The following is a 92,037-nucleotide window of genomic DNA, read 5'->3' on the forward strand; positions in this document are numbered from 1 at the left end:
GGGGGGCACTGGTCTTCCTGTCTCCGTCGGGGTCCGGGTCAGGTGATGCCCAGGCCACGGCGGCCGTGCGTCCGTCGTCGGACGGGACGCCGCCCGGTGACCGGGGTGGGCCGGCGTTCCGTCAGAAGGGGAGCCGGCCACGGGCGCGGCGTCCGGCCCGTCCGCTGCGGCCCACGGCCCGCGACGAGTTCCGGAACGGCTTGCTCAGCAGCCGCCCGAGACCGCCGGGCGCCGACCCTCCTGCCCGCGACCCTGCCCCGAACGCGCGCTGCGCACCGCGCTGCGGGTGACGCGAGAGTCGCGGCAGCAGGAACGCCAGGACGAGCAGTACCGCGCACAACGCGATGACACCTGCGATGGCCATGAGAAAACTCCTTATCTTTACCGAAGTCCGACCCTCGTTTACCCCTGCCTTTGCAAGCCATGCACTCATGCGGTGCCACGTGCGCGTTCCGAGGATCGGACGGCCGGGCGGCCTGGCGTGGGAGGCGCCGGTCACAGGACACGGCGGGGCGGTTCACGTACGTCCTGACCAGCGATGACGACAGAGACAGAGCACTGGGAAGCACGCCGAAGCGGCTATGGGGGTGTCACCGGAAAAAGGGACTTTGGTCACCCGGCCGATGGCGGCGCCCCGGCGCGGGCGGTACGGGGGCTTTCCCCCCGAGGCGACGACTCGGCACACTCCTGATGATCGATGCGTCGGGAGGACCCGTCATGACCGTTGGGGAGCCGGACGAGTGCGAGCGTCGCATCGTGGCGGCGGTGCTGGCCGGGACGCCGGTCGATCTGCGCGCCGGCGACCCCGGGCAGGACGATCCGGCGCACGGCGCCGCCTGGGACGCCACCCGCACCGTGCGCGCCGAACTGCTGGTCGAGCTGCTCACCGCGGAGCCGGACGACGGGCGTCCGCGGCCGGTCAGGATCCGCGGCGCCCGCATCACCGGCCGGCTCGACCTGGAGGCGTGCGCCATCGTCCGCCCGCTGCTGCTGGACGGCTGCCACCTGGAGGAACCGGTCCGCCTCGACGAGGCCACCGCCCCGACGATCCGCCTGCCCGGCTGCCATCTGCCGGGCCTGTCCGCCCAGCAGTTGCACACCACCGGCAACCTGGAGCTCAACGACGGCTTCACCGCGTACGGGACGGTCGATCTCCTCGGCGCCCGCATCGGAGGCAAGCTCTCCCTCAGCGGAGCCCGGCTGTCCGACCCCGGCGGGCGGGCGTTGAACGCCGACCGGCTCACCGCTGGCCAGGGCGTGTTCGGCCGGGACGGCTTCACCGCCGACGGCGAGGTACGCCTGCTCGGCGCCCGCATCGACGGCCGGCTCGACCTGAACGGGGCCCGGCTGTCCAACCCCGGCGGGACCGCGTTGCAGGCCAACGGCATCAGCGTGGGAGACCACATGCTCTGCTCGGACGGGTTCCGCGCCGAAGGCAGGCTCAGCCTGGCCGGCGCCCGCCTCCCCCACCTCGACCTGTCGGGAGCCGCACTGTCCGCTCCGGGCGGGCAGGCGCTGAACGGATACGGCCTCATCGTCGACCGGGATCTGCTCTGCCATGACGGCTTCACCGCCGACGGGGAGACCTGCCTGGCCGGCGCCCAGGTCAACGGCCGGATCCGGTTCGACGCGGCGGCCCTGTCCCATCCCGGCGGGCAGGCGCTGCAGGCCAATGCGATCACTGTCGGCCAGTCGCTGTTCTGCCGGGACGGGTTCACCGCCGAGGGGGAGGTCCACCTCATCGGCGCCCGGATCGGCGGTGTCTGCGACTTCGAAGGCGCCCGGCTGTCCAATCCCGGTGGCCGCGCCCTGTACGCCGTGCGGCTCCGCGTCGACGGTGATCTGCTGTGCCGGAACGGCTTCACCGCCGAGGGCCAGGTCCAGTTGTCCGGCGCCGTCGTCGGCGGCCAGGTCGAGCTGACCGGGGCCCGGCTGTCCAACCCCGGCCATCAGGCCCTGGACCTGGGGGCCGCGACCGCCGCCGCGCTGCTCCTGCTGCCGAGCCGGCCGCCGGACGGGATCGTGAACCTCACCGACGCCCGGGTCGGCGTCTTCGAAGACGACCTGGCGACCTGGCCCGCCACGATCCGCCTCCGGGGGTTCGTCTACGACACCCTCGCCAACGACGGGGCCGACGTGCGTGAGCGGCTGCGCCGGCTGAGCCGCCAACCCGGCGGCTACACCCCCCGCGTCTACGACCAGCTCGCCTCCGCCTACCGGCGGGCCGGACGGGAAGAGGCCGCCCGTCAGGTGGCGATCGCCAAGCAATGGCACCGGCGCACGGTGCTCGGCCCCGCCGGCAAACTGGCCAACTGGCTGCTGTACCTGACCGTCGGCTACGGCTACCGCACCCGGCTCGCCGCCGTGTGGCTGGCCGGGCTGCTCGCTATGGGGACCTGGGTGTTCGCCCAGGCGCACCCGCGCCACATGACCCGCGCCGACCCGAACGGCCCCGCCTTCCACGCCGCCGCCTACACGCTGGACGTCCTGCTGCCCATCATCGACCTGGGCCAGCAGAAGGCCTGGCAGCCCCACGGCGCGGCCACGTACTGGTCCTGGGCACTCATCGCGGCCGGCTGGGTGCTCACCACCGCCGTCGTCGCCGGGCTGACGGGGGTCGTCAAACGCGACTAGCGCGGCGTCCGCCGAGGTTCGGCGGGCTTTTCGTGTTCAGCGGAGGGTGGCGTGTGCGATGGCGCCGACCTCCGGGCCCGCCTGGGCGATCGCGTTCCCGTCGGGTGTCCAGATGGCCGAACGGCCGGCGGCCTGGTCGTAGCCGCCGCCGGTGGAGCCGGCGAAGCTCGCCACCGCGACCCAGACCTGGTGGCTGGTGATGATGCGGTGGGCGCGCTCGGCCGGGACGTGCGCGTCCTCAACGTGCTCCAGGACGCCGGCCACGTAGCCGTCGATGCCCAGGGCGGCGGTGTCGGAGGCGTGCTGGGCGATGCCGGTGTCCTTGCAGATGGCAAGGCCGAGCCGGTGGCCGTCGACGTCGAGTACGGACGGCTTGCCGCCCGGGGCGAACCGTTCGGCCTCGGCCGCGCCCAGCCACATCTTGCGGTAGGCGACGGTGGCCCCGGTGCCTTCGACGGCCAGTATCGCGATGTACGGCCGTCCCTGCTCGCCCTGTACCGGCGCGCCCACCAGCGCCAGCGACCCCGTCTCGGCGCAGGCGTCGACGATGGGCGCCAGCCGCGGATCCTCGGCCGTGATCGCCGGGGCGTCCAGTTCGTACCCGGTCAGCGACATCTCGGGGAAGACCACCACCCGAGTGCCGGCGGAGCGAACGGTCTGCGCGTGTGTGGCCGCATTGGCCACGACGTCGTAGGACACGCACAACGGCTGGGCTACCGCGATCGTGAGCGGTTCACGCATGGGTACCACCCCCTCGGACCTGATCATCCAGGGAGGCCGGTCACCCGTTCAAGGCCCTCGCCGGCCTGCCGTATTTCCCGGCGGATCGCCGGACGAAACCCGGAACCTGCCCTGAATACGAGCCCTTTTCCTGTGGGCAGACGCCCTTTGAATACCGGCGGGCATGGTCGAGCTCCGGCGGTGCCGGAGCGCGCAAGGCTATTCAATCAGGGCAGAAGATCAGTTTCTCCGCACCTTGACGGCCGTGTTATCAGCGTGCTTTCAGAGCCGCCTCCGGCCGTGTTATTCTGAGGTCACTGCGCCATGGGAAGTGTCGGTGGCCGCAGTGGTTGGACGGTCCGTCCCCGGCGGAGACCGGAATGGATTTCCGGTCTCCGCCGGGGACGGCGAACCCACGGTGCGGCCGGTTCACCGGCCGCACCCGGCCGGTCCGCCACTCGGTTCCACTTCACCAGTTGACATCCGCTGAGGATCGGTTCGCCCGACGGTTTGTCACCGCCGACCGTGGGTCGGTCGTGCCGCGACGGCCGGGTGAACGAGGATCAGCGATATCCGCCGGGCTCTCCAGCCTTACCAGACACCGCCACCGACGGTCCCCGTAGTGGGGCGGTGGTGGTGGTGCATCCGGTGGTGGTGCCGGTCGTGGTGGTGCCGGAAGTGCCGGTCGAAGTGGTTGTGGTGCCGGAAGTGCCGGTCGTGGTGGTGATGGAACCGGCGGTCGTGGTGCATGTGGTGGTGGTGCTGCCGGTTGAAGTTGAAGTTCTCGTTGACGTTGACGTTGCGGTTCTTGTTGGAACCGTGCTGCCTGTGGTGGTGACGCCAGCCGCCGAGGCCCACGCCCTGCTCACCCGCAGCCGCCGAGACGGTGGCGCTGGAGCCGGTGTTCGGTGCCGCCATGGCGTTCGGCGTCGCCATCAGAACGCCACCCATGGCAACGGACGCGATGCCGACCATAGCCAGTCGTTTGATCATCTGAGCCTCCTGCTTCATTTCTCGGAGTGCTTTTGTCTGCGTGGTGCAGCACTTCAGGGATAACACGCTTCCCGGTAACTCCTGCAGTCTTCGGAGGGTAAAGCCTGGGCATTTGGACCGGTCATTGCCGTCTGTCTGCCTTTGGTGGACTGTCCGATGTTCGAGAAGTGCGGAATGTGCATTTTCGGTGCAGCCTGGAATATGACCGTTGGCCGGGCACGTCACGTGAATCCGGTAATGGTCGGACCGGTCTGGAATGCCCGTTTGATGCGGTGCCGGTCACCGGCCGCCGGGCATGGCGGAGCGCCCGCCGGCCCGGCGGGCGGATGAGGCCGACGGTACGGATCCGCGTCGGCGGGATGGCCGCGGTGGGGGCGGGGACCACCGGCCTTACGAGGGCATCGCCCGGTCCGGCGAGGGGGAACGGCGACCCGAGGGGCGTGGTGTCGCCGGGAAGTCTTTCCGGCATGTCGTCCTGGTCGCGCAACCGCCTGTCAGCGGTGTCCGGGAACCGTGCCGTGGCCTGCCGCGCCGACCGCACCCGGATGGCACTCGGTGATCCGGCACCGTTGGCGGGGCGTACCGGATGAGGCGGAGGGGCTCCTGGGCTCCGGTGCGGCGACACGGCCGCGGGTGGCCGCGCGGACCTGGGGCCACCCGCATTGTCGACCGTGTCGGCGGCGGTGGTGAACGAGGTCCGCGTCACCGGCCGCCACATCGGCCCGAAGGCCGCACCGCCAACGGCTCGTTAGCGCTGACCCCGGCCAGGTCGTTCCTCAACGGCCGTCATGAGCGCGGGCCGGCGCTGCCCCGTGCCGATTTGTCGGAATGCCGGGATGCCGTCAGCGGTAGTCGTAGTGCACGTGGCGGTGGTACGAGTGCCAGGGACTGCGGTGGTGCCTGTACCAGTGCCAGTGGCCGGGGTAGGTGTGCCAGGAGTCAGGGTGCCTGTGCGAGCGGCCGTGGTGCCCGTGGCCCCCATAGCTCCCGTGGCGGCCATAGCCGTCGTAGCCCCGACCGTAGCCGCCGTAGCCGCCGTAGCCGCCCTGGCCCCCAGCGTGGCTGTAGCCCCCGGGGTAGCCGTCGTAGCACCTGCTGTGCCCACCCCCGGTCGTGCAGTCATGGTGCCTGGCGTACCTGTCCGCGATGACCGGGACGGCGGTGTTGCGGCCGCCGCGGTCGGCCGCCATGGCGGGCGGCGCCGCCGCCAGCGCACCGCCGAGAGCGATCGATGCGAGACCGACCGTGATCAGTCGTTTCATCATCTGAGCCTCCTGAGCTCTTTGTTGGGAGCGCTCTTTTCCTGCGAGACGCAGTGCACCAGGGATAACACGCCGCCTCATGACCGGCGGGTGGGCGAGACGGCGGAATCGCATATTTGGCGAGAGCATTGCCGTCCGCTGGCGCATGCCGCGAAAGAAGTGCGGAACGCGCCCTTTCCGGGATTCCCGAAGTATGGGGCGTCCGCATGCCGCCGTATGCGAAATTCGTGAGGTGACCGTCCGGTTTTCGCCGTACCCCCGGAATTCGGCGGGCGCCTGGAGGCGCCGGCCGGGCGGCCCCGCAAGCGGCTCGCCCCGCAGGGCCTCGGCCCCCGGCAGGCGGCCGGCCGGCCGGTTCACCGAACGGGTGCGGGACAATGGAGTCTCGTCCACGGCGCTGCGGAGAGCGGCGCTCACCTGCGGCAGGAGATCACACGTTGCCTCGCGAGGGGGAGACCCCCACCGGCCCGGACCGTTCCGGTCTGCGGGCCGACTGCGCGAACTGTTTCGGGCTCTGCTGCGTCGCGCTGCCCTTCGCCGCCTCCGCCGACTTCGCGGCCGACAAGGCCGCCGGGCAGCCGTGCGCGAACCTGCGGGCCGACTTCGGCTGCGGCATCCACGCGCACCTGCGCGAGCGGGGCTTCCCCGGCTGTGCCGTTTTCGACTGCTTCGGCGCGGGGCAGCAGGTCTCCCAGATCACCTTCGGCGGGCGGGACTGGCGGCGGAACCCGCACACCGCGTCGCGGATGTTCGAGGTGTTCCCCGTCATGCGGCAGCTCCACGAGCTGCTGTGGTACCTGGCCGAAGCGCTGGCGCTGCCGCCGGCCCGTCCCGTCCACGCCGACCTGCGCCGGGTGCGCGACGACATCGACCGCCTCACCCACGGCACCCCCGAAACACTCGTGGAGCTGGACGTGGCGGCACTGCGCGCCGACGCCAACGCCCTGCTGCTGCGCGCCAGTGAACTGGTGCGGGCCAAGATCCCGGGCCGCAGGAGGAACCACCGGGGAGCCGACCTCATCGGGGCCAGGCTCAGCGGCGCCGACCTGCGGGGCGCCAACCTTCGCGGGGCCTACCTCATCGCGGCCGACCTCACGAACGCCGACCTGAGAACGGCCGACCTCATCGGCGCCGACCTGCGGGGCGCCGACCTGAGCGGCGCCGATCTCACCGGGAGCATCTTCCTCACCCAGGCCCAGCTCAACGCGGCCAAGGGCGATGCCGCCACCAGGCTGCCCCGTACGCTGGTCCACCCCGCCCACTGGCGCCCCGCCCGCAAAGCGGCCGGCAGCAAGCCCTAGGAAGCCGGAGGACAGGGCCATGGGCGCCCTCGTTCGTTAACGGTCGCTTACGTGGTGCCGTCGGGGCTCGCCCGCAGGAAACCCGCGCGCCTACGGTGTGAGGGTGAACGAGGAGATCACCGGGCGGATCCTGGTCGTCGACGACGATCCGACCGTGGCCGAGGTGGTCATGCGGTATCTCGTCCGGGACGGGCACGAGGTGAGATGCGTGGCCGACGGGCACGAGGCGCTGGCCAGTGTCCGTGCCCAACCGCCCGACCTGGTCGTCCTCGACCTGATGCTGCCGGGCGTCAGCGGGCTGGAGATCTGCCGGCGGCTGCGGGAGAACTCGGCGGTGCCGATCGTCATGCTCACCGCGCTGGGCGAGGAGACCGACCGGCTGGCGGGGCTGGAGACCGGCGCCGACGACTACGTGACCAAGCCGTTCAGCCCCCGTGAGCTGGCGCTGCGGGTCAGGTCGGTGCTGCGACGGGCGCACGGGGGGCTCGCCCCGGCCGGTCGGGGGCCGGCCCGGCTGGGCGACGGGGAACTGGTCGTGGACACCGGCGCCCATGAGGCGTTCCTCGGGGGGCGGCGGCTCGCCCTGACCGCCCGGGAGTTCGACCTGCTGGCGTTCCTGATGCGGCATCCGCGGCGCGCGTTCACCCGCGGCGAGCTGCTCGAACAGGTCTGGGGCTGGTCGTTCGGGGACTCCTCCACCGTCACCGTCCACGTGCGCAGGCTGCGGGAGAAGATCGAGAGGGACCCGACCGTGCCGCACCGGATCGTGACGGTGTGGGGCGTGGGCTACCGCTACGAGCCGGGGAGCGCGGACTCGTGATCCCGTTCGCGGATCTGCTGTGGGTGGCCTGGTACGCGGCCGTCGCCGCCGCCGTGGTCGCGGTGGTCGGCCTGGTGCTGCTGCACGCGCTGCGCGGCCGGTCGATGGCCGTCCAGCTCGCCGTGGTGGGCGTGGCGACCGTGCTGGCGACCGTGTCCGGGATCGTCGTGATCACGCTGATGATGTACCTGGACGCGCACGACCGTTCGGTGGCGCTGGCCGTGGTGATCGCCGCCGGGACGGTGGCGATGGGCGTGTCGGTGCTGCTCGGGCGGCGGCTGGTGGCCGCCAACCGGATGCTGGTGGACGCCGTGCGCGCCGACCCCTACCGCCCGCCCGAGGGCCGGCTGCCCGCCGAGCTGGCCGAGCTGGCGCGGGAGCTGGACGCCGCGTACGGGCGGCTGGCCGCCGCGCACGAACGCGAGCAGGCGCTGGAGGCCAGCCGGCGGGAGTTGGTGGCCTGGGTCAGCCACGACCTGCGCACGCCACTGGCCGGGATGCGCGCGATGGCCGAGGCGCTTGAGGACGAGGTGGTGTCCGACCCGGAGACCGTACGCGCCTACCACGGCCGCATCCGCCAGGAGATCGACCGGCTGACCGGCATGGTGGACGACCTGTTCGAGCTGTCCCGCATCCATGCCGGGGCGCTGCGGCTCTACCGCCGCCGGGTGGGGCTGGACGACCTGGTGGCGGAGGCGGTCGAGGGGACCGAGCCGCTCGCGCGGGCCAAGGGCGTGCAGCTGAACGGCCGGGCCCGCGAGGGGCTGCCGCTGGAGGTGGACGCCGCCGAGCTGGGCCGGGCGCTGCGCAACCTGGTGGTGAACGCGATCAGGCACACGCCGAGCGACGGCACGGTCGAGGTCGTCGGCGGGGTCGAGGACGGCATGGCCTGCGTGACGGTCTCCGACGCCTGCGGTGGCATCCCGGAGGACGACCTGCCCCGGGTGTTCGACGTGGCGTTCCGGGGCGAGACGGCCCGCACCCCGGGAGGCGGCGGGGCCGGGCTGGGCCTGGCCATCGCCCGTGGCATCGTGGAGGCCCACGCGGGGAAGATCGGCGTCACCAACGCCGAAACCGGCTGCCGCTTCATGATCCGCCTGCCCCTGGCGCCCTGACCCCCTGATCAGCACCTCACCAGTGATCCACGTCGTCCCGGGCCGCTCCCGGCCCGTGCCGGCGGACCGGCCCGGCCCTGTGATCACACGTGCGGCAGGCCGGCCGAGGACTCGCCGGTGAGGTGATCCACGTCGTTCCGGGCCGCTCACGGCCCCCGCGTAGGTGGATCGGACCGGCCAGACGGGTCAGCGGCCGACCGACTCGTCGATGAGGCGGAAGGTCGGGCACGGCCAGCGCCACATGCAGGCGCGGCAGCGCTGGATCGGGTTGGTCGGATCGCTGGTGATGCCGCCGGCGTCCCGGGGCCGGTGCAGCTCGACCAGGCGCAGCGCCAGGTCGGCGAACGCGATCATCTCGTCGCGTGCGCCGGTCAGGAAGGTGAGGTCGGCGCGGGACAGCCGCGCGTGGATCGGAACGAAGCCCTCGCGATTGATCAGGCGGGCCAGGTAACGGCTGGAGGAGTCCCATGGAGTGGACTTCTCCGACCGTGCCCGGACCGCCTCCAGACGCTCGCGAAGTCGCGCCTGTCGCGGATCGCCCTCCGCATGGCCAAGCCGCTGCTGCACGCGCACAGCATCCCGCACTCCTCGTCCGCCCGCGAAGGGAATTCCGCAGTTCATGGGCTTGGGAACGTTCCGAAACGGGGCGTATGCCCCACAGGTGCCCATAGTCCTCCCCGTGGACGGGTGCGGCGGCGGATCCACCCGGGTCGCGCACGGCTCACCGGGCCGGGCGTCCCGGAACGGCGGAGCCGATCTCCGGGCCTTGTGCACCGGGTGGACGGCCGTGCAGCGTCAACCCCGTACCAGGTGATCCCCCAGCGTGGGCAAGACGGGGCCCTGCACCCGGCAACAGGCCGATCGCCGAGGACCGCCGCGGCCTCCGCGAGCGGATAGTGTGCCGCTCGTGGAGCTGAATGTCTCGACCTCGTCTCGGGGAGATCACGCCGTCGTCACAGCGACCGGCGAGCTGGACCTGTACACGGCGCCGCGCCTGCAGACCGCGCTGGCGGCCGTGCTGCGCGACCAGGCCGGCCGTGTGGTGGTCGACCTGAGCGGCGTGGAGTTCTGCGACTCCACGGGGATGAACGTCCTGCTGGCGGCGATGAAACGGCTCAAGGAGCAGGGCGGCGCGTTCGAACTGGCCGCGCCGCGCCCGGCGGTGCGGCGGATCCTCCAGGTCACCGGCCTGGACGGCGTCTTCACCATCACCGACGCGCTGCCCGCGCCGGGCACCGGCTGACCGCATCCCCGCCCCCGCCGGTCGTCCCGACGTGGGGGAACGCCCGTCCGGCGCGCACTACGATCGGCTGCATGCAGCCACAGGAGCGATCGGACAGCCCGCCGCCGGCGGGCGGTGACGTGGCGGTCGTCATTCCCGCCAAGGACGAGGGCGACCGGATCGCGGCCACCGTCAAGGCCGCCGCCGAACTGCCGGGCGTGGACCTGATCGTCGTCGTGGACGACGGCTCGTCCGACAGCACCGGGCGGCTGGCGGCCGAGGCCGGCGCCCGGGTCGTGCGGCACAGCCGCAACCGGGGCAAGGGTGCCGCCATGGAGAGCGGCGCCGAGGCGGTCAGGCTCCTGGACGAGGGCCGCGAGGAGCCCCGCCACCTGCTGTTCCTGGACGCCGACCTGGCCGACACCGCCCGCGAGGCAGTCCCCCTCGTCGAGCCGGTCCGGCGTGGCGAGGCCGACATGACCATCGCCACGTTCACCACCACCGTCAAGCTCGGCGGGCACGGCTTCGTGGTGCGGCTGTCGCGGGACGGCATCCGCCGGGCCACCGGCTGGGAGGCCACCCAGCCGCTCAACGGCCAGCGCTGCCTGACCCGCGCCGCGTTCGAGGCGGGCCTGCCGCTGGCCGCCGGGTTCGGCGTGGAGACCGCGCTCACCATCGACCTGGTGCGGTGCGGCTTCCGCGTCCTGGAGGTCGAGGTGCCGCTCGCCCACCGGGCCACCGGCACCGACTGGAAGGCCCAGCTCCACCGCGCCCGCCAGTTCCGCGACGTCGCCCGCGCGCTGGCCGCCCGCGAGCCGATGATCGCCACCCGCCTGGCCCACCGCCGCAGGTGACCTCCCCCACCCCCATGCCCTCGGACCCCGGCCGCACGTCCCCGAACGAGCCCCCACGGCCCGCACCCGCCCACCCGGCCGAGGCCGGGCAGAGCGAACGGGCCGCGCCGGTGGGTGCGAACGGTGCTGGATGGGCCGAGCCGGTCGAGCCTGCAGGCTCGGGGGAGGCCGGGCGGGCTGTGTCCGTCGGACGGGGCGTTCGCGGGCTCGGGGCGGCGGGGCTGGGGGGTGTCGGGGCGGGGTTGGTGTGCTTTCTGCTCACCGCGTTGCTCGGGCCGTCCGTGATGCAGCCGGTGCTGCGGGGGGCATCAGGGCAGCCGCCTTATTCACTGGATGCCGGGGCCTCGCCGTATGTGGTGATCGGGTTGATCGCCGGTGGGGTGCTGCTCGGTACGGCCGGGCTCGGGCTGTGCCTGTACGCGGTGCAGCGGGGATGGCGTTGCTCGGCCCGTCGCCTGATGGCCGCCGGGGTGCTGGTGGCGGCGGCGTTCGCGGTGATGCCTCCGATCGGCTCGTCCGACCATCTCAACTACGCCGCGTACGGGCGGATGGCCGTCACCGGTCACGATCCGTACAGCACCCGGGCGGTCGACCTGCCCGGTGATCCGGTCATCGGTGCCGTCGAGGAGTGGCGCCACGCGCCCTCGGTGTACGGGCCAATTGCCACGGCGCAGGAGGCGTTCGCGTCCTGGGTCGGGGGAGACTCGGTCCGGCTGACCGTGTTCGCGCTGTCGGTCACCAACGCGCTGGCGTTCGTGCTCGCCGGCTGGATCCTCTACCGCGTGTGCCGTACTCCGCGGGGACGGCTGCGCGCGGCGTTGCTGTGGACGTGCAACCCGCTGATGCTGCTCCATCTGGTCGCGGGCGCCCACAACGACACTCTGGCGATCGCGGCGGCGGTGGGGGCGCTGGGCGTCTTCGCCGGCGCGTCCCGTCCGCTGCCGCGCGCCCTGGCGGCGGGAGCCCTCGCGGGCGCCGCCGCCGCGATCAAGTTCCCGGCGGCGTTGGTGGGCGGCGGGCCCGCCTGGACGATGCTGCGGCGTCGCGGGTTCGGCGGGCTCGCCGGGCTGGGCGCGGCGGCCGCCACGGTCGCCCTGGCCGCCTACTCCCTCGCCGGAGATCACGCTTTCGACCAGGTCAGAAGGGCCGCCAACTCGGTCTCGCTGGCCACCCCCTGGCATCTGCTGGACGCCGCGATGGGCGTGGGCCAGCACCGGATCGTGATCCGGATCGGCTCGCTGGTGCTGCTGGCCGCCCTGATCTGGCTGCTGCTGCGCGCCCTGCCCCGCGACCCGGGCCGCGACCCGGACGTGGCCGACGGTCTGGCGGTCGCGGCCGCGCTGGTGCTGGCCTGGCTGCTGGCCGCCACCTACGCGCTGCCCTGGTACGACGGGCTCGGCTGGGCGGTGCTGGTGCTGCTGCCCTGGTCACGGTTCGACTGGGCGCTGCTGGCGCACACCGCCGCGCTCAGCCTGGCCTACCTGCCGGCCCGCGATCCGCGGCTGATCGGCCTGCCGGACGACCTGACCTGGCTGGTCACGGTGCTGCGCCCGGACGTCATCCCGTGGCTGCTGACCGGGGTCGTGGCATGGGTGGCGGTGACGTCGATCCGCCGTCCGTGGTCTCGTCCAGTTCCAGCGCCCGGACACTCGCCGCCAGCGTCAGCGGGATCGCCAGGCTGAACGCGATCGCCGGGATCACCACCCCGGAGTCGTTCACCAGCATCCCGGCGATGGCCAGCGTCAGCGCCGACAGCAGCGCGGGCCGCAGCGTCCGGCTGCGGTGGTAGGCCCGCTCCAGCAGTGCGGCCCGCCACTGCAGCGGCTTGGCCAGCACGAAGAACAGGAAGCACAGCGCCGCGACCACCGCCACCGTGAACGGCCAGTAGCCCAGGCTGCGCAGCATCGCGCCCGCCTTGCGCGCGATGACGCCCCCCGCCTCCCCGCCTACCAGGTCGTCCCAGAACCGTCCCAGGTGGGACGGGTCCGCGCGCAGCGAGTCGGCGAACGCGATCGCCAGCACCACCACCGCCCCGGCGACGCAGAACAGTCCCAGCCGCACCGCCGACACCCGCCGCCCCGAGATCAGCAGCCCCAGCACCGCGAACGCCGGGACCATCGCGATCACACCGCCGAAGTCGCTGCCCCAGGAGGGCCAGCCGTCGATCGCGACCGCCGCCACCGCGATCGCCGTGACCACGGCCACCGCGGCCCGCTCGCGGCCCGCCCGCAGCGGGCGTTCGGCCAGCCAGGCCGCCGTCAGCAGCGCCGCCACCGCGAACAGCGCGAACGCCTGGTTGCCGAACCCGTAGAACCGCCCCGCCACCAGCGCCGTGTACCCCATCAGCGAGTTGAGTTGGAGCCGCGAGCCGGTCATCACGTCCACGGCGAGCACCAGCGCGGTGATGGCGGCGATGACCAGCCCGGCGCCGACCAGCGACCGCCGCCACGGCCCGGCCAGTGCCAGCGCGGTGATGGCGGTGATCCACGCCACCACGGTGAGGATCAGCGCGGGCAGTGGATGCTCCGACCGCCACCACGGCAGCAGGTTGGCCAGGAACGAGGCCACCGGCGTCGCCGCCCCCACCAGCGCGATCACCCGCGTCCCGGCGAGGATCCGCTGCCGCGCCGCATACCGGGAGCCCGCATCGGGAGAGCGCCCCGGCCGCGTGCCGGACGCCTCCCGGCCGGACGGCCCACCCTCGGTGGCCTTGTCCACAGGACGTTCTTGCCGTGCGCCGGACGCCTCCTGGCCGGACTGTCCATCCTCTGCGGTCTCGTCCAGCATGCTGGACGCCTCCGAGCCGGCGGCTCCGTTCAAGGAGCGCCGGGTCTCCTCGGCGCCCTGTACGGGCGACGCCTCGGTCTCGGCGGACGTGTTCGGGGGGTCTTCTCGGCGGTCGGAGGTCCCCCAGCGGCGGCGCAGCGCCACCGTCGCCAGGCCGTACAGCAGCAGTTGGCCGCCGAACAGGACGATGAAGAAGGCCGGCTGCACCCGGCGGATCGCCTGGGCCGCGACGTCCTCATCGTCGAGATCGTGGACCTTGTCCGCCACGGTCGCCTCGGTCGGCTCGGCCCGCCAGGCCGACCCGACGGCCTGCTTCGGCTGCGGCAGGCCCAGGGCCTTCAGTGTGGTCGCCGTCACGTCGGTCAGCGTGACGATGCCCGGCTGCCGGGTGGCGTTCGAGGTGAGATAGGCGGGGCCGAACCCGGCGCCGCCGGCCAGCGCGACGTGCAGATGGGGGACGCCGCCGGTGTCCGACAGGCCCGCCACCAGCAGCGTCGTGCCGGTGGGCAGCGCGCCGAGCACCGCCGCGAGCTGCCGGTCGGCCGCCGTGGCCGCCTCCGCCCGGGCCGTGCGGCGGATCGGGATCGAGGAGCCCTCGGCGTCCACCCCCGTCCTGATGTGGGCGCGATGGATGTCGTCGATCTCCACCGCCGTCAGCGCGCACCGCGACCAGCCCCCGGCGGGCACCTGCCGCGGGGACGGCGCGTAGACGTCCACCCGCCCGCCGCCGTCGGCGGCCCCGAGCACCGCGCCGGGCCCGACCGCCATCGTGCACCCGCCGGCCCGGTGGACGGCGTCGCCCAGCAGTCCGGTCTGCGCCTCGTACGAGGTGCCCGCGTTGTCGTTCCTGATCTGGGCCCAGTCGGGGGCGCTCGCCGAGACGCCGGAGACGGACGGGACGGGGGCCAGCGCGCACTCGCCGTGGGCGAACCTGGCCCGCTGACCGGCGGACACGGTCAGCCACCCGTCCGCGGGGCAGGTGTTCACCCGGGTCGTCCGGACGCTCAGCGCCCCGGCGGACCCCTCCCGCGTCAGCCTCCACAGGGTCGGGGTGCCGTGTTCGCTGACATCGCTCCAGCGCAGGCCCGGAATCCCGACCAGCGCCACCCGCCCGTTCGCCCGGGAACCGTCGGCCGCGTCGGCGTGGGCGGACTGCCGTGCCCAGAACGCGGGGCCGAGGATCATGAGCAGGACCATGCCGAGTACCGGGAACACCGACAGGAAAGCGGCGCTCACGCCGCCGAAGGGTGTCGCCCCCCGCTGCGCCACCTGGCCACCTCCATCGTCTGGTCCGTGCCCAGGCTAGTGGGACGTTTACGCCAGGATGGATCCATGGGTGAACGAAACGGGGACCGTACGGGCAGGTCGGCGGTCGATCTCGCGATCCTGTTCGCGGGGGTGGTGATCGCCGTCACGGCGGTCGCGCCGATCGCGGTGCACTGGCTGACCAACCCTCCCGACCAGCGGCTTGTGGACGTCGACGTCTACCGGGCGGGCGGGGACGCGGTGCTGCGCGGGGCCCCGGTCTACGACCTGCTCACCCAGCCGCCCCAGTTGCTGCCGTTCACCTACCCGCCGTTCGCCGCCCTGCTGGCGGTGCCGCTGGCGGTGCTGCCCTGGCCGGTGGTGCAGGTGCTGTGGGTGGCCGCGATCTACCTGGCGCTGGCCGTCGTGGTCTGGTACGCGTTCCGCCCGCTGCTGGCCCGGGCCGGGCGGTACGCGCCGCTCGCGGCGGGCGCCCTGGTCGGCGCGCTGGCCTACCTGCAGCCGGTGCACGACCAGACCCGGTTCGGCCAGGTCGGGCTGTTCCTGATGGCCATGTGCGCGGCCGACTGCCTGGCGCCGTCCACCCGCTGGCCGCGCGGGGTGCTGGTCGGGCTGGCGACCGCGATCAAGCTGGTGCCCGGGGTGTTCCTGATCTACTTCCTGATCACCGGCCGGCGCCAGGCCGCCTGGCACGCCACGCTGACCGCCGCCGCCGCCTCGCTGGCCGCCTTCGCGGTGCTGCCGGGCGACTCGATGGACTTCTGGTTCGACGCGGTGCTCAACAACGACCGGGTCGGGGCCAACAACGGCACCACCAACCAGTCGCTGAACGGGATGCTGCTGCGGCTGTACTGGCCGGACACGGTGACGACGCTGCTGTGGGCGGCCTGCGTGGTGCTGCTGGCCGTGGTCGGCTTCCGGCTGGCCCGCCGGGCCTCGCTGGCCGCCGCCCGGCTGGACGGGACGGGCTCGCACAGCCTGGAACTGGCCGGGATCGCGATCACCGGGCTGCTGTCGGTGCTGCTGTCCCCGGTGGGGTGGGTGCACCACCTGGTGTGGGTCGTCCTGGTCATCGGCGCCCTGGCCGGGGACGGCCGCGACGTACGGCGCTGGCTGGCCGCCGCCGGGGTCGCGGTCTTCTTCGCGTTCCGGATCCCCTGGTGGGGGACCCGCCTCATCGGCGAGGAACACAGCGCCGTCGAACGTTTCACCGGCCGTATCGTGCAGGACTCCTTTGGACTGGCCGCCGTCGGGCTGATCGCCGTGCTGGGTCTGTGGTTGGTCAACCGTGCCAAAGCACAAAGTGACCCTGCCATTCCTTCTCCCGACCAGGTCAAGGCCGGTACGCTCGCTTCGTGATCCTTGTCGCAGTGGCCATAGCCGGGGTGGTGGCGGGAGTGGCCGGCCTCTCGATCGCGGTGGTCGCCCACAACCGGGTCAACCAAGTCGTCGCGGAGTGCGCCGAGATGGTGCACCGGCAACTCCAGACCCTCGACGGGTCCGTGGACAACCAGGCGCTGCGCGACGTCGCGGTCGTGCACTACGACGCGCTCAAGGAGATGGCCGGGCGGCGCTCGTTCTCGATGGCACTGATCAACGCGCTCGGCGACGGCGTGGTGATCAGCTCCATCAACGGGCGGACCGAGACCCGCACCTACGCCAAGGCGATCCGCGGCGGCCGCAGCCTGGAGGTGCTGTCGCCGGAGGAGGACCAGGCGCTGCGCGGCGCCCGGCTCGGCAAGGGCCCGGTGGTGAGCATGGACGACCCGCTGCCCGACTTCGGCGGCAACACCGCCTCCTCGGCGCGCGCCTGACGCCCGGCGATCGGCGGGTCCGGTCCCGGCGCCCGCGAACGGCCACGTAAACTCGGGTGTTGACACCGTTGCCGTCTCACGCCCGCCGTGCACTCCTCGCCTCGGCGGAGGAGTGCTGCTGATGCGTTACGCCTATCTCGGCCCCCAGGGCACCTTCACCGAGGCCGCGCTGAATTCCGTCCCCGAGGCGGCCGGCGCCGAGCACCTGCCGTACGCCACCGTCCCCGCCGCCTTGGACGCGCTGCGTCGCGGCGAGGTGGAGGCGGCCGTGGTCGCGCTGGAGAACTCGGTCGAGGGCTCGGTCCCCACCACGCTGGACGAGCTGGCGACCGGCCAGCCGCTGCAGATCGTCGGCGAGGTGCACCTGCCGGTCTCGTTCGCGCTGCTGGTCCGGCCGGGCACCACGTTCGGCGACATCAAGACGGTCGCCTCGCACCCGCACGCCCAGCCGCAGTGCCGCCGCTGGCTGGCCGCGCACGTGCCGGACGCCGAGTGGCGGGCGGCCACCTCCAACGCCGAGGCCGCCCAGCACGTCGCCGACGGCCACTACGACGCCGCGCTGGCCGGGTCGTTCGCCGCGGCCCGCTACGGGCTGTCGGTGCTGGCCGAGGACATCCACGACGTGGCCGACGCGGTCACCCGCTTCGTGGTGCTGCGCCGCCCGTGCCCGCCGCCCCCGCCCACCGGCATGGACCGCACCACCGTGGTCGCCTTCATCGGCGAGGACCACCCGGGCGCCCTGTTGGAGATCTTGAACGAGTTCTCGATGCGGGGCATCAACCTGACCCTGATCCAGTCCCGCCCGACCGGCCAAGGCCTCGGCTCCTACCTGTTCTGGATGGACTTCGAGGGCCATGTCGCCGACGCCCGGGTCGGCGAGGCCCTGATGGGCCTGCGCCGCATCTGCGCCGACGTCCGCTTCGTGGGCTCCTACACGCGGGCCGACCGGATCCGGCCACAGATCCGCCGCGGCACCCACGACACCGACTTCACCGAGGCCGCAGCCTGGCTGACCGCCATCCGCTCCGGCCACTCCTGACCTGCGGCCGTCCCGGACCGCCGGTGGGCCGCACCGGGTTTTCCGTACGCCGGGCGCCCGGTGTGCCGGGCGGCCTTCACAGGCGCGGAAGCCCTGACCCGGCGGTGATCCCAGCTCGGGGGGACAGGAGCCAGACCGCCGAGGTGCCCAGGCCCGTGGGAGGGAGCAGGGGGCCGGAGCGGTGGCCCAGGTAGGTGCGGCGGAGTTCGGGCTCGGTGTAGCGGGCGCAGCGGCGGTGCCATTCGAGGATGCCGGACATCCAGTCCTTGAGGTCGTCGGCGTAGCGGGTGAGGGCGGCGCGGGCGGGGCCCGACAGGGCGTGCTCCTCGAAGAGGGCCGGGAGGCCGACGGCCACGAGGTGCTCGAACTGGCGCATCCGGGCGGCCATCAAGTCGGCCACCACCTGCGCGGCGCGTTCGCGGCTCACCTCCAGGAAGGTCTCCACGACCAGAACGAGGTTGCACCGCTCGCCCTCGAACTCGATCTCCTTCTGGTAGGAGAACAGGTCGTTGGTGAAGGTGGCGTAGTCCTGGGCGGCGTTCTCCAGCTCCCACAGGGTCCGGGTCTCGTGGATCTCCGGCGGGACGATGTCGTCGTGGGCGATCTGCGCCAGGCTCATCGTCATGTCGGAGCCGAACGTCCGGCGGCGCATCTCCACATAGTCGATCGGGTCGGGGACGCGCTGCTGGGTGTCACCGGCCAGCTCCCACAGCCAGCTTGAAGTCATGTCCTCCACGGCCTTGCGGAACCGGCGGCGGGCCTGGGGGCTCATCGGCCCGGCGGTGCGGCGCCACAGGTCGGCCAGGCCCCGTTCGAGCGGATTCTGCGGGGGCGGCGTGACCTGCGTCTCCAACGGCATGAACAGCGACAGCCGCTCGTTGCAGATCTTCGCCGCGGCCAGATCGCGCCGCTTGCCGAACACCAGCGGGAAGTAGTCGTCGCCGTAGGTGCCCCAGGAGAGCCAGTCGGTGCTCAGGTACAGCTCCTCGGGGGTGGCATCGGCGTGGATCATCGAGGCACAGTGCGCCAGGTCGAAGACGGCGAACCGCCGCTCGTCCCACACCCCGCCCAGCTCTACCCCGGGCACCGAGTCGAAGAACCCCATCCGCCGCGCCCAGCCGACCGAGTACCGCCGCGCGTCGTCCAGATGAGGGCTCATCCGGAACCGGTAGGGCATGTAAAGCTCGGGCACCCGCAGCGGACCCACCGGCTGGTGCGCGACGTGGGCGTACTGCCGGGACCTGACCGCCAGCCCCAGCCGCGCCGGGAAGGCGCCCGGCCGGAACGCGGAGGTGCCCAGCCCGGTGGGGCTCCACGAGAACGACGAGGACGCCAGGCCCTCGTTCATGTAGCGGCTCGACCTGGCGTGCCACTCGTGCCCGCCGGCCTGCCAGTCCTGTAGACCCTTGACGAAGGCGGCCACCGCGAGCTGCTCGTCCGGTGTCGCCGCGTACTCGGCCAGCAGCCCCGGCACCTCGGTCAGCGCGGTGTTCTCGAACTGCTGGAGCCGGGAGGTCAGCAGGTCGTTGACGAGCTCGGCGGCCTGCTGCGTCGGGCAGTCGAAGAACCGCTCGAAGACCAGCACGGCGTTGGAGTTCTCCCCCTCCGTGCGGACCTCGCGCTCGTAGGAGAACAGGTCGTTGCGCAGGTGCACCGCGTCGGCGAACGTGTCCACCAGCACTTCCAGCGGGCGCGTGCCGGCCAGCCGGGGCGGGACTTCGGCACCGGCGGCGTACTCGACCAGGTTGGCCGACCAGGGCGCCCCGCCGACCCGGCGCCGCATCTGCACGTACTCGATCGGGTCGGCGATCCGGCCGCGGCCGATGTTGTCCAGCTCCCACATCGACTCGACCATCAGGTGGCGGGTGCTGCGGATGAAGCGGCACCGCCAGTCGTCCGACATCGCCGGGACGGTGCGCTCCCACAGGTCCTTGAGCCCGGCCTCGGCGGGGTTGCGCGGCTCCGGTGGCTCCTCGGTCATGAACTGCTGGAGCCGGTCCAGGTGGGCCCTGGCGCCGGTGAGGTCACGCGAGTACTTGAACAGCTCCAGGAAGTGGTCGTCGAAGAAGAACACCCACACGTACCAGTCGGTGATCAGATCGAGCGCGGGCCCGTCACAGTCGGGATGGGTGTAGGCGCACATCAGCGGATAGTCCATCCGCGCCAGCGCGTCCTCGTCCCAGACGACGCCGCCGCCCGGCTTGGGCGAGTCCAGCATCCCCATCCGCCGCGCCCACTCCATGCTGTGCGCGCGGGCGCCCTCCAGATGCGGGTTGAGCCTGGCCGGGTACGGCAGATAGAAGTCGGGCATCGTGAACGGCTGCATGACCAGGCCCTCTCCACAAGATCCGCCAGGGCGGCCGCACCGGTCGGCCGCCCACCTCCACCGGCATTCCGCCGCACTGCGGCGGGTCCGGCAAGCGCCCATCCCGTGCGCCGGAACGCCGCCGTCCGGCGTTACGCGGCGAGGGCGGAGGCTCGTACGGTGGAGGCGTGCCGAATGCCTTCGATGAGTACGAACGCGAGTTGTGGGACGGGCGGGCCGACGCCTACGAGCGGGGGTTCGCGCATCTGACGGCGTACACGGTCGGGTTCCTGCTGGACGCGGCCGGGGTACGGGCCGGTACGCGAGTGCTGGACGTGGGGACCGGGCCGGGCGTCGTGGCGGCCGAGGCGGTGCGGCGGGGCGCGAAGGTGTCGGCCGTGGACGCCGATCCGGGGATGGCGCGGACGGCCGCCCGCAACGTGCCCGAGGCGGACGTACGGGTGGCGGTGCTGCCGGGCCTGCCGCATGAGGACGGGGCGTTCGACGCCGTGGTGGGCAACTTCGTCATCAACCATGTGGGCGAGCCCGTGACCGTCGTCCGGGAGTTGCGGCGGGTGCTGTGCCCCGGCGGGCGGCTGGCGCTGACCTGCTGGGTGCTGCCGGGCAGCGGGGCTTTGGGGATCATCAAGGAGTCCATGGACGAGGTGGGCGTCGAGTGGCCCGCCGACGTCCCCGTCACGCCGTTCATGGAGTACGGCAACCCGGAGGGTTTCGCAGGGCTGCTGAAGGCCGCCGGGCTCGACGACGTGACCGTCCGGGAGCTGGACTGGGAGCACGTCGTCGACCCGGAGGAGTGGTGGCAGGCGGGGCCGATGGCCCGGGTGGGCTCCAACGGGGTGATCCTGGCCCGCCAGACCCCCGAGGTGATCGCCGAGGTCAAGGCCGAGTACCGCAGGCGGATCGCCTCCCACACCCGGCCCGGCGGCGAGGTGGCGCTGCCCGCCCATGCTTTGCTGGCCCATGGGGTGTCCGGTTCTCCACAGGGGTGATATCCGGCGGCGAGCGGTGGAACGGACCGGTAGCCTCGGGTCTGTGATTGACCTGCGAGCTCTTCGAGAGGATCCCGAGCGGCTGCGCGCCTCCCAGCGCGCCCGCGGCGAGGACGAGGCCGTCGTCGACCGGCTGATCGAACTGGACGGGCGGCGGCGGGCCGCGCTGTCGCGCTTCGAGCAGTTGCGGGCTGAGCAGAAGAGTTTCGGCAAGTCGGTCTCCAAGGCCAAGGGCGAGGAGCGCCAAGCCCTGTTGGAGCGGGCGAAGGAGCTGGCCCAGCAGGTCAAGGAGGCCGAGAGCGAGGCCGACCGGCTGGCCGAGGAGCTCGACGGGCTGCTGCGGACCGTCCCCAACATCATCGAGGACGGCGCGCCGGCCGGCGGCGAGCAGGACTTCGTGGTGCTGGAGCACGTCGGCGAGCCGCCGAGCTTCGACTTCGAGCCCCGCGACCACCTGGAGCTGGGCGAGCGGCTGGGCGCCATCGACACCGAACGCGGCGCCAAGGTCTCCGGGGCCCGCTTCTACTACCTGACCGGGGTGGGCGCGCGGTTGCAGCTGGCCCTGCTCAGCCTGGCCATGGAGCAGGCGATCGAGGCGGGCTTCGTGCCGATGTACCCGCCGGTCCTGGTCAAGCCGGAGGCGATGGAGGGCACCGGCTTCCTCGGCGCGCACGCCGCGGAGGTCTACCGGCTGCCCGACGACGACCTCTACCTGGTGGGCACCTCCGAGGTCCCCCTCGCCGCCTACCACATGAACGAGATCATCGACGAGCTGCCCAGGCGCTACGCGGCCTGGTCGTCCTGCTTCCGCCGGGAGGCCGGCTCCTACGGCAAGGACACCCGCGGCATCATCCGCGTCCACCAGTTCGACAAGGTCGAGATGTTCTCCTACTGCGCCCCCGAGGAGGCGCACGCCGAACATCTGCGGCTGCTCGACTGGGAGAAGCAGATGCTCGCCAAGGTCGAGGTGCCGTACCGGGTGATCGACGTGGCGGCGGGCGACCTGGGCGCCAGCGCGGCCCGCAAGTACGACTGCGAGGCCTGGGTGCCGACGCAGCACGCCTACCGCGAGGTCACCTCGACGTCCAACTGCACCGATTTCCAGGCCCGCCGCCTGGCGGTCCGCCACCGCGACGAGAGCGGCAAGGCGCGCCCGGTGGCCACCCTGAACGGCACGCTGGCCACCACCCGCTGGATCGTCGCGATCCTGGAGAACCACCAGCAGCCCGACGGCTCGGTCCGCGTCCCCAAGGCCCTCCAGCGCCACCTCGGCCTGGAGGTCCTCGAACCCATCCGCTGACCCACCGCCCACCCGACGCCGGGCCCCGGACTTCGGGGCCCGGCGTTGCGCCGTCCGGTGGAAGAGCAGCCGGACGCGGGGCATCCCAAGACCGCATCCCCCGAGACCGGGCCAGGGCACTTGGGACAGGGAAGAGGCATCCGGCCGGCGTTCCGCTGGGCTGTGTCCGTTTGATGCGTCGGCCGGCAGTGTGCCCGCTTGCCGCGTCCGTGAGGTTCCGGTGTACGTCGCCGGACGTCGTGCCGGTGCCGGGGCGGAGAAGGCTGACCGGCGTTCTGGGGAGCGATCACGGCGATTAAGGTGGTTTGGCGCCAGATGCGGCGGTCCGTTGGACGGGGCGACGGAGGGAGCGGGATGGTCGACGTGGGGCGATGCTGGAGGGGTTGTGGCTGAGCCGATCCCCGCCGAGGGCCGGGCGCCGCTGCTGGTCGCCACCGATCTGGACGGGACCGTCGTACGGTCCGACGGCACGATCTCGGCGCGTACCGTCGCGGCGCTGGCCCGGGTGGAGCAGGCCGGTGCCACGCTGGTCATGGTCACCGGGCGGCCGCCACGCTGGATGCGGGACATCGCCACCGCCGTCGACCACCACGGCATCGCCATCTGCGCCAACGGGGCGGTGCTGTACGACCTGCACACCGAGACCGTGCTCCGCACCCGGCTGATCGAGGCCGAGGTGATCGCCGAGGCGGTGGAACGGCTGCGCACGGCCGTCCCGGAGCTGCGCTTCGCCGTCGAGTACGCCGACGGGTTCGTCTTCGAGGCCCGCTACAACCTCGGCCGCTGGGACGCCGAGGCGCTGGGCGGCCGTCCGGTGGACGGACGGACGCTGGTCAGCCGGGGCGGCACCAAGCTGCTGGCGTTCCATCCCAGCGCCGACCCCGACCGGCTGGCCGAGCAGGTGCACACCTCCGTGGGGGACCTGGTCACCGTGACCCACTCGTCCGGCCGGGGCCTGATGGAGATGAGCGCGCAGGGCGTCACCAAGGCCAGCGCCCTGGCGGAGCTGTGCGCCGAGCGGGGAGTGGCCGCCGCCGACGTGGTCGCCTTCGGCGACATGCCCAACGACCTGCCGATGCTCACCTGGGCCGGCACCTCGTACGGTGTCGCCAACGGGCACCCCGACGTCCTGTCGGCCGTCACCCACACCATCGCCCGCAACGACGACGACGGCGTCGCCCAGACCCTCGAACGCCTCTTCCCCGCCTCCGACATCGCCACCCGGTAGGCCGCCCTGATCACCGGGTGGCCTACCGTCGATCACGACGGCACCTCCGCCGTACCCCGGCACGAGCCACCGCCCGCCGACCACAGCCGCTGCGTATGAGCGCACACCGCGGGACATCAGGCCGCACGTTGGGATACGGCGTCGCACCGATCACGGAGCCCATTCCCACCTGGCTGGTGGGCCCTGCGTGGCCGGCGCCGGAACACCTAGGCTGCGGCCGTAAAAGCGACCGGATCCGCAGGCCACGATGTCGGCATGGGGCTGCATACGGACAGCCGGCGCCGCGTGTCGGTGCGGGGGCGGGGGTCGGTCAGAGGTAGGGGCCGGAGGTGTGGCCGGGGTGCTTGGGCTGGTCGTCCTCGCCGCGGCCCGGGGTCATGCCGGGGGGCAGGACGCCGGCCGGCAGGGCCCGGCGCATCTGTTCGAGCTGGGCGCGGGCGGCCATCTGCTGGGCGAACAGGGTGGTCTGGATGCCGTGGAACAGGCCCTCCAGCCAGCCGACCAGCTGGGCCTGGGCGATCCGCAGCTCGGCCTCGCTGGGCACCGAGCCCTCGGCGAACGGCAGTGACAGGCGTTCCAGCTCCTCGGTCAGCTCGGGGGCGAGCCCGTCCTCCAGCTCTTTGATCGAGGAGGCGTGGATCTCCTTGAGCCGGGCCCGGCTGGCCTCGTCCAGCGGCGCGGCCTTGACCTCCTCCAGCAGCTGCCGGATCATCCCGCCGATCCGCATGACCTTGGCGGGCTGCTCGACCATCTCGGTGATGGGACGCTCGTCGCCCTCGGAGTCGCCGCCCTCCACCGTCATGCCGTTCGGGCCGACCACGAGGATCTGAGGGTTCTGCTCTGGCTCGTTGCTTCGGGGCTCGTTCATAATGCCTCCCATTTTCCCCCAACGCTTACCGTGCGGGTGCCCCGGCTGCAAACCGGGGGCTTCAGCCCGAGGCGGCCGGCACGGACAGCACGATCTTGCCGATATGGCCGCTCTCCTCCAGGACGCGGTGGGCCCAGGCCGCCTCGGTGATCGGCAGGACGCGGTCGACGATCGGTGCGACGCGGCCCTCCTCGATCAGTGGCCAGACGTGCTCGCGCACCGCCGACACGATCGCGGCCTTCTCCGCCAGGGGCCGTGCCCGTAGGGAGGTCGCGTGGACGGCGGCCCGCTTGCGCAGCAGCGCGTTCAGGTCCAGCTCGGCCCGCGTGCCTCCCTGGAGGCCGATCACCACGAGCCGGCCGCCGGCGTTCAACGCCTCCACATTACGCGCCAGGTACGCGGCGCCCATGTTGTCGAGGATCACGTCGAACGGCCCGGCGGCGACGAAGTCCTCCTCGCGGTAGTTGACGGTCACGTCCGCGCCCAGCTCCCGGCAGCGCGCGGCCTTCTCCGGGCTGCCCACGGTGCACGCGACCCGGGCCCCGTGGGCGTGCGCGAGCTGGATCGCCATGGTGCCGATGCCGCTGGCACCGCCGTGCACGAGGAACGACTCGCCGGGGGCCAGACGCGCCAGCGTGAACACGTTCGACCAGACCGTGCAGGCGACCTCGGGCAGCGCCGCCGCCTCCGCCAGGCCGAGCCCCCGGGGAACGGGCAGGAGCTGCCCGGCGGGCACTGCCACCCGTTCGGCGTAGCCGCCGCCCGCCAGCAGGGCGCAGACCTCGTCACCGATCTGCCAGCCCGTCACGCCCTCGCCGATCTCGGCGATCCGGCCGGACGCCTCCAGCCCGGGGTACGGGGGCGCACCGGGGGGCGGGGGGTAGAAGCCGCGCCGCTGCATCACGTCGGCCCGGTTGACCGCCGTGGCGGCCACCTCGATGACGACTTCCCCGGGCGCGGGCGCCGGGTCGGGCACCTCGGTCCATTCCAGGACGTCGGGCTCACCGGGTTCCCGAATAACGATCGCATGCATACAGATCACGCTATCGGGGCCTGGGGCGGCCGCCGAAGCGGAAGGCGGGGTCTCGGGGAGGTGACGGGACGACAACATCGCCTCGGAACAGTGTTTTCAGGCGACGTCGCGGTATTGGAGGGAGTACACGTTGCCTTAGGCTGCTGAAGACCTGTTCTTGACAGACCGCTCGGGGACAAGTCCGGAGGGAGAACCGGTGGCGAAAAACGATCAGGACCGTCGTTCCCTCGAGGAGCGACTGGCCTCTCTGGACGCCATGAGCAGGGAACGCGGCGACTCCGAATCCCCGGAGCAGGGCTCCGCGCCACCGCCCGACGCCCCGCCGGCGGCCCAGACCCCGGACTACCCCGCCGACCCCTGGCCCGCGACCCCGCCGCCGTTCCCGGGGCAGGGACCGGCGCCGGGGCCGATGGGCTATGCGCCGCCCCCGCCTGCGGAGGCGTTCCCCCAGTACGGTGGCGGTCCTGTGCCCCAGCCGCCGGGCAACGGGCAGCAGCCGCCTCCGCTGGATCCGCTGCCCGAGTACGGAGCGGGGCCGCAGACGCTCCCGGAAGAGCACCGGCCCGACCCGCCCGCCTATGCGGAGGCGCCACCGGCGGAGTTTCCACAGCCTGAGCCCGGTTGGCCGCAGGGCGGCGCACCGGGCTCGCCCGACTTCCAGAGCCCGCCGCCGCAGGATCAGCCGTTGCAGGGCGAGGTGCTCCCAGGCCGGCCGTCGCAGGACGAGCCGCCCCAGGGGCAGCCGCCGCAGGGCGAGCCGGGCTTGGCGGGTCCGCCTCCGCCGCTGGGGCCGCCCGGTCTGGACGACCCTTCTCTCGGTGCACCCTCGTTCTATGGCCCGGTGGCTCCCGGCGTCCCCGCGCCGTATCCGCCAGGCCCAGGGCACGAAGGCCCGGCGCCTCAGGGTCCTCCGCCGGGGCCGTACGGTCCGGGGCTCCAGGGACCCGCCCCACAGGGGACGCCCGGTGCGCAGGGTCCGTACGGTCCGGGACCGGAGGGATTCGCCCCGCAAGGTCCGTACGCTCCGGAAGCTCAGGGGCCCGGTGCGCAGGGTCCGTACGGGCCAGGACCTGAGGGATCCGTTCCGCAGGGTCCATACGGTCCGGGATTCGAGGGGTCCGCCCCGCAGGGTCCGTACGATCCGGGGTCTCAAGGATCCGTTCCGCAGGGTCCGTACGGATCGGGACCTCAAGGATCCATGTCGCAAGGTCCGTACGGTCCGGGAGCGCAAGGACCCGGTGCGCAGGGTCCGTATGGGCCGGGATTCGAGGGGTCCGCCCCGCAGGGGACGCCCGGCGTGCCGGGGCCGTATGGGCCGGGGCCGCAGGGGCCGGTTCCACCGCAGGGGCCGCCGCTCGCGCCGCTGCCGCCCGTCCAGGAGGCGCCGCGGCCGGCCGTGCCGCAGACCGCCGACAGCCTCAGCGCCGAGACGCTGCTGCGCGGGCGCCGGAACGCTCCCACCGGCGGCTGGCGCAAGATGCTCTACAAGGCCACCGGCGGTGCGATCCACCCCGGCGAGTCCCCCGCCGAGCTGCGCCGCCGCGAGCTCGTCGCGCGGGCCAGCACCCCCGTGGCCGGCGGTCACCACCGGGTCGCGGTGATGTCCCTCAAGGGCGGCGTCGGCAAGACCACCACCACGGTCGGGCTCGGGGCCACGCTGGCGTCGCTGCGCGGCGACCGGGTGATCGCGGTGGACGCCAACCCCGACCGCGGCACGCTGTCGGACAAGGTGCGGCTGGAGACCGCCGCGACCGTACGGGACCTGCTGAACGAGCGCGACCAGATCCAGCGGTACGCCGACGTGCGCGCGTTCACCTCGCAGGCCACGTCCCGGCTGGAGGTGCTGGCCTCCGACCGCGACCCGGCGGTCAGCGAGGCGTTCAGCGCCGACGACTACCGCGCGGTCGCCGAGGTGCTGGAGCACTTCTACTCGATCTGCCTCACCGACTGTGGCACCGGGCTGCTGCACTCGGCGATGGCCGGGGTGCTGAGCCTGGCCAACCAGCTGGTGCTGGTCAGCTCGCCCTCGGTGGACGGCGCCCGCTCGGCCAGCGCCACCCTGGACTGGCTGGAGGCCCACGACCACGGCGACCTGGTGCGCAACGGCGTGGTGGTGCTGTCGATGGTGCGCGCCCGCAGCAAGAGCACCGTCGACCTGGACCGGCTCCAGGCGCATTTCGAGAGCCGCTGCCGGGGCGTCGTGCGGATCCCCTACGACGACCACCTGGAGGAGGGCGCCGAGGTGGAGCTGGACCTGCTCTCCCCCGAGTGCCAGGACGCCTACCTGCAGCTCGCCGCCGTCGTCGGGGACGGCTTCGCCTGGCCATAGTTGGGACGAGCGGCCGCCAAGGGACGGGAAGGGCAGCGCGAACACGGCGCGGTCCCCGCTATCGTGGTGCTGCCGCTCGGCACGGAGAGTTCGCATAGTGGACTAGTGCAGGCGCCTTGAAAGCGCCCAGGGCTGGGGACAGTCCTCGTGGGTTCGAATCCCACACTCTCCGCTCACCACCGGGGCAGCGCGCCGGGGACAGAGTTTCCCGGCACGCTGCCCCGCGCTGTTTGACGGGGGCCGTGGAGGTCAGGGGGATGCGCTCACCCCGAGGCGGACGGTCCCGTCATGGGCGGTGGCGGTCAGGGAGCGGCCGTCCGGGCTGAAGGTGACGGCGGTGACGGGGCCCCGGGCGGGGGAGAACGTGGTGAGGCGGCGGTGTCGTTCGATGTCCCACAGGGTCACCGTGCCGTCGTGGCCGCCTGAGGCGAGCGTTCGTCCGTCCGGGCTGAAAGCCACGGTGAGTACTGCGTGCCCGTGTCCTGTCAGGGTGGCGAGCCGTCTGCGTTCGGCCGCGTCGAACAGCAGGATCGTGCCGTCCGCACCGGCGGTGGCCAGGGTGCGGCCGTCCGGGCTGAAAGCGACGGTGTTCGGCTTGCCGGGGACCTGCGGCAACACGGTGGACGGGGCGGATCCGATGACCGCGGCGTTCAGGTGCCTGGCCGGGCGGGCGGCATCGGCGCCGCCGGGCCCCTCCAGCCACAGTAACGTGCCCGTTCCCACCGCCAGCGCGATCGTCACCGCCGCCGCCGTGAGCACGCCTCGTCCGGTACGGGCGGGGAGCCGGAGGCCGGGGTGGGTGGGTTCGGTACGGATCTGCGTTGGCGGGAGCGCGGATCCGGGGTCATGCTCGGCCCCGGCGGGGAGGTCGATGATCTGCTGGAGCAGCACGACGGCCTGCGCGGCGGTGAGCCTGTCGGCGACGTCGTGGCGCATCAGGCCGGTGATGACGGGGGCCAGCCGCCCGGCATGGGCGGGCACGGGGGGCTCCCGGCTCAGGATGGCGTGGAAGGTCGCGTTGGCGTTGGCCCCGGGGTACGGCCGGTGCCCCTCCACCGCGTAGAACAGCGTCGCGCCCAGGGACCACAGGTCGGACGCGGGGACGGCGGGCTCGCCACGGGCGCGTTCGGGCGCGGTGTAGGCGGGCGCCCCCATGACGAAGCCGGAGTGGGTGAGGACCGGGTCGCCCTCGATGGTGGCGATCCCGAAGTCGGTGAGGACGGCCCGGCGTTCGCCGATCAGCACGTTGCCGGGTTTGACGTCCCGGTGGACGACCCCGGCGGCGTGCGCGGCCTGGAGCGCGCCGAGGATCTCCAGGCCGACCTGGGCGGCGCGGCGGGGCGACAGCGGCCCGTCCCGCTTGACGATGGCGTTGAGGGCACGGCCGTCGATCAGCTCCATGATGATCCAGGGGCAGCCGTCATGCTCGACCACGTCATAGACGGTGACCGCCCCGGGGTGCCCGATCCGGGCCGCCGACCTGGCCTCCCGCAGGCCGCGCCGGTGGCGTTCGTCCCGCCGGTCCCCGCCCGGATAGGTGGGCGGGAACAGTTCCTTGGCGGCCACGTTCCGGTGCAGCCGCTCGTCGCGGGCCCGCCAGACCACCCCGAAACCGCCCCGGCCGAGTTCTTCGGCAAGACGGTACTGCCCGGCGATCAGTGCACCTGGGCCGCTGGTCATGCCAGGAACATATATGTTGATTGAGCTGTGAAACATTACCTGCGGGAGCGTTTAACCGACCGCGGGTTCACGCGCCGGGCGGCGCCGGGAAATTCGATGGCCCACCCGGTGGCGGGCCGGTTAACGTGCGGACATGCCGAGCCTGTCGACCCTGGTCCTCTACGTGATCGCGGCCACCCTGGTGCTGGTCGCCCCCGGCCCCGCCGTTCTGTACGTGGTGTCCCAGGGCATCCGGCACGGCTCCCGCGCCGCCGTCACCGCCGTCCTCGGCGTGCACGCGGGCACCCTCGTGCAGGTGGCCGCCGCCGTGCTGGGCCTGTCGTGGCTGCTGCTGAACTCCTCCCTGGCGTTCATGGTCGTGAAGTACGTCGGCGCCGCGTACCTGATCTACCTGGGTGTGAAGGCCCTGCTCAGCCGTACCAAGGCGATGGAGGACCCGGCGGCCGAGGCGAAGACGTCGCGGCGGCTGCTCGGCGAGGGCTTCCTGGTCAACCTGCTGAACCCGAAGCTCGCCCTGTTCTTCCTGGCCTTCCTGCCCCAGTTCGTGGACCCGTCCCGAGGCGCCCCCGCCCTCCAGATCACGGTGTTCGGCCTGATCTTCGTCCTGCTGGGCCTGTGCACCGACGGCGCGTACGCCCTGCTGGCCGGAGTGATCGGCCCCTGGCTGCGCGGCCGTTCCCGCGTGCTGCGCGGCGAACGCTACGTCGTCGGCACCACCTTCATCGGCCTCGGCCTGTTCGCCGCCCTCACCCCGTCCACCCAGCGCCACAACTGAGCTTCGGCCGCGGGGTGTATCGCCTGGGTCAGGTCACCAGGCCTCGGCGGTAGGCGTAGACCACTGCCTGGACGCGGTCGCGCAGGTCGAGTTTGGTGAGGATGCGGGAGACGTACGTTTTGACGGTCTCCTGGCTGAGGACGAGGGTCGCGGCGATCTCGCTGTTGGACAGGCCGTCGGCGATGAGGCGCAGCACCTCCATTTCGCGGGGGGTCAGCGCGTTGTCGGCCGGGGTGCTCTCGGCGGGGCGGATCCGCGCCGCGTATCTGCCGACGAGCTGCCGCGTCACCTCGGGGGCCAGCAGCGCGGCGCCGGCCGCGACGGTCCGGATGCCGTGCAGCAGTTGCGCCGGCGGGGCGTCCTTGAGCAGGAAGCCGCTCGCTCCCGCGCGCAGCGCCTCGTACACGTACTCGTCCAGGTTGAACGTGGTCACCACGAGCACCTTGACGGGGTCGGCGACCCCGGCGCCGGCCAGCAGGCGGGTCGCCTCGATGCCGTCGAGGACCGGCATCCGGACGTCCATCACCACCATGTCCGGGACGAGGCGGCGGGCGAGGTCGACGGCGGCGCGGCCGTCACCGCACTCGCCCACCACCTCCAGGTCGGGCTGCGCGTCGATGATCGTCGCGAATCCGGTGCGGATCAGCGCCTGGTCGTCGGCGACCAGGACCCGGACCGGCGTGCTCACGACGGGCTCCCCGAAGGGATGCGGGCCCGTACGACGAAGCCGCCGTCCGGCCGCGGGTCCGCGGTGAAGTCGCCGCCCAGGGCGCCGACCCGGTCGCGGAGCCCGGCCAGGCCACGGCCGCTCCCGCCGGGGGAGGCGGCCGGCGAGCCGGAACCGTCGGTGCCGACCTCCACGCTGATCTCCTTGTCGCGGTAGTGCACCCGGACCACGGTACGGCTGCCGTGGGCGTACTTGAGGGCGTTCGTCAGGGACTCCTGCACGACCCGGTAGGCCACGAACTCGGCGCTGCCGGCCGACTCCGCCGGCTCGCCCGCCGCGGTGAACTCGACCGGCTGCCCGGCCCGGCGCGTCTGCTCCACGAGCGCGGGGAGCTCGCCGACGGACGGCATCCTGGCGTCGGTTCCGTGGTCGGGGTTGAGCAGGTCGAGCAGGTGCCGTAGGTCGGTGATGGCCCGCCGGCCGGTGTCGGTGACGGCGCTCAGGGTCTCGTCGAGGCGGTCGGGGGCGGCGGTCAGGTACCGTGCCGCCTCCGCCTGGACGACCATCGCCGTGACGTGGTGGGTCACGACGTCGTGGAGCTCGCGGGCGATGCGGGTGCGTTCGGCCGCGCGGGTGGCCTCGGCGACGTGGCGGCGGCGTTCCGCCTCGGCGGCCCGGGTGGAGCGCAGCCACGCCCCGATGCCCCACGCGAGGACGGTCACCAGGTAGAACGTCACGTACCCGTCCAGGCGCTCGGGGGCGCCGAGCCGGTGGAGTGCGATCGCCAGCAGCACGTACGCCGCGGAGAGGACGGCCGCGGTGGTGTACCGGCGGCGTTCCAGGTGGGCGCCCGCGCTCACCAGTGCGATCGCCAGGGCGCTGCCCGCGAACGAGTGGTAGGCGCGGAGCTGGTCGGCGGCGAAGCCGAGCGTCACGAGGGCGAGGCAGAGGGCCGGCCAGCGCCGGCGCACGGCGAGCGGGAGGCAGGTGAGGAGGATCACCGGGACGGTCAGCGCGTCGAACGGGCGGGCCGGCAGGTCGCCGACCTGCGTCCCGTGGGTCTGGAACGCCGGGACGAACGACGCGGCGACGAGCAGCAGCGGAAGCGGAAGATCCCGCACCGTGACGTCCAGCCGACGCCACAGGTCCGGGATCCGCCGGATGTCGATCACTGGGCGAGCGTAGCGGTCGCGGCGGCCCGGGCGCTCCGGCGCAGGGGGACGATGGTGCCGCGGCGGCGGGCCAGCCACATGAACACGATCGTCAGGACCGCGCCGGCGCCGACCGCGTACAGGCTCGCCTCCGGGCCGAACTCGCCGCCGCTGAGCAGGACCGGACCCGAGGTCACGCCCTCGATCAGCCCTTCGGGGGCGTCCTTGCCGGAGACGGCGGTGCCGAAGATGCCGGCCCCGGCGAAGTTCCAGGCGAAGTGCAGGCCGATCGGCACCCAGAGGTTGCGGGTGGCGATGTAGGCGGCGGCGAGCATGCCGCCGGCCTCGATGGCGATGGCCAGCGAGCTCCACAGGGTGGCGTTCGGGTTGGGCAGGTGCATCAGGCCGAACACCAGGCCGGTCAGTGCCAGTGCCATCCAGGAGCCGATGCGTTCCTCGATGATCCGGAGCAGCACGCCGCGGAACATCACCTCCTCCGTCACCGCGGCGGCGGCCATGAAGCCGAGCAGCGCGACCGCGCCGGCCGTGGAGCCGGGCCCGTCGATCCGGTAGTGGCCGAGGAAGGCGATGTTCACGATGACGGCGCCGAACATCGCGAACCCGATCAGCATTCCGCGGGTGACGGCGCCGCCGGCGCCCTTCAGGGCCACCTCCGCCGGCGCGCGGTGCTCGGTCCGCCGCACCACCCAGCGGTACGCGAGCAGGGTGAGCACCGCCGCCGCGACACCGAGGACGAGCGTGAGGACCGGGTCCCACTGCACGGCGCCGACGCCCGCGCTGCCGGCGGCGGCGACCACCACGACGACCACGAGCTGCTTCAACAGTCGCATGTTGACTCCTTCGGGGATTCCGCGGCCGGAGCACCGCGGCTTCGCCCGAAAAGCTACGGATTCAAGGGGTCCCAGATCTTCACCGCACGGTGGACACCTGCGGGTAGCTCGTACGGGGGACAAGCCCCACCGAGGCTGGCCTATGGCCTTAGGAGCGGGAGGGTCTCGGGATCTTTTGGCGTATCAGCTCTGGGCCGTTCGGCCCCACGCTGTGTCCTCGGTATCTCACTGCTCGTCGGCCGGTGGATGCTCGGCGACGAACGAGCCGAGTCCACGCGTGGTCACGATCAGTCCTTCGTTCCGCAACAGGGCGACCGCCTTCTTGATCGTGCCGCGCGCCAAGCCGGTCTCCATCTCCAGCTCGGTCTCGGAGGGGATCGGGTCGCCAGGTTCCATGGCAGCGATACGACGGCGCAGGATGGCCGCAAGCTGCTGATACTTCGGGATCGGCCCTACCTTGATCTCCTCCATGGCCGCACGCTAGGCATCCATGCCGGTGCATGCATAGGCACTGCTAGCCATGCTTGGGACACGGACAATCACGAATAAGTGCCCTGCCGGACATCGGCACGGAACACGTACTCGCTGCGCATCACGGCGTTCGCAGTTTCGATGCCTAGCCTGTCGGCGACACGCGGTGTCGCCTTGTCCCGCTCACTACGGACCGTCCGGTCGCCCATGGCACCTTGGGCCGCCATGTCCGCACGGAACGGCGAGCCGCCGCGTGCCTCGCGATACCAGGAGCGGGCCCGCCGGGTGACGGTGGGCCCTCGGTGCTCGTCGGCAAGTTACTGCTCGTCCGCCGCCCGCAGCCGGGTCCGGTCTGCCGGATACACCTCGGGCTCCTGCCCTGGCCGCTTCACCACGAACACCGGCACGCCCTCGGGGATCTTCAGACGTCTCCGTTCGTCTGGGCTCGGCATCCGAGCCTCGGCCTCCTGCCCTGGCACCAGGGTGACGATCTCGGCGTCGGCGCGGGGCCGTACGACTGTTCCCCGGCGCGGCACGGTGACGACCAGGCCCTCGCCGCGCAGCACGGCCAGCGCCTGGCGGGCGGTGCTGCGGGCCACCCCGAACTCATCCACCATGTGCGGCTCAGACGGCAACAGTTGGCCGGGGGCGAGTTCGCCCGTCCGGATACGGTCGCGCAGGATGTCGGCGACCTGCTGGTAGACGGGCCTGTCGGCGGTCGGATCGACGCTCACAGGATATGACGGTAGGTAGCGATGTGCCTACGTTCCCTTGTGCCTACATACGTACAAGGGGTAACGTCGGCAAACAGACGGCCCCGGCCCGACGGTGCAAGCGTCGGGAGGTCCCGGGGCCTGGCCAGGAGGCAAGTCCTGACGTGAGTATGAATCTAGCGGCACCGCCGCAATGGAAGATCCCGCATCCCCCTCCGGGGTGGCAACTCGCCCAGATCCGGGCGCAGTACCCCGATGCCCTCGCCTGGTACGGGGAGGCGTCCGGGCTTTGGCTGGCGGCACCGTCCGGCGCCGCCGAGATGATCCATGCGCACACCGCGGCGGGCCTCGCGTACCGGCTTGACGAGCACTACAGGCAGTACCTCCCCCAGTCCCCCCGTCCGGCCCCCGCGCGTCAGACCCGGCACCGCGGACCGGTCGGGGACCACAATCCCCGCCCGACCCGGATGGAGCAGCACCGTCCGGCGGGCGGGGGGTCCGGCGCGGTGGCACGGCCGGTGTCGCATCGGCCTGCGGCTCGCCGCGTCACCGCGCCACCTCCGAGGCGGCCCCGGCACGAGACACCCCGCAGGCCCGGTCGGTTCCGGCGGGCCATGATGCGGCTCGGATTGGTGGCCGAGCAGCCATAGGCCGGGGCGGCGGTACAGGCCCGAGCCGCCGCCCCACCCAGACGGCGGCAGCGTCCGGCGCGGGGACGCTGCCGCCCCCAGGGCCAGACACCGACCGTTGAGTGACAGATGTTTGCCGGTGACATTCCGTGCGGCCACCCCTACAGTGCGGCGCGAGCACCGGCCCGAGAAGGGAGAGAACACGATGGGTGACAAGCACGCTGGTAAGCCGCAGGAGACCAAGCCGTTCGAGCCGAAGGACAAGCCGAGCCCGGACGGTTCCAAGGGTGGCGGCGGGAAGCGCGAGAAGTGAACGGCGCCCGCGACGTGGGGGTGCTGGTCGATGCGCTGGCCGACGCGGTCGGCGCACCGGCCGAGTGGCGGGCCGCGATGCACCGCGTTCCCCGCCACCAGTTCACCCCCGATGTGGTCCTGGCCGATTCCGAGAACGGTCCCGATCGCGTGGTCGATCGGGGCGCCGACCCGGACGGCTGGTGGCAGGCGGTGTACTCGGACATCGCGCTCGTGACGCAACTGGACCGGGGCGCCGCCGATGTGGCCGCCGGTCTGGCCGCCAGCTCCGGGGACTGCACCAGCTCTTGCAGCCAGCCGTCCATGGTGATCGCGTTCCTGCGGCAGCTCGACCCCTACGACCGCCACCGGGTGCTGGAGATCGGCACCGGCACCGGATGGACGGCCGGGCTGCTGTCGGCCCGCCTCGGTGCCGAGCACGTCACCTCGATCGAGGTGGACGAACAGATCGCCAAGACCGCGGCGGCCAACCTGCGGGACGCCGGTCTGCATCCCACGCTGGTCGTCGGGGACGGCGCGGCAGGCCGGCCGGACGCGGCACCGTTCGACCGGGTCCACGTCACCTGTGCCGTGCGGGACATCCCGTACACCTGGGTGGAGCAGACCCGGCCCGGTGGGATCATCGCCCTGCCATGGTCGCCCGGGGGAGTGGACGGCTGGCAGGTCCGCCTGCATGTCCAACGCGACGGGACCGCCCTCGGCCGCATCACCGGCACGTCCAACTACATGCTGCTGCGCGCCCAGCGCCGCAGGTCCTGGGACTGGACCGGGGACGCCGAAGAATCGGCCACGCGCCTGGACCCGCGGTCGCTGGTGTGGGACTCCTATGGTGCCGACCTGGCCCTGGCCGCGCTGCTACCCGGGGTACGGCTGTTCGAGCAGCCCGGCCCGGACGACGGGCAGCACACCGTCTGGCTCGCCGACCCCGCAACCGATTCGTGGGCGACCGCGCAGTTCACCCCGGGCGCCGACGCGTACCCCATCCGCCAGCACGGCCCCCGCCGACTGTGGGACGAGGCCGAGGACGCCTACTGGCGCTGGCAGTCCTGGGGCCGCCCGGCCCGTGACCGCTACGGGATCACGGTCACCCCGAACGGCCAGCACCTCTGGCTGGACGAACCGGCCAATCCACTCACCTGACAGGGCAGGCCGAGCGACGGCAGAAGGGGCCGCGGCACCGGGAGAGGAGGCGCCGCGGCCCCGCCCGAAGAGAAATCGGCAGGGCTAGCGGCCGTTGCTGCTGAAGTGTTGGTAGTCCTTGACGCCGGTCCAGTTGCCGCCCCAGCCCCAGCCGATGTCGGCGAACGCCTGGACGGTCTTGTCGCCGCGGTGGATCAGGCCGGGGACGTCGAGGGAGCGGTCCTTGTACTTCACGCAGTCCTTGTGGGAGATGGTGCCGTCGGCGGAGACGTACGGGTTCTCGCACGGGTTGATGTCGACCGCCAGGCCGTAGGCGTGCTGCGACCAGCTGCCCGAGCCGGTGGCCTGCCGGCAGTTGAACGCCGAGGTGTTGTTGGCCTCGATGGAGTCGAAGTCGCTGCCCCGGTACTTGTCGACCGGCTCCATGCGCGCAATCGGGTACTTCCGGTCGAACAGCTTGTGGAAGACGCCGGTGAGCTCCTCGGCGGCCGAGGCGTTGACGATCAGGCGGCCGTTGTGGACCTTGCCGTCCATGCCCCAGTGGTTCATGTCGATCGCCCGCAGCCCGGACACCGGCACTGGGCAGCCCTCGCGCCAGGAGTACTTCAGGTCCGGACGCGACACCTTCTTGATGTCGGCGGTGAACCGCGGCGGGCCGGACGGGCTCGGCGGGGACGTGGCCGGGCCGGTCGCCCTGGGCGGGGACACCGGGCTCCCCGCGCCGTTGTCCCCGGAGCCGCCCCCGCCGCATCCGGCCAGGACCGCTCCCAGCATCATCACCATCGAAACCGCGCTGATCAGGGGTTTCTTAGCCACCTCACCAGCATCGCACGAAAGCGGACGTGGTTCGGACCCGGCCGCGTGGATGTCCTGGCCCGACCCAGGGGTATCCGTTACGGTGCCGGGTAGATGGTCTGTCCACGCACCGGCACGGGAATCGTGATGACCGACCCGCAGAACAAGGAAATCCCCACACTCGAAGACGAGCTGTTCGACCTGGCGCCGGACGGCAGGGCCGTCGGTGGACGGGCCGAGCCGATCATCCGGACGCCCTCCTCCCCGCCCTGGGAGCTGTTCGCCAAACTGGACCGGCGTGACGTCGTCCGGGGGGCGGCCGGGTTCATGACGTTCACCTTCATCGACTTCGTGATGATGTACGGACGGTTGACGGGGCACAACCGGGCCAGCGTGCTGCCGCAGACCGTGACGCTGCTGGTGCTGGCGTTCGGGCTCGGCGGCCTGCTCGCCTGGCACGTACGAGGGGCGTGGCGGCCCTACGGCTTCGGGATGATGCTGGGCTGGGTGGCCCTGACGCTGCTCTCCGCCGGATGGCTCACCGGCGTGATCCGCTGAGCCGTACGCCGGGAGGCCGGGACGTCGGGAGGTCGGGAGGCCGGAGGGCGTTCCCAGGCCCGCCCGGGTGCTTCTCCCCGGTACTGCGGCAGGCCGATCGTTCCCGGTCTCGGCCGGGTGCGAGACTGCCGGGGTGGAGGACACACTGCGGTCGATGGTCGGTGTCCGGCGGGGGCATTTCCGGCTGGAGTCCGGACACCATGGTGATCTCTGGCTGGACCTGGACTCCCTGTTCCACCGGCCGGTGCGGCTGCGGCCCATGGTGGAGTCGCTGGCGCGGCGCATCGCCGGTCATGGGGCGGACATGGTCTGCGGGCCGCTGAGCGGGGGCGCGTTCGTCGCGCAGATGGTGGCCTTGGAATTGGACATCGAGTTCTGCCATACCGAGCGCACCGAGGCACCGCAGGGCGATGGGCTGTATTCGGCCCGTTATCGGCTGCCCCGGGGAGTTTCGGTACGCGGTCGGCGGGTGGCCGTGGTCGATGATGTGATCAACGCCGGTTCGGCGGTGCGGTCCACGCTCACCGCCTTGCGTACGGGCCAGGCCGACCCGGTGGCGATCGGCGCGCTGCTCACGCTGGGCACACCCGCGTCGGCGCTGGCGGCCGACCAGGGGATCGCCCTGGAAGCGGTGGGCCGCCTCGACAACACGCTGTGGGAGCCGCAGGACTGCCCGCTGTGCGCCGCCGGCGAAGCCCTGCAAGACCTGGTCGTTCACGACAGCGACGCCGGTTAGGGGAGAGCGGACCGAGCCGTCGGCGAAGCCCCGCATGACCTGGTCGTTCATGACGGTGCTTCCGGTTGAGGAACGAAGGGCCGAGCCGCCGCCGATGGTGCCTTGGAGATGACTCGCCTCCCGCACAGGCCTGCCGTAGCCGGCGCTTTCGCTAAGCGCGTGTGCAGGAGTTCCGCAGGTGACCGGGACGCCGTGCGACCGGCTGAACGCCGGCCGCCGCGTCGGCTCCGATCTCCGTGGTGAGCAGGGCCTCCGAAAGACCGCTCAGCTCTTCAGGCAGATGCAGAACGGATGGCCGGCCGGGTCGGTGAGCACCCGCCACCGGTCTCCACCCGGCTGGAAGTCCGGCTTGGCCGCGCCGAGCTTAAGGCAGGACGCCTCCGCCTCGTCCAGGTCGTTCACGTAGAGATCCAGGTGGTAGCGCTTGGGGGAGTCGGCCTCCGGCCAGTTCGGCGGGCGGAAGCCGTCGACGCGTCCGAAGCCGATGGGGGCTCCCGGCCCGGTGATCATGGCGTAGTCGTCCTCGGCATGGGTGATCTCCCAGCCGAGGATCTGGTGGTAGAACTCGGCCAGCGCACGCGGGTCGGCGCAGTCCAGGTTGACCATGGCAAGTTCGGCGAATCCAGTCATGGCAGCAGCCTGTCGGGGATTCCTGACACCTTCTGGCAGGATCATCGGGCGTTGTTGCCGCAGACCGCCCGATCCCTGGCCGGCCTGTACGGCTAGGCGGTCTTTCGGACAGGCCCTACCGGGCGGGTTCGTCCCTGGGCGCCTGGCTCGGGAGGAGGGCGTGGCGCATCATGTCCGACAGCCATCGGCGGTAGGCGTCTTCAGGCCAGCCTTGTTGGCGTACCAGGGCGTTGTGGTGGGCGGGGTCGTTGAAGAACCAGAGGACGTCAACGGCCCGTTCGATGTCCGGGTCCTCGCGGAGCGGCCCCAGGGAACGGGCGTGTTCGGCCACCATGCGGGCTCCGGCGCGGCGGTTGCGCAGCAGCGTGTCCCATAGGTCGGCGACCTCGGGGGTGGCGTCGGCGGCGCGGCGGACGGTTTCGAAGATCGGTCCGGCCCGGCCGTTGATGATCGTGCATACCCCGGCATAGGCGTCCAGGACCCCGGCGGGGGTGGTGGCGTCCCACACCGGGCGGAACCAGGGCCGGTCGGCCACCGGGACGGGTTCGTCGTCGCCGGCCAGGGCCTGGTCCAGCACCTGTTTGAGCAGGGCGGGCTTGGAGCCGAACGCGGCGGACACCGTCGGACGGGCCACCCCGGCGGCTGCGGCGATGTCGGCCAGCGAGGTGGCCGCGTAGCCGTGCCGGACGAACAACTCGCCCGCGGCGGCCACGATCGCCTGCCGGGTACGGCGAGCGCCGTCCTGACGCACCCGGGACTGATACCGCCGCTTCGGTCGCTGCTCCTTGACCATCGTCACGATGCTAGTGCTACATTCATAATAACGCTGGCTATCCAATAGTCGCTGTCTAGCCAAAGGAGTCCAGGCCATGACCCAGCCGGACAGTCCTCCGACCACCGTCCGTCCCTACGTCCGCCGTGACGGCGAGGGCGAGGCGTTCTGGTTCCTGGGCAATCTCGTCACCGTCAAGGCCGCCGGTGCCCACACCCGGGGACGGCTGACCGTCGTGGAGTTCGTCAACCCGCCCGGCTTCGCTCCGCCACTGCACCGCCACCTGGAGGAGGACGAGCTGTTCTACATCCTGGACGGCACCGCGCGCTTCCAGTGCGACGGCGAGGACCTGGCCGCCGGGCCCGGTGACCTGGTGCACCTGCCCGTCGGGCTGCCGCACACCTTCGTCGTCGGCCCCGACCGGCCCCTGCGGTGCCTGCAGATCACCACTCCCTCCGGATTCGAGAACTACGTCGCCGCCCTCAGCGAGCCCGCGGCCGAGCGCCGCCTGCCCGACCCGCCTCCCGCCGACGCCCCCATCGACCTGGCCGCCCTCGGCCCCATCCACGCCCGGCACGCCATCGAACTCCTCGGCCCGCCCCCACAACACTGACCGCCGCCCGGTCGTACGACCACGTACGCGCCACCCGGCGGCCGACGATCACGGTGGGCGCGGTCTCAGGCCGCATGCTTTGAAGGGGCCGGGGTGACGATGGGCCGATTGCAGCGGTGCCATCGTCGTTCGGGTGCCGGGGGCGGGAACGCCGGAATCGGCGCTCATCCCTTCGGGGCGACGCGGTGGACGAGGTCGTCCGCCGCGTCAGCGGACCTCGGCGATGCGTTCGTTGACGGCGCGGAAGGCCCGGCCGATGGCCTGGAGGTCCTCGGGGTCGATGACGTCGATGAAGAAGTCGCGTACGGTTTCGACATGGTCGCGGGCGGCGCGTTCCAGGGCGGCGAAGCCCTCGTCGGTGAGGTGGGCGAAGACGCCGCGCTTGTCGTTGGGGCAGGACTCGCGGCGCACCAGGCCCTTGGTCTCCAGCCGGGTGCAGGTGTGCGACAGCCGGCTGCGGGACTGACTGGCGTGGTCGGCGAGCTCGGCCATGCGCAGGCTGTGCCCCGGTGCCTCCGAGAGCCGCACCAGGATCTCGTACTCCGACTCCGAGAGCCCGTGCTTGCTCTTCAGGTCGCGGTCCATCAGGTCGTGCAGGCGGAGGCTGCCGTCGACGAAGGCGCGCCAGTCCCGCTGCTGGCCGGCGTCGAGCCATCGCGGTTCACTCATGCCGTCTAGCATACTTCACAAGTTTAATTTTCAATTACTTTCCACCCCAACCCGCCCCCCTTGGGATGTTGTCACCCGGTCTGTGCCCTGGATGCGGGCGGCGCACGCCTCGCCGGACGGCCCATCGCACCCGAGTCCATGATCCATGGAACCGCCCGCGCCGACGGTCGGGAATAGTTTAGTTTTCAACTAGGTTGTCATCGGACGCCACACCGGAACGGCCCTTGGAGGACCCGATGCCCGCCGTCACCGCCGACACCCTCACCCTGCCGCGCCTGCCCCGTCTGCCCGAGTCGGAGAAGGCCGGACGCCGGGTCGCCAAGGTCGTCACCGCCCGCCGCTCCGTGGAGGGCGAGGGCTTCGAGGTCCGGCGCCCCTTCCCCGGCATGGACCTCGCGCTGGCCGACCCGTTCCTGCTGCTCGACCACATGGGCGCCGTCGAGTACGCGCCCGGCGAGGCCAAGGGCACGCCCTGGCACCCGCACCGCGGCTTCGAGACCGTCACCTACATCATCGACGGGGCGTTCCAGCACCAGGACACCACCGGCGGCGGCGGGCTGATCGCCGACGGCGACACCCAGTGGATGACCGCCGGGGCCGGGATCCAGCACATCGAGCAGCCCCCGCCCGAGCTGGTCGCCAAGGGCGGCCTGTTCCACGGCGTGCAGCTGTGGGTGAACCTGCCCCGCGCCCAGAAGTGGGCGCCGCCCCGCTACCAGGACATCGGCTCCCGCGACATCACGCTGCTGGCCAGTGCCGACGGCGCCGCGCTGGTCCGAGTGATCGCCGGTTCGCTCGCCGGGCACGAGGGCCCGGGGGTCACCCACACGCCGATCACCTACCTGCACGCGACCGTCGCCCCCGGCGCCCGCCTCACCCTGCCGTGGCCCCGGGACTTCAACGCCCTGGCCTACGTCCTGTCCGGCCATGGCACCGCGGGCCCGGAGGACCGCCCGGTGAACGAGGGGCAGCTCGCGGTCTTCGGTGGCTCGCACCACACCGAGCACGGCGACGCGCTCACCCTGCGGGCCGCCGACAGCCAGCCACTGAACAGCAAGAACGGCTGGGAGGTCCTGCTGCTGGGCGGCCTGCCGCTCCGCGAGCCCATCGCCCGCTACGGCCCCTTCGTGATGAACACCCGCGAGGAGATCGTCCAGGCTTTCGAGGACTTCCAGGCCGGCCGCATGGGCCGGATCCCCGCCGAGCAGGTCCCGCACCGCTCCGCCGCCGACGAGCCCATCGCCGGCTGACCCCTCCCCGTGGCCCGCCCCTCCCGAAGGGGCGGGCCACGGTCTGCTTTCCAGAGGGTTCGGCGGAGCCGCCGGGCGAGGTACGGGTCCGTTGGGGGCTGGCCCGCTCTTCCGCCCGTGGCTTGCTCCTCCTGGAGGGACGGGCTGGTCTGTTCCCTGGACGGTCCGGTGGGGCCGCCGGGTGGGTGCGAGTCCGTTGCGGGCTGGTCCGTCCTTCCGCCTATGGCCCGTCCCTCCGGAGGGGCGGGCCGTGGCACGCTGGCGGGGTGAAGCCACCTGAATCGCTGACCGAGGTACGGGCCCGCATCGACGCGCTGGACGGTGAACTCGTGCGGCTGCTCGCCGACCGTCAGCGGCTCGTCCGCGCCGCCGCCACGTTCAAGACCGACGAGCAGGCCGTCCGGGCTCCCGACCGGGTCGAGCGGGTCGTCGCCGCAGTCCGGGAACGCGCCGCCGCAGCAGGGCTGGCCCCCGAGGTCGCCGAGTCCGTCTGGCGCGCGATGATCGCCGCGTTCATCGAGTACGAGCTGGCTCAGCACCGTTCCGCCGCCGACGGGACCGGGACCGCCACGGGCTGACCGGCTACGCCGTCCGGTCCAGGAGGGTGCGCAGGATGGGCTCGGCGTGCGTCCACAGGACCGCGCCGCCGATCCCCGGGATGACGTGCCGGGTGGCGCCGGGGATGCGGGTCGCCAGTGTGGCCCCGTTGTCCGGGGAGTGGCTGGTGTCCTCCTCGCCGTACCAAAGGTCGACCGGTACGGCGATGGACGCCAGGTCGAACGGCCAGCGGCCCATGGCGAGCACCGTGTCCCGGGCGTATCCCTGCGGGCCTTGGGCGAAGCCCTCCTCCAGCGCCCTGCGGTAGGCGGACGCGAACGCGGGGTCCTGGTAGACGGCCAGGTCCGACTGTGGGCTGCCGCCCATGACCATGTCCCACATCGCCTGGGGACCGAAGCCGGCGAACACGCCCTCCGCGCGTACCGGATCGGAGGTCACCGTCTCGACCAGGCCGCGCAGGTCGCCGGGCAGGGCGTCGGCGAACTCGGGCGCGGCGACCTCGTCCGCCCCGGACACCACCGCCAGACCCGCCACGACGCCCTCGGCGGCGCAGGCGAGCGCGAAGGGCGTCCCCTGCGAGTTGGCGACCATCGCCGGACGTCCCAGGCCCAGCAGCGCGGCCAGTTCGCGGATGTCGGCGGCATGGTCGGCGAACGTCCGGCCCGGCGCCGGAGTGGAGGCGCCCAGCCCCGGCCGGTCGACGGAGATCAGCCGAACGCCCAGCCGGTCCAGCGCGCCGCCGCCGAAGCCCAGCCATCGGCTGGTCGCCGCGCCCGGTGACAGCAGAACCGGGATCCCGCCCGGCGGCCCCCACTCCGCCCAGCCCAGCAGCCGCCCGCCGGGCAGCCGGCTCTCGCCGAGCCGGACGGGGTCATCGACGTGTACGTTCATGATCGTGATTGTGGCCGTCCACCGGCCGCGCCGACGACAGGTTTTCGCTGGTGGAGCCGTATCGGCCTGGGCGACGTCTACCCACGCTGATCCTTGTGCGGGTCAGCCCGTGAGAGGTACGGCGGCGACGGTGTCCCACCGATACAGGTGACCGTCGCGCACCTGCTCCACCAGATAGGCCCACCGCACCGTAAGCCGGCAGGGCTCCGGAGGGTCGGCCAGCGCCTCGAAGATCGGTTCCGCGGGCCCGTCGGTGTTGCAGTAGGCGACGGACAGATGCGGCGTCCAGTCCGGCTGGTCGTCCAGTTGGTGGGCGGTGACGGTCTGCGCGACGCCCCGGCGGATGGCGTCCCGCACCGGATCCAGCGCCCGTTCGGGTTCGACCCCCAGCGCCACGCCCTCCTCGTAGAAGTACAGGCGCCCGATCCGCGCGGTGACCGGGGGCAGCGTCCGGAACGACTCGGCCACGGCCGAGGTCATCGCCTTCACCTCGTCCCGGGGGATCTCGTCGGCGAATCCCACGATCTGCGTGGTCAGGTGCAGCCACTCGTCGGGCACGGGATCCAGCCCGCCGACTCCCGCCAGCCGCTCCCGGAACCGGCCCGCCAGCGCCCGTACATCCGGCTGGTCGTCCACCAGCAGATGCCACAGCAGCATCCGCCGCCCGGGCCGCGCTCCCGGTCGCCACCACCAGTGATCACGCATCCTCTGCACCACAGCCCTCCTCAGGTGAACGGCCGGACCCGTCCATTCTCCGTTGGGACGGCGGACACGGCCGCTCGTCCGGCGAAGAACCACCGACGGACCCGGCTCGCGGAGGGGGTTGACGAGGGTGCGGTGGATCATCTAGTTTCCGTACTAGTTAATTAACCGAAGAGGAAAATATGGCTCAGGATGATCCGCTCAGCGTCACGTTCGCCGCGCTCGCCGATCCGACGCGGCGGGCGATCCTGGCGCGGCTGGCCGAGGGCGAGGCCACGGTGGGCGAGCTGGCGGAGCCGTTCGACGTGAGCCTGCCCGCCATCTCCAAGCACCTGAAGGTGCTGCAGCGGGCCGGGCTCGTGGAGCAGGGGCGGCAGGCGCAGTGGCGCCCGTGCCGGCTCCGGCCGCAGCCGCTCCAGGAGGTGGCCGCGTGGATGGCGCAGTACCGGGAGTTCATCGGCCAGAGCTACGACCGCCTCGATGACTACCTGCAGGAACTTCAGCAGGACCGCGAAAAGGAAGAGGGAAAGTGATGGGCAGCGAGACGACCACCGTGACGACCGAGGGCACCGAGCTGGTCATGGAGCGGGTGTTCAACGCACCCCGCGAGCTGGTCTGGGCCGCGTTCACCGAGGCCGAGCACGTCCGCCGCTGGTGGGGTCCGAAGGGGACGACTGTCACCGTGGTCGAGATGGACGTGCGGCCCGGCGGCACCTGGCGGTACGTCACCCACGGGCCGGACGGGCAGGACGCCCCCTTCAAGGGCGAGTACCTGGAGGTCGTGCCGAACGAGCGGATCGTCCGCACGTTCGTCTTCGACGTCGAGCCGTTCAACGACCACAGCGCCGTCGAGACCCTGACGTTCGAGGACCTCGGCGGGCGGACCAAGGTCAGCACCCGCTCGCGGTACTCCTCGCGGGAGGCGCTCGACGGGGCGCTGGCGGCCGGCATGGAGCAGGGCGCCACCGAGACCTACGACCGCCTCGCCGACATCCTCACCGAACTGACCACCGGCCTGAACTGAGCCGCACCCCGGCACGCTGGAAGGAACACGGACGATGACCTCCCTCACGACCACGCCACTGGCCGCCCCCGCCCTGCCGGCCGTGTCCGCCGACCGCACCACCCGGACGCTGCTGGCCGGCGGCGTCATCGCCGGGCCGCTGTTCGTCACCGTGGTGCTGGCCCAGGCGCTCACCCGCGACGGGTTCGACCCCCGGCGGCACCCGCTGAGCCTGCTCGGCCTCGGTGACCTCGGCTGGATCCAGATCGCCGACTTCGTGCTCGCCGGGCTGCTGTTCCTGGGCGCCGCCGTCGGCCTGCGCCGGGCACTGCATCCGGGCCGGGGCGGCACCTGGGGCCCGCTGCTGGTCGGCGTCATCGGGCTGTCCATGGTGTGGGCGGGGGTCTTCGTCGCCGACCCCTACCAGGGCTACCCGGTGGGCGTCCCCGAGCAGGCCACCTGGCACGGGGCCCTGCACAACATCGCCCCCGCCCTGTCCGGGCTGGCCCAGGGCGCGGCCTGCCTGGTGATGGCCCGCCGGTACGCCGGGCTGAAGCGGCGGGGCTGGGCGGCCTACTGCGTGATCACGATGGTGGCCGGCCTCGTCCTCAACCACGCCGCCATGGCGGTCGGTGACTTCCGACTGATGCTGGCCGGCGGCGTCATCGCCTGGCTGTGGGTGTCGGTCGTCATCGCCGACGTCCTGACCGGCCTGCGGCCCGCGGCGCGGCACTGACGCCAGGGGCCTGATCACCGAGAACGCGGAAGACCGGGACCGTGCGCCGCACGGCCCCGGTCTTCCGCGTGGGCGGTGCCCGGGCGACCTGACGCCGGCTCGCCGGACCCGATGCGGCCGGGCGGCATCGGGGAGACCGCCGGCGGCGCGATGGGCAGGGCCGTTCGCTCCCGGTGACCACCATCGGCCTGGGTCCTGAACGACCGGTCGTTCAGGACAGGCGGCGGATGCGCCAGAAGCAGAAGGCCGTGAGGCCGAGGGTGAGGACCATGTAGATCCCGGTCTCGGTCCACTGGAAGGCCCAGAAGCGGTCGGCGGGGTGATACGACACCTCTTGCCGGTAGCCGAGCCGGTTGAGCTCGTTGAGACATGGATCAGGCCCCTGCTGCCTGCGGTCGCGGAGCGCACAGGGGCCTGACGCGGTGGACACGGGGAGGACGCCGTGGACCTCGTTTCCGGACTTGTCGATGAGCCGGGTGGACAGGACCCAACCGCCCTTGTCGGGTGCCATGGCCCGCAGGTGCACGTCCACTCCTTCATCGGGCCGCAGCCCGAGCTGGTTCAGGTTCGAGGTACTGAGCTCGACGGTCGCATGGACGGGTGCGCGCAGGTGCGGGCGGACCAGCAGCGGCATGGCGACCTGTACGGCGGTGAAGACGGCCAGGGTGACGGCCATGGCGGGCAGGGCGCGGCGGACCAGCATCCCGACGGCCACGCCGAGGATGAAGGCGAAGGCCGCGTAGCCGATGGGGGCGATGCCGCGCACGTCGAACAACAGCGGCCCCATCCTCGGGAAGCCGGGATCGTTCGCGGCGCCCGCCTGGTCGAGAGGGCTGGACCACCAGCTCAACGCGAGGCTGGCCAGCCCTGCGGTGGTCATGACGGCCAGGCCGGTGAGGGCGAGCTTGACCGCCAGCCAGCGGGTGCGGGTGATGCTCTGGTTCCACACCAGCTGGTGCGTGCCGGACTCCAGCTCCCGCGTGATCATCGGCGCTCCCCAGAAGAGCCCGATCAGGGCGGGCAGGGCCAGCATGACGGCGGTGAGGCCGAAGAAGGGTGCCTGGTTGTCCTGGAAGAAGCCCTCCCGGAACCGCGCGCAGTCGCTGCCCTGGGCGGTGCAGGCGGCGATCCCGGCGGAGTAGTCGTCGGCCAGGCCGGGGCCGGTGAGGGCCAGGACGGCGGCGAGCGCGGCGAGCGCGGCGGCCGTCGCCACCGCCGCGGCGCGGAACTGGCGCCAGGTCAGCCAGATCATCGCTGGACCTCCAGGGCGGGCCGACGGCGGGTGGCGGCGGACTTGTGCAGGTAGGCCAGGATCAGGTCCTCCAGGCTGACCTGGCTGACGGTCCAGGCGGGGTCGTGGATCGGGGCGTCGGTGCGTACCAGGAAGGTGCTCTGCCGGTCGGTGTGGCTGGCGGAGACGACATGCTGGTCGGCGGGCAGCCGGGCGGGGTCACGGCGCGGCCCGGTCAGCCGGTGGTGGGCGGCCAGCAGTTCCTCGACCTCGCCGGCCACCTGGACCCGGGAGTCCACCAGCACGATCAGATAGTCGCAGGTGCGCTCCACGTCGGAGACCAGGTGGGAGGACAGCACCACGCTGAGCCGCTGGTCGACGGCGGCCTCCATCAGGCTCTGCAGGAACTCCCGGCGGGCCAGCGGGTCCAGCGCGGCGACCGGCTCGTCCAGGAGCAGCAGCTCGGGCCGCTTGGCCAGTCCCAGCGTCAGGGCGAGCTGTGCGCGCTGCCCGCCCGACAGCTTCCCCGCCTTGCGGGCGGGGTCCAGGCCGAGCCGCTCGATCCGCTCGCGCGCCAGCGCGTCGTCCCACCCGGGGTTGAGCCGGGCGCCCAGCTTCAGGTGCTCGGCGATGCTCAGCCCGGCATAGGTGGGGGTGTCCTGGGCGACGAACCCGACCTTGGCCAGCTGACCGGGACCCGCCCCGGGGCTGCCGCCGAGCACCGTGATGCCGCCCGTGGTCGGCGTCAGCTGTCCGGCGGCCAGTTTCAGCAGCGTGGTCTTGCCCGCGCCGTTGGGCCCCACCAGGCCCACGATGTGCCCGGCCGGGATGTCCAGGGTGCAGTCGCTCAGCGCCCAGCGCTTTCCGTACCTTCTGCCCAGGCCCTCGGCCCGCAGGACGGCGCTCACGCTATGTCCTCCTGAGCGGCGTTCCGAAAGGTGGTCATGAACAGCGCCTCGATGCTCTCGTCGTCGAGGCCGGCCCGGCGGGCCTTGGCCAGCCAGCGCCGCAGCTCCTGACGCAGCGGGCCGTGCGCGGCCAGCGAGGCGTCGGCCAGCGTCGTGGTCACGAACGTGCCCACCCCCGGCCGGGCGGCCACCAGGCCCTCGTGTTCGAGCTCCCGGTAGGCCTTGAGCACCGTGTTCGGGTTGATGGCCAGCCGCGCCACCACCTCCTTGACCGTGGGGAGCCGGTCGCCCTCGCGCAGCAGGCCCAGCCGCAGGGCCTGCCGCACCTGGCGGACCAGCTGTTGGTACGGCGAGACACCGGACCGCTCGTCCAGATGGAACTCGATCATCGAAACCTCATTTATCTAGTGTCCTAGTACTTTAGGACTCTAGAGATACCCGCTGTCAACCCGGAACGAGGGACACCGGCCGGCCGCCTTCCTTTGCGGATGGCCGGTATGAGGGGTGAACGACCGATACGGTCCCTTCGTGTAAAGCGGCGACGGATCGGCGGGGTCACCGAGGCGATGACCGGTCCGGCCGCACCACGGACAGGTGAGTTGAGGAGCGTTCATGTCCTATGACCTGAGCGGTCAGGTCCGGGTGGCCGTCATCTACTACTCGGCGACCGGGACGGTGTACGAGCTGGCCAAGACGGCGGCCATCGCGGCGGAGAAGGCCGGGGCCGAGGTACGGCTGCGCAAGGTCAGGGAGATGGCCCCGCAGGAAGTGATCTCCGCCAACCGGATGTGGACCGAGCACGTCCACGCCACCCGGCACATCGCCGAGGCCGGTCTGGAGGACCTCGACTGGGCGGACGCGGTGCTGCTGGGGGCGCCCACCCGGTACGGGATGCCGGCGGCGCAGCTCAAGCAGTTCATCGACACCACCGGGCCACTGTGGGGACAGGGCCGGCTGATCAACAAGATCGCCTCGTCGTTCACCGCGACGGCCACCGCGCACGGCGGGCAGGAGGCGACGATCCTGGCGCTGAACAACACCTTCTACCACTGGGGCGCCATCATCGTCCCGCCCGGCTATGCCGACCCCGTCCAGTTCCGCGCCGGCAACCCGTACGGGACGAGCCACACTTCCCAGAACGGCGAGATCCCGCCCGGGGACGTGCAACTGGCGGCGATGGAGTTCCAGGCCAGGCGGGTGGTGGACATCGCCCAGGCGTTCAAGCGCGGCCGCATCGGCTGACCGCCCGCACCCGCGCCGGCCATGCCGCCGGACGCCCGTGACGTGCGGCGGTGACCGCTGTCGGACACCGCGAGGGCTGTCCGGAGCACATGTGCGCAGGGGCGCGCGGGACCGTCCGAAGCGCGTGACGGAGGGGCGGGCGTGCGCTACTGTGTTCGAACCGTCGAACACAGGTTCGACGTGCGGTGACGTGCGGTGAGGTGCCGGGAGGCGGCATGGTGGCGACGCGTGCGGGCGCTCAGGCCCGGTGCCGGGGTGCGCGGCACGCGACACGCCGCAGTGCTTTCTACGGAAATCTACGGCCCCAGGTATACGAGCTCATACAGTCCGAGAGCGTGGACCCCGTGCGCAACCCCTACGCCCCGGGCGCCGGGCAGCGCCCGCCGGAGCTGGCCGGGCGCGACCGCGAGCTGCGGCAGTTCGAGGTCGTGCTGGAACGGGTGGCCCGGGGACGGCCCGAACGCAGCATGATCATCACCGGGCTGCGCGGGGTCGGCAAGACGGTGCTGCTCAACACGTTCCGGTCGATGGCCATCCAGCGGCTATGGGGCACCGGCAAGATTGAGGCCCGGCCCGAGCAGTCGATCCGCCGCCCGGTGGCCTCCGCCCTGCACATGGCGATCCGCGAGCTGGCGCCCCGGCACCGCGCCCCCGAGCGCATCGAGTACTTCCTCGGCGTGCTCAAGGCGTTCGCCCAGGCCGGTGAGGAGGCCGGCGGCAAGGGCAGGGCGCGGGCGCACCGCTGGCAGCCGGGCATCGAAGTCCCGGCGGTACGGGGCCGGGCCGACTCCGGCGACCTGGAGATCGACCTGACCGAGCTGTTCGTGGACGCCGCCTCGGTCGCCACCGATCTCGGGGTCGGCATCGGGCTGTTCGTGGACGAGATGCAGGACGTGCCCGCCGACGACGTGTCCGCGCTGTGCGCCGCCTGCCATGAGCTGTCGCAGATCGGCGGCCCGCTGATCGTGGTGGGCGCGGGCCTGCCGCACCTGCCGGCCGTGCTGTCGGCCAGCAAGTCCTACTCCGAGCGGCTGTTCCGGTACGCGCGGATCGACCGCCTCGACCGCGCGTCCGCCGACCTCGCCCTGCTGGCCCCCGCCGAACGCGAGGAGGTCACCTTCACCCCCGAGGCGCTGGACGCGCTGTACGAGGCGGCCGACGGGTACCCGTACTTCGTCCAGGCGTACGCGAAGGTGGCCTGGGACATCGCACCGGCCAGCCCCATCAACGCCGAGGACATCGAGGTGGCCGCCCCGGAGGCCGAGAGCGAGCTGGCGGTGGGCTTCTTCGGCAGCCGGTACGAGCGCGCCACCCCCGCCGAACGCGACTACATGCGCGCCATGGCGATGCTGGGCGACGACCCGGTGCCGACCGCGGCGGTCGCCGAGGAGCTGGGCCGCAAGCCCTCCAGCCTGTCGCCCGCCCGGGACGGCCTGATCAAGAAGGGCCTGATCTACAGCGCCGAACGCGGCCTGGTGGCCTTCACCGTCCCGCACTTCGGCAAGTTCCTGCGCTCCCAGCCCACCTGACGCCCCGGCGGCCCGCCCGCCTCTGCGGCTGTCTACCGCCGTCTACCGATTCACCTAGAGAGCGGTAGACGGGCCTACGGGCCTGTGGTCTCAGGAAATCTAGGCATGTCTGGCCTTGATCCTAGAGAGCGCTAGATTTCGCCATGCTCTCGGGCCGACGGCCGTTGGACGACCTTGCGGGCGCTGCTCGCAGCTGAGTGGAGCGACGCCGCATGGGCCTGTGGACCTAATGCATCCTGCGTGCCCCGGCCATTACTCTCCGGGTCGACGATGACCCGACCCCGTGAGGAGGTGCCCGAAGTGCTGACGGACGGTGATCGGGTCGAGCCCGTACCGGCCCGCTACGAGGCGGCCGACCTCGACCGGCGGCTGAGCGGCGGGCACCAGGTCGCGTTCGCCGACGGGGAGATCCTGACGCTGGCCTGCCGGGGAACGGACGCGGTCGCCCATGTCTTCGACCTGGAGATCCCAATGGTCCCCGTGGGCGCCGCCGGCCTGCTCGCGCTGTCGCTGCGGGTGCCTCGGCTGGAGGAGGCGATCGTGAGCTTCCACTGTGAGGCCGAGCCCGCCCCGGACCGGCCGCCGGGGTACGGGCTGTGGCGGGGGCCGAAGGCGCCGCCGCCGGTGCGGCGGGCGCCGGTGACGCTCGCGCAGGTCCGGACGGTCCCCCTGCGCAGCGCCGCGCTGGGCGGGCCGCGCACGCTGCGGGTCTACCATCCGCCGATCCCGCCCGGCGCCCCCCGGCGGGTGCTGTTCGGCACCGACGGCGAGGCGTGGGAGCAGGTCGTCGAGCCGCTGATCCGCGACGGCGCGCTGCCCGCGATCATCGCGATCGGAGTGGAGAACGGCGGCCCGGCGAGGCTGCGCGAGTACGTCGCCGGGATCGACCGCGTGCGGTTCGCCGCACACCGCCGGTTCTTCGCCCGGGAGGTCGTCGGCTGGGCCGAGCGCGAACTGGGGATCTCGCCCGACCCCGCACACCGGGCGGTCGCCGGGGTCTCCAACGGCGCCGACTTCGCCGCCGCGATCGGCGTGCTGGAACCCGGCCGCTTCGGCGGCGTCATCGCCCTGTCATGCGGCCGGATAGACCCGCGGCGCGTCCCTCCGGGCCGGGGCGGCGCGCGGCAGTGGCTGGCGGCCGGGACGCTGGAGCCGGGGTTCCGCAAGGTGACCGGCCGCTGGGCGGACGCCCTGGAACGGGCCGGCGTCGAGCATGTGCACCGGGTCCGGGTGGCGGCGCACGACCCGGCCATGTGGGGGCAGGAGGTCGCCGCAGCCCTGCCGTGGATCTTCCGGTGACGGGCGCGGGATCTCCCGGCGACGGGCGCGCGGGCCGGATCCGGTCGTACCGCCGGGTCCGCAGGTCGGATCCGGCCGTACCGTCGCAGGTCCACGGGCCGGTCCGGTCGTACCGCCGGGCGCGGGCCGGATCCGGTCATTCTGTCGGGTCTGCGGGCCCTTGACGGCTTTGGTGGCCCTGTTCCGACTGTCCGGTTTGAGTCTGTGGGCCCTGGGCGTCCACCCGGGGCCGTGAGAGCGTCGAAGCAGTCCAGCAGAGCGGGAGGAGGCCCCATGCCCCTCTGGTCACCGGTGGCGGCAGGATGACCTTCCTGCGCCTCGACCCTCCGGAACTGACCGGGACGAACATGGTCGTCCGCGCGGTCCCGGCCGACGCCAGAGCGCTCCGCAGGTCCGATCCGCACGCCCCCTTCGCCTATCTCTACGAGCAGCCGCCGCCGTTCTCCCCGGAGGAGGACATCGTGCTCGCCGCCGGCCACTACGACGAGGTCAACCTCGTGTGGTCCTTCTCCGGAGAGATCCACGGCATCACCGGCATCACCGAACCCCGACCGTCCCCCGAATCCCTCGAAGGAGGAGCCCCATGTCCACCGTCCTGACCAAGAACCCCCTGTGGACCAGCCGGTCCATGCTCCCCAGCGAGCCCCTCAAGCTGGAGGAGTCGGTGCTGAACCCGACCACTCCCGAGGAGTCACGCCCGCTGGCCTATCTCTACTGCGACTGGGACCCGGGCATCAGCGGCGACAGCTCGCCCGAGGTCGAGTTCGGCCACTACGACCCCGTGACCCAGACCTGGGACGACACCAACAGCCCCATCAAGGCCGGCGTCATCACCCAGACCAGGCGGTGGACCGAGTACGCCCCGGGCACCGGCTGGTGGGACTACGTGTCCGACGACGCCTGCCAGTAAGGGCGGCGGAATGACCTCAGCCCAGCCGACCGTGCTGATCCTGACCCAGGAGTTCGATCCCACTGTGGACCCCGTCGTCCGCAGTCTCGGGGAGAAGGGCGCCACGGTCGTACGGGTCGATCTGAGCTACTTCCCGCAGCACCTGTCGTTCACCACCGCGAACTTCGGCGGTGGACGGCGGGTGCTGCGGCACCAGGACCGCACCGTCGACCTCCAGGAGGTCTCCGGCGTCTGGTACCGCCGCCCGACCGCCTTCGTCTTCGACGAGACGATGGGCGAGGCGGAACGGCAGTTCGCGCACAAGGAGGCCCGGCACGGCATCGGCGGGATCCTGCGCGGCACCGACTGCCTGTGGGTCAACCGCCCCGACCTCGACGCGGTCGCCGAGCTCAAGCCCTACCAGCTCACGCTCGCCGAGAAGGCCGGGCTCCACGTCCCCCGCACCCTGCTCACCAACGACCCGCAGGAGGCCGCCGCGATGGTGCGCGACAGCCCCCGGCCCGTCGTCTACAAGGCCCTGAGCGGCGGGGTGGTCCCCTACCCCGGAGGATTCCCGAGCGGGCTGCTCACCACCGTGGTCGGTGACGAGTTCGCCGAGCACGCCGAACGGGTGCGGCACACCATCTGCATGTTCCAGGAGTACGTGGAGAAGGCCTATGAGATAAGGCTGACCGTCATCGGCAACACCTACTTCCCCGTGGTGATCCGTTCCCAGGACAACGACGCCACCAAAGTGGACTGGCGGGGCGCCGACCACCAGCCCTACGGGGACTACGAGCCGCTGCCCGAGGAGGTCGTCAAGGGCGTCCAGGCGCTGCTCGGGGAGCTCGGCCTGGTCTACGGCGCCGTCGACTTCATCGTCACACCGGAGGGAGAGTACGTCTTCCTGGAGGTCAACCCGGGCGGCCAGTTCATCTGGATGCAGCACGAACTGGGCCTTCCGCTCAGCGACTGCATCGCCGACCTGCTGATGGCCGGCGGCCCGTTCCACCGCGACGAAGTCACCCAGGTCGGCTACTGAACGGCGAAACGGCAGCGCCGCCGCCCATCACACTGCGGCGCACACCCGCACTGCTGGGCCGGGCGCTCCGGCTGGCCTGGACGGCCGCGCCCGCTGAACTCCTGCTCGTCGTCATCCTGCAGGGGATCAGCGGGCTCGGCCTGGTGCTGCCGATCGTGGCGGGCCGGGAACTGCTCGGCGCCCTGACGGCTCCAGAGAGCATCGACCGGCCGACGGTGGTCCTACAGGCGGCCGTGGTGCTGGGGCTGCTGGGCCTGCTCGGCCTGGCGGGCGCGGTGGGGCTCGGCCGTGACGAGATCCTCGGCGAGCTCATCAACCGGCACGCGCAGCGGCGCATCCTGGACGTGGCGTGCTCGGCCGAGCTGGAGGACTTCGAACGCCCTGCCTTCCACGACCGGCTCGGGCGCGTGGCGCAGAACGCCGGGTCGCGCGCCCACCAGCTCGCCCAGTCCCTGGTCGCGCTGGTGCAGGCGATGATGGCCGCGACCGGCGTGCTGGTGACCGTCATCGCGATCGAGCCGGTGCTGGGCCTGGTGACCCTGCTGGCCGGGCTGCCGCTGTGGGCGGCCGGGGTCCGCAGCGGCCAAGTGTCGTTCGCCATGGCCTTCCAGCTCACCCCGGTCGAGCGCGAGCGCGGCTACCTGCTCGGCCTGCTCACCGGCCGCCGCCCGGCGACCGAGATCCGCGCCTTCGGGCTGGCGCCCTACCTGCGCGGCCGCTGGGAGCGCCGGACCGACGAACGGCTCGCCGAGCTGCGCGTGACCGTGCGGACCCGGCTGCGGATCACCCTGGTCGCCAGGCTGGTCAGCGGCGCGGCCATCGGGGCCGTACTCGGCCTGGTGGTCCTGCTGGTCTCGACCGGCCGGCTGACGGTGCCGGACGCCGGCGCCGCGGTGGGCGGGATCCTGCTGCTGACCGGCCGGCTACGGTCGGCCGCGCTGGGCACCGACCAGCTCTTCGAGGCGGCCCCGTTCGTGGCGGACCTGGACGCCTTCCTGGCGGACGCCGAGCCGGGACACGACACCGGCGCCCGCGTCGCGGCCCCCACCGGCTTCCAGCGGCTGACCGTCGAGGACCTGACCTTCACCTACCCGTCGGGCGCACGACCGGCACTGCGGGACGTCCACCTGGAGATCCGGGCCGGTGAGGTGGTGGCGCTGGTCGGGGAGAACGGCTCGGGGAAGACCACGCTCGCCAAGCTGCTGTGCGGCCTGTACCGACCGCAGTCGGGGCGGATCCGTTATGACGGCGTCGATGTCGCCGACCTCGACGCCGATGAGCTGCGCGGCTCCCTCACGGTGCTGTTCCAGGACTTCCAGCGCTACGTGCTGCCGGCCGCCGACAACATCGGCGTGGGCCGCTGGGAGCGGGCCGACGATCGGGAGCGGGTACGGCGGGCGGCCGAGCTGGCGGGCGCCGACGGCTTCTTGTCCGCCCTCTCCGACGGATACGACACGCTGCTCGGCCCGGAGTTCTCCGGCGGGACCGACCTGTCGGGCGGTCAGTGGCAGCGGATCGCGCTCGCCCGCGCCTTCTTTCGCGACGCGCCGTTCGTCATCCTCGACGAGCCGACCGCCGCGCTCGACGCACGCGCCGAGCACGAGCTGTTCCAGCGCATCCGGACCCTCTTCGCAGGCCGCACGGTCCTGCTGATCTCGCACCGCTTCGCCACCGTACGGTCGGCCGACCGCATCTACGTACTGGCGGACGGCCGGGTCGCCGAGCACGGCACCCACGAAGAGCTCATGGCCAAGGCAGGCCGCTATGCGGAACTGTTCACCCTGCAGGCCGCCCACTACCTCTGATCGAGATGGTCCGTGGCCGGAGTCGTCGGCGCGCAACGGTGGGGGCCGCAGGTCAAAAGGCGATCGTTCTCGGGAGTGACGTGGGCCGGTGCGCACGAGACCGTCAAACCTGGATGAGCTTTATCTGGAAGACATATCGGCGGGAGCCGGATCGGGCCACGATGCCATGCTGGTTTACGGACATGGCCTGATGGCTTCGTTGTGCGGCCGGTTCATGGTCCCGGCGTGTTCCGCCACTGATCCGGTGAGATGCGGGCGAACTCGGGTGCGTACCTGAACTTATTCGTCGTACACCCGGTCTTTTCTCCTGACAGGATTTGGCCGGAACGCCGAAAGGCGCAACGGTCCACCACCGGTGGTGTTCGACGGGGGGCGCACAGGATGGATCCTCTCCTACCGGGTGATCCGAGCCGGGTCGGCGATTACGAGTTGCTGGGCCGGCTGGGCGCGGGCGGGATGGGGCAGGTGTTCTACGGCCGCTCCCGCAGCGGCCGGCCGGTGGCGGTGAAGCTCATCCATCCCCAGCACGCCGGGGAACGGCGGTTCCGCGCCCGGTTCGCCCGGGAGATCAGGGCCGCCCAGCGCGTCAGCGGCTTCTACACCGCGCCGGTCGTCGACGCCGACCCTGAGGCCCCGCAACCCTGGATGGCCACCGCCTACATCCCCGGCCCGTCCCTGCGCGCAAGGGTCCGTGAGCACGGCCCGCTCTCTTCACGGGAGGTCCGCGCGCTGGGCGCCGGGCTCGCCGAGGGGCTGGCCGCCATCCACACCCATGACCTGGTGCACCGCGACCTCACCCCGGCGAACGTGATCATGGCCGCCGACGGGCCCCGGATCATCGACTTCGGGGTCGCCCGCGCACTGGACGCCAGCGCGATGACCGAGATCGGCGGCCTGCTGGGCACCGTCGCCTACATGTCCCCGGAACAGGTGCACGGGCAGCCCGCCGGTCCCGCCTCGGACGTGTTCTCCCTGGGGTCCCTGCTGGTCTTCGCCGCCACCGGCCGCAGCCCGTTCGACGCGGCCACCGTCCCGGCGATCGCGCAGCGGGTCATCGCCGGGGCGCCCGACCTCGGTGAGATCGCCGGTGACCTGCGGGACCTGATCGACGGCTGCCTGGCCAAGGACCCGGCCGACCGCCCCACCGTGGACGAGATCCTCACCCGCCTCACCGCACCGGAGCCCGCCGCCGTCCACCTCGCCCCGGGCACCGGCCCGAACGGCCACGACAAGGCCACCGTCCCCGACCCACCGGACCGGCCGACCGTGCCGGACGTCACGGAACGGGACGCCGAACCCCCCTCCTCCAACGGCAACGCCGACGCCGACGCCGACGCCGGGGAACCTGCGCGAAGCCCGACCCCGGCACCGTCCGCGACATCGGACGGCGGAGACAACTCGGCCGGGACCGCGATCGGTCTGGGCGGCGTGGCCGGGGTCGTCCTCGTCATCATCGTCATCGTCATCGGCGTCGGCTACACCGGCACGGACATCCGGCTCGTCTACGCCACGGGCACCCGGCCGGCCACCGCGAAAGACGACTGGCCGGACCAGACGCTCTCCTGGCGCATCCCGGCGGGCGGCCGCATCGACACGACCTGGCGGGTGCCCCCCGGGTCCCGGGTCGTCGGCCTCGACGGCTACCTGGGACGGCGCAGGTCGGACGTAATGCCGCCGGAGAAGTGCCAGGGGCAGGTCGAATGGGCCATCTCCACCGACCGGACCCGGATCGCCGGCGGTGTCGTGACCTTCGACAAGCGGAGGGTCCGCAGCGCATCCCTGAACCGCTTCAAGATCAAGGATCGGCCGGGCACGGTCCGGCTGACCGCCCGCCGCATCGACCGGAGCCCGTGCGCCATCCTCCTGGAGTGGGCCGGCGCGGGCCTGGACGCACCGGGCCGAGGCCCGCTGTGGCAATGACCCCTGACGATGACGGACACCCGGCCTCGGCCCCGATGCCGGTGGCGTTCGGGCGTACCGGCGGCTCAGCCGGAAGCACGGCGGCGCGGACGGTGCGGTCGCGGTGGGCGGAGACCGTCACGACGGTCAGCCGGACATGACGTAGTACGGGCCGGGCTCCTCGGTGACGGGTGCCCCGGTGCCGGTGGCGTTCGGGCGTGTCGGCGGTTCGGCCGGAAGCAGTGACCCCTAGCGGTGACGGGTGCCTTGGCGTCGGCGTTGGTGGCGTTCGGGTGTGCCGGTGGCTCGGTCGGGGCGTGGCGGTGCGGATGGTGCGGTTGTGGTGGAGGTCGCCGCGATGGTCAGCCGGACATGATGTAGTGCGGGCCGGATTCCTCGGTGTCCTCGATGGCGGGCGACTCGGCGTGGGTGGCGTTTGGGTGTATCGGTGGCTCGGTGGGGAGTACGGCGGCGCGGACGGTGCGGTTGCGGTGGGCGGTGGAGACCGCGAACACGACCTCGACCTGGTGGCCGTTCTGGTGGGCGGAGTAGGCCAGGAAGCGCCAGCAGCCCTCGCGCCAGACGTCGAGTGGGTCGCCGCCGTCGAGCATGTGGCGGTGTCGCCGCCAAGGGTCGCTGCGCCGTAGGGTCGCGTACGTCTCGGTCAGTGGGCTGCGGCGGCGTTCGCACGGCACCGTGGGGCGCTGCCGGCGTCGCAGCAGTGCGGCAGGTTCGGGGGACAGGGCGGCCAGCAGCGCCAGTTCCAGGCCGCACAGTGCCCACACCTGCCACGGGCCGGTCCGCGCGATCTGGACTCCGGTGTCCGTGGCGCCCAGCGTCGCGAAGGCGGCGGCGGCCAGCAGGGCCGTCCGGGCGATGTCGCGCAGCCCGACGCGTTCGTCGCTCAGCCCGCCGAAGCAGCCGCACCCGGCGTCGGGGGTGCGTTGCCTCAGCTCGGCGACGACCCAGGTGGCCGCCGCCAGCAGGGTGGCGGCCGCCGCCCGTACCGCCGGGTACGGGCACAGCATCAGCCCGGCGCCCAACGTCACCTCGGCCAGCCCGAGCCCCGCGGCCACCGGACGGCTGCGCCGCAGCGTGACCGCCCACCCGGTGGCGGCGGGAGGCTCCGGGACACCGTGCACCGGCGGGGGACGGACCGGCACGGGCTCACGGACCAGCAGCTTGGCCAGACCGGCCCCGGCCAGCACCATGGCCAGCAGGAGCACCTGGGCGTCGACGGCCGGATCGATCATGGCGGACCCTCCACGGCGGGGCTCCGCACCACGGCGGTGGCGGCCAGATCGAGCGTGACGTTGAAGCAGCCGGCGTCCAGGTCGCCGCCGAGATCGGCGAAGCAGGCCGGGGTCAGCTCGACGATTCGGCCGCGCGGGGACGTCCCGCACTCCACGCACCGGTCGCAGTAGCGGGCGGCGACGCAGCCGCACTCGATCACCGGCACCCGGGCGGCACGGCCGTTGCACTCGTTGCGGACGATCAGCTCACTGCCGTACGACAGGTAGGGCAGCGGGGCGCATCCCTGGGGAGCGTCCACACAGCCACCGGCATCTCCTTCCGGATCGACCGCTGGATAGGCCGCCCCCCGCAACGCACCGCCGATACCCGCCATAAGGCCGTCAGGTCCGGACGGCCTGGCACTGTGCGGAGCAGGGTCTTGCCGCTGAGAGCCGGACGCGCTGCGGCCGGGTGGTGCGGCATCGTGTGAAGAGGAGCCTTGCCACCCGGAGCCGGACGTACCGCGGCCGGGTGCGCCGGGGTGCGGTCCGGGGTGGGGGGCCGGTGAGCGTAGGTCGCCGAACCAGGTGGCGGTGCCTCGTACGGTCGTGGACGGGGGTGTGCCGGCGGCTGGTGGGGTGAGGCGGTTGGCGCGGTGGCCGGGCTGGGAGGTGCCGGGGCGTACGGCGCGCGGGCCGTCCGGGGAGCGTACGCAGATGACGTCCATCAGGTAGCCGGGCTCCAGGTGGGGATGCCGTACGAGGACCCGGCCCAGGGCTCCGGTGGAGATGCTCACGTGGGTCCGGCCGCGGTGGGGCCCTCCGTCCACCTCCACCAGCCGGCCGTCGTAGGACAGGATCGTCCCGGTGACGCGCATGATGTCGACCCAGACACGGTCGGCCCCGGGCCCGTCCGCACTCGGCCGTACGATCGCCTCCCGTCCGGGGACCAGTACGTGCAGCCCGGACCTGCCGCCGTACCAGATCGAGGTGGAAGGGGCCAGCGGCAGCCGCACCGGCTCGGCGTCTCCGGTGTCCAGGATCAGCAGGTGGGGGCTGGCGTCCACGATGGCCCCGCACACGGCGTGCGGCCCCGGCACGGCGCCCCCGTGTTCAGTGGCCGTGCCGGGGCGGACCCGGGCCTCCTCCCGCGCGGGCGGCCCGGTACGGGTCGACGCCGCGGGGCCGGTCTCCGCGGCGAGCGGAGCGCCGAGGACCGCCCGGCCGCGCAGCCGCCGCCGGTCTCCGTCATGCTGGGACATCAGCGCTCCCGGAATGATCGTTTGACGGCGGTGCGGTAAGGACGCTGGTCAAGGCTGGCCGTTCACCGCCCGAATGTCGACGGATATGTCGGATTGGATCGGTCGTCAGGATGAGGTTCTCCGCACCGGGGTAGAGGATTCCTCTCCGGGTTGACCCGAATATGCCCTTTTTGTTGATCCGGAATTACGATCTTCGTGCGAGGGTCGAGACGACGGCATGTGAGTGCTCCGGTCCGCACCGACCGGCGCGACGGGTCACGGCGCGCCCGGCGGACCGGGACCAAGGCTCCGCACAATCCCCTGGGGTCGGTGATCAGGTGAGCAGGGCGGCGAGGCACGAGGAGTTCCGCCAGTACGTCTCCGCCCGGGGGCCGGTGCTGCTGCGGTCCGCCATGCAGCTCACCGGCGACCGCACCGAGGCCGAGGACCTGCTCCAGGTGGCGCTGGCCAAGACCTACCTGGCCTGGGATCGCATCAACGACCGCTCGGCGGTGGACGGCTACGTCCGGCGTGCCATGGTCAACACGCAGATCTCCTGGTGGCGGCGGCGCAAGCTGGACATCTACCCCACCGACGTGCTGCCCGACCAGCCCGTGGACGACCACACCCGGCGCAGCGAGATGCGCGACGCCCTCTCCCGCGCGCTGGACCGGCTGCCCAAGCGGCAGCGGCTGGCGGTGATGCTGCGCTACTACGAGGACATGTCCGAGGCGGAGATCGCCGAGGTGCTCGGGGTGAGCGTGGGAACGGTGAAGAGCACCGTCTCCCGGGCGATGGCCAAGCTCCGCGACGACACCGACCTGGGAAACGACTTCACCGCCTCCCCCGAGGTGATCGACACCACCGACCGCAACCAGTGAGCCCGGCCCCGTGCGACTGCTGACATTTGCGCCGCACCGTTCGACAATTCGATCGGCAACTCCAACTGAGCCTGTTCGAGATCACCCCCCACCGGAGGCGCCCAGTGTGGAGCACGATGCAGGACGGCCCCCTGACCATCACCTCGATCCTGCGGCATGGCACCGACGTGTTCGGCGACGGCGAGGTCGTCACCTACACCGGTGAAGGCACACGTCGCAGGTCGTACGCCGAGCTGGGAGTCCGCGCCGCACGGCTGGCGGCGGCGCTGCGCGGGCTCGGTGTCGACGCCGACCAACGCGTCGCCACGTTCATGTGGAACAACGCCGAGCACCTGGAGGCGTACTTCGCCGTGCCGTCCATGGGCGCGGTCCTTCACACGCTCAACCTGAGGCTCTTCCCCGAGCAGCTCACCTACATCGCCGACCATGCCGAGGACCGGGTCGTCATCGTGGACGGCCGGCTCGTCCCCCTGCTGGCGGGCGTGCTGGCGGACATGAAGACCGTCCGGCACGTCATCGTCACCGGCGAGGGGGACCGTACGCCGCTGGAGGGCGCGGGCAAGGAGCTGCACGACTACGAGGAACTGCTGGCCGCCCAGCCCGGCGACGGTTTCGACTGGCCCGACCTGGACGAACGGTCGGCCGCCGCGATGTGCTACACCAGCGGGACGACCGGCAACCCCAAGGGCGTGGTGTACTCCCACCGGTCGGCCTACCTGCACTCCATGTCGGTCTGCACCGGCAACGCGGTGGGCCTGAGCGCCGCCGACAAGGTGCTGCCCATCGTGCCGATGTTCCACGCCAACGCCTGGGGGTTCCCCTACGCGGCGGTCATGGCGGGGGCGTCGCTGCTCATGCCCGACAGGTTCCTGCAGGCCGAGCCGCTGTGCCGGATGATCGAGGACGAACGCCCGACGGTCTCCGGCGCGGTGCCCACCATCTGGGGCGACGTGCTGCGGCACGTCCGCGAGCACGGCGCCGACCTGACCTCGCTGCGGATGGTGACGTGCGGCGGGTCCGCGGTGCCCGAGGCGCTGATGCGCGCCTTCGAGGAGATCGGCGTCCGGATCGTGCAGGCGTGGGGGATGACCGAGACCTCGCCGCTGGCCACGATCGCCCACCCGCCCGCCGGGGCCGCCGGTGACGAGCACTGGCGCTACCGGGCGACGCAGGGCCGCGCGCTGGCCGGGGTGGAGGTCCGGGTGGTCGGCGATGGGGACGTGGTGCTGCCCAAGGACGGCCGGTCCGTCGGCGAGATCCAGGTGCGCGGGCCGTGGGTCACCGGCGCCTACCACCGCGACGAGGACCCCGGCCGGTTCCACGACGGCTGGCTCCGCACGGGCGACGTCGGCACCGTCTCACCGGACGGCTACATGGTGCTCACCGACCGCGCCAAGGACGTCATCAAGTCCGGCGGCGAGTGGATCTCCTCGGTGGAACTGGAGAACCATCTGATGGCCCATCCCGACGTGATCGAGGCCGCCGTCGTCGGGGTGCCCGACGAGCGCTGGGCCGAGCGCCCGCTGGCGTCGGTGGTGGTGCGCGACGGCGCTCGGGTGAGCGCCGCCGAGCTGAAGAAGTTCCTGGCAGAGCGGGTGGCCCGCTGGCAGTTGCCGGAACGCTGGGCCTTCGTCGCGGAGATCCCCAAGACCTCGGTCGGCAAGTTCAGCAAGCGCACGCTCCGGCAGCGCTACGCCGACGGGGAGATGGAGGTCGTCCGCGTGGACTGATCCAGGCCGCCGAGCCCGTCGTCATGACGGGTTCGGCGCACCCCGTCACGCTATGGGACGCATATTGGTGATCTTGTGGTGCATGCTGCGGAAGTGGTGTAAGCAAGTGGTCCCGTACTGTTGTCGCGGCTCCGCACCCGACGGGAGCCCCCTCACCGCTGTGGCGGGAGTGAGCACATGCCCCGATGGACTTCGCAGACCCCGGACGCCGACCGCCGGTTCGTCCAGGGGCTGAACGAGGAGAACGAGGAGTCTCTGGGCGCGCTCTACGACACTTACGGCGAGCAGCTCTACGACTACTGCCTGTCCATGGCGGCCGAGCCGAAGGCGGCGGCCGACCTCGTCCACGACACGTTCATCGACGCCCAGCGCCGCGCCCCCCGGATGCGCGACCGCACGCAACTACGCGCCTGGCTGTACGGCGCCGCCCGGCGCCGCTGCATGCAGCGGGGGCGCACCCGGGGCCTGTCGTGGAACTGGGCCAGCGGGTCGGCGTGGATGCAGGAGGTGTTCGGCACCGACGCCGGGGTGACGCCCGGCGAGCTGCGGGAACTGGTGGAGTCGGCGCTGGGCCGGCTGGACTTCGCCGACCAGGAGGTGCTGCTGCTGACCCTGCGGCACGGCCTGCGGGCCGCCGAGACCTCCGTCGTCCTCGGGCAGCCGGCGCGGCGGGTCACCGCGCTGGTGGCGCAGGCGCGGGCCCGCGCGGAGGCCGCGGTCACCGCGGAGCTGCGCTCGATGTCGCGGCGCTGCCAGGCGGGGCGGGCGCCGGTGCCGGCGCTGCACCCGGCCGAGGCCCCCGTCGAGCTGGCCGATCGTACCGCGGAGCTGGAATCCAGCGTCGGGGCGCGGGCGGGCGGCACGTCATCGCCCTCGGACGTGCGCGTGGCTCCGGTGCCGGGCGGACGCCGCCTGACGAGGAACGGCGCGTCCGCGGGCGGGGACGCGCCGCCGGAGGGGACCAAGGGCGCCGAGGACGCCGAGGGAGCCGAGGACGCTAAGGACGCCGCTCACGCGGGGGGACGCACGTCCGGCGGGCTGGTGGTCGGCGCCGGCAGCGCGGTGGACGGCCCTGAGACCCGGCGGCGGGCGGCCGGGCGGCACGGCAGGACGGCCCGGGGCCGCCGCCGCAGGGCCGCGGGCGCCCCGTGCCCGAGCTCCGACCCGGCGCTGGACCGCCACCTGGACGACTGCGCGGAGTGCGGACGACGCGACCGGGTGACCGTCGCGGCGCTGCTGGTGCTGGCGCCGGCGCCGGTGCTGCCCGCCGCACTGCGGCACCGGGTGGTGCACACCGCCACCGACCCCGAGCTGGCCGGCCACCGGACCGACATCGCGGCGCGCGGCGGCACCCTGACCCCCGAGGGGCTGCCCCGCCAGCCCGACGTGCCGTCCCAGTACACCCGCCGCTGGCTGTTCGTCGGCGGCGGGGCGGCCGGCGCGCTGGTCACCACGCTGGTGGCGATCCTGCTGATGAACCCGGTCAGCTCCGACATCAGGTTCCCGTTCGACCCGCGCCCGCAGCCGTCCATCGGGGACGTGCGGCAGGGGGCGTCCGACGGGCGGCTCGGCGACCGGCCGATGGCTCAGGGGCCGGACGGGAGCCCGCAGGTCCCGCCCTCACCCGGCGGGCAGACCCCGCAGGTCCCGCACCCGGAGGACACGCCCCCGGATCGGGACGGCCGCACGCCCAGGGCCCCGCAGCCGCCGCCGGACCCTGAGGACCCGCAGAAACCCGAGGATCCCCAGTCGCCGCAGCAGCCGCCGCTGCCGCCGCAGGCCGGGGAGCTGGCCGTGGGCCCCGCCGAGGTGACGGTCGGCCGGAACGGCGCGGTCATCACGCTCACCGCCCAGGACGGGCCGGTGGCCTGGAGCGCGGTGACCACCAGCGACAAGCTGAGCCTGTCGGCCAGCGACGGCACGTTGGAGGCCGGCGCCTCCACCGACCTGCACGTCCTGCTCAAGGACCGGTCGCTGATCAACCTGCCGGGGGAAGCCATGATCACCGTGACCGACCGGCAGGGCGAGCGGCACGAGATCGACGTGCGGTGGCACCTGTCGCTGCTGTGACGGTGCCACGGGCCGAGCCGGGCTGCGGTGACGGCGCGGCGGGCCGGGCTCAGGAGGTGCTCTCGGCCTCGGCGGGCAGGTGGTCGCGGATCAGCTCCAGCCGCGCGCCCAGCGCCTCCTGGGTCTGGGTCTCCATGGCGCGGGCGATGAACGGCTCCACCACCATCTTCACCAGCGGGCGCATCCGCCGTACGATCGCGGCGAGCTGGGCCGGCTCCTCGCCGCCGGGCGCCGGGTCGGCGCCGAGCCGGTCGAAGACGTGCTCGTTGACCAGGCCGACGAACCGCCCGGCGATCACCTCGCAGTCGTCGCGGATCTGCTCGGCGATGTCCAGCACCGCCTCCAGCGGGATCCCGGCGGCGACCAGTTCGCCGCCCACGTGCAGCAGCCGGGGGCTGGGCACCCGGTAGTGGTCGCCCTCCGGCTCGATCAGGCCCAGCGTCACCGCCCGTTCCAGGAACGCGCCGACCTCGGCGTCGGACAGGCCGGCGCCGAAGACGTCCACCAGTTCCTCGGCCTTGATCTGGCCGGGGATCTCGTCGGACCAGGGGTCGGTGAGCACCTTCTCCAGGCCGAGGACCTCGCTGACGTCCTTGCCGTGCTCCCAGGCCAGCAGCAGTTCCTTGATGATGGCGAAGGTGTAGCCGCGGGCCAGCAACTGGCCGATCAGCCGGAGCCGGGCCAGGTGGGAGTCGTCGTAGTAGCCGACCCGGCCCTCCAGCCGGGGCGGCGGCAACAACCCGCGGTCCTGGTAGGCGCGGATGTTGCGGACGGTGGTGCCGGCTTCGTGGGCCAGCTCGTCGATGCGGTAGTCGGCCATGACGCGGATCGCCTCTCCTTGACCGCTCCGATCTTACGCTCGACTATTGTGACATCGATCGATGACACGGTTTCTGGGAAAGGCCGGCCATGACTGGTGCCCCGCCGGATGAGCGGCAGATCGAGGAGAAGCTGCTGGGCGGGCCCCTGCGCCACACCCGCGCGGAGGTCGAGGCGCTATCGGGCATCCGGCAGGACTACGGCCTGCGGATCTGGCGGGCGCTGGGCTTCCCCACCCCCGCCACCGACGAGGTCGCCTTCACCGACGCCGACGTCGCCGCACTGCGCGAGATCCGCGAGCTGCTGGACACCGACCTGGTCGACGAGGAGATGGTGCTGCAGCTGGCCCGCGGGGTCGGGCAGACCATGGGCCGGCTGGCCGGGTGGCTCGGCGGCACCTGGCTACGCCGGCTGGGCGAGGAACTGCCCGCCGACGAGCCGGTCACCGAAGAGCTGGTGTTCGCCGCGCTGGCGGCCACCGAGGAACTGCGGCCCCGCTTCGAACGGCTGCTGCTGCACGGCTGGCGGCGTCAGCTGGCCGCCGCCGGGCTGCGCTCGCTGTCCACCACCGCCGCCGCGACCGCCGACCCGGTCGGCGGGGTCGCCCTGATGGCGGCCGGCTTCGCCGACGTGGTCTCCTTCACCCGGCTCAGCCGGGCGATGGAGGGCCAGGAGCTGGCCGAGTTCGTGGAACGCTTCGAGGCGACCGCCGCCGAGGTCATCGCCGACCTCGGCGGGCAACTGGTCAAGACGCTGGGCGACGAGGTCTTCTTCGTCGCCGACGACGCCGCCGTCGCCGCCGAGATCGGGCTGACGCTGGCCGGCCGGCACGAGACCGACCCCGGCTTCCCCCGCCTGCGGGTCGGCCTGGCCCAGGGGGAGGTCATCCTGCGCCTGGGCGACTTCTTCGGCACCCCGGTCAACCTGGCCGCCCGGCTCACCTCCATCGCCTACCCGGGCGCGGTGCTGGTGGACGGAGAACTGGCCACCGCGCTCGCCGCCGACGACGACCGCTACGACATCTCCGCCCTGCGTCCCCGCCCGCTCCAGGGCCTGGGCCGCGTCCGCCCCAGGCTGCTGCGCCGCCGCTCACCCCACCCCGAACGGACCTAGACCCTGGTCCGATCCGTCGCAGGGCCGGGCCGCTATCCATCGCCCACCTCAGCCGGGACAAAGGCAGCCCGCGGCTTGGGTTCACAGGAGGGATTGGGGCGTGTCCGGGGCCGTGACGTCGTGCTTCCGGCGGGGATGCCCGTCCGGCCCCTTGGGACGGCCGGTGGGCCTGCGGCTTTAGGAGAGCAGTTTCAGGGCGCGTTCGGTGAGGTCGGCGGAGGCCGTCAGGGCGGAGCCGCTGTCGAACGGGGGGCGCGGGTCGTACTCGATGGCGAGCTGGACGGCCCGTGCGGTGGGCTCACCGGCGGCCAGCGCCAGCAGTGCCAGGGCCATGTCGATGCCCGCCGACACGCCGGCCGCGGTGACGATCCGGCCCTCGGCCACGAACCGCTCGTTCACAGGTTCGGCGCCCATCTCCGCCAGCTGTTCCAGCAGGGCCCAGTAGGTGGTCGCCTTCAGCCCCTCCAGCAGGCCCGCGGCCCCCAGCAGGAACGATCCGCTGCACACTGAGGTCGTCCACCGGGTGTGCTCGTGGGCCTGGGCGATCCAATCGACCAGCGCCCGGTCTTCCAGCGCCTCCAGAGTGCCGGGTCCGCCGGGGACGACGATCACGTCCGGGCGGGGCAGGTCGGCGTAGGCCGCCGTGGCGGTCAGGGTGAGGCTGCCCCGGTCGTCGGTGACCGGTCCCGGCTCGGCGGCCACGAACGTGACCGTCCAGCCGGGCGCGAACGCCAGCACGGTGTACGGGCCGACCGCGTCCAGGGCGGTGAAGCGGGGGTAGAGCGGGATGGCGACCTGCATGTTCAGCTCTCCTTGAGGTGGAACCGGCGGCGGTAGTCGCCGGGTGAGATCCGCCAGTGCCGGCGGAAGACGCGATAGAGGGTCTCGGGCGAGCCCAGCCCGCACTCCCTGGCCACCCGCTCCAGCGGATGGTCGGTGATCTCCAGCAGCCGCCGGGCGGCGTCGGCCCGGCTGAGCTCGACGTACCGGCCGGGCGGCAGGCCGGTCTGCGCGGTGAACACGCGGGAGAAGTGCCGCTCGCTCATCCCGGTCCGCCGGGCCAGCGCGGGCACGCTCAGATCGTCGGCCGGATGTGCGTCGATGAACGCCTGCAGTTCCCGGAAGGGCTCGCGGGGCGGCGCCAGGGCGCGCATCGCCGTGCTGAACTGGCTCTGCCCGCCGGGGCGGTGCAGGTAGACGACCAGCCCGCAGGCCACGTCCCGGGCCAGCGCGTGGCCGTGGTCGTCGGCGACCAGGGCGAGCGCCAGATCCACCCCGGCCGACACCCCGGCCGAGGTCCACACGTCCCCGTCCCTGATGTAGATCGGGTCGGCGTCCACCTCGACCCGGGGATACAGGGCGGCCAGGTCACGGGCCACCAGCCAGTGCGTGGTGGCCCGCCGCCCGTCCAGCAGCCCGGCCTCCGCCAGGACGAACGCCCCGTTGCACACCGAGGCGACCCGGCGGGCCGTGTCCGCCAGCCGGGCGACCTGCCCGACCAACTCCCGATCGTCCAGACACGCCGGGACGGACAGCCCGCCCACCACGATCAGCGTGTCGATCGGGCCGGTCACCTCGCGCAGCGCGCCGCCCGCCAGGACCGGGATCCCGTTCAGCGCCGCGACGGCACCGGCCCGCACCGCGACGACCTCCGTCCGGTACCCGCCGTCCGGAACCAGCAGGTCCGCCGTCGCGAACACGTCGGCCGGGCCCGCCAGATCCGTCATCTGGAAGCCCTCGAAGGCCACGAACACCACCCGCCGTCGCATGCCTTCGATGCTGGTCGCCGCGCCGTCATGGCGTCAATGACACGAACCTTGCAGATCACGCCATGCCGGCCCCACCGCGCCGTCCGCACCGGGGTCGGCGGGCGTGTCCGGGCGTCCGCCGTTTCCGCCGTGGTGGTCCGGGAGGGTGCGGTCGTGTTTCCGCCGGAAATGTCGGTCCGATCGCCGCCGGAACGGCACCGGGCGAGCGGAATACCTTCACTGCCGTGCCCCGGCGAGGGGCGTTCGGAATGAAGGGAACAGTCGATGGATCTGCAGCTTTCCGGCCGGGTCGCGGTCGTCACCGGAGCCTCCAAGGGCATCGGGCTGGCCGTCGTCCGCACTTTGCTGGCCGAAGGCGCCCGGGTGGTGGCGGCCTCGCGCAAGACCACCCCCGAACTGGACGCCCTCGCCGGGCCGAGCCTGCTCCACGTGCCGGTCGACCTGATGGACCACGATGCGCCGGGACAGGTGGTGGAGCGGGCGGTACGGGAATTCGGCGGGCTGGACGTCCTGGTCAACAACGCCGGTGGCCCGCCGCCCGGCGTACGGCTGCCCCGCTCCTCCTTCCTGGAGGCCGACGACGGGCAGTGGCTCGCGATGTTCGAGTTCAACCTGTTCGCAGTGGTCCGCGCCGTGCGGGCCGCCCTCCCGCACCTGATCGAACGGGGCGGCGGCGCGATCGTCAACGTCTCCTCCGGCAACGCCCGGCAGCCGTCGCCGATGAACGTGGACTACGGCGCGGCCAAGGCGGCGCTGAACAACCTGGGACAAGCACTGTCGGAGGAGTTCGCCGCCAGGGGCGTCCGGGTCAACACCGTCTCTCCCGGCCCCGTCCGCACCGCCTGGTGGACGGACGAGGGCGGTGTCGCCGACATGTTCGCCGCCCAGGCGGGCACCGACCGCGACACGGTGATGGACTCGGTCGTGCCGGAGACGATGGGGCTGACCATCGGCCGCATGATCGATCCGCAGGAGGTCGCCGACGCCGTCGTCCTGCTGGCCTCGCCGCGTTCGGCCGGCACCACGGGCGCGGAGTTCGTCGTCGACGGCGGTTTCCTCAAGACGGTCTGACCCCGCTCACCGGCCTGTCGGCGGAACGACCGCCGTTGCCATCCGTTCGCCTCACCCGGCAAGAGGTGGCGGGCCGTTCCCGGGTCCGGTGCGGTCGCCGTCCTGGTCTGCGCCGGACCGGTCGGCCGTGAAGAAGCGCCGGAAATGGTGGGAAATGTCTGGCTGATTCGGTATCTCCGGGGTGTCCGGCGCATTTGCCGGGCGGCCGGGAGTAGCCGGGGGCGGTCGGCGGGGCGATCTGGGTGAGGGTTACCCGCGAGCCGGGAGCGCTTTACGTCGATCCCCCGGGGTCGGAGTTCCGTCCGGTATTCCAAAATCCATGCAATGTGAACTTATGCTCCATTGTGATGTTGCCGGACGGATGTCTCTAATGGGAGGCGTCCGAGCTCAAGGAGGTAACGGATGCTCGCCCAGAGGGAAATCGCCGGTATCGGCGTTGGAACGGATGCCGCCGATATCGGTGCGCTGATGGTGGAACCGGAGACCGCGATCAGCGACGCGCCGGTGTTCACCCCCAACGGCGCACTTCTCCTGCTCGCCGCGGTGCTGCTGTCGCCGAAGGGGCCGAAGAGCAGGTGAGCCGGGCAACACCGATCGCCCCGGCGCCGGCCGCCGCCGGTGCGGACCTGCTGCGGGCCCGCGACGAGGGCGTCCGGTGAAGGTCCCCGCAGCAGGCCCGTCCCGGACCGCCTTCGTCACGGCGGCCGACGACCTGGCCGATCGCGTTCTCAGCGCCCTGCGGGGCGCTGAGAACGCACCCTTCCTGGCCAGGCACGTCGAGCAGGCGCCCGACCGGGGGGCCGCGCTGGCGGCCGTCCGCCTGGTCGGCGCCGACGTCTTCGTTCCGCACCTGCTGGCCGGCTTCCCCCTGGACGGGCAGGACGCGGCGGCGGTGACGCGGTCGCTGGCCGTCTTCCCGCAGGAGGCCGTCATCGCCGGGGCCGGGGACGCCGGATCGGCCGTCGCCTGGCGCGACTGGGCGGTGGCCGAACTGCTGACCCGGTTCGACGGCGGGCGCCCCGCCGTACCGCCGGGCGAGGAGCCCGCCGAAGATCCCGCCGCCACCGGATGGCGGCCATGGTGCGCGCGGATGGCCGGGTTGTCGCCGCTGGCCATCGCCGGTCTCGACGGGCCGGTCCACCAGGCCGCCCGGTGCGGCGCCCTGCCCCTGAGCCGGGGGGCCGCCCGCTCGATGCTGCGCCGCGACTACCTCACCGCCGTCCGCCTGATCCGCTGGCTGGCCTGGCTGCACCACGACGGCGTGCCGCTGCCGCTGGACCTGGAAGCCGCCCTCGACCACGCCGTCCTGCTCGGCGGGCACGGCCCCCGTACCGCACTGGACATCGCCGTCGCCGAACGGTTGCTCGGCCGGCCCGACGACGCGCACCGGAGGCGATGACGATGACGGGCTGCGCGCCGGTGGCCGAGACGGCCCGCAGGCTCTGCGACCGTGCGCTGTCCTGGCTGCACGCCCACCGCGAACTGGACACCCTGCCGAGCACCTCCGACCTCGGCGACCCCGACAGCGTCTACAAACCGCTCGGTGAGACCACGCTGGCCGCATCGCTGGTCGTACGCGACGGCACGGCCGGCCCCGGACGGCGGGCGGCGGCGCGGAGCCTGCTCGACTTCACCTGGGCGCAGATGCGCGGCGGCGACCTGCTGTACGAGCGGCTGCTCCAGCACACGCTGCTGACCGACCCGGCCGAGACCTACGCGCATTTCGTCCGCGCCGGCTACCGGCATCCGCGCCTGGACGAACTGCTGGCCCATCAGGTCCGGCTGCGTTCGGTACGCGCCGTGGAGCTGATCCCCGACCGGAAGCTGGCCGTCGCCAACGCGCACCGCATCATCGGCCTCGACGACGACGCCGACTGGGACGCGCTGATCCGCGCCACCTGGCTCGGCGGTCTCCCCGAGCCGTGGGCGATCGACTGGATGACCGCCTACCAGATGACCCACACCGTCTTCCACAGCACCGACTGGGGGGCCCTGCCGTACCGCCTGCCCGCCGACCTGACCGCCTACCTGCACGACTGGCTGCCGGTCTGGATCGATATCTGGCGTGAGATCCGACAGTGGGACCTGGTGGCGGAGCTGCTCGTCGTGGGGGCGTGCCTGGAGGAGCCGTACTGCGATCCGGACGACTGGCGGGCACTGGCCGAGATCCAGCACGAGGACGGCTTCGTCCCACGCGACGGCGATCCCATCGACGAGAATCCTGTGCAACGGTTCAAGGACCACCAGCACACCGTCGTGGTCACCGCGGTCGCGGGGACCATCGCCGCGGCCCGCGCCTCGGCGGGGCGATCGTGAACGGGGCGGCGCTGGACGACCTGCTCGGCCCGGTGCTGGGGGCGGCTCCCGGTGCCTGCGCGGTCGTGGCCGGGGCCGTGCGCGGCGGAGAACACCTCATCCGGTGCCGGGGAACCAGCGCCCGCCACGTCCGCGGTGCGGAGCCGGAGCCCGCCGTTCCCGGTACACGGTTCGAGATCGGGTCGCTCACCAAGACGTTCACGGGGCTGCTGCTCGCCGAGATGGTGGCCGCCGGGCAGGTCGGTTACGACGACCCTGTCAACCACTACCTGCCGTACCGTGCCCGCCGCACCGGCCCCGACATCACCCTGCTGCACCTGGCCACCCACACGTCGGGGCTGCCGTGCCTGCCGCCCGGCCTGCTACGCCGGGCGATGCCCCGCATGTTCACCAACCCGTACGCGACGTACACCACCGCCGACCTCCTGGCGGCCGTGCCGCGCGCCCGCCTGCGCGCCCGTCCGGGGACCCGGGTGCGCTACTCCAACTTCGGGGTGGGTCTGCTCGGTCATCTGCTGGCCCGCGCCGCGGGGGGCGGCACACGTTACGAAGACCTCCTGGACGCCCGTGTGCTGATCCCGCTCGGCCTGACCGGCACCGACTGCGACCCGTACCGCCCCCAGGCCACCGGCTACTGGCACGGCAGGGCCCGGCCGACCTGGCTCATCCCCGGCATGGCCGGTGCCGGAGCACTGCGCTCCACGGCCCGGGACATGCTGCGCTACCTGACGGCGCTGCTCGACCCGGCCACCGTGCCCGGCCCGACGCTGGGCGCCGCGCTCGCCGACATGCGGCGCCCCCGCGCCGTCGTTCCCGGGAACGAGCCGCGCCCGCTGATCTGGAATCTCCACCGGGGCGATGACCACGACCTGCTGCATCACAGCGGAGTGACCCGGGGCTTCACCGCCTTCGCCGGATTCGGCCCGCAGACCCGGGTCGCGCTCGTCGCCCTGACCAACACCACGGCGTCACTGCGGACCACCTTCGTCCAGGCCGCCTACGACGCCCTGGACGCGCTCGCCGCACAGCAGTCCCGGAGCGCGGGCCAAGGCGCCCGGACATGACGGAAGACCACTCCGTGAGTGCCCGGTGGGCCGTCACCGGCAGGTCGCACAGCGGGAGGTCAGGGGGCGGAGCTTCAGCAGGGCGTAGCCGATGGGGTCGCCGCAGCGCTCGCAGCGGCCGAAGTCGCCCTCACCGATGCGTTCCAGGGCCCGGCGCAGCTCGGCGAGGTGCGTCTCGGCGGCGATGACCTCGGCGAGCAGCCCCGGCCGTTCGGTACCGGACAGCGGGTCCTCGCGCAGCCTGGTCACCAGCTGGTCCAGCCGGATCGCCCGCCACGACAGGTCGGCCTCGATCCGCTCGCGCAGCGCCTGGAGCTGCACGCTGGACAGCCGGCCGGGGGCGTCGGTCGCCATGGCTCCTCCTTTCACCCGATCCCAGGACGTGGTGATCGCCTGATCTCAGGACGTGGTGACGACCTGCCGCCAGGCCGCCGGGGACAGACAGATCCGCGCCAGTCCGCGGATCGTCGCCCGGGACGGGTCGCGCGCCACGCTGATGGTCAGCCCGATCTCCGCGGTGAGCCGGCCCGGGAGGGAGGGCATCCGGGCGCCCCCTCCGGTGAGTAGCAGCCCGCCCTTGCGGGCCGCCACCCGCTGCTGGGAGGGCAGGTCGCCGAGCACCTGGTGGACGGTGACCGCGAGCCGCTCCCGCAGGTGCTCCGAAAGGTGCGGGACGGGTCGCCCGGCCACCCGCTCCGGGTCGTACTGGATGGAACGGGCGGACAGCACGCGGGCGCGGGCGATGACGACCGTCTCGATGATGCCCGCGCCGATGTCCATCACCAGCCGGGGCCGCGGATCGGCGATGTCGAGCCCCGCGCCGGCCGCCGCCGCCAGCGGCGCCTGCATCGTGTGCACCGGGCAGTCGGTGGCGGCCTGCACGGCGGTGGCCGCCCGGTGCCGCTGGAACCTGTCGGCGGCGACCGGCACCCCCAGCAGCACCTCGCTCAGCTCGGGCATCGGGTCGATCTCCCGCAGCGTCCGGCGGGTCAGCCGAATGCAGCCGGGCACATCGGTCACCGCGCCGTACCGGATCGGACCCACCCGCACGGTGTCGGGCGAGGGCGGCCGGCCGGCGGCGGCGCCGACCGAGGAGGGGAGGTCAACGATCACGTCCAGGCCGGGCAGGCTCGCCCGGACACGGCTGCTGCCCAGATCCACGGCGGCCCGCGGGCACGGCCGCCGTGCGGAGTCTAGGAGCGGTCCGGGGACCACAGGATCACCTCGAACCACGGGTGCGGCACCCGTCCGCCACGGCCACCGCCGGCGGAGACGCTCATGCCCGCCCCCGCTGCCGCTGCTGGCACACCACACAGAACCGGGCGTACGGCAGGATCTCCAGCCGCCCTTCCGGGATCGGCTTGCCGCATCCCTCGCACAGCCCGTAACGGCCCTCCTCCAGCCGCCCGAGCGCCTCCTCGATCTCCTCCAGGGTCCGCCGCAGGGTGTCGAGCCGGCCCGGCGCCGTCTCGTCGGGCTGCCCCTCGTCCGGCCCTTCCAGGACGATCAGCTGCGCCGCCCGGTTCCGGCGTTCCCGCTCCAGCCGCTCTCGGGCCTGGCGGGCCGCCGTGCTCCCTGGCGAGTACTCACCGGACGTGCCATGCACCGTGTTCGCGGTCATCGGATGGGCTCCCTTCGGGCACCGTTCGGCCCCGGATATTCCAAAGCCCCCCACGCATCCGTGGGGGGCGTGCCACATCGCCGGTATCCGGGCGCTGGGTTCGAGGCGCTGGTCCGGATGCCGGCGACGCGGGATGGGCAGGATTTTCGGATCCTTCTCCACCATGGAAGACCGGCGCGGCCGGCGCCATCGGGGACACCACCCACTTTCCGCGGGGCGACCATGTAGGGGACGGGCCGTTCCGGGCGGCCCGCCCCCCGGCAATGGACGCCCCGCCCGATCGACCCGCCGGGGCGGGGCGGGCACAGTGGAGGTAGGGGCCGGGAACGGCGAACGACGATGGGGGACTGCGGTCGGTGCGGCTGTTCTGGCGGGTGTTCTGGCTGAACGCGCTGGTGGGAGCGGTGGCCACCGTGCTGCTGATGGTCGGTCCCTGGACGGTGTCGGTGCCGATCCGGCTGACCGAGGCGCTGGTGCTGACGGCCGGGCTGGTGGTGATGCTGACCGCCAACGCCGCCCTGCTGCGCTGGGGGCTGGCCCCGCTGGACCGGCTCACCCGGCTGATGACCACCGTGGACCTGCTGCGCCCCGGCGAGCGGCTGCCGGTGACCGGTAGCGGCGAGGTCGCGGCGCTGATCGACACGTTCAACCAGATGCTCCAGCGGCTGGAGGCCGAGCGCGGCGCCAGCAGCGCCCGCGCCCTGTCCGCCCAGGAGGACGAGCGCCGCCGCATCGCCCAGGAACTGCACGACGAGATCGGGCAGAGCCTGACCGCCGTGCTGCTGGACCTCAAACGGCTCGCCGACCGGGCGCCCGAGCCGCTGCGCGAGGACCTGCGGTACGCGCAGGAGACCACCCGGGACAGCCTGGACGAGGTGCGCCGGATCGCCCGCCGGCTGCGTCCCGGCGTGCTGGAGGACCTTGGGCTGGCCAGCGCGCTCACCGCGTTGACCGGCCAGTTCTCCGCCCATGCCGGGATCCGGGTGCGGCGGCGGCTGCATCCCGGCCTGCCCCCGCTCAGCTCCCAGGTCGAGCTGGTGCTGTACCGGATCGCCCAGGAGGCGCTGACCAACGCCGCCCGGCACTCCGGCGCCGCGACGGTCGAGCTGAGCCTGGCGCCGGCGGACGGCGGCGTGCTGCTGAGCGTCACCGACGACGGCGCCGGGCTGGGCGGCTCCGCCGAGGGCGCCGGGATCCGGGGTATGCGCGAACGCGCCCTGCTCGTCGGCGGGGAGCTCACCGTCGGCTCCGTTCCCGAGGGCGGCACCCGGGTCGCGCTGTACGTGCCCATCGCCGAGGAAGGACCACCACCATGACCGACGGCGCCCCTGGACCCACCAGGACGCGCATCCTGCTCGCCGACGACCACGCGCTGGTGCGCCGGGGCGTCCGGCTCATCCTGGACGGCGAGCCCGACCTGGAGGTCGTCGCCGAGGCGGGGGACGGGGCCGAGGCGCTCCAGCAGGCCGACAAGGTCGAGGCCGACCTGGCCGTCCTGGACGTGGCCATGCCCCGGATGACCGGCCTGCAGGCGGCCCGCGAGCTGTCACGGCGGCATCCGGGCCTGCGCATCCTCATCCTCACCATGCACGACAACGAGCAGTACCTGTTCGAGGCGCTCAAGGCGGGCGCCGCGGGCTACGTGCTCAAGTCGCTGGCCGACCGCGACCTGGTGCAGGCGTGCCGGGCGGCGATGCGCGGCGAGCCGTTCCTGTATCCCGGCGCGGTCACCGTCCTGATCCGCAGTTACCTCGACCAGGCCAGGCAGGGGGAGGCCCCCGACACGCTGCTCACCCCGCGCGAGGAGGAGATCCTCAAGCTGGTCGCCGAGGGCCACTCGTCCCGCGAGATCGCCGACACCCTCTTCATCAGCGTCAAGACGGTCGAACGGCACCGCGCCAACATCCTGGCCAAGCTCGGCATGAAGGACCGCCTGGAACTGACCCGCTACGCCATCCGCACCGGCCTGGTCGAGCCTTGAACGAGCCCTGATCGCGAGCCCTGACCGGGTGCGCCGGGCGTGCTCACCGCACGGCCGGCGGGCCTCAGTGCCGGCGCTGCGGAAGCGTCACCGTGTCGGCGCCGCGGTGCAGGCCGGGGCCGCCGGCCAACTCGCCGAGCTGCAGGGTCCGGCTGATGTCGCTGGGTGTGACCAGCCCGATGACCCGTTCGTCCGGCGTCACCACCACGGCGCGCCCGTCGGTGCAGCCGGTCATCTCCGCCATGAGCTCGATGATCGGCTGCTCCGGCCGCCCCCGGGGGACCTCCTGGGGCGGGCAGGCGATCTCCCGCAGCGTGGTGTCCGCCCGCCGCTCGGCGGGGACCGCGCGGATCCGGTTCAGGGTGACCAGCCCGCTGAGCCGGCCGGCCTCGTCCAGCAGCGGGTACGTGGAGAAGCGGTGCGAGAGCACGACCCGGTCGATGAAGCCGGCCACCGTGTCGTCCGGGTGCGCCGCGACCGGCTGCGGCGTCATGACGTCGGCGACCCGCACCCCGCCCAGCGCCGACTGGACGGCGGTCTGCTGCTCCTCGGCGGAGGCCGCGCTGACCAGGAACCAGCCGATCAGCGCCAGCCACAGCCCGTTGAACCCGAACCCGGCGAAGATCTGCACCGCCCCCAGCACTATCAGGACGAACCCGAACACCCGTCCCGCGCGGGTCGCGCTGATCGCCGCCCGGTGCCGGTCGCCCCACCACCGCCACAGCGCGGCGCGCAGCACCCGCCCCCCGTCCAGCGGCGCCGCCGGGATCAGGTTGAACACCGCCAGGACCAGGTTCACCAGCGCCAGGTAGGCCAGCACTCCCGTGGCCAGCCGCGACCCCGTCGCCCGGGCCACCAGCTCGGCGAGCAGCGCGAACACCAGGCCCAGCAGCACGCTGGTGAGCGGCCCGATGAACGCGATCCGGAAGTCGGCCCCCGGGCTGCGGGGTTCGCCGCGCAGCCGCGCCACCCCGCCCAGCAGCCACAGCGTGATCCCCTCCACCTCCAGCCCGTTGCGCCGCGCCACGATCGCGTGCGCCAGCTCGTGCGCCAGCAGCGAGGCCAGGAACGCCACCGCCGCCAGCACCCCGGCCAGCACGTACTCCGCCGGCGAATACCCGCGGAAGGCGGCCGGGAGCTGCCCGAACGCCAGCCCGATCACCACGATCGCGACGATGACCAGCACGCTGAGGTTGAGACCCACGCGGATTCCGGCGATGCGCCCGAGCCGGATCGACTCGTTCATCTGAACTCCTCAACCATGGAGACCCGCCTTCCGGCGGGGGAGAGATCACGGCACTCCGCCGTGGGGAACAGGCGTTCGGTGGACGGATGCCGCTCCCCCCGCTGTACCCGGCAGCGGCCGGCTCATGACGCGGCGCACCGTCCACGCGACCCGTGCCGATGGCCGCATTCGGAGTTATTTGCGCAGGTGAGGGTAGATATCGGTGTCCTGGGAACGAAGCCGGTCCGAGGGGTGCGGTGTCCTCCCGCGGGCCGTCGTGAGCGCACCGGAGGGAGCCATGCGCACCGAGCCCGAACGCGGCGAGCCGCAGCGCGTCGACAGTACGGAATCCGAGGGGATGAGCGCCGCCCGGCCCTCGCCGGCCGAAGGAAGGATCTCCGGCCGGGCCGCCGAGAGCACCCGGCCGGACTGGGACTACGGCATGACCGGCAACACCGCCCATCGCCCCGAGGAGTTCAACCCCGACGACTTCGAGTGAGCCGTCAGTGAGCCCTGCGTGAGCCTTGAGTAAGCGGGCGTACGCCGTCGCCGGACGGAGGGGCGGCCGGGTAAACCGCCGATGATCCTTCGGAGTCTTCCTAGTGAAGTTCCCCCCTTCACAGGAGGTTTCGTGCGGATCCGGTCCATCACCCATGCGGGCGCGCTGGCCGCCCTTCTCGCCGTGCCCTTCACCGGTACGGCCCACGCGGCGGACCGGCCCGCCGGGCCCGGCACGGCCGCCAAGCCTGCGATCTCGGGCGACTTCGACGGCGATGGACGGCGCGACCTGGTGGCGGCCAGCCCCAACGGACGGGCCGCAGGCCAGGAGGCCGCCGGCTTCGTCACCGTGCTCTACGCGGGCCGGACCGGGCGGCAGGTGATCACGCGCAACAGCCCCGGTGTCGCCGGGACCCCACGGACCTTCGACTTCTTCGGGGGGTCCACCGCCTCGGCCGACTTCGACCGTGACGGCTACGCCGACCTGGCGATCGGCAGCGGCGGGCGGTACCACGGCGTCGCCGTCCTCTACGGCGGACCCGGCGGGCTGACCGGGCGCGGGATCACGCTGTCGATCCCGAACGCCTACCTGGGCTCCGACCTCGCCGCCGGGGACTTCGACCGCAACGGGGGCGTGGACCTGATCGTCGCCGGTGCCCGCAAGCTGGAGGACGCCCCCACGGGCGCCGGCTTCTGGACGTTCCGGGACGTCCGCAAGGCCCCGGTGCCCGGAACGCACACCCCGGTGCCCTCGCGCGGGGAGGACGGGCTCGCCGCGTGGACGGCGCCGGCGGTCGCCGACTTCGACCGCGACGGGTACCCCGACCTGGCGATGTCGATCGCCGGGAACATGGACGGCGAGACCGTGGGCGCCCGGCTGGAGCTGCGCCGGGGCTCGGCGAAGGGCCTGGGCGCCCCCCGGGTCCTGCTCCGGCAGACCGGCCGGGCGATCGGGGCCGGGGACATCAACGGCGACGGCCGGGCCGACCTGGTGGTGGGCGGGCTGATCTCCTCCGACCAGCACGGCCGTACCAACCGGTTCCACGTCCTGCTCGGCGGGCCCGGCGGCCCCGGCAAGCCGAAGACGTTCACGCAGTCCACCCCCGGTGTCCCGGGTACCGACGAGGCGAACGACTTCTTCGGCACCGCGCTGGCGGTCGGTGACGTCAACGGTGACGGCCGGGCCGATGTCGCGGTCGGCGCCCAGGGCGAGGACGTCGGCAAGATCGAGGACGCCGGGTCGGTGACCGTCCTGTACGGCACGCCCACCGGGCTCGGCACCCGGAACGCGCAGATCTTCGGCCAGAACACCAAGGGCGTGCCCGGCGCCGCCGAACGCCGCGACCTGTTCGGCGCCGCCGTGCTGCTGGCGGACCGCAATGGTGACGGCCGGGCCGACCTGTTCATCGGCGCCCCGGGCGAGAACGCCCCGGCCGGCCGCCTCCACCTGCTCTTCGGCAGCCGGGCCGGAGTCACCACCAAGGGCACCAAGTCCTTCGGCCCGGCCGACCTGGGCATCGGCGGCCGCCAGGCGGAACTCGGCGGCACCCTGGACTGACCCCCGCCCGGGAGCGGGACTTGTTCTCAGGGCTTTTCTCGTGCGGGACCTGCTCTCAGGGTTTCGTCGAGGTTCGACGGTCTCGTGCGCACCGGCCGCGGCACTTCCGCGGCCGGTCGCACCCCGGCCGGCGACCTCCGCCGGTGCGCGCCGACGACTCCGGCCGCGACCCCGATCGTCACACCTCGGCGGCCTCGCGGGGTCAGGCTCCCATACGGTGGCCGTCGCCGCAGGTCAGCTCCTCTGTGAGCAGGCTCGCGCCAATGCCCAGCAGCCAGACGTCCTTGGCGACCGACAGCCCCTGCTCGGTGGGAAGGACGCTGCCCTCCCGCCGCATCCCCGGCGTTCTGAGGTAGAAGCCCAGCAGCCCCGCCGAGAACGCGGTGAGCGCCGCCCCGGCCACCACGCTGGGAACGACGGGCAGCAGCAGCGCCGCACCGAGCGCGATCTCCGAACAGGACAAGAGCCTGGTGAAGGCGGCCGGATCCATCTCCTTGAGGAAGGGGTAGGCGCCCGCGGCCATGCCGTGCAGCCCGGCGGCCTTCTGCTCGTCGGCGTCCTTCTTGGACAACCCGGAGTGCAGGATGAGCGCCCCGGCGGCCATCCTGGCCGGCAACTGGTGGGTACGTGCCAGGAATCGCATGGTCTCCCCCGATCTGTGGTGTCTCGCGCGTCCCCTACCCCAGGGATCGGTGAAATGCGGTCGCTCTCGCGTGGACTTGCCGGGCTCCCCTCGTGCCGGGCTGGGTCACGCCGCTGGAATGCGCCGCAGGCGTCTCCGGTTGACCTGGGCGTGAACGTAGAGATCTTCTCCGACGTGGTCTGTCCCTGGTGCTACCTCGGTCAGGCCCGGTTCCGCGCCGCTGTGGCGCGCTTCGCCGGCGAGGTCCGGGTGACCTGGCGTCCCTTCCAGCTCGACCCGGGCGCCCCGGCCACCGCCACTCCGGCCGCCGACCACCTGGCCGCCAAGCTCGGCGGCCCCGAGCGGGTCGCCGCCGCCCACGACCGGCTGCGCGCGCTGACCGCCGCCGAGGGCCTGCCGTTCGCGCCGGAGAAGGCCCTGCGCGTCAACACCGGCGACGCCCACCGGGTCATCGCGCTGGCCGGCCGTGCGGGCGTCCAGGACGCCGTGGTCGAACGGCTCTTCCGCGCCCAGCACGCCGAGGGCCGCGACATCGGGGACGCCGGCACGCTCGCCGAACTGGCCGCCGAGGCGGGCTTGGACGTCGCCGCCGTACGTACCCTGCTGGACTCCGACGAGGGCGTGGCCGAACTGGAACAGGACCTCGCCCGAGCCCGCGCCCTGGGCATCAACGGCGTTCCGTTCTTCCTCTTCGAGGAGAAGTGGGCGGTCTCCGGCGGCCAGCCCACCGAGGTCTTCGAGGGCGCCCTGCAGGAGGTGGCCTCGAACCTGACCGCCGGAAACCCGCAGTAACGGAGGCGACCGCCGGGATAATGAATCATGACCGGTTCGAGGCTCGTCGGTGCCATCCAGTTGCCCGGGGGTTCCTGGGTCCGTGGGCGTGGCCTGCGCCATCCGCCGCCGGAGGGGCCTGAGCCCGTCTTCGGCCTCTACCTGGGCTCGGGCCGCCTCCGCCGCCGTCACGAAGGCGAGATGTCCTGGCAGGAACTGTGGGTCGAGTGGCCCGACTTCCTGCTGCCCCGCGATCGGGAGCAGGCCGTCCAGGGCATCCGCGCGCTGCACGGCCAGGCCGGGGAGGGCCAGCCGGTCGAGGTCGCCTGCGGCGGCGGCGTCGGCCGTACCGGCACCGTCATCGCCTGCCTCGCCGTCCTGGACGGCCTCCCCCCGGCGGAGGCCGTCGCCTGGGCGCGGGCGCACCACCACCCCCGGGCCGTTGAAACGCCGTGGCAGCGCAGGTGGGTGGCTCGCTTCCCGAACGGCTGACCTTCCCCGACCAGGGGATCACCGGACAGCAGGCCGAGGGCCGCTTTTCGTACCGTCCACCGGGACTCGGCCACAACGACGACCGTTCCGTTCCCGCCACCGGACGCCGATCGGGGCGGGGCCGGGGCCAGGTCGTCGGCGCCGTCAGGCGGCGGGAACGATCTTCTGCATCCAGTGGCCGCCCACCTGCCAGCCGAGGAAGCGGCGGGCCGTGGGCGCGGTCCCGTCGTCAAGGCCGCCGCCGACCAGGACGTGCCGGAGCCCGGCGGCCACCGGATCGAGCCGGGCGGTCACATGCGCGGGCTGCCGGTCCAGCTCGTCCTGGAGCCAGGCGGTGAGGCTGATCTGCTCCTTCAGCCCGCACAGGGCCATGAAGAACAGCGCCTGGCGCCAGGCGTAGGCGGCGTCCTTGATGGTGCCCAGCGGACGCGGGTTGTTGTGGACCCGCGCCACCAGACGGCAGACGGTGCCGAAGGCACGGCGGGCCAGGTCGGGCCATCCCGGGGAGGGGTTCACGCCGATCGGGTGCACCAGGGCGGCGAGATTGTGCGTGGTCAGGATCTGCGCCTGCTCGATCACCATCCCGTCGGCCGCCACCCAGGCCCGCCGGTCCGGCGGAACGGCGGCACGCTCCCGGCACAGCGCGTCGAAGCCGTCCAAGGCGTATACCCCGTACGCCTGCTCGGCCGGGGCGTCGCCGAGGGTCCGGACCGCCGCGTAGTCGATGCCGTAGTACCGCTCGTAGATCGTCCCCTCCAGCACGTCGGCGGCCAGTTGCGCCGCCTGGAGGAACTTGATCGAGAAGTTCCCCATGAAGATGTCGGCCGCGAGCTCCTCGACCAGCGGCACTCCGATCTGGGCCTGCCGGGCCAGCGTGGCCAGCTCCCGGATCAGCGGGTTGGGCGTGATCGTCCCGGGGAAGCCCTGGAGCGTCAGCTCACCCAGCCGTACGAGCGCGGCGCGTGCGTCGTCGCGGGCCGCCCCTCCGGTACGGCGGTGTCCGCTCACCGCGCGCACCCACGGCAGCTCCTCGAACCGGACCTGGCGCTCCAGGTTCAGCAGGAGCAGGGACCGCCGGTTGCGGAAGGCCCGGTAGGCGGCCGTCATGAGGTTGCGCAGCGCCTCGTCCTGGTAGGACATGGCGGTCGTGGAGGCCACCAGCTGGGGGACCAGTGCGGCGAGTACCTCGGCCGAGGGGACGATGCCCCGCTCGACCAGCGTGCTGATCGGGGCCTGCAACGCGCCCTCGACCGTACGCCGCAGCCAGTCGGGGAGCACGGTGCCCGCCGGCACGCCCGTCCGGCGCTCCTCGTCCGCCGTGACCGGCCCGGTGAACGGCTCGGTCGTCGGCAACCCCTCCTGCCGCGGCAACGCCGACAGGCGCGCCAGCACGAGCTGCGCCAGGGCGTGGTGCGTCGGGCGGGCCGCCTGGACCGCCTGGGTCGCGCGCAGCTCGGTATGAGCCGGCGAGCCGGGCACCCCCCGCTTGGCGACCATCGAGTCCACGGCGTGCTGGAGCAGCCGGTTCGGCTCGCGGTCCGCCAGGACGTCCTCCAGGGCCGTCCGCAGGATCGCCAGGTTCTCCTTGGGCCTGCGGTGCTTGGTGCACCGGGTGTGCTCGGCGGCGAGCCGGCGGTACCGGGCGAGCAGCTCGGCGCCGCGCGGCCGCCAGCCGTCCGGCTGCACCGCCCCGACCCGGCCGTCCCGGACGGTCTCCAGCCAGTGCGCCAGCAGTTCGTCGGCGAACGGGTTCCACACCGCGAGCGCCTCGTTCATCGCCTGGATCGCGGTGTTCGGCAGCCGGGCCGCCAGCCGCTGGCTCACCTCGCCGACCGTCTCCCGGCACGCCAGGGACGCGTCGGCGGGCGGCGTCTCGGCGGGCCGGGGCAGGAAGCGCAGCCGGTCGGCGAACGGCCCGATCGTCTCCAGCAGGTCCAGCGCGCCCGCCCGGTCGCCGGCCCGCAGCAGCCACGCCACCACTGGCAGCGCCGCCTCCTCCGGCACGGTGATCTCGTAGCGCCCGCCGTCCAGGAGCGCGTTCAGCTCTGCCAGGCCCTCGTCCGTCAGGTGGTGCAGGAACACCGCGTGCCGCTGGGCGGGGACTCCGGCACGGCGGGCGGCCTCGACCTCGTGCGGCAGGAGCGGCCCGCCCGCGACGGCCGCGCCCGTGGCGAACCCGCCCCGCGCGACCTCCGGCGTCACCCAGGCCGGAAGCCCCTCGACCGGCGTCCGCGACCCGATCGACAGCGTCCCGTCGGCCATCCCGGCGGCGACCCGCTCCCAGCGGTGCAGCCGCTCCTCGGCCCGGCGCCGCGTGTCGCCGTCCTCGTGGGTCAGCGCGGTGACGAAGGCCTTGGCCATCTGCCCCACGGCGTAACCCGGGCTCGCCTGTACCTGCGCGTCCTCGCTCATGCCAGCGTGGCGGGTTCTGCCCCCGCGCCCTCCGGGTAGGAAGCCCGGCGCTCTCCTGCTGAGCTACACGCTGCTGCCGACAGGCTAAAGATCACCGCAGCACTCCGGCAATGAGATAACCCCCACCGGAGCGCGCCTTTTTGGTCGGCCCACCGCCGGGATTCCGAGCATGCCGCCTGGTCGAGATCCCCGTCGCAGGACTGCGCCCCCGCACTGAGGGTGTCCGGCCGGCGGTGGGGCCCGACCTGCCGGCTGAAGCGTTCGTCCAGATGAACCTGTGCTGGCCGCCGACGCTCCCACCAGTTGCCGGACACGCCCGAGCTTGTTCTTGGCGCGGATGATGACCCTGCCTTCGCGGGTCCGCAGGCAGGAGCAGGTCGCCCTCGAACTCGGCGAAGGTGGCGAGGATGGTGGAGAACACCTTCGCCTGCGGGTGCCAGCGCGTGGTGGATGCCGTCCTCACGGCCGCAGCAGTTGCCGTACCCGTGCAGCCTCGCGGATGAGATGGTCGCGTTCCGGCACGCTGGTCGCCGCGCGGGAGGCCTCGGCATACAGCTCGGCGGCGTGCTCTAGGTCACCGGCGCGTTCGAGCAGGTATGCCCGTACCGCGGCGTAACGGGGCAGGTCGGGGCTCACCTCGGCCAGCGCCGCCAGGCCGGCCTGCGGTCCGTCGGCTTCGCCGACCGCCACTGCGCGGTTGAGCCGCACCACCGGGCTGCCGGTGAGGAGCAGCAGTTCGTCGTACCACTCCACGATCTGCACCCAGTCGGTCTCGGAGGCGCTGCGGGCGTCGGCGTGCAGGGCGGCGATCGCGGCTTGGGCCTGGTATTCGCCCAGCCGGTCGCGGGCCAGCGCGGCCTGCAGAATCGTCACGCCCTCGGCGATCAGGCCGGTGTCCCAGCGAGATCGGTCCTGCTCACCCAGCGGCACCAGGCGACCTCCCGGGCCGGTACGAGACGCGCGGCGCGCATGGTGCAGCAGCATGAGCGCGAGCAGCCCCGCAACCTCAGGCTCGTCGGTCAAGGCGACCAGGTGGCGAGTGAGGCGGATCGCCTCGGCCGCCAGGTCGACGTCCCCGCCGTATCCCTCGTTGAACACCAGGTAGAGCACGCGCAGCACCGTGGCGACGTCACCGGGCTGGTTGAACCGGACGCCCGAGACGGTCCGCTTGGCCCTGCTGATGCGCTGGGCCATGGTCGCCTCCGGCACGAGGTAGGCCCGCGCGATCTGCCGCGTGGTCAGGCCACCGACCGCGCGCAGCGTGAGGGCGACGGCTGAGGCCGGTGTCAGGGACGGGTGCGCGCACAGGAAGTACAGCCAGAGCGTGTCGTCGGCCGCCTCGCCCGGACCGGGTATGGGCTCGCGCTCGACGCGTACCTCACGGTGCCGCCGGGAGACATCGGCGCGGGCGGCGTCGAGAAACTTACGCCAGGCCACGGTGACCAACCATGCCTTGGGGTCCTTTGGCGGGTCATCCGGCCACACGCGCACGGCCTCGACCAAGGCCTCCTGCACGGCATCCTCGGCCCCCGCGAAGTCGGCTCCGCGGCGGACGAGGATCCCGAGCACAGTGGGGGTGAGGGTCCGCAGCAGGGCCTCATCCACCGTGCGTCACTCCGTGATGGTCGGGAGCACGGTCAGGAACGGGCGCACCTCGAGCCACTCGTGGATCGGCTTCCCACCCGCGCCGGGAGCCGCGGACAGCTCGCCGGCCAGCTCCAGCGCCCGCTCGTAGGTCTCGACGTCGATCACTATCCAGCCGGCGATCAGGTCCTTGGTCTCCGCGAACGGGCCGTCGGTGACCGGCGGCCGCCCCTCGCCGTCGTAGCGGACGAACGTGCCCTCCGGAGAGAGCGCCTGACCGTCGACGAACTCGCCGGTGCCCTCCAGCCGAGCGGCGAAGTCCTGCATGTACTGCACGTGGGCCGAGAGCTCCTCCGGCGTCCACTGCTCCATCGGCACGTCGTTGACCGGTGCCGGCGCGCCCCGGTAGTGCTTGAGCAGCAGGTACTTGGCCATCATGTTCTCCTCGATGCGGTACGGCCCATTGTGGCCGCGTTCACCTCGGAGACGGAGCCGCACCCGGGTTCTCGACATCCCCCCGCAACATTTTCCGGCGAACTCAGGCAGAGTCTTCACCTGCGAGGACGGCTCGGTCCTACGTCCCGAATGGATCTCCCAAAGCTTCGTCGGTCACCACGGGGAACGGGTCATGAGCCGGGAGCGGGCCAGGTGTCGTCCTGAGTGAGCCTGTTCAGGGCGGCGGTGGTCTGGGTGAAGGCGGTGTCGCCGAGTACGGCGCGCAGCTCGGCGTTGAAGCGGTCGATCTCCGGTTGGACGGCGCGGAGCGTGGCGGCGCCGTGCTCGGACAGGTGCAGCGCCACGGCCCGGTGTTCACGCGGGTGGGGGTGCCGGATGATCAGGTCCGCTGTGATCAGGCGGGTGACGAGCGCGGTGATGGCCGATTCGCGCAGGCCCAGGGTCTGGGCGAGCTGCTGCTGGGTGATGCCGGGCCGGTCGTGGACGGCGAGCAGTGCACCCAGTTGCGTGGTGGTGATGCCGGCGGCGGCCAGGCAGCGCCGGTCGGCGGTGGTGCGCAGCTGGTGGGCGGCGCGTTGCAGCAGGAAGTACAGGCGCTCGTCAGGCTCGGGCATGTGCCGATCTTGACAGAGGCGCGTGACGGCGGCCATCCTCAATTCACTAGTGAAGTGAGGAGGGGTGGTGACGGTCGGCCTGGAGTTCACGCGGCGGGTGCCGCCGGTGCGGCTGGTGGCCGTCGGCGGCGGGGCGGCGACGCTGGAGCTGGACATCCGTGACGAACTGCGCCGGCAGAACGACCTGGTGCACGGCGGAGTCCTGACCTACGCGGGCCTACGGCCCTCGTCCTGGCCGGGGACCTTCTGGGGCGACGGGAACCCGCCGCGGGCCGACGAAGTGATCGAAGCCGAAAGGGGCCGGAGCGCATGACGCACCCGAATGTCCACCGAGTAGGGGAGACCGAATGAGTGAAACATCCGAAGCGCGCAGTCGTACCGTCCGCTGGGAGGACCCGGACGCCGGCCTGATGAAGGCGCTGTCCATGGAGGGGATCGACGCGGTCAACGCCATCCTCAAGGGCGAGCTGCCCGCGGCTCCCATGTCGCGCCTGCTCGGGATTCGCGGTGTCGAGGCGGAGAAGGGCCGGGTCGTCGTGGCGCTCGAACCCGCCGAGTACCACAGCAACGGCACAGGCGGTGTGCACGGCGGACTTGCCGCCTCGCTCATCGACAGCGCCGCCTGGCTCGCCCTGCACACCGAGATGCCCGCCGGAGCATTCTGCTCCACGCTGCAGCTGAACATCCACTACGTTCGGCCGCTGCGCATCGGCGGCGGTGAGGTGTTCGCAGAGGGCCGGGTGCTCCACTGCGGGCGGACCGCGGCGACCGCCGAGGCCAGCATCACCGATGACCGCGGCAAGGTGTTGGCCCACGGCACGACCCACTGCACCGTGCTGCGTCCCTGAGCCCGGCAGGGCCGACGGCCGCGATCGCTCAGCAGCCCGAGGACAGAGGCCGTTTCTCGTTCTGGAAGCAGCGGTGGCCACCGCTGCCGCACGGCGTTCCGGTATTCAGCGGCTGCGTGCGGGAGGCACGATTTCGCCGACAGCGCCTGAGGGCTCCAGCTGGATGACGGTGGGGCCGCGTTCGCACTCCCACGTGGTGACGTTCGCAAAGCACGTCCCGTCGCGGTGCCAGAGGCCGCCGTCCTGATGGATGTGGCCGAACAAGTGCAGCCTGGGTCGGACCTGCCGCACGCGGGCCAAAAGATCCGCGCAGCCGTGGCGCCCGGGCACGGCGTTCGTGTCGCCGATGCCCAGCGGAGGGCCATGCGTGACAAGGACGTCGACGTTCTCGGGAATCAAGGCCCACTTCTCCGCCAGCAAGCGGCCGCGGGGGAGGTTGAACGCCCACTCGTTGAACTCCGGCTGCCAGGGGCTTCCCCAGAAGGTCACGCCGTCGATTTCGGTTCCGCTGTCCTGTAGGTAGCGGATGCCGCGGTCGGCCAGAACGGCGCGGGCGCGTTCGGGCTCGTCAAGGAACATCCAGTCGTGGTTCCCGGCGACGACGATTTTCACCCGATGCGGAAGGGCGTACAACCAGTCTGCGGCGTTCCGGAGCTCTTCAAGGCTCTTGCCGCGCCGGCACAGATCACCCGCGTGCACGAAGACGTCCCCTTCGGGAACGACGAGTTCGTGGTGATACGTGTGTGTATCAGCGACCGCGACGATCCGCACCGGACAAGCGTACCGTTACGACCTGTCGGACCGAATGACCGAGATTTCACAGGGCTGGATCCTCAGGGCCAACGGCGAGGGCGCTGCGGAGCATGAAGCGACCATGGTGCTCAAGACGGTGTCCGAACAGCTCACCGGGCAGCAGGCCGATCCCGTCGGCGGAGCCGGGGGCGGCGTAGTGCAGGGGAACGGCGAAGGCGTCCACATTGCTGGTGCCGTGCGGGATGAGACGGCGTGAGAGCTGGAGCGGCAGATACCAGCCGTCTTGCGGTGAAGCGACACGGAACGCTTCGAAGCCGACGTCGGCGCGCACCGGTGGAGGCCGCCGGCCAGACCCGCCCGGCCTGATACGGAGCCGGATCCACGCCCAGCCCGCGTATGTCGTCGTGCCAGGGGATCTCGGGCTTGCCCGCCTCTGGAATTGAAAGCAGCCGGGTGGTGTCCTCCCTTTTGGCAGGCCGTCGTCCGGCTGTAGTCAGCCGGCGGCCGCCGGCTCTACGTTCAGCACTGCCTTGCCCGCGATACGCCGGTCCAGCAGTGCTCGGGCGGCCTCGGTGACGCGCTCCCACGAACCACGCCAGTCGACCTCTGGGGAGAGCCTCCCGGCCGCCACGAACTCCAGGAGGGTGGCCAGGTCGGGGCCGACCTCATGGGTGTCGCCGAACGTGCTGATCGTCTTGGCCGGGCCGAGGGAGAACAGCGAGTGTGGCGCGAACATCGCCGGTTCGTCGGATGCCCAGCCGATGCTCTGCACATCACCGCCCGGGGCGAGGAGTTGCCAGGCCGCGGTCAGTTGCCGTCCGCCCACGGTGTCCAGGATGAGGTCGACCGGCCGGTCGATGCCCTCCAGCCCGACCCTGACCTCGTCGGCACCCAGTTCGGTCAGGCCCTCGCCGCGGGCCGCCGACCCTACCGAGGCGATGACATGGGCACCACCGAGGGCCGCCAACTGGACGGCATATCGGCCGACGCCGCCGGCCGCGCCGGTGATCAGCACCCGCCGGCCCAGGATCGAGCGAGAGCGCAACGTGCGCAGCGCGGTGATACCGGCCATCGGCAGCGCGGCGGCGTCGGCCAGGTCGACCTTGGCGGGGACTTCGGCCACCGCAGTGGTGTCCACGGCCATCCGCTGTGCCCATGCTCCGGTCCCGAACGCCGCCACTCTGGTCCCTACGGCAGGCCCGGTGCCGTCCGCCGCGGCACCTACGACGACACCGGCGGCGTCGTAGCCGTGCACGGTTCCGGGCGGACGGTGACCGGCGAACGCCACCTCGCCGCGGTTGAGGGAGATGTGCCGCACCTCGAGCACCAACTGATCGGGCGCGGGATGGGGTTCGGCGGTCGTCCCAAGACGCAGGGAACCGGGGACTTCGGGATCGACGACGAGCGCGCGCATGTCCATCAAGGACTCCTCCGCAGACAACACCACCCGGACTGATGGTCCGTTTGGCGTACGGTAGCATATCCGGACTGACAGTCCGCCTCAGTGGGGAGCGTCGATGGCCCAACAGCGCGCCGAACGTGCCGACGCGGTCCGCAACCGCCGTGCGGTGCTCCACGCGACCGAGCGGCTTCTGGCCGAAGGCGGCGGGGAGCATGTGTCGCTCGATCGCGTTGCCGCCCTTGCTGGAGTGGGAAAAGGCACCGTCTTCCGTCGCTTCGGCAACCGCGCCGGGCTGCTGCAGGCGTTGCTGGAGGAAAGGTCCCGCGAGCTACGCGACGCGATCACGAACGGACCCCCGCCCCTCGGACCCGGAGCACCCGTCCGGGAGCGGCTGCTCGCCTTCCTCGACGGACTCGGCGCGATCGCCGAAGACAACGCCGTCCTGCTGTCCGCGCACGAGCAAGCCTGCGCCGAGGACAAGTACGACGATCCCAGCTACCAGTTCTGGCACCGCCACCTCAGCGTGCTGTTCGCCGAAGCACGCCCCGACCTCGACGCCGACTTCCTGGCTCACGCCGTGCTCGCCGTCTTCGATGGCAACCTGATCCGCCACATGACACCGCCCGACGACCCCCGCCGCTTCACCCGCTCGATCCAACAGATGGCCACGGCACTGCTCGATCGCGGTGATCACCAGGCGGTCATCCCTCAACCGATTCCTGAACAAGATCGGTAACCGGTTCCTGAACAAGATCGGTAACCGGGCCGCCCAGCACACCATCGTGCGCGAGAAACAGACCCGCTGGAAGGAGACCGGCGAGATCCCCACTCCGGTCACGGTCTGGACCCCCCAGACCGCCAGGGCAGCCCCCCGCTTCGGGCCCCCATCGCCCCCACAACGAGACCAGCGGCCCTCCCGATGCCCCTGGCATCGGAAGAACCGCTGGTGAGAGCGGAGGATCGGGGATTTGAACCCCGGATGGGTTTGCACCCAAACCGCATTAGCAGTGCGCCCCACCGCGTCCCTCAAGATCCTTTAGGGCAACGCGTAGTCCCGTTTCTGCAGGTTAACCCAGTAATGGTTCATCAGAGATCCGAACCCATCCGCACGCGTTGGGACACACCGTGGCCACACCAGGGCCACACTCCAACAGACGAATCGTTACCCGGCATGTCTCGAAGAGCGGTTACTCTACGCGTTCATCTCTAGGTCGTTGTGGGCGTTCGGTAAACGGCGGAGCCAGGGACGGCTGGGCTGAGCAGCACTGGCCGACATGCAGGACCGAGCCGACCAATAACCCCCTGCCTTCAGCCGGTGGAAGCAATTCCGCTGGTCAGGAGCTCGGCGAAGACTTCGTTCGGCTTGCGCCATCCGAGGATACGGTGGGATCGGTCGTTGAGTTCGTCGGCGACGGCTTGGAGGTAGTCCGGGTCGGAGGGGATTGTGGTGCCTTTGGGGAAGTACTCGCGCAGCTAGCGGTTGATGCTTCTATGTCAAGCCGCGAGCTGATGGCGGGTGACGTGGTGCTGCCAGGTGGCTTGATCGGCGGTCATGGCGCGGTGGATGACGTCGATGAGATGGCGTTGGAGGATGCGGCGGGCGCCACGCTTGCCCTTGGCGGGTTCATGGCGTTCCAGGAGTCGTTGAGCTGCTGGGTGGAAGCGTTTCTGGACGATGGCTGCGGTGTAGAGGACGCTGTTGAGGCGTCGGTTGCCGCCCCGGTGGAGGCGGTGGCGTTCCTGGTCGGAGGAGTAGACCGGGATGGGGGCGCAGCCGGTGTAGCGGGCGAGCTTGGCCGAGGTGGGAAAGCGGGTGATGTCGCCGAT

91 protein-coding genes, 2 tRNA genes and 3 pseudogenes (1 of these 96 running past the window's edge) are annotated in these 92,037 nt (G+C 72.4%); 51 read left to right on the forward strand and 45 right to left on the reverse strand.

What is annotated here, in order from left to right; all coding sequences use genetic code 11:
* A protein-coding gene (locus tag C4U03_RS23980; RefSeq protein ID WP_235018079.1) for a phospholipase D-like domain-containing protein crosses the window boundary here: on the reverse strand, positions 1-9 show its 5' end (the start). The gene continues 1,242 nt to the left of window position 1, outside the view; only the first 9 of its 1,251 coding nucleotides appear in the window; the start codon lies at positions 7-9; its stop codon lies beyond the left edge, outside the window.
* Positions 10-121: 112 nt separating this feature from the next.
* Positions 122-364 carry a DUF6411 family protein gene (locus C4U03_RS23985; protein ID WP_103940251.1) on the reverse strand — a complete coding sequence of 81 codons (243 nt, stop codon included), beginning with the start codon at positions 362-364 and terminating at the stop codon, positions 122-124.
* A 353-nt stretch (positions 365-717) separates the two neighbouring features.
* Between C4U03_RS23985 and C4U03_RS23990 the strand changes: the two genes are divergently transcribed.
* On the forward strand, positions 718-2,634 hold the full coding sequence (locus tag C4U03_RS23990) for a hypothetical protein (protein WP_103940253.1): 1,917 nt from the start codon (positions 718-720) through the stop codon (positions 2,632-2,634).
* 36 nt (positions 2,635-2,670) lie between these two features.
* On the opposite strand, the gene C4U03_RS23995 is transcribed toward C4U03_RS23990, so the two are convergent.
* From C4U03_RS23995 to C4U03_RS24005, 3 genes are all read right to left on the reverse strand, one after another.
* On the reverse strand, positions 2,671-3,375 hold the full coding sequence (locus tag C4U03_RS23995; protein WP_103940255.1) for a carbon-nitrogen hydrolase family protein: 705 nt from the start codon (positions 3,373-3,375) through the stop codon (positions 2,671-2,673).
* Between the two features lie 570 nt (positions 3,376-3,945).
* Positions 3,946-4,347 carry a hypothetical protein gene (locus C4U03_RS24000; RefSeq protein WP_146087498.1) on the reverse strand — a complete coding sequence of 134 codons (402 nt, stop codon included), beginning with the start codon at positions 4,345-4,347 and terminating at the stop codon, positions 3,946-3,948.
* Between the two features lie 842 nt (positions 4,348-5,189).
* Entirely contained in the window at positions 5,190-5,612 is a 423-nt protein-coding gene (locus C4U03_RS24005; protein WP_103940259.1) for a hypothetical protein, read from the reverse strand.
* Between the two features lie 434 nt (positions 5,613-6,046).
* On the opposite strand from C4U03_RS24005, the gene C4U03_RS24010 reads away from it, so the two are divergent.
* The 3 genes from C4U03_RS24010 to C4U03_RS24020 all read left to right on the forward strand — a co-directional run bounded on the left by C4U03_RS24010 (position 6,047) and on the right by C4U03_RS24020 (position 8,845).
* On the forward strand, positions 6,047-6,910 hold the full coding sequence (locus C4U03_RS24010; RefSeq protein ID WP_235018080.1) for a pentapeptide repeat-containing protein: 864 nt from the start codon (positions 6,047-6,049) through the stop codon (positions 6,908-6,910).
* Positions 6,911-7,013: 103 nt separating this feature from the next.
* Positions 7,014-7,730 carry a response regulator transcription factor gene (locus C4U03_RS24015; RefSeq protein ID WP_268817531.1) on the forward strand — a complete coding sequence of 239 codons (717 nt, stop codon included), beginning with the start codon at positions 7,014-7,016 and terminating at the stop codon, positions 7,728-7,730.
* Complete coding sequence (locus tag C4U03_RS24020) at positions 7,727-8,845, forward strand: sensor histidine kinase (RefSeq protein WP_235018081.1); 1,119 nt, start codon at positions 7,727-7,729, stop codon at positions 8,843-8,845. The genes C4U03_RS24015 and C4U03_RS24020 overlap by 4 nt, the downstream gene beginning before the upstream one ends.
* Positions 8,846-9,031: 186 nt before the next feature.
* On the opposite strand, the gene C4U03_RS24025 is transcribed toward C4U03_RS24020, so the two are convergent.
* A complete protein-coding gene (locus C4U03_RS24025) occupies positions 9,032-9,412 on the reverse strand; it encodes a hypothetical protein (RefSeq protein WP_235018082.1) in 381 nt (126 codons plus the stop codon).
* A gap of 340 nt (positions 9,413-9,752) precedes the next feature.
* On the opposite strand from C4U03_RS24025, the gene C4U03_RS24030 reads away from it, so the two are divergent.
* The 3 genes and pseudogenes from C4U03_RS24030 to mptB form a co-directional block, all read left to right on the forward strand.
* The gene (locus C4U03_RS24030) at positions 9,753-10,088 is read left to right on the forward strand and encodes an STAS domain-containing protein (protein WP_103940463.1); all 336 of its coding nucleotides are present in this window, start codon (positions 9,753-9,755) and stop codon (positions 10,086-10,088) included.
* 71 nt (positions 10,089-10,159) lie between these two features.
* Positions 10,160-10,921 carry a glycosyltransferase family 2 protein gene (locus tag C4U03_RS24035; RefSeq protein ID WP_103940265.1) on the forward strand — a complete coding sequence of 254 codons (762 nt, stop codon included), beginning with the start codon at positions 10,160-10,162 and terminating at the stop codon, positions 10,919-10,921.
* Between the two features lie 497 nt (positions 10,922-11,418).
* A pseudogene (mptB, locus tag C4U03_RS41995) lies at positions 11,419-11,820 on the forward strand (polyprenol phosphomannose-dependent alpha 1,6 mannosyltransferase MptB); the annotation flags it as partial.
* A gap of 658 nt (positions 11,821-12,478) precedes the next feature.
* Here mptB and C4U03_RS40035 read toward each other — a convergent pair.
* Positions 12,479-14,944 (reverse strand): hypothetical protein, encoded by a 2,466-nt coding sequence (locus C4U03_RS40035; protein ID WP_235018083.1) that lies wholly within the window; start codon positions 14,942-14,944, stop codon positions 12,479-12,481.
* Positions 14,945-15,040: 96 nt separating this feature from the next.
* On the opposite strand from C4U03_RS40035, the gene C4U03_RS24045 reads away from it, so the two are divergent.
* The 3 genes from C4U03_RS24045 (at position 15,041) to pheA (ending at position 17,827) form a co-directional block, all read left to right on the forward strand.
* Complete coding sequence (locus C4U03_RS24045) at positions 15,041-16,333, forward strand: glycosyltransferase 87 family protein (protein ID WP_103940267.1); 1,293 nt, start codon at positions 15,041-15,043, stop codon at positions 16,331-16,333.
* Complete coding sequence (locus C4U03_RS24050) at positions 16,330-16,788, forward strand: DUF4446 family protein (protein WP_103940269.1); 459 nt, start codon at positions 16,330-16,332, stop codon at positions 16,786-16,788. Before C4U03_RS24045 ends, C4U03_RS24050 begins: the two co-directional genes overlap by 4 nt.
* A gap of 121 nt (positions 16,789-16,909) precedes the next feature.
* On the forward strand, positions 16,910-17,827 hold the full coding sequence (pheA, locus tag C4U03_RS24055; RefSeq protein ID WP_407701447.1) for a prephenate dehydratase: 918 nt from the start codon (positions 16,910-16,912) through the stop codon (positions 17,825-17,827).
* 76 nt (positions 17,828-17,903) lie between these two features.
* Here the strand turns inward: pheA and C4U03_RS24060 are convergent, their stop codons facing one another.
* Positions 17,904-20,153, reverse strand: a complete 2,250-nt coding sequence (locus C4U03_RS24060) for a terpene synthase family protein (RefSeq protein ID WP_103940273.1) — start codon at positions 20,151-20,153, stop codon at positions 17,904-17,906.
* Between the two features lie 167 nt (positions 20,154-20,320).
* On the opposite strand from C4U03_RS24060, the gene C4U03_RS24065 reads away from it, so the two are divergent.
* The 3 genes from C4U03_RS24065 to C4U03_RS24075 all read left to right on the forward strand — a co-directional run bounded on the left by C4U03_RS24065 (position 20,321) and on the right by C4U03_RS24075 (position 23,670).
* Positions 20,321-21,142 carry a class I SAM-dependent methyltransferase gene (locus tag C4U03_RS24065; protein WP_103940275.1) on the forward strand — a complete coding sequence of 274 codons (822 nt, stop codon included), beginning with the start codon at positions 20,321-20,323 and terminating at the stop codon, positions 21,140-21,142.
* Between the two features lie 43 nt (positions 21,143-21,185).
* Positions 21,186-22,442 carry a serine--tRNA ligase gene (gene serS, locus C4U03_RS24070; protein WP_103940277.1) on the forward strand — a complete coding sequence of 419 codons (1,257 nt, stop codon included), beginning with the start codon at positions 21,186-21,188 and terminating at the stop codon, positions 22,440-22,442.
* Between the two features lie 385 nt (positions 22,443-22,827).
* A complete protein-coding gene (locus C4U03_RS24075) occupies positions 22,828-23,670 on the forward strand; it encodes a Cof-type HAD-IIB family hydrolase (protein ID WP_103940278.1) in 843 nt (280 codons plus the stop codon).
* A 310-nt stretch (positions 23,671-23,980) separates the two neighbouring features.
* Here the strand turns inward: C4U03_RS24075 and C4U03_RS24080 are convergent, their stop codons facing one another.
* Positions 23,981-24,538, reverse strand: a complete 558-nt coding sequence (locus C4U03_RS24080) for a bacterial proteasome activator family protein (protein WP_103940280.1) — start codon at positions 24,536-24,538, stop codon at positions 23,981-23,983.
* 61 nt (positions 24,539-24,599) lie between these two features.
* Entirely contained in the window at positions 24,600-25,571 is a 972-nt protein-coding gene (locus tag C4U03_RS24085) for an NAD(P)H-quinone oxidoreductase (protein WP_103940282.1), read from the reverse strand.
* 1,492 nt (positions 25,572-27,063) lie between these two features.
* Between C4U03_RS24085 and C4U03_RS43015 the strand changes: the two are divergent.
* Together C4U03_RS43015 and C4U03_RS24095 are read left to right on the forward strand one after the other, a co-directional pair.
* Positions 27,064-27,900: pseudogene (locus C4U03_RS43015) on the forward strand (nucleotide-binding protein); the annotation flags it as partial.
* Positions 27,901-27,983: 83 nt separating this feature from the next.
* A tRNA-Ser gene (locus tag C4U03_RS24095) sits at positions 27,984-28,072 on the forward strand.
* 77 nt (positions 28,073-28,149) lie between these two features.
* On the opposite strand, the gene C4U03_RS24100 is transcribed toward C4U03_RS24095, so the two are convergent.
* Complete coding sequence (locus C4U03_RS24100) at positions 28,150-29,580, reverse strand: WD40 repeat domain-containing serine/threonine protein kinase (protein ID WP_160147079.1); 1,431 nt, start codon at positions 29,578-29,580, stop codon at positions 28,150-28,152.
* Between the two features lie 133 nt (positions 29,581-29,713).
* On the opposite strand from C4U03_RS24100, the gene C4U03_RS24105 reads away from it, so the two are divergent.
* A complete protein-coding gene (locus C4U03_RS24105) occupies positions 29,714-30,355 on the forward strand; it encodes a LysE family translocator (protein ID WP_103940288.1) in 642 nt (213 codons plus the stop codon).
* A 28-nt stretch (positions 30,356-30,383) separates the two neighbouring features.
* On the opposite strand, the gene C4U03_RS24110 is transcribed toward C4U03_RS24105, so the two are convergent.
* The 5 genes from C4U03_RS24110 to C4U03_RS24130 form a co-directional block, all read right to left on the reverse strand.
* A complete protein-coding gene (locus C4U03_RS24110; RefSeq protein ID WP_103940290.1) occupies positions 30,384-31,043 on the reverse strand; it encodes a response regulator in 660 nt (219 codons plus the stop codon).
* Positions 31,040-32,194 carry a sensor histidine kinase gene (locus C4U03_RS24115; protein ID WP_103940292.1) on the reverse strand — a complete coding sequence of 385 codons (1,155 nt, stop codon included), beginning with the start codon at positions 32,192-32,194 and terminating at the stop codon, positions 31,040-31,042. The genes C4U03_RS24110 and C4U03_RS24115 overlap by 4 nt, the downstream gene beginning before the upstream one ends.
* The gene (locus tag C4U03_RS24120) at positions 32,191-33,024 is read right to left on the reverse strand and encodes a CPBP family intramembrane glutamic endopeptidase (RefSeq protein WP_103940294.1); all 834 of its coding nucleotides are present in this window, start codon (positions 33,022-33,024) and stop codon (positions 32,191-32,193) included. The genes C4U03_RS24115 and C4U03_RS24120 overlap by 4 nt, the downstream gene beginning before the upstream one ends.
* A 225-nt stretch (positions 33,025-33,249) precedes the next feature.
* Positions 33,250-33,495, reverse strand: coding sequence for a GntR family transcriptional regulator (locus C4U03_RS24125; RefSeq protein WP_103940296.1), 246 nt, complete (start codon positions 33,493-33,495; stop codon positions 33,250-33,252).
* Between the two features lie 317 nt (positions 33,496-33,812).
* Positions 33,813-34,229, reverse strand: a complete 417-nt coding sequence (locus C4U03_RS24130) for a GntR family transcriptional regulator (protein ID WP_103940298.1) — start codon at positions 34,227-34,229, stop codon at positions 33,813-33,815.
* A 917-nt stretch (positions 34,230-35,146) separates the two neighbouring features.
* Between C4U03_RS24130 and C4U03_RS24135 the strand changes: the two genes are divergently transcribed.
* Complete coding sequence (locus C4U03_RS24135; protein WP_235018084.1) at positions 35,147-36,289, forward strand: methyltransferase domain-containing protein; 1,143 nt, start codon at positions 35,147-35,149, stop codon at positions 36,287-36,289.
* 84 nt (positions 36,290-36,373) lie between these two features.
* Here the strand turns inward: C4U03_RS24135 and C4U03_RS24140 are convergent, their stop codons facing one another.
* Entirely contained in the window at positions 36,374-37,105 is a 732-nt protein-coding gene (locus tag C4U03_RS24140) for a M15 family metallopeptidase (protein WP_103940300.1), read from the reverse strand.
* A gap of 126 nt (positions 37,106-37,231) precedes the next feature.
* On the opposite strand from C4U03_RS24140, the gene C4U03_RS24145 reads away from it, so the two are divergent.
* Both C4U03_RS24145 and C4U03_RS24150 read left to right on the forward strand, forming a co-directional pair.
* Complete coding sequence (locus C4U03_RS24145) at positions 37,232-37,642, forward strand: hypothetical protein (protein WP_103940302.1); 411 nt, start codon at positions 37,232-37,234, stop codon at positions 37,640-37,642.
* Between the two features lie 133 nt (positions 37,643-37,775).
* A complete protein-coding gene (locus C4U03_RS24150) occupies positions 37,776-38,378 on the forward strand; it encodes an orotate phosphoribosyltransferase (protein ID WP_200827420.1) in 603 nt (200 codons plus the stop codon).
* A 264-nt stretch (positions 38,379-38,642) separates the two neighbouring features.
* On the opposite strand, the gene C4U03_RS24155 is transcribed toward C4U03_RS24150, so the two are convergent.
* Together C4U03_RS24155 and C4U03_RS24160 are read right to left on the reverse strand one after the other, a co-directional pair.
* On the reverse strand, positions 38,643-39,008 hold the full coding sequence (locus C4U03_RS24155; protein ID WP_103940305.1) for a VOC family protein: 366 nt from the start codon (positions 39,006-39,008) through the stop codon (positions 38,643-38,645).
* A 115-nt stretch (positions 39,009-39,123) separates the two neighbouring features.
* Positions 39,124-39,801, reverse strand: coding sequence for a TetR/AcrR family transcriptional regulator (locus C4U03_RS24160; RefSeq protein ID WP_235018093.1), 678 nt, complete (start codon positions 39,799-39,801; stop codon positions 39,124-39,126).
* A gap of 76 nt (positions 39,802-39,877) precedes the next feature.
* Between C4U03_RS24160 and C4U03_RS24165 the strand changes: the two genes are divergently transcribed.
* Positions 39,878-40,393, forward strand: coding sequence for a quercetin 2,3-dioxygenase (locus tag C4U03_RS24165; RefSeq protein WP_103940309.1), 516 nt, complete (start codon positions 39,878-39,880; stop codon positions 40,391-40,393).
* A gap of 207 nt (positions 40,394-40,600) precedes the next feature.
* Here the strand turns inward: C4U03_RS24165 and C4U03_RS24170 are convergent, their stop codons facing one another.
* Positions 40,601-41,062, reverse strand: a complete 462-nt coding sequence (locus C4U03_RS24170) for a MarR family winged helix-turn-helix transcriptional regulator (RefSeq protein WP_103940311.1) — start codon at positions 41,060-41,062, stop codon at positions 40,601-40,603.
* A 236-nt stretch (positions 41,063-41,298) separates the two neighbouring features.
* Between C4U03_RS24170 and C4U03_RS24175 the strand changes: the two genes are divergently transcribed.
* Both C4U03_RS24175 and C4U03_RS24180 read left to right on the forward strand, forming a co-directional pair.
* Complete coding sequence (locus C4U03_RS24175) at positions 41,299-42,312, forward strand: pirin family protein (protein ID WP_103940313.1); 1,014 nt, start codon at positions 41,299-41,301, stop codon at positions 42,310-42,312.
* A 266-nt stretch (positions 42,313-42,578) separates the two neighbouring features.
* Positions 42,579-42,890 (forward strand): chorismate mutase, encoded by a 312-nt coding sequence (locus C4U03_RS24180; RefSeq protein ID WP_103940315.1) that lies wholly within the window; start codon positions 42,579-42,581, stop codon positions 42,888-42,890.
* Between the two features lie 4 nt (positions 42,891-42,894).
* On the opposite strand, the gene C4U03_RS24185 is transcribed toward C4U03_RS24180, so the two are convergent.
* Together C4U03_RS24185 and C4U03_RS24190 are read right to left on the reverse strand one after the other, a co-directional pair.
* Positions 42,895-43,761, reverse strand: coding sequence for an alpha/beta fold hydrolase (locus tag C4U03_RS24185; RefSeq protein ID WP_103940317.1), 867 nt, complete (start codon positions 43,759-43,761; stop codon positions 42,895-42,897).
* A 102-nt stretch (positions 43,762-43,863) separates the two neighbouring features.
* Positions 43,864-44,466 carry a 2'-5' RNA ligase family protein gene (locus C4U03_RS24190; protein WP_160147080.1) on the reverse strand — a complete coding sequence of 201 codons (603 nt, stop codon included), beginning with the start codon at positions 44,464-44,466 and terminating at the stop codon, positions 43,864-43,866.
* A 179-nt stretch (positions 44,467-44,645) separates the two neighbouring features.
* On the opposite strand from C4U03_RS24190, the gene C4U03_RS24195 reads away from it, so the two are divergent.
* The 3 genes from C4U03_RS24195 to C4U03_RS24205 are packed head-to-tail and all read left to right on the forward strand — an operon-like array spanning position 44,646 to position 46,202.
* Positions 44,646-44,996, forward strand: coding sequence for an ArsR/SmtB family transcription factor (locus C4U03_RS24195; RefSeq protein WP_103940321.1), 351 nt, complete (start codon positions 44,646-44,648; stop codon positions 44,994-44,996).
* Positions 44,996-45,487, forward strand: coding sequence for an SRPBCC family protein (locus C4U03_RS24200; RefSeq protein ID WP_103940323.1), 492 nt, complete (start codon positions 44,996-44,998; stop codon positions 45,485-45,487). Before C4U03_RS24195 ends, C4U03_RS24200 begins: the two co-directional genes overlap by 1 nt.
* A gap of 34 nt (positions 45,488-45,521) precedes the next feature.
* Positions 45,522-46,202 (forward strand): DUF998 domain-containing protein, encoded by a 681-nt coding sequence (locus C4U03_RS24205; protein WP_103940325.1) that lies wholly within the window; start codon positions 45,522-45,524, stop codon positions 46,200-46,202.
* 211 nt (positions 46,203-46,413) lie between these two features.
* Here C4U03_RS24205 and C4U03_RS24210 read toward each other — a convergent pair whose 3' ends face one another.
* Genes C4U03_RS24210 through C4U03_RS24220 form a run of 3 tightly spaced genes read right to left on the reverse strand, consistent with a single transcriptional unit; the run spans position 46,414 to position 48,730 of the window.
* Positions 46,414-47,454, reverse strand: a complete 1,041-nt coding sequence (locus C4U03_RS24210) for an ABC-2 transporter permease (protein ID WP_103940327.1) — start codon at positions 47,452-47,454, stop codon at positions 46,414-46,416.
* A complete protein-coding gene (locus C4U03_RS24215) occupies positions 47,451-48,341 on the reverse strand; it encodes an ABC transporter ATP-binding protein (RefSeq protein WP_103940329.1) in 891 nt (296 codons plus the stop codon). Before C4U03_RS24215 ends, C4U03_RS24210 begins: the two co-directional genes overlap by 4 nt.
* The gene (locus tag C4U03_RS24220) at positions 48,338-48,730 is read right to left on the reverse strand and encodes a GntR family transcriptional regulator (RefSeq protein ID WP_103940331.1); all 393 of its coding nucleotides are present in this window, start codon (positions 48,728-48,730) and stop codon (positions 48,338-48,340) included. The genes C4U03_RS24215 and C4U03_RS24220 overlap by 4 nt, the downstream gene beginning before the upstream one ends.
* 223 nt (positions 48,731-48,953) lie before the next feature.
* Here C4U03_RS24220 and wrbA point away from each other — a divergent pair, with 223 nt between their 5' ends.
* The 8 genes from wrbA to C4U03_RS24260 all read left to right on the forward strand — a co-directional run bounded on the left by wrbA (position 48,954) and on the right by C4U03_RS24260 (position 58,067).
* Complete coding sequence (gene wrbA, locus C4U03_RS24225) at positions 48,954-49,583, forward strand: NAD(P)H:quinone oxidoreductase (protein ID WP_103940333.1); 630 nt, start codon at positions 48,954-48,956, stop codon at positions 49,581-49,583.
* 335 nt (positions 49,584-49,918) lie between these two features.
* On the forward strand, positions 49,919-51,112 hold the full coding sequence (locus tag C4U03_RS24230) for an ATP-binding protein (RefSeq protein ID WP_103940335.1): 1,194 nt from the start codon (positions 49,919-49,921) through the stop codon (positions 51,110-51,112).
* A gap of 270 nt (positions 51,113-51,382) precedes the next feature.
* The gene (locus tag C4U03_RS24235) at positions 51,383-52,411 is read left to right on the forward strand and encodes an alpha/beta hydrolase (protein ID WP_103940337.1); all 1,029 of its coding nucleotides are present in this window, start codon (positions 51,383-51,385) and stop codon (positions 52,409-52,411) included.
* A gap of 302 nt (positions 52,412-52,713) precedes the next feature.
* Positions 52,714-53,010: a hypothetical protein gene (locus C4U03_RS24240; protein WP_103940339.1), complete on the forward strand. Its 297-nt coding sequence runs from the start codon at positions 52,714-52,716 to the stop codon at positions 53,008-53,010.
* Positions 52,995-53,321 (forward strand): hypothetical protein, encoded by a 327-nt coding sequence (locus tag C4U03_RS24245; protein WP_103940341.1) that lies wholly within the window; start codon positions 52,995-52,997, stop codon positions 53,319-53,321. The genes C4U03_RS24240 and C4U03_RS24245 overlap by 16 nt, the downstream gene beginning before the upstream one ends.
* Before the next feature lie 10 nt (positions 53,322-53,331).
* A complete protein-coding gene (locus tag C4U03_RS24250) occupies positions 53,332-54,342 on the forward strand; it encodes an MvdC/MvdD family ATP grasp protein (RefSeq protein WP_103940343.1) in 1,011 nt (336 codons plus the stop codon).
* A gap of 143 nt (positions 54,343-54,485) precedes the next feature.
* The gene (locus C4U03_RS24255; protein ID WP_103940345.1) at positions 54,486-56,147 is read left to right on the forward strand and encodes an ABC transporter ATP-binding protein; all 1,662 of its coding nucleotides are present in this window, start codon (positions 54,486-54,488) and stop codon (positions 56,145-56,147) included.
* Positions 56,148-56,528: 381 nt separating this feature from the next.
* Positions 56,529-58,067, forward strand: coding sequence for a serine/threonine-protein kinase (locus C4U03_RS24260; RefSeq protein ID WP_103940347.1), 1,539 nt, complete (start codon positions 56,529-56,531; stop codon positions 58,065-58,067).
* A 341-nt stretch (positions 58,068-58,408) separates the two neighbouring features.
* Here C4U03_RS24260 and C4U03_RS24265 read toward each other — a convergent pair whose 3' ends face one another.
* Positions 58,409-59,299, reverse strand: coding sequence for a MauE/DoxX family redox-associated membrane protein (locus C4U03_RS24265; RefSeq protein ID WP_146087500.1), 891 nt, complete (start codon positions 59,297-59,299; stop codon positions 58,409-58,411).
* Positions 59,296-60,540: a hypothetical protein gene (locus tag C4U03_RS42005; protein WP_235018085.1), complete on the reverse strand. Its 1,245-nt coding sequence runs from the start codon at positions 60,538-60,540 to the stop codon at positions 59,296-59,298. The genes C4U03_RS24265 and C4U03_RS42005 overlap by 4 nt, the downstream gene beginning before the upstream one ends.
* Positions 60,541-60,857: 317 nt before the next feature.
* Between C4U03_RS42005 and C4U03_RS24280 the strand changes: the two genes are divergently transcribed.
* The 3 genes from C4U03_RS24280 to C4U03_RS24290 all read left to right on the forward strand — a co-directional run bounded on the left by C4U03_RS24280 (position 60,858) and on the right by C4U03_RS24290 (position 65,200).
* Positions 60,858-61,400 (forward strand): SigE family RNA polymerase sigma factor, encoded by a 543-nt coding sequence (locus C4U03_RS24280; RefSeq protein WP_103940349.1) that lies wholly within the window; start codon positions 60,858-60,860, stop codon positions 61,398-61,400.
* 116 nt (positions 61,401-61,516) lie between these two features.
* Positions 61,517-63,130 (forward strand): long-chain fatty acid--CoA ligase, encoded by a 1,614-nt coding sequence (locus tag C4U03_RS24285; RefSeq protein ID WP_235018086.1) that lies wholly within the window; start codon positions 61,517-61,519, stop codon positions 63,128-63,130.
* Between the two features lie 177 nt (positions 63,131-63,307).
* Positions 63,308-65,200, forward strand: coding sequence for a sigma factor (locus tag C4U03_RS24290; RefSeq protein WP_103940352.1), 1,893 nt, complete (start codon positions 63,308-63,310; stop codon positions 65,198-65,200).
* 49 nt (positions 65,201-65,249) lie between these two features.
* On the opposite strand, the gene C4U03_RS24295 is transcribed toward C4U03_RS24290, so the two are convergent.
* The gene (locus tag C4U03_RS24295) at positions 65,250-66,020 is read right to left on the reverse strand and encodes a MerR family transcriptional regulator (RefSeq protein ID WP_103940354.1); all 771 of its coding nucleotides are present in this window, start codon (positions 66,018-66,020) and stop codon (positions 65,250-65,252) included.
* An 89-nt stretch (positions 66,021-66,109) separates the two neighbouring features.
* Between C4U03_RS24295 and C4U03_RS24300 the strand changes: the two genes are divergently transcribed.
* Positions 66,110-67,132, forward strand: a complete 1,023-nt coding sequence (locus tag C4U03_RS24300; protein ID WP_103940356.1) for an adenylate/guanylate cyclase domain-containing protein — start codon at positions 66,110-66,112, stop codon at positions 67,130-67,132.
* Positions 67,133-67,309: 177 nt separating this feature from the next.
* On the opposite strand, the gene C4U03_RS24305 is transcribed toward C4U03_RS24300, so the two are convergent.
* Together C4U03_RS24305 and C4U03_RS24310 are read right to left on the reverse strand one after the other, a co-directional pair.
* A complete protein-coding gene (locus tag C4U03_RS24305) occupies positions 67,310-67,933 on the reverse strand; it encodes a DJ-1/PfpI family protein (RefSeq protein WP_103940358.1) in 624 nt (207 codons plus the stop codon).
* Positions 67,934-67,935: 2 nt separating this feature from the next.
* Positions 67,936-68,901, reverse strand: coding sequence for a GlxA family transcriptional regulator (locus C4U03_RS24310; RefSeq protein ID WP_103940360.1), 966 nt, complete (start codon positions 68,899-68,901; stop codon positions 67,936-67,938).
* 264 nt (positions 68,902-69,165) lie between these two features.
* Between C4U03_RS24310 and C4U03_RS24315 the strand changes: the two genes are divergently transcribed.
* From C4U03_RS24315 to C4U03_RS24330, 5 genes are all read left to right on the forward strand, one after another.
* Positions 69,166-69,972, forward strand: coding sequence for an SDR family NAD(P)-dependent oxidoreductase (locus C4U03_RS24315; RefSeq protein WP_103940362.1), 807 nt, complete (start codon positions 69,166-69,168; stop codon positions 69,970-69,972).
* Positions 69,973-70,374: 402 nt separating this feature from the next.
* Positions 70,375-70,551 (forward strand): hypothetical protein, encoded by a 177-nt coding sequence (locus C4U03_RS41225; RefSeq protein WP_200827422.1) that lies wholly within the window; start codon positions 70,375-70,377, stop codon positions 70,549-70,551.
* Between the two features lie 76 nt (positions 70,552-70,627).
* Positions 70,628-71,371, forward strand: coding sequence for a hypothetical protein (locus C4U03_RS24320; RefSeq protein ID WP_103940364.1), 744 nt, complete (start codon positions 70,628-70,630; stop codon positions 71,369-71,371).
* Between the two features lie 2 nt (positions 71,372-71,373).
* Entirely contained in the window at positions 71,374-72,288 is a 915-nt protein-coding gene (locus C4U03_RS24325; protein WP_200827423.1) for a DUF6895 family protein, read from the forward strand.
* A complete protein-coding gene (locus tag C4U03_RS24330) occupies positions 72,285-73,352 on the forward strand; it encodes a serine hydrolase domain-containing protein (protein ID WP_103940368.1) in 1,068 nt (355 codons plus the stop codon). The genes C4U03_RS24325 and C4U03_RS24330 overlap by 4 nt, the downstream gene beginning before the upstream one ends.
* Positions 73,353-73,385: 33 nt before the next feature.
* Here C4U03_RS24330 and C4U03_RS24335 read toward each other — a convergent pair whose 3' ends face one another.
* The 3 genes from C4U03_RS24335 to C4U03_RS24345 all read right to left on the reverse strand — a co-directional run bounded on the left by C4U03_RS24335 (position 73,386) and on the right by C4U03_RS24345 (position 74,973).
* A complete protein-coding gene (locus C4U03_RS24335; protein WP_103940370.1) occupies positions 73,386-73,706 on the reverse strand; it encodes a TraR/DksA family transcriptional regulator in 321 nt (106 codons plus the stop codon).
* 45 nt (positions 73,707-73,751) lie between these two features.
* Positions 73,752-74,513: a rod shape-determining protein gene (locus C4U03_RS24340; protein WP_160147081.1), complete on the reverse strand. Its 762-nt coding sequence runs from the start codon at positions 74,511-74,513 to the stop codon at positions 73,752-73,754.
* A gap of 115 nt (positions 74,514-74,628) precedes the next feature.
* Positions 74,629-74,973, reverse strand: a complete 345-nt coding sequence (locus C4U03_RS24345) for a TraR/DksA family transcriptional regulator (RefSeq protein WP_103940374.1) — start codon at positions 74,971-74,973, stop codon at positions 74,629-74,631.
* A gap of 356 nt (positions 74,974-75,329) precedes the next feature.
* Between C4U03_RS24345 and C4U03_RS24350 the strand changes: the two genes are divergently transcribed.
* Both C4U03_RS24350 and C4U03_RS24355 read left to right on the forward strand, forming a co-directional pair.
* Entirely contained in the window at positions 75,330-76,289 is a 960-nt protein-coding gene (locus tag C4U03_RS24350; RefSeq protein ID WP_103940376.1) for a HAMP domain-containing sensor histidine kinase, read from the forward strand.
* A complete protein-coding gene (locus C4U03_RS24355) occupies positions 76,286-76,954 on the forward strand; it encodes a response regulator (RefSeq protein WP_103940378.1) in 669 nt (222 codons plus the stop codon). The genes C4U03_RS24350 and C4U03_RS24355 overlap by 4 nt, the downstream gene beginning before the upstream one ends.
* Before the next feature lie 64 nt (positions 76,955-77,018).
* On the opposite strand, the gene C4U03_RS24360 is transcribed toward C4U03_RS24355, so the two are convergent.
* Positions 77,019-78,200: a site-2 protease family protein gene (locus C4U03_RS24360; protein ID WP_103940380.1), complete on the reverse strand. Its 1,182-nt coding sequence runs from the start codon at positions 78,198-78,200 to the stop codon at positions 77,019-77,021.
* Positions 78,201-78,477: 277 nt separating this feature from the next.
* Here C4U03_RS24360 and C4U03_RS24365 point away from each other — a divergent pair, with 277 nt between their 5' ends.
* The gene (locus C4U03_RS24365) at positions 78,478-78,678 is read left to right on the forward strand and encodes a hypothetical protein (protein ID WP_103940382.1); all 201 of its coding nucleotides are present in this window, start codon (positions 78,478-78,480) and stop codon (positions 78,676-78,678) included.
* Between the two features lie 132 nt (positions 78,679-78,810).
* On the forward strand, positions 78,811-80,235 hold the full coding sequence (locus C4U03_RS24370) for an FG-GAP and VCBS repeat-containing protein (protein ID WP_160147082.1): 1,425 nt from the start codon (positions 78,811-78,813) through the stop codon (positions 80,233-80,235).
* Between the two features lie 202 nt (positions 80,236-80,437).
* On the opposite strand, the gene C4U03_RS24375 is transcribed toward C4U03_RS24370, so the two are convergent.
* A complete protein-coding gene (locus C4U03_RS24375) occupies positions 80,438-80,878 on the reverse strand; it encodes a hypothetical protein (RefSeq protein ID WP_103940385.1) in 441 nt (146 codons plus the stop codon).
* Between the two features lie 150 nt (positions 80,879-81,028).
* Between C4U03_RS24375 and C4U03_RS24380 the strand changes: the two genes are divergently transcribed.
* Complete coding sequence (locus C4U03_RS24380; protein WP_200827425.1) at positions 81,029-81,670, forward strand: DsbA family oxidoreductase; 642 nt, start codon at positions 81,029-81,031, stop codon at positions 81,668-81,670.
* Between the two features lie 27 nt (positions 81,671-81,697).
* Entirely contained in the window at positions 81,698-82,141 is a 444-nt protein-coding gene (locus tag C4U03_RS24385; RefSeq protein ID WP_103940389.1) for a protein-tyrosine phosphatase family protein, read from the forward strand.
* A gap of 144 nt (positions 82,142-82,285) precedes the next feature.
* Here the strand turns inward: C4U03_RS24385 and C4U03_RS24390 are convergent, their stop codons facing one another.
* The 5 genes from C4U03_RS24390 to C4U03_RS24405 form a co-directional block, all read right to left on the reverse strand.
* Entirely contained in the window at positions 82,286-84,553 is a 2,268-nt protein-coding gene (locus tag C4U03_RS24390; protein ID WP_103940391.1) for a hypothetical protein, read from the reverse strand.
* A gap of 1 nt (position 84,554) precedes the next feature.
* Positions 84,555-84,626: transfer RNA gene (locus C4U03_RS40570), tRNA-Gly, on the reverse strand.
* A 386-nt stretch (positions 84,627-85,012) separates the two neighbouring features.
* Positions 85,013-86,158 (reverse strand): RNA polymerase sigma factor, encoded by a 1,146-nt coding sequence (locus C4U03_RS24395; protein ID WP_103940393.1) that lies wholly within the window; start codon positions 86,156-86,158, stop codon positions 85,013-85,015.
* A gap of 6 nt (positions 86,159-86,164) precedes the next feature.
* Positions 86,165-86,572 carry a YciI family protein gene (locus C4U03_RS24400; protein WP_103940395.1) on the reverse strand — a complete coding sequence of 136 codons (408 nt, stop codon included), beginning with the start codon at positions 86,570-86,572 and terminating at the stop codon, positions 86,165-86,167.
* Between the two features lie 191 nt (positions 86,573-86,763).
* Complete coding sequence (locus tag C4U03_RS24405; protein WP_103940397.1) at positions 86,764-87,207, reverse strand: MarR family winged helix-turn-helix transcriptional regulator; 444 nt, start codon at positions 87,205-87,207, stop codon at positions 86,764-86,766.
* A 67-nt stretch (positions 87,208-87,274) separates the two neighbouring features.
* On the opposite strand from C4U03_RS24405, the gene C4U03_RS41230 reads away from it, so the two are divergent.
* Together C4U03_RS41230 and C4U03_RS24415 are read left to right on the forward strand one after the other, a co-directional pair.
* Complete coding sequence (locus C4U03_RS41230; RefSeq protein WP_200827426.1) at positions 87,275-87,520, forward strand: hotdog family protein; 246 nt, start codon at positions 87,275-87,277, stop codon at positions 87,518-87,520.
* A 34-nt stretch (positions 87,521-87,554) separates the two neighbouring features.
* Entirely contained in the window at positions 87,555-88,055 is a 501-nt protein-coding gene (locus C4U03_RS24415) for a PaaI family thioesterase (protein WP_103940399.1), read from the forward strand.
* 105 nt (positions 88,056-88,160) lie between these two features.
* Here the strand turns inward: C4U03_RS24415 and C4U03_RS24420 are convergent, their stop codons facing one another.
* The 3 genes from C4U03_RS24420 to C4U03_RS24430 all read right to left on the reverse strand — a co-directional run bounded on the left by C4U03_RS24420 (position 88,161) and on the right by C4U03_RS24430 (position 90,228).
* Positions 88,161-88,826, reverse strand: a complete 666-nt coding sequence (locus C4U03_RS24420) for a metallophosphatase domain-containing protein (RefSeq protein ID WP_103940401.1) — start codon at positions 88,824-88,826, stop codon at positions 88,161-88,163.
* Between the two features lie 46 nt (positions 88,827-88,872).
* Positions 88,873-89,139, reverse strand: a complete 267-nt coding sequence (locus C4U03_RS40040; protein ID WP_146087501.1) for a hypothetical protein — start codon at positions 89,137-89,139, stop codon at positions 88,873-88,875.
* Between the two features lie 162 nt (positions 89,140-89,301).
* A complete protein-coding gene (locus tag C4U03_RS24430; RefSeq protein ID WP_235018087.1) occupies positions 89,302-90,228 on the reverse strand; it encodes a zinc-binding dehydrogenase in 927 nt (308 codons plus the stop codon).
* Between the two features lie 97 nt (positions 90,229-90,325).
* Between C4U03_RS24430 and C4U03_RS24435 the strand changes: the two genes are divergently transcribed.
* On the forward strand, positions 90,326-90,946 hold the full coding sequence (locus C4U03_RS24435) for a TetR/AcrR family transcriptional regulator (protein ID WP_200827427.1): 621 nt from the start codon (positions 90,326-90,328) through the stop codon (positions 90,944-90,946).
* Between the two features lie 572 nt (positions 90,947-91,518).
* Here C4U03_RS24435 and C4U03_RS42010 read toward each other — a convergent pair.
* Positions 91,519-91,683, reverse strand: a pseudogene (locus C4U03_RS42010) (IS30 family transposase); the annotation flags it as partial.
* Between the two features lie 21 nt (positions 91,684-91,704).
* The coding region (locus C4U03_RS24440; protein WP_146087502.1) for a transposase at positions 91,705-92,037 on the reverse strand (333 nt) is incomplete at its 5' end.

This window comes from Thermomonospora echinospora (genome assembly GCF_900108175.1).
GTDB lineage: Bacteria > Actinomycetota > Actinomycetes > Streptosporangiales > Streptosporangiaceae > Thermomonospora > Thermomonospora echinospora.

What these genes read in the sequence shown, in the direction of transcription:
- C4U03_RS23985 (WP_103940251.1), bottom strand. Translation starts at nt 364, where the DNA reads ATGGCCATCGCAGGTGTCATCGCGTTGTGCGCGGTACTGCTCGTCCTG.
- C4U03_RS23990 (WP_103940253.1), top strand. Translation starts at nt 718, where the DNA reads ATGACCGTTGGGGAGCCGGACGAGTGCGAGCGTCGCATCGTGGCGGCG.
- C4U03_RS23995 (WP_103940255.1), bottom strand. Translation starts at nt 3,375, where the DNA reads ATGCGTGAACCGCTCACGATCGCGGTAGCCCAGCCGTTGTGCGTGTCC.
- C4U03_RS24000 (WP_146087498.1), bottom strand. Translation starts at nt 4,347, where the DNA reads ATGATCAAACGACTGGCTATGGTCGGCATCGCGTCCGTTGCCATGGGT.
- C4U03_RS24005 (WP_103940259.1), bottom strand. Translation starts at nt 5,612, where the DNA reads ATGATGAAACGACTGATCACGGTCGGTCTCGCATCGATCGCTCTCGGC.
- C4U03_RS24035 (WP_103940265.1), top strand. Translation starts at nt 10,160, where the DNA reads ATGCAGCCACAGGAGCGATCGGACAGCCCGCCGCCGGCGGGCGGTGAC.
- C4U03_RS24045 (WP_103940267.1), top strand. Translation starts at nt 15,041, where the DNA reads ATGGGTGAACGAAACGGGGACCGTACGGGCAGGTCGGCGGTCGATCTC.
- pheA (WP_407701447.1), top strand. Translation starts at nt 16,910, where the DNA reads ATGCGTTACGCCTATCTCGGCCCCCAGGGCACCTTCACCGAGGCCGCG.
- C4U03_RS24060 (WP_103940273.1), bottom strand. Translation starts at nt 20,153, where the DNA reads ATGCAGCCGTTCACGATGCCCGACTTCTATCTGCCGTACCCGGCCAGG.
- C4U03_RS24080 (WP_103940280.1), bottom strand. Translation starts at nt 24,538, where the DNA reads ATGAACGAGCCCCGAAGCAACGAGCCAGAGCAGAACCCTCAGATCCTC.
- C4U03_RS24085 (WP_103940282.1), bottom strand. Translation starts at nt 25,571, where the DNA reads ATGCATGCGATCGTTATTCGGGAACCCGGTGAGCCCGACGTCCTGGAA.
- C4U03_RS24100 (WP_160147079.1), bottom strand. Translation starts at nt 29,580, where the DNA reads ATGACCAGCGGCCCAGGTGCACTGATCGCCGGGCAGTACCGTCTTGCC.
- C4U03_RS24105 (WP_103940288.1), top strand. Translation starts at nt 29,714, where the DNA reads ATGCCGAGCCTGTCGACCCTGGTCCTCTACGTGATCGCGGCCACCCTG.
- C4U03_RS24120 (WP_103940294.1), bottom strand. Translation starts at nt 33,024, where the DNA reads ATGCGACTGTTGAAGCAGCTCGTGGTCGTCGTGGTGGTCGCCGCCGCC.
- C4U03_RS24125 (WP_103940296.1), bottom strand. Translation starts at nt 33,495, where the DNA reads ATGGAGGAGATCAAGGTAGGGCCGATCCCGAAGTATCAGCAGCTTGCG.
- C4U03_RS24145 (WP_103940302.1), top strand. Translation starts at nt 37,232, where the DNA reads ATGACCGACCCGCAGAACAAGGAAATCCCCACACTCGAAGACGAGCTG.
- C4U03_RS24155 (WP_103940305.1), bottom strand. Translation starts at nt 39,008, where the DNA reads ATGACTGGATTCGCCGAACTTGCCATGGTCAACCTGGACTGCGCCGAC.
- C4U03_RS24160 (WP_235018093.1), bottom strand. Translation starts at nt 39,801, where the DNA reads ATGGTCAAGGAGCAGCGACCGAAGCGGCGGTATCAGTCCCGGGTGCGT.
- C4U03_RS24165 (WP_103940309.1), top strand. Translation starts at nt 39,878, where the DNA reads ATGACCCAGCCGGACAGTCCTCCGACCACCGTCCGTCCCTACGTCCGC.
- C4U03_RS24170 (WP_103940311.1), bottom strand. Translation starts at nt 41,062, where the DNA reads ATGAGTGAACCGCGATGGCTCGACGCCGGCCAGCAGCGGGACTGGCGC.
- C4U03_RS24175 (WP_103940313.1), top strand. Translation starts at nt 41,299, where the DNA reads ATGCCCGCCGTCACCGCCGACACCCTCACCCTGCCGCGCCTGCCCCGT.
- C4U03_RS24185 (WP_103940317.1), bottom strand. Translation starts at nt 43,761, where the DNA reads ATGAACGTACACGTCGATGACCCCGTCCGGCTCGGCGAGAGCCGGCTG.
- C4U03_RS24190 (WP_160147080.1), bottom strand. Translation starts at nt 44,466, where the DNA reads ATGCGTGATCACTGGTGGTGGCGACCGGGAGCGCGGCCCGGGCGGCGG.
- C4U03_RS24195 (WP_103940321.1), top strand. Translation starts at nt 44,646, where the DNA reads ATGGCTCAGGATGATCCGCTCAGCGTCACGTTCGCCGCGCTCGCCGAT.
- C4U03_RS24200 (WP_103940323.1), top strand. Translation starts at nt 44,996, where the DNA reads ATGGGCAGCGAGACGACCACCGTGACGACCGAGGGCACCGAGCTGGTC.
- C4U03_RS24205 (WP_103940325.1), top strand. Translation starts at nt 45,522, where the DNA reads ATGACCTCCCTCACGACCACGCCACTGGCCGCCCCCGCCCTGCCGGCC.
- C4U03_RS24210 (WP_103940327.1), bottom strand. Translation starts at nt 47,454, where the DNA reads ATGATCTGGCTGACCTGGCGCCAGTTCCGCGCCGCGGCGGTGGCGACG.
- C4U03_RS24220 (WP_103940331.1), bottom strand. Translation starts at nt 48,730, where the DNA reads ATGATCGAGTTCCATCTGGACGAGCGGTCCGGTGTCTCGCCGTACCAA.
- wrbA (WP_103940333.1), top strand. Translation starts at nt 48,954, where the DNA reads ATGTCCTATGACCTGAGCGGTCAGGTCCGGGTGGCCGTCATCTACTAC.
- C4U03_RS24235 (WP_103940337.1), top strand. Translation starts at nt 51,383, where the DNA reads ATGACCCGACCCCGTGAGGAGGTGCCCGAAGTGCTGACGGACGGTGAT.
- C4U03_RS24240 (WP_103940339.1), top strand. Translation starts at nt 52,714, where the DNA reads ATGACCTTCCTGCGCCTCGACCCTCCGGAACTGACCGGGACGAACATG.
- C4U03_RS24245 (WP_103940341.1), top strand. Translation starts at nt 52,995, where the DNA reads ATGTCCACCGTCCTGACCAAGAACCCCCTGTGGACCAGCCGGTCCATG.
- C4U03_RS24250 (WP_103940343.1), top strand. Translation starts at nt 53,332, where the DNA reads ATGACCTCAGCCCAGCCGACCGTGCTGATCCTGACCCAGGAGTTCGAT.
- C4U03_RS24260 (WP_103940347.1), top strand. Translation starts at nt 56,529, where the DNA reads ATGGATCCTCTCCTACCGGGTGATCCGAGCCGGGTCGGCGATTACGAG.
- C4U03_RS24265 (WP_146087500.1), bottom strand. Translation starts at nt 59,299, where the DNA reads ATGATCGATCCGGCCGTCGACGCCCAGGTGCTCCTGCTGGCCATGGTG.
- C4U03_RS42005 (WP_235018085.1), bottom strand. Translation starts at nt 60,540, where the DNA reads ATGTCCCAGCATGACGGAGACCGGCGGCGGCTGCGCGGCCGGGCGGTC.
- C4U03_RS24285 (WP_235018086.1), top strand. Translation starts at nt 61,517, where the DNA reads ATGCAGGACGGCCCCCTGACCATCACCTCGATCCTGCGGCATGGCACC.
- C4U03_RS24290 (WP_103940352.1), top strand. Translation starts at nt 63,308, where the DNA reads ATGCCCCGATGGACTTCGCAGACCCCGGACGCCGACCGCCGGTTCGTC.
- C4U03_RS24295 (WP_103940354.1), bottom strand. Translation starts at nt 66,020, where the DNA reads ATGGCCGACTACCGCATCGACGAGCTGGCCCACGAAGCCGGCACCACC.
- C4U03_RS24300 (WP_103940356.1), top strand. Translation starts at nt 66,110, where the DNA reads ATGACTGGTGCCCCGCCGGATGAGCGGCAGATCGAGGAGAAGCTGCTG.
- C4U03_RS24305 (WP_103940358.1), bottom strand. Translation starts at nt 67,933, where the DNA reads ATGCAGGTCGCCATCCCGCTCTACCCCCGCTTCACCGCCCTGGACGCG.
- C4U03_RS24310 (WP_103940360.1), bottom strand. Translation starts at nt 68,901, where the DNA reads ATGCGACGGCGGGTGGTGTTCGTGGCCTTCGAGGGCTTCCAGATGACG.
- C4U03_RS24315 (WP_103940362.1), top strand. Translation starts at nt 69,166, where the DNA reads ATGGATCTGCAGCTTTCCGGCCGGGTCGCGGTCGTCACCGGAGCCTCC.
- C4U03_RS41225 (WP_200827422.1), top strand. Translation starts at nt 70,375, where the DNA reads ATGCTCGCCCAGAGGGAAATCGCCGGTATCGGCGTTGGAACGGATGCC.
- C4U03_RS24325 (WP_200827423.1), top strand. Translation starts at nt 71,374, where the DNA reads ATGACGGGCTGCGCGCCGGTGGCCGAGACGGCCCGCAGGCTCTGCGAC.
- C4U03_RS24335 (WP_103940370.1), bottom strand. Translation starts at nt 73,706, where the DNA reads ATGGCGACCGACGCCCCCGGCCGGCTGTCCAGCGTGCAGCTCCAGGCG.
- C4U03_RS24345 (WP_103940374.1), bottom strand. Translation starts at nt 74,973, where the DNA reads ATGACCGCGAACACGGTGCATGGCACGTCCGGTGAGTACTCGCCAGGG.
- C4U03_RS24355 (WP_103940378.1), top strand. Translation starts at nt 76,286, where the DNA reads ATGACCGACGGCGCCCCTGGACCCACCAGGACGCGCATCCTGCTCGCC.
- C4U03_RS24360 (WP_103940380.1), bottom strand. Translation starts at nt 78,200, where the DNA reads ATGAACGAGTCGATCCGGCTCGGGCGCATCGCCGGAATCCGCGTGGGT.
- C4U03_RS24365 (WP_103940382.1), top strand. Translation starts at nt 78,478, where the DNA reads ATGCGCACCGAGCCCGAACGCGGCGAGCCGCAGCGCGTCGACAGTACG.
- C4U03_RS24375 (WP_103940385.1), bottom strand. Translation starts at nt 80,878, where the DNA reads ATGCGATTCCTGGCACGTACCCACCAGTTGCCGGCCAGGATGGCCGCC.
- C4U03_RS24385 (WP_103940389.1), top strand. Translation starts at nt 81,698, where the DNA reads ATGACCGGTTCGAGGCTCGTCGGTGCCATCCAGTTGCCCGGGGGTTCC.
- C4U03_RS24390 (WP_103940391.1), bottom strand. Translation starts at nt 84,553, where the DNA reads ATGAGCGAGGACGCGCAGGTACAGGCGAGCCCGGGTTACGCCGTGGGG.
- C4U03_RS24400 (WP_103940395.1), bottom strand. Translation starts at nt 86,572, where the DNA reads ATGGCCAAGTACCTGCTGCTCAAGCACTACCGGGGCGCGCCGGCACCG.
- C4U03_RS24405 (WP_103940397.1), bottom strand. Translation starts at nt 87,207, where the DNA reads ATGCCCGAGCCTGACGAGCGCCTGTACTTCCTGCTGCAACGCGCCGCC.
- C4U03_RS24415 (WP_103940399.1), top strand. Translation starts at nt 87,555, where the DNA reads ATGAGTGAAACATCCGAAGCGCGCAGTCGTACCGTCCGCTGGGAGGAC.
- C4U03_RS24430 (WP_235018087.1), bottom strand. Translation starts at nt 90,228, where the DNA reads ATGGACATGCGCGCGCTCGTCGTCGATCCCGAAGTCCCCGGTTCCCTG.
- C4U03_RS24435 (WP_200827427.1), top strand. Translation starts at nt 90,326, where the DNA reads ATGGCCCAACAGCGCGCCGAACGTGCCGACGCGGTCCGCAACCGCCGT.